This is a genomic window from Caulobacter sp. GW821-FHT10E02 (genome assembly GCF_059415225.1).
The window spans coordinates 109,574-224,916 of sequence record NZ_JBWKMV010000001.1; the positions used below are offsets into that span (position 1 = coordinate 109,574).

At 68.8% G+C, this 115,343-nt stretch carries 90 protein-coding genes and 1 riboswitch (2 of these 91 running past the window's edge); of the genes, 68 read left to right on the forward strand and 22 right to left on the reverse strand.

The features are described 5' to 3' along the window. Both chrA and phaH read left to right on the forward strand, forming a co-directional pair. Window positions 1-1,219, forward strand: the 3' portion of a protein-coding gene (gene chrA / locus AC07NI_RS00570; RefSeq protein ID WP_494614860.1) for a chromate efflux transporter. 59 nt of this gene lie to the left of the window's left edge; 1,219 of the gene's 1,278 nt are visible here — the last part of the coding sequence; its start codon lies beyond the left edge, outside the window; its stop codon occupies window positions 1,217-1,219. 91 nt (window positions 1,220-1,310) lie between these two features. Beyond that, complete coding sequence (phaH, locus tag AC07NI_RS00575) at window positions 1,311-2,000, forward strand: phasin PhaH (RefSeq protein ID WP_494614861.1); 690 nt, start codon at window positions 1,311-1,313, stop codon at window positions 1,998-2,000. Window positions 2,001-2,003: 3 nt separating this feature from the next. On the opposite strand, the gene AC07NI_RS00580 is transcribed toward phaH, so the two are convergent. Next, the gene (locus tag AC07NI_RS00580) at window positions 2,004-2,321 is read right to left on the reverse strand and encodes a heavy metal-binding domain-containing protein (RefSeq protein ID WP_494614862.1); all 318 of its coding nucleotides are present in this window, start codon (window positions 2,319-2,321) and stop codon (window positions 2,004-2,006) included. A 183-nt stretch (window positions 2,322-2,504) separates the two neighbouring features. Between AC07NI_RS00580 and AC07NI_RS00585 the strand changes: the two genes are divergently transcribed. Both AC07NI_RS00585 and AC07NI_RS00590 read left to right on the forward strand, forming a co-directional pair. Continuing rightward, a complete protein-coding gene (locus AC07NI_RS00585) occupies window positions 2,505-2,969 on the forward strand; it encodes a DUF4112 domain-containing protein (RefSeq protein WP_494618191.1) in 465 nt (154 codons plus the stop codon). Window positions 2,970-3,012: 43 nt separating this feature from the next. Then, the gene (locus AC07NI_RS00590) at window positions 3,013-3,474 is read left to right on the forward strand and encodes a DUF4112 domain-containing protein (protein WP_494614863.1); all 462 of its coding nucleotides are present in this window, start codon (window positions 3,013-3,015) and stop codon (window positions 3,472-3,474) included. A 6-nt stretch (window positions 3,475-3,480) separates the two neighbouring features. On the opposite strand, the gene scpA is transcribed toward AC07NI_RS00590, so the two are convergent. Together scpA and AC07NI_RS00600 are read right to left on the reverse strand one after the other, a co-directional pair. Continuing rightward, window positions 3,481-5,634 (reverse strand): methylmalonyl-CoA mutase, encoded by a 2,154-nt coding sequence (scpA, locus tag AC07NI_RS00595; RefSeq protein ID WP_494614864.1) that lies wholly within the window; start codon window positions 5,632-5,634, stop codon window positions 3,481-3,483. Between the two features lie 3 nt (window positions 5,635-5,637). Further along, entirely contained in the window at window positions 5,638-7,023 is a 1,386-nt protein-coding gene (locus tag AC07NI_RS00600; protein ID WP_494618193.1) for a methylmalonyl-CoA mutase subunit beta, read from the reverse strand. A 233-nt stretch (window positions 7,024-7,256) separates the two neighbouring features. On the opposite strand from AC07NI_RS00600, the gene AC07NI_RS00605 reads away from it, so the two are divergent. The 5 genes from AC07NI_RS00605 to AC07NI_RS00625 all read left to right on the forward strand — a co-directional run bounded on the left by AC07NI_RS00605 (window position 7,257) and on the right by AC07NI_RS00625 (window position 13,981). Then, window positions 7,257-8,264, forward strand: coding sequence for an NAD(P)H-dependent flavin oxidoreductase (locus AC07NI_RS00605; protein WP_494614865.1), 1,008 nt, complete (start codon window positions 7,257-7,259; stop codon window positions 8,262-8,264). A 93-nt stretch (window positions 8,265-8,357) separates the two neighbouring features. Next, window positions 8,358-9,077, forward strand: a complete 720-nt coding sequence (locus AC07NI_RS00610) for a DUF2793 domain-containing protein (protein WP_494614866.1) — start codon at window positions 8,358-8,360, stop codon at window positions 9,075-9,077. A gap of 33 nt (window positions 9,078-9,110) precedes the next feature. Next, window positions 9,111-9,221: riboswitch (yybP-ykoY riboswitch) on the forward strand. An 84-nt stretch (window positions 9,222-9,305) separates the two neighbouring features. Continuing rightward, complete coding sequence (locus AC07NI_RS00615; protein WP_494614867.1) at window positions 9,306-9,881, forward strand: TMEM165/GDT1 family protein; 576 nt, start codon at window positions 9,306-9,308, stop codon at window positions 9,879-9,881. Window positions 9,882-9,926: 45 nt separating this feature from the next. After that, the gene (locus AC07NI_RS00620) at window positions 9,927-13,511 is read left to right on the forward strand and encodes a hydantoinase B/oxoprolinase family protein (RefSeq protein WP_494614868.1); all 3,585 of its coding nucleotides are present in this window, start codon (window positions 9,927-9,929) and stop codon (window positions 13,509-13,511) included. Continuing rightward, a complete protein-coding gene (locus AC07NI_RS00625; protein WP_494614869.1) occupies window positions 13,508-13,981 on the forward strand; it encodes a low molecular weight protein-tyrosine-phosphatase in 474 nt (157 codons plus the stop codon). Before AC07NI_RS00620 ends, AC07NI_RS00625 begins: the two co-directional genes overlap by 4 nt. A gap of 2 nt (window positions 13,982-13,983) precedes the next feature. Here AC07NI_RS00625 and AC07NI_RS00630 read toward each other — a convergent pair whose 3' ends face one another. The 4 genes from AC07NI_RS00630 to AC07NI_RS00645 form a co-directional block, all read right to left on the reverse strand. Further along, window positions 13,984-14,469: a hypothetical protein gene (locus AC07NI_RS00630; protein WP_494614870.1), complete on the reverse strand. Its 486-nt coding sequence runs from the start codon at window positions 14,467-14,469 to the stop codon at window positions 13,984-13,986. Window positions 14,470-14,614: 145 nt separating this feature from the next. Beyond that, window positions 14,615-15,244, reverse strand: coding sequence for a DUF1190 domain-containing protein (locus tag AC07NI_RS00635; protein ID WP_494614871.1), 630 nt, complete (start codon window positions 15,242-15,244; stop codon window positions 14,615-14,617). An 11-nt stretch (window positions 15,245-15,255) separates the two neighbouring features. Next, on the reverse strand, window positions 15,256-15,669 hold the full coding sequence (locus AC07NI_RS00640) for a DUF350 domain-containing protein (protein WP_494614872.1): 414 nt from the start codon (window positions 15,667-15,669) through the stop codon (window positions 15,256-15,258). A gap of 15 nt (window positions 15,670-15,684) precedes the next feature. Continuing rightward, on the reverse strand, window positions 15,685-16,332 hold the full coding sequence (locus AC07NI_RS00645) for a DUF2491 family protein (RefSeq protein WP_494614873.1): 648 nt from the start codon (window positions 16,330-16,332) through the stop codon (window positions 15,685-15,687). A gap of 156 nt (window positions 16,333-16,488) precedes the next feature. Between AC07NI_RS00645 and AC07NI_RS00650 the strand changes: the two genes are divergently transcribed. The 4 genes from AC07NI_RS00650 (at window position 16,489) to pelA (ending at window position 20,508) form a co-directional block, all read left to right on the forward strand. Further along, window positions 16,489-17,160, forward strand: coding sequence for a YjfI family protein (locus tag AC07NI_RS00650; RefSeq protein ID WP_494614874.1), 672 nt, complete (start codon window positions 16,489-16,491; stop codon window positions 17,158-17,160). A gap of 24 nt (window positions 17,161-17,184) precedes the next feature. Continuing rightward, entirely contained in the window at window positions 17,185-17,943 is a 759-nt protein-coding gene (locus AC07NI_RS00655) for a PspA/IM30 family protein (protein ID WP_494614875.1), read from the forward strand. Then, window positions 17,943-19,109 carry a glutathionylspermidine synthase family protein gene (locus tag AC07NI_RS00660; RefSeq protein ID WP_494614876.1) on the forward strand — a complete coding sequence of 389 codons (1,167 nt, stop codon included), beginning with the start codon at window positions 17,943-17,945 and terminating at the stop codon, window positions 19,107-19,109. The genes AC07NI_RS00655 and AC07NI_RS00660 overlap by 1 nt, the downstream gene beginning before the upstream one ends. Window positions 19,110-19,200: 91 nt before the next feature. Further along, window positions 19,201-20,508 carry a pectate lyase gene (pelA, locus tag AC07NI_RS00665; RefSeq protein WP_494614877.1) on the forward strand — a complete coding sequence of 436 codons (1,308 nt, stop codon included), beginning with the start codon at window positions 19,201-19,203 and terminating at the stop codon, window positions 20,506-20,508. Between the two features lie 3 nt (window positions 20,509-20,511). On the opposite strand, the gene AC07NI_RS00670 is transcribed toward pelA, so the two are convergent. After that, on the reverse strand, window positions 20,512-21,249 hold the full coding sequence (locus AC07NI_RS00670; protein ID WP_494614878.1) for a copper homeostasis protein CutC: 738 nt from the start codon (window positions 21,247-21,249) through the stop codon (window positions 20,512-20,514). 55 nt (window positions 21,250-21,304) lie between these two features. On the opposite strand from AC07NI_RS00670, the gene AC07NI_RS00675 reads away from it, so the two are divergent. Together AC07NI_RS00675 and AC07NI_RS00680 are read left to right on the forward strand one after the other, a co-directional pair. Next, window positions 21,305-22,333 (forward strand): glycosylasparaginase, encoded by a 1,029-nt coding sequence (locus AC07NI_RS00675; protein ID WP_494614879.1) that lies wholly within the window; start codon window positions 21,305-21,307, stop codon window positions 22,331-22,333. 64 nt (window positions 22,334-22,397) lie between these two features. Then, window positions 22,398-23,261 (forward strand): dienelactone hydrolase family protein, encoded by an 864-nt coding sequence (locus AC07NI_RS00680; protein ID WP_494614880.1) that lies wholly within the window; start codon window positions 22,398-22,400, stop codon window positions 23,259-23,261. Between the two features lie 11 nt (window positions 23,262-23,272). Here AC07NI_RS00680 and AC07NI_RS00685 read toward each other — a convergent pair whose 3' ends face one another. After that, window positions 23,273-24,142 (reverse strand): alpha/beta hydrolase, encoded by an 870-nt coding sequence (locus tag AC07NI_RS00685; RefSeq protein ID WP_494614881.1) that lies wholly within the window; start codon window positions 24,140-24,142, stop codon window positions 23,273-23,275. A 169-nt stretch (window positions 24,143-24,311) separates the two neighbouring features. On the opposite strand from AC07NI_RS00685, the gene AC07NI_RS00690 reads away from it, so the two are divergent. The 7 genes from AC07NI_RS00690 to AC07NI_RS00720 all read left to right on the forward strand — a co-directional run bounded on the left by AC07NI_RS00690 (window position 24,312) and on the right by AC07NI_RS00720 (window position 32,936). After that, on the forward strand, window positions 24,312-24,770 hold the full coding sequence (locus tag AC07NI_RS00690) for a MarR family winged helix-turn-helix transcriptional regulator (RefSeq protein ID WP_494614882.1): 459 nt from the start codon (window positions 24,312-24,314) through the stop codon (window positions 24,768-24,770). A 7-nt stretch (window positions 24,771-24,777) separates the two neighbouring features. Then, a complete protein-coding gene (locus AC07NI_RS00695) occupies window positions 24,778-26,787 on the forward strand; it encodes an FUSC family protein (RefSeq protein ID WP_494614883.1) in 2,010 nt (669 codons plus the stop codon). Then, window positions 26,784-26,993 carry a DUF1656 domain-containing protein gene (locus tag AC07NI_RS00700; protein WP_494614884.1) on the forward strand — a complete coding sequence of 70 codons (210 nt, stop codon included), beginning with the start codon at window positions 26,784-26,786 and terminating at the stop codon, window positions 26,991-26,993. Before AC07NI_RS00695 ends, AC07NI_RS00700 begins: the two co-directional genes overlap by 4 nt. Window positions 26,994-26,998: 5 nt before the next feature. Continuing rightward, window positions 26,999-27,880, forward strand: a complete 882-nt coding sequence (locus tag AC07NI_RS00705; RefSeq protein WP_494614885.1) for an efflux RND transporter periplasmic adaptor subunit — start codon at window positions 26,999-27,001, stop codon at window positions 27,878-27,880. Beyond that, window positions 27,877-29,295 (forward strand): efflux transporter outer membrane subunit, encoded by a 1,419-nt coding sequence (locus AC07NI_RS00710; RefSeq protein WP_494614886.1) that lies wholly within the window; start codon window positions 27,877-27,879, stop codon window positions 29,293-29,295. Before AC07NI_RS00705 ends, AC07NI_RS00710 begins: the two co-directional genes overlap by 4 nt. A gap of 55 nt (window positions 29,296-29,350) precedes the next feature. Further along, entirely contained in the window at window positions 29,351-31,330 is a 1,980-nt protein-coding gene (locus AC07NI_RS00715; RefSeq protein ID WP_494614887.1) for a TonB-dependent receptor, read from the forward strand. 103 nt (window positions 31,331-31,433) lie between these two features. Continuing rightward, window positions 31,434-32,936, forward strand: a complete 1,503-nt coding sequence (locus AC07NI_RS00720; protein ID WP_494618195.1) for a GH39 family glycosyl hydrolase — start codon at window positions 31,434-31,436, stop codon at window positions 32,934-32,936. On the opposite strand, the gene AC07NI_RS00725 is transcribed toward AC07NI_RS00720, so the two are convergent. Next, window positions 32,933-33,679, reverse strand: a complete 747-nt coding sequence (locus tag AC07NI_RS00725) for a Crp/Fnr family transcriptional regulator (RefSeq protein WP_494614888.1) — start codon at window positions 33,677-33,679, stop codon at window positions 32,933-32,935. The two genes, AC07NI_RS00720 and AC07NI_RS00725, sit on opposite strands and share 4 nt — an antisense overlap. A 32-nt stretch (window positions 33,680-33,711) precedes the next feature. Here AC07NI_RS00725 and AC07NI_RS00730 point away from each other — a divergent pair, with 32 nt between their 5' ends. From AC07NI_RS00730 to AC07NI_RS00800, 15 genes are all read left to right on the forward strand, one after another. Beyond that, entirely contained in the window at window positions 33,712-35,724 is a 2,013-nt protein-coding gene (locus AC07NI_RS00730) for a toll/interleukin-1 receptor domain-containing protein (protein ID WP_494614889.1), read from the forward strand. Between the two features lie 18 nt (window positions 35,725-35,742). Next, entirely contained in the window at window positions 35,743-36,147 is a 405-nt protein-coding gene (locus tag AC07NI_RS00735) for a hypothetical protein (protein ID WP_494614890.1), read from the forward strand. Between the two features lie 11 nt (window positions 36,148-36,158). Continuing rightward, the gene (locus tag AC07NI_RS00740) at window positions 36,159-37,895 is read left to right on the forward strand and encodes an adenylate/guanylate cyclase domain-containing protein (RefSeq protein WP_494614891.1); all 1,737 of its coding nucleotides are present in this window, start codon (window positions 36,159-36,161) and stop codon (window positions 37,893-37,895) included. A gap of 254 nt (window positions 37,896-38,149) precedes the next feature. Then, window positions 38,150-38,344 carry a hypothetical protein gene (locus AC07NI_RS00745; RefSeq protein ID WP_494614892.1) on the forward strand — a complete coding sequence of 65 codons (195 nt, stop codon included), beginning with the start codon at window positions 38,150-38,152 and terminating at the stop codon, window positions 38,342-38,344. Between the two features lie 148 nt (window positions 38,345-38,492). Then, complete coding sequence (locus AC07NI_RS00750; protein ID WP_494614893.1) at window positions 38,493-38,843, forward strand: hypothetical protein; 351 nt, start codon at window positions 38,493-38,495, stop codon at window positions 38,841-38,843. 78 nt (window positions 38,844-38,921) lie between these two features. Next, the gene (locus AC07NI_RS00755) at window positions 38,922-40,736 is read left to right on the forward strand and encodes a PAS domain-containing hybrid sensor histidine kinase/response regulator (RefSeq protein ID WP_494614894.1); all 1,815 of its coding nucleotides are present in this window, start codon (window positions 38,922-38,924) and stop codon (window positions 40,734-40,736) included. A 162-nt stretch (window positions 40,737-40,898) separates the two neighbouring features. Continuing rightward, window positions 40,899-41,225 carry an STAS domain-containing protein gene (locus AC07NI_RS00760; RefSeq protein ID WP_494614895.1) on the forward strand — a complete coding sequence of 109 codons (327 nt, stop codon included), beginning with the start codon at window positions 40,899-40,901 and terminating at the stop codon, window positions 41,223-41,225. Then, window positions 41,222-41,587 carry a response regulator gene (locus AC07NI_RS00765; RefSeq protein ID WP_125159379.1) on the forward strand — a complete coding sequence of 122 codons (366 nt, stop codon included), beginning with the start codon at window positions 41,222-41,224 and terminating at the stop codon, window positions 41,585-41,587. Before AC07NI_RS00760 ends, AC07NI_RS00765 begins: the two co-directional genes overlap by 4 nt. Beyond that, on the forward strand, window positions 41,584-43,539 hold the full coding sequence (locus AC07NI_RS00770; protein WP_494614896.1) for a chemotaxis protein CheA: 1,956 nt from the start codon (window positions 41,584-41,586) through the stop codon (window positions 43,537-43,539). Before AC07NI_RS00765 ends, AC07NI_RS00770 begins: the two co-directional genes overlap by 4 nt. Before the next feature lie 11 nt (window positions 43,540-43,550). Further along, window positions 43,551-44,036 (forward strand): chemotaxis protein CheW, encoded by a 486-nt coding sequence (locus AC07NI_RS00775; RefSeq protein WP_494614897.1) that lies wholly within the window; start codon window positions 43,551-43,553, stop codon window positions 44,034-44,036. Window positions 44,037-44,052: 16 nt separating this feature from the next. Next, window positions 44,053-45,741: a methyl-accepting chemotaxis protein gene (locus tag AC07NI_RS00780; protein ID WP_494614898.1), complete on the forward strand. Its 1,689-nt coding sequence runs from the start codon at window positions 44,053-44,055 to the stop codon at window positions 45,739-45,741. A gap of 58 nt (window positions 45,742-45,799) precedes the next feature. Beyond that, window positions 45,800-47,599, forward strand: a complete 1,800-nt coding sequence (locus AC07NI_RS00785) for a methyl-accepting chemotaxis protein (protein WP_494614899.1) — start codon at window positions 45,800-45,802, stop codon at window positions 47,597-47,599. Further along, window positions 47,596-48,066 carry a chemotaxis protein CheW gene (locus tag AC07NI_RS00790; protein ID WP_494614900.1) on the forward strand — a complete coding sequence of 157 codons (471 nt, stop codon included), beginning with the start codon at window positions 47,596-47,598 and terminating at the stop codon, window positions 48,064-48,066. The genes AC07NI_RS00785 and AC07NI_RS00790 overlap by 4 nt, the downstream gene beginning before the upstream one ends. A 13-nt stretch (window positions 48,067-48,079) precedes the next feature. Further along, the gene (locus AC07NI_RS00795) at window positions 48,080-48,937 is read left to right on the forward strand and encodes a CheR family methyltransferase (RefSeq protein WP_494614901.1); all 858 of its coding nucleotides are present in this window, start codon (window positions 48,080-48,082) and stop codon (window positions 48,935-48,937) included. Window positions 48,938-48,942: 5 nt separating this feature from the next. Continuing rightward, entirely contained in the window at window positions 48,943-50,034 is a 1,092-nt protein-coding gene (locus AC07NI_RS00800; protein ID WP_494614902.1) for a protein-glutamate methylesterase/protein-glutamine glutaminase, read from the forward strand. Here AC07NI_RS00800 and AC07NI_RS00805 read toward each other — a convergent pair. Both AC07NI_RS00805 and AC07NI_RS00810 read right to left on the reverse strand, forming a co-directional pair. Continuing rightward, window positions 50,031-51,749 carry a methyl-accepting chemotaxis protein gene (locus AC07NI_RS00805; protein ID WP_494614903.1) on the reverse strand — a complete coding sequence of 573 codons (1,719 nt, stop codon included), beginning with the start codon at window positions 51,747-51,749 and terminating at the stop codon, window positions 50,031-50,033. The genes AC07NI_RS00800 and AC07NI_RS00805 overlap by 4 nt on opposite strands. A 157-nt stretch (window positions 51,750-51,906) precedes the next feature. Beyond that, window positions 51,907-54,939, reverse strand: coding sequence for a TonB-dependent receptor domain-containing protein (locus AC07NI_RS00810; protein ID WP_494614904.1), 3,033 nt, complete (start codon window positions 54,937-54,939; stop codon window positions 51,907-51,909). A gap of 191 nt (window positions 54,940-55,130) precedes the next feature. On the opposite strand from AC07NI_RS00810, the gene AC07NI_RS00815 reads away from it, so the two are divergent. Beyond that, on the forward strand, window positions 55,131-55,808 hold the full coding sequence (locus AC07NI_RS00815) for a TetR/AcrR family transcriptional regulator (protein ID WP_494614905.1): 678 nt from the start codon (window positions 55,131-55,133) through the stop codon (window positions 55,806-55,808). 3 nt (window positions 55,809-55,811) lie between these two features. Here the strand turns inward: AC07NI_RS00815 and AC07NI_RS00820 are convergent, their stop codons facing one another. Continuing rightward, on the reverse strand, window positions 55,812-57,098 hold the full coding sequence (locus tag AC07NI_RS00820; protein ID WP_494614906.1) for a spinster family MFS transporter: 1,287 nt from the start codon (window positions 57,096-57,098) through the stop codon (window positions 55,812-55,814). A gap of 239 nt (window positions 57,099-57,337) precedes the next feature. Between AC07NI_RS00820 and AC07NI_RS00825 the strand changes: the two genes are divergently transcribed. The 7 genes from AC07NI_RS00825 to AC07NI_RS00855 all read left to right on the forward strand — a co-directional run bounded on the left by AC07NI_RS00825 (window position 57,338) and on the right by AC07NI_RS00855 (window position 66,867). Further along, on the forward strand, window positions 57,338-59,599 hold the full coding sequence (locus tag AC07NI_RS00825; RefSeq protein WP_494614907.1) for a TonB-dependent receptor: 2,262 nt from the start codon (window positions 57,338-57,340) through the stop codon (window positions 59,597-59,599). A gap of 10 nt (window positions 59,600-59,609) precedes the next feature. Then, window positions 59,610-61,244 carry a carboxylesterase/lipase family protein gene (locus AC07NI_RS00830; protein WP_494614908.1) on the forward strand — a complete coding sequence of 545 codons (1,635 nt, stop codon included), beginning with the start codon at window positions 59,610-59,612 and terminating at the stop codon, window positions 61,242-61,244. A gap of 26 nt (window positions 61,245-61,270) precedes the next feature. After that, window positions 61,271-62,812, forward strand: a complete 1,542-nt coding sequence (locus tag AC07NI_RS00835; RefSeq protein WP_494618197.1) for an AMP-binding protein — start codon at window positions 61,271-61,273, stop codon at window positions 62,810-62,812. 109 nt (window positions 62,813-62,921) lie between these two features. After that, window positions 62,922-63,551, forward strand: a complete 630-nt coding sequence (locus tag AC07NI_RS00840) for a TetR/AcrR family transcriptional regulator (protein WP_494618199.1) — start codon at window positions 62,922-62,924, stop codon at window positions 63,549-63,551. Window positions 63,552-63,623: 72 nt separating this feature from the next. After that, complete coding sequence (locus AC07NI_RS00845; RefSeq protein WP_494614909.1) at window positions 63,624-64,517, forward strand: SDR family NAD(P)-dependent oxidoreductase; 894 nt, start codon at window positions 63,624-63,626, stop codon at window positions 64,515-64,517. Then, window positions 64,517-65,689 (forward strand): acetyl-CoA C-acyltransferase, encoded by a 1,173-nt coding sequence (locus AC07NI_RS00850; protein ID WP_494614910.1) that lies wholly within the window; start codon window positions 64,517-64,519, stop codon window positions 65,687-65,689. The genes AC07NI_RS00845 and AC07NI_RS00850 overlap by 1 nt, the downstream gene beginning before the upstream one ends. Continuing rightward, window positions 65,689-66,867 carry a DUF3089 domain-containing protein gene (locus AC07NI_RS00855; protein WP_494614911.1) on the forward strand — a complete coding sequence of 393 codons (1,179 nt, stop codon included), beginning with the start codon at window positions 65,689-65,691 and terminating at the stop codon, window positions 66,865-66,867. Before AC07NI_RS00850 ends, AC07NI_RS00855 begins: the two co-directional genes overlap by 1 nt. Here the strand turns inward: AC07NI_RS00855 and AC07NI_RS00860 are convergent. Beyond that, window positions 66,864-67,493 carry a TetR/AcrR family transcriptional regulator gene (locus tag AC07NI_RS00860; RefSeq protein WP_494614912.1) on the reverse strand — a complete coding sequence of 210 codons (630 nt, stop codon included), beginning with the start codon at window positions 67,491-67,493 and terminating at the stop codon, window positions 66,864-66,866. The genes AC07NI_RS00855 and AC07NI_RS00860 overlap by 4 nt on opposite strands. Before the next feature lie 108 nt (window positions 67,494-67,601). Between AC07NI_RS00860 and AC07NI_RS00865 the strand changes: the two genes are divergently transcribed. From AC07NI_RS00865 to AC07NI_RS00875, 3 genes are read left to right on the forward strand one after another with little or no spacing between them, the layout of a single operon-like run. Further along, window positions 67,602-69,035: an efflux transporter outer membrane subunit gene (locus AC07NI_RS00865; RefSeq protein ID WP_494614913.1), complete on the forward strand. Its 1,434-nt coding sequence runs from the start codon at window positions 67,602-67,604 to the stop codon at window positions 69,033-69,035. Between the two features lie 35 nt (window positions 69,036-69,070). Then, window positions 69,071-70,201, forward strand: a complete 1,131-nt coding sequence (locus AC07NI_RS00870; protein WP_494614914.1) for an HlyD family secretion protein — start codon at window positions 69,071-69,073, stop codon at window positions 70,199-70,201. A 23-nt stretch (window positions 70,202-70,224) separates the two neighbouring features. Next, window positions 70,225-71,781 (forward strand): DHA2 family efflux MFS transporter permease subunit, encoded by a 1,557-nt coding sequence (locus tag AC07NI_RS00875; protein ID WP_494614915.1) that lies wholly within the window; start codon window positions 70,225-70,227, stop codon window positions 71,779-71,781. 62 nt (window positions 71,782-71,843) lie between these two features. Here AC07NI_RS00875 and katG read toward each other — a convergent pair whose 3' ends face one another. After that, entirely contained in the window at window positions 71,844-74,009 is a 2,166-nt protein-coding gene (katG, locus tag AC07NI_RS00880) for a catalase/peroxidase HPI (protein WP_494614916.1), read from the reverse strand. A 347-nt stretch (window positions 74,010-74,356) separates the two neighbouring features. Here katG and AC07NI_RS00885 point away from each other — a divergent pair, with 347 nt between their 5' ends. From AC07NI_RS00885 to AC07NI_RS00935, 11 genes are all read left to right on the forward strand, one after another. Then, the gene (locus AC07NI_RS00885) at window positions 74,357-76,963 is read left to right on the forward strand and encodes a TonB-dependent receptor (protein ID WP_494614917.1); all 2,607 of its coding nucleotides are present in this window, start codon (window positions 74,357-74,359) and stop codon (window positions 76,961-76,963) included. Window positions 76,964-77,060: 97 nt separating this feature from the next. After that, window positions 77,061-77,591 carry an RNA polymerase sigma factor gene (locus tag AC07NI_RS00890; RefSeq protein WP_494614918.1) on the forward strand — a complete coding sequence of 177 codons (531 nt, stop codon included), beginning with the start codon at window positions 77,061-77,063 and terminating at the stop codon, window positions 77,589-77,591. Between the two features lie 3 nt (window positions 77,592-77,594). After that, window positions 77,595-78,569: a FecR family protein gene (locus AC07NI_RS00895; protein WP_494614919.1), complete on the forward strand. Its 975-nt coding sequence runs from the start codon at window positions 77,595-77,597 to the stop codon at window positions 78,567-78,569. Between the two features lie 86 nt (window positions 78,570-78,655). Beyond that, on the forward strand, window positions 78,656-80,515 hold the full coding sequence (locus AC07NI_RS00900) for a hypothetical protein (protein ID WP_494614920.1): 1,860 nt from the start codon (window positions 78,656-78,658) through the stop codon (window positions 80,513-80,515). A 45-nt stretch (window positions 80,516-80,560) separates the two neighbouring features. Beyond that, window positions 80,561-83,380, forward strand: a complete 2,820-nt coding sequence (locus tag AC07NI_RS00905; RefSeq protein ID WP_494614921.1) for a TonB-dependent receptor — start codon at window positions 80,561-80,563, stop codon at window positions 83,378-83,380. A gap of 278 nt (window positions 83,381-83,658) precedes the next feature. After that, entirely contained in the window at window positions 83,659-86,079 is a 2,421-nt protein-coding gene (locus AC07NI_RS00910) for a TonB-dependent receptor (RefSeq protein WP_494614922.1), read from the forward strand. Between the two features lie 56 nt (window positions 86,080-86,135). After that, window positions 86,136-87,296 carry an alginate lyase family protein gene (locus AC07NI_RS00915; RefSeq protein ID WP_494614923.1) on the forward strand — a complete coding sequence of 387 codons (1,161 nt, stop codon included), beginning with the start codon at window positions 86,136-86,138 and terminating at the stop codon, window positions 87,294-87,296. Then, window positions 87,289-88,404, forward strand: a complete 1,116-nt coding sequence (locus tag AC07NI_RS00920; protein WP_494614924.1) for an aldose epimerase family protein — start codon at window positions 87,289-87,291, stop codon at window positions 88,402-88,404. The genes AC07NI_RS00915 and AC07NI_RS00920 overlap by 8 nt, the downstream gene beginning before the upstream one ends. A gap of 58 nt (window positions 88,405-88,462) precedes the next feature. Then, window positions 88,463-89,746 (forward strand): acetyl-CoA C-acetyltransferase, encoded by a 1,284-nt coding sequence (locus AC07NI_RS00925; RefSeq protein WP_494614925.1) that lies wholly within the window; start codon window positions 88,463-88,465, stop codon window positions 89,744-89,746. Window positions 89,747-89,759: 13 nt separating this feature from the next. Beyond that, a complete protein-coding gene (locus AC07NI_RS00930) occupies window positions 89,760-91,853 on the forward strand; it encodes a 3-hydroxyacyl-CoA dehydrogenase NAD-binding domain-containing protein (RefSeq protein WP_494614926.1) in 2,094 nt (697 codons plus the stop codon). Beyond that, window positions 91,850-93,655 carry an acetyl-CoA hydrolase/transferase C-terminal domain-containing protein gene (locus AC07NI_RS00935; RefSeq protein ID WP_494614927.1) on the forward strand — a complete coding sequence of 602 codons (1,806 nt, stop codon included), beginning with the start codon at window positions 91,850-91,852 and terminating at the stop codon, window positions 93,653-93,655. The genes AC07NI_RS00930 and AC07NI_RS00935 overlap by 4 nt, the downstream gene beginning before the upstream one ends. Here the strand turns inward: AC07NI_RS00935 and AC07NI_RS00940 are convergent. Next, window positions 93,652-94,734, reverse strand: coding sequence for a sialidase family protein (locus AC07NI_RS00940; RefSeq protein ID WP_494614928.1), 1,083 nt, complete (start codon window positions 94,732-94,734; stop codon window positions 93,652-93,654). The two genes, AC07NI_RS00935 and AC07NI_RS00940, sit on opposite strands and share 4 nt — an antisense overlap. An 8-nt stretch (window positions 94,735-94,742) precedes the next feature. After that, complete coding sequence (locus AC07NI_RS00945; RefSeq protein ID WP_494614929.1) at window positions 94,743-96,209, reverse strand: nucleoside hydrolase-like domain-containing protein; 1,467 nt, start codon at window positions 96,207-96,209, stop codon at window positions 94,743-94,745. 875 nt (window positions 96,210-97,084) lie between these two features. On the opposite strand from AC07NI_RS00945, the gene AC07NI_RS00950 reads away from it, so the two are divergent. Continuing rightward, window positions 97,085-100,033, forward strand: a complete 2,949-nt coding sequence (locus AC07NI_RS00950) for a TonB-dependent receptor (RefSeq protein WP_494614930.1) — start codon at window positions 97,085-97,087, stop codon at window positions 100,031-100,033. A 115-nt stretch (window positions 100,034-100,148) separates the two neighbouring features. Next, window positions 100,149-102,509: a glycoside hydrolase family 31 protein gene (locus AC07NI_RS00955; RefSeq protein ID WP_494614931.1), complete on the forward strand. Its 2,361-nt coding sequence runs from the start codon at window positions 100,149-100,151 to the stop codon at window positions 102,507-102,509. Here AC07NI_RS00955 and AC07NI_RS00960 read toward each other — a convergent pair. From AC07NI_RS00960 to AC07NI_RS00970, 3 genes are read right to left on the reverse strand one after another with little or no spacing between them, the layout of a single operon-like run. Continuing rightward, window positions 102,506-103,954 carry an FGGY family carbohydrate kinase gene (locus tag AC07NI_RS00960; RefSeq protein WP_494614932.1) on the reverse strand — a complete coding sequence of 483 codons (1,449 nt, stop codon included), beginning with the start codon at window positions 103,952-103,954 and terminating at the stop codon, window positions 102,506-102,508. The genes AC07NI_RS00955 and AC07NI_RS00960 overlap by 4 nt on opposite strands. Next, a complete protein-coding gene (locus AC07NI_RS00965) occupies window positions 103,951-104,901 on the reverse strand; it encodes a transketolase family protein (RefSeq protein ID WP_494614933.1) in 951 nt (316 codons plus the stop codon). The genes AC07NI_RS00960 and AC07NI_RS00965 overlap by 4 nt, the downstream gene beginning before the upstream one ends. Beyond that, the gene (locus AC07NI_RS00970) at window positions 104,898-105,734 is read right to left on the reverse strand and encodes a transketolase (protein WP_494614934.1); all 837 of its coding nucleotides are present in this window, start codon (window positions 105,732-105,734) and stop codon (window positions 104,898-104,900) included. The genes AC07NI_RS00965 and AC07NI_RS00970 overlap by 4 nt, the downstream gene beginning before the upstream one ends. Window positions 105,735-106,129: 395 nt before the next feature. Here AC07NI_RS00970 and AC07NI_RS00975 point away from each other — a divergent pair, with 395 nt between their 5' ends. From AC07NI_RS00975 to AC07NI_RS01005, 7 genes are read left to right on the forward strand one after another with little or no spacing between them, the layout of a single operon-like run. After that, window positions 106,130-106,762, forward strand: a complete 633-nt coding sequence (locus AC07NI_RS00975) for a DUF2291 family protein (RefSeq protein ID WP_494614935.1) — start codon at window positions 106,130-106,132, stop codon at window positions 106,760-106,762. 3 nt (window positions 106,763-106,765) lie between these two features. Continuing rightward, window positions 106,766-108,265, forward strand: a complete 1,500-nt coding sequence (locus AC07NI_RS00980) for a sugar ABC transporter ATP-binding protein (RefSeq protein ID WP_494614936.1) — start codon at window positions 106,766-106,768, stop codon at window positions 108,263-108,265. Continuing rightward, entirely contained in the window at window positions 108,265-109,299 is a 1,035-nt protein-coding gene (locus AC07NI_RS00985) for an ABC transporter permease (RefSeq protein ID WP_494614937.1), read from the forward strand. The genes AC07NI_RS00980 and AC07NI_RS00985 overlap by 1 nt, the downstream gene beginning before the upstream one ends. A 35-nt stretch (window positions 109,300-109,334) precedes the next feature. Then, complete coding sequence (locus tag AC07NI_RS00990; RefSeq protein WP_494614938.1) at window positions 109,335-110,177, forward strand: DeoR/GlpR family DNA-binding transcription regulator; 843 nt, start codon at window positions 109,335-109,337, stop codon at window positions 110,175-110,177. 6 nt (window positions 110,178-110,183) lie between these two features. Then, window positions 110,184-111,137 carry a D-ribose ABC transporter substrate-binding protein gene (locus AC07NI_RS00995; protein ID WP_494614939.1) on the forward strand — a complete coding sequence of 318 codons (954 nt, stop codon included), beginning with the start codon at window positions 110,184-110,186 and terminating at the stop codon, window positions 111,135-111,137. 18 nt (window positions 111,138-111,155) lie between these two features. Then, a complete protein-coding gene (locus tag AC07NI_RS01000) occupies window positions 111,156-112,136 on the forward strand; it encodes a sugar phosphate isomerase/epimerase family protein (protein ID WP_494614940.1) in 981 nt (326 codons plus the stop codon). A gap of 2 nt (window positions 112,137-112,138) precedes the next feature. Then, on the forward strand, window positions 112,139-112,990 hold the full coding sequence (locus tag AC07NI_RS01005; RefSeq protein WP_494614941.1) for a GntR family transcriptional regulator: 852 nt from the start codon (window positions 112,139-112,141) through the stop codon (window positions 112,988-112,990). Here the strand turns inward: AC07NI_RS01005 and AC07NI_RS01010 are convergent. Beyond that, on the reverse strand, window positions 112,987-114,285 hold the full coding sequence (locus AC07NI_RS01010; protein ID WP_494614942.1) for an alpha/beta hydrolase family protein: 1,299 nt from the start codon (window positions 114,283-114,285) through the stop codon (window positions 112,987-112,989). The two genes, AC07NI_RS01005 and AC07NI_RS01010, sit on opposite strands and share 4 nt — an antisense overlap. Window positions 114,286-114,384: 99 nt before the next feature. Further along, window positions 114,385-115,343, reverse strand: partial view of a DUF4861 family protein gene (locus AC07NI_RS01015; protein WP_494614943.1) — the 3' portion only. It continues 421 nt past the right edge of the window; only the last 959 of its 1,380 coding nucleotides appear in the window; its start codon lies beyond the right edge, outside the window — the gene reads right to left on this strand; its stop codon occupies window positions 114,385-114,387.

Here is a 115,343-nt window from a genome sequence, read left to right on the forward strand (position 1 = left end):
CTTTGGCGGTCCCGCCGGTCAGATCGCTCTGCTGCACCGGGAAGTGGTCGAGACCCGTGACTGGATCGACGACGACGAGTTCGCCCGGGCCTTGAGCTTCTGCATGCTGCTGCCCGGCCCGGAGGCCCAGCAGCTGGCCACCTGGCTGGGCTGGCGGATGCACGGGATTCGCGGCGGCGTCGCGGCGGGGCTGCTGTTCGTGCTGCCGGGGCTGGCGGTGATGCTGGGCCTCTCGGCGCTTTATGTCGCCCATGGCCGTTCGGACTGGGCCGGGCCGGTGCTGCTGGGCCTGAAGGCGGCGGTGGTCGCGCTGGTCCTGCAGGCCCTGCTGAAGATCGGCCGGCGCACGATCAAGGACCGCACGGCCGCTTTCGTCGCCGGGGCTGCCTTCGCGGTGATGGCCTTCACGACCCTGCCGTTCCCGCTGGTGATCATCTGCGCCGGGGCGTTCGGCTGGCTGACCGCCACGGGCGGCGAGGGCAAGGCGTCACCGCCCGCCCCGCCGCTGAAGGGGCAGGCCAGGACGGCCTTTGTATGCCTGGCGCTGTGGCTGGCCCCGATCGCCATGGCCTGGATGATCGCGCCAAGCTCCGTCCTGGCCTGGATGGGCCTGACTTTCGGCGGTTTGGCCGCGATCAGCTTCGGCGGCGCCTATGCGGCCCTGGCCTATATCGGCCAGACGGCCTCGGCCCTGGGCTGGCTGTCGCCGACCCAGATGCTGGACGGCCTAGGCCTGGCCGAGACCACGCCGGGGCCGCTGATCCTGGTCTTCGTCTTCGTCGGCTTCGTCGGCGCCTTCCAGACCGCGCCGCCCGAGTGGGCCTGGGTCCTGGCCGTGCTGGGCGGGCTGATGGCCGCCTGGACGACCTTCGCGCCGTCGTTCCTATGGATCTTCGCCGGCGGGCCTTTGTTCGAGCGCTGGGGCCGCCGGCCCAAGCCCGCGAGGGCCCTGGCCATGATCTCGGCCGCCGCCGTTGGCGTGATCGGTCAGCTGGCGCTGTGGTTCGCCATCCACCTGCTGTTCCGCAGCGGTCAGACGATGGAGGTTGCGGGCCTGCTCAGCGTCATGCTGCCGGACGTCGGAAGCCTGAACCTGGCGGCCCTGGGCCTGACCGTCCTGGCCCTGGCGCTGACCTTCGCCACGCGCCTGCCGATGCTGGCGATGATCGGCATCCTGGTGCTCGCGGGCGCGCTCCTGAAGGTGTTCGGCGCGAGTTGACCTAAGGTCAGCATTTTTGCGCTTGCGAACGAATTTTCCGTGTTATGCTGCACCGCAATAGATCGCGGTTGTCAGCCCAACGGAGCGCGCCATGGTTTCGATCTTCTCCTTCCTTCCCGACCACACGGCCGAAAAGACCGAGTCTCCAGCCGCGCCCCACCTGGCGATCGGCATGGCCTCGCCGCTGTGGCTGATGTTCGGCGGCGCGGCCGCCGCTGGCGCCACCTACTGGTGGTGGACGAACCGCTGGCGCGAGGCGGTCAATCTGGAAGCGTTGATGGCGCTGGCTCCCGAGCCGGTCGCCCCGCCGGCCCAGGCCGTGGCCGTGCTGGACGCGCAGCCGGAACCGATCCTGCAAGCCGTCACCGAGCCGGTCGTCGAAGCCGTCGCCCTGGTCGCCGAGACCACCGAGACAGTCCTCGACGCCACGCAGGAGATCGCCGAGGCCGCCGCCGAGCCGCTGATCGAGACCGTGGTCGCCGCTAACGAAGACGTCGCCGAAGCGGTGATCGAACCCGTCGTCGCGGCCGAGCCGGTCGTGACCGAGGCCGTCGAAGCCGCGCCCGCCGCCGTTGAAGCCGCGCTCGATGATCTGACCAAGCTGGTCGGTGTCGGTCCCAAGCTGGCGGCCTCGCTGGCCGATCTGGGCGTCACCAAGTTCAGCCAGATCGCCGCCTGGACGCCGGACGAGCTGTCCTCGTTCGACCAACTGCTGAACCTGAAGGGGCGCGCCGAGCGCGAAGCCTGGATCGATCAGGCCAAGCGTTTCTCGGAAGCTTAAGGCCTAGAGGACGACGGCGGTCCCGGACACCGAGACCATCATCATCTGGGCGTTGGGGCCGACCGTGTTGTAGTCGAGGTCGACGGCCAGGATGGCGTTGGCCCCGACCTTCTCGGCTTCCTTCACGAGCGCCTTCAGGGCGTCCTCGCGGGCGCGGGCCAGTACGCGCTCGTACGACTTGGAGTGGCCGCCGATGAAGTCGCGGATGGCCGCCAGCAGATCGAGCACGACATTCGCGCCCAGGATCGACTGGGCATAGATCGCGCCCTTGTACTCCTGGACCGGTCGGCCCTCGATGAACGGCGTGGTCGAGATCAGCATCCGGGAATCCTGGCGCGAGAACGCGGTTAACTTAGGCGCAAACGCGGCCATTCGCGAGGGGCTCCCTCGAAACGCGAGACTTTCCATCACGCCGTTCGCCCAAAGGGGGAATCTGGCGGGTCAGCCCTTCCTGTGCGGCCGTGCTTCGGGCAGATTGCCCGCGTTTACCGCGTCCGGAGCCGCCTGGTGATCTTCGCGAAATCGCATGTCGAACTGCACAACATCCGCAACAACGTGGAGCGGGTGAAGAAGCTGTCCGACAACGTCGTCGGCGTCGGGCCTTTGGGCATCGGCCTGGACGGCCTGCTGACCTGGATCCCGGGGGCGGGCGAGCTCTACAGCCTGGGCGCCGGCAGCCTGATCGTGCTGGACGCCGTCCGCGCGCGCGCCGCGCCGATGATCGTCATCCAGATCTGCGCCATCATCCTGATCGACACGGTGGCCGGCTCGATCCCCGTGGCCGGCAAGGCGCTGGACGTGCTGTTCACCGGCCACAAGTGGTCGGCCGACATGCTGACCCGGCACATGGACGACACGATCTATTTCGAGGGCGCGCGCAAGGACGTGCAAGGCACCCAGGAGTACCGGGACCTGCTGGCCCGCATCCAGGCCGGCAAGGAAAAGCGCCGGGTCGTCTTCCTGGGTTAGAAACCCAACACAACCATTGGCGAGGCGGGGCGTTCAGGGAAGCATGACCGACGACATCTCCGTCACCTCCGGCTATTCCGACGCCCACGCGGACCGCCGCGCCAAGGCCCATCGCGCCTGGCGGTCGGCCGAGACGATCAAGCGTGTCTCCGACCGTCTGATCGGCATCGGGCCCTTTGGCCTCGGCTTGGACGGCGTGCTGGCCTGGGTGCCGGGCGTGGGCTTGGCCTACGGGCTCGGCGCGGGAGCGTTCCTGATGATGCATGCTTTCCACGCGGGTGCGTCGGCGGGGACCTTGGCGCGGATGGCGGCTTATTTGGCGGCGGATAACCTCTCCGACACCGTCCCCGGCCTGGGCTGGGCGATCGACACCCTGTTCCCCGGCCACCTGATGGCCGCCAAGGCGCTGCAAAAAGACATCGAGAGCCGCCACGGCCTCCCCGAGGAGATCGCCTTCGAACGGTCGCAGAAGAAGCGCGGCCTGTTCGGGCGCAAGAAGGCCTAGCGCGCCTTAAGCCGCCGTGCCCTGGCTGTAGCCCAGCTGGATGTTCAGCTTTTCCAGCACCTCGATGGCCGCTTCGGCGATGACCGTGCCGGGGGGGAAGATGCTGGCGGCGCCGGCGTCCAGCAGAGCCTGGAAGTCCTGCGGCGGGATCACGCCGCCGACCACCACTACGATGTCGGAGCGGTCGCGCTTGGCCAGTTCGGCCTTCAGTTCCGGCACCAGGGTCAGGTGGCCGGCCGCCAGCGACGAAGCGCCGACCACGTGGACCCCCGCGGCGATGGCTTCGTCGGCGGCCTCGGCCGGGGTCTGGAACAGCGGGCCGATCTCGACCTGGAAGCCGAGGTCGGCGAAGGCGCTGGAAATGACCTTCTGGCCGCGGTCGTGGCCATCCTGGCCCATCTTGGCGACCATGATGCGCGGCGCGCCGCCGTGGGCTTCGCGGAAGGCGGCGACCATGGCGCGGGCGCGGGCGGCCTTGGGATCGGCGCCGGCCTCCTTGCCGTAGACGCCCTCGATGGCCTGGATCACGGCGCGGTGGCGGCCGAAGACCTTCTCCATCGCCAGGCTGATCTCGCCGACCGTGGCCTTGGCGCGGGCGGCGTCGACGGCCAGGGCTAGGAGGTTGCCCGTCCCGCGCGCGCCGTCTTCCAGCGCCTTCAGGGCGGCTTCGGTCGCGGCCGGATCGCGCTCGGCCTTCAGGCGCGCCAGCTTTTCCAGCTGCTGGGCGCGCACGGAGCCGTTGTCGACCTTGAGCATCGGGATGACGTCCTCGACCTCGGGCTTGTAGCGATTGACGCCGACCACGCTCTGGCGATTGGCGTCGATGCGGGCCTGGGTCTTGGCGGCGGCTTCCTCGATGCGCAGCTTGGGGATGCCCTGCTCGATGGCCTTGGCCATGCCGCCGGCCGCCTCGACCTCCTCGATGTGGGCGAGGGCCTTCTGGGCCAGGTCGTGGGTCAGGCGCTCGACGTAATAGCTGCCGCCCCAGGGGTCGGCGACGCGGGTCGTGCCGCTCTCCATCTGCAGGAACAGCTGGGTGTTGCGGGCGATGCGGGCCGAGAAGTCGGTCGGCAGGGCCAGGGCCTCGTCCAGGGCGTTGGTGTGCAGGCTCTGGGTCTGGCCGTTCACGGCGGCCATGGCCTCGACGCAGGTGCGCGAGACATTGTTGAACACGTCCTGGGCGGCCAGCGACCAGCCGCTGGTCTGGCTGTGGGTGCGCAAGGACAGCGAGCGGTCGTCCTTGGGCTCGAACTCGCGCTTCATCAGGCGGGCCCACAGCAGGCGAGCCGCGCGCATCTTCGCGACCTCCATGAAGTAGTTCATGCCGATCGCCCAGAAGAACGACAGGCGCGGGGCGAAGACGTCGATGCTCATGCCGGCCGCGACGCCGGCGCGGGCGTATTCGATGCCGTCGGCCAGGGTGTAGGCCAGCTCCAGGTCGGCCGTCGCGCCGGCCTCCTGCATGTGGTAGCCGCTGATCGAGATCGAGTTGAACTTGGGCATGTTCGCCGAGGTGAAGGCGAAGATGTCCGAGATGATCCGCATCGAGGGCGCGGGCGGATAGATGTAGGTGTTCCGCACCATGAACTCTTTGAGGATGTCGTTCTGGATCGTCCCCGACAGCTTGTCGGGCGAGACTCCCTGTTCCTCGGCCGCGACGATGTAGAGCGCCAGGATCGGCAGCACGGCGCCGTTCATGGTCATCGACACGCTCATCTTGTCGAGCGGGATGCCGCTGAAGAGCGTGCGCATGTCGAGGATCGAGTCGATGGCCACGCCGGCCATGCCGACATCGCCCTTCACCCGCTCGTGGTCGCTGTCATAGCCGCGGTGGGTGGCCAGGTCGAAGGCCACCGACAGGCCCATCTGACCGGCCGCCAGGTTGCGGCGGTAGAAGGCGTTTGAGTCCTCGGCCGTCGAGAAGCCGGCGTACTGGCGCACCGTCCACGGGTTGGTCACGTACATGGTCGGGTAGGGGCCGCGCACATAGGGCGCGACGCCCGGGAAGCCGCCGGTGAAGTCCAGGTCCGCCACATCGTCGGCGTCGAAAGCCGGCGCGACCGCGACGCCCTCGGGCGTGTTCCAGGCCTCACCTTCCGGAGCGGGCGCGGAGGCGACTTCAGCGAAGTCGATGGTGGTGAAGTCGGGGAACTTGCTCATGGCTTACGCTCCCTCGAAGGCGGCGGCGAAGCGGACCGGCGTCAGGGCCGGGCAATGGCTGTCGGGGCCGGGCAGGCGGACATCGGGGCCGGTGACGGCGACGGCCTCGGGCGTCTCGACCTCCGGCGTCTTGTCGTCGGCGTTGGGGAAGACGGTGACGCCGAGGATCTTGCGGCTCTTGTCGGCGAAGGCGGCTTCCTGGGCGGCGCGGGTGCTCGCCACCGCGTCGGCGACCAGGCCGCTTTCCAGCGCCTTGATGATCCCGCCTGCGGCCTCGATCGCCTGGAAGCCGCCCCAGGCGGCGCGGGCCATCTGGTCGGTCAGGCTGTCCAGGTACCAGGCCCCGCCGGCCGGATCGGCGACGCGGCCCAGATTGCTCTCTTCCATCAGGACCAGCTGGGTGTTGCGGGCCTGGCGACGGGCGAAGGCGGTGGGCAGGCCGATGGCGTCGGTGAAGGCGTCCAGCAGGATGACGTCCGCCCCGCCGACCGCGCCGGCGAATCCAGCCGAGGTCAGGCGCAGCAGGTTGGTCCAGGCGTCGGCCTTGGCCAGCATCCGGCGCGAGGAGCGGACCTCGATCCTCGGCGCGACCTCGACGCCGCAAGCCTGGGTCAGCCGGGCCCACATCGCCTTGGCCGCGCGGACCTTGGCGACGCCGGTGAAATATTCCCCGTCCAGGCTGACACCGAGCACGATCCGACCGAAGGCGTCTTCCATTGAAAGGCCCTGGCGGACCAGGGCCTTGGCGTAGGTCAGGGCGCTGGCGGTCATCATCGCCAGCTCCTCGGTGTTAGACCCGCCGGCCTCGTGGGCGGCGCGGCCGGTGGCCAGGAACAGGCTGGCCTTGACGTAGGTCTGGGCCAGACGCGAGGCGACCGTGGCGGCGTTGAAGACGTGGCTCTCGATCGGGCCAGGACTGACGCCGGCGATCGCGAAGGCGGTGAGGGGATCCAGGTGGAACGCTAGCGGCGCGTTCGGCGCGGCCTTGGCCAGTGCGCCCAGCCAGTCGGCGGCCTTGGGGCCCAGGAAGCCGGCGTCCAGGGCGACGGGGGCGAGGTCGATCAGCACGCCCGACAGCGCCTTGGCCAAGTCGTCGGCCGAGCCGACCGCGACGCCATTCACGCCGGTCGGATCGAGTTGCAGCAGCACCGAGGCCGCGCCGTTCTCAAGATCCGTCAGGACGTCCTTGGCGGTATGCGACACGTCGGGATGAGCGGCGCGGACGCGCAGGTCCCAGGGCCGCTCGGGATCACGGGCGCGCAGGTCGCGGGCCACGGCGACGCCGTCCTGGGCGGTGTAGAGCGGCTGGATCGTCAGGCCGTCGGGCGTCTTCACCGTGAGGGCGTCGTCGAAGCTCTGGCCCTTCAGAGTCTTCTCGACGAGGGCCATCCAGCGGGCGCGCGTCGCGTCGTCGCCTTGGGCGCCAAAATCCTCGGCCAGGGACGTCGTCGGCACGGTCAAAGCGTCTCTCTCCTGCGGTGCAGCATTTTTTGTCTTTTGGACCGTGATGCGCTCCTGCCCTTACGGCCGTCAAGTCTTGCGCCGGAACCAAACGCGCGTTTAATCTGATCGGTGATCACATATGTCGGCGCTCCAGACCGACTCCAAAGGGGAACTCCTCCATGGCTCTGCCGCCGATCCTGCGCGACCGCCTGCGCCTGCCGGTCATCGCCTCGCCGCTGTTCATCATCAGCAATCCGGACCTGGTCATCGCCCAGTGCAAGGCCGGCATTGTCGGGTCCTTCCCATCGCTGAACGCCCGTCCGATCTCGCAGCTGGACGAGTGGCTGCACCGCATCACCGAGGAACTGGCCGCTCACGACAAGGCCCACCCCGAAGCCCCGTCGGCGCCGTTCGCGGTCAACCAGATCGTCCACAAGACCAACAACCGGCTCGAGGAGGACATCGAGCTGTGCGTGAAGCACAAGGTCCCGGTGGTCATTACCTCGCTGGGCGCTCGTGAAGACCTCAATGGCGCGATCCATTCGTATGGCGGCATCACCCTGCATGACGTCATCAACGACCGGCACGCGCACAAAGCCATCGAGAAGGGCGCCGACGGCCTGATCCCGGTCGCGGCCGGCGCCGGCGGTCACGCCGGCGTCCTGTCGCCGTTCGCCCTGATCCAGGAGATCCGCCAGTGGTTCGACGGGCCGGTGGCGCTGTCGGGCTCGATCGCCTCGGGCCGGTCGATCCTGGCCGCCCAGGCCATGGGCGCGGACCTGGCCTATATCGGCTCGGCCTTCATCGCGACCGAAGAAGCCAACGCCATCGAGGGCTACAAGCAGGGCATCGTCGAGGGCCGCGCCGACGGCATCGTCTATTCGAACCTGTTTACCGGCGTGCACGGCAACTATCTGCGCTCGTCGATCGTGGCGGCGGGCCTGGATCCGGAGAACCTGCCGGTCAGCGATCCGTCCAAGATGAGCTTCGGCTCGGGCGGCAACCAGGAGGCCAAGGCCTGGCGTGACATCTGGGGTTCGGGCCAGGGCATCGGCGCGATCGACGAGGTGCTGCCGGCCGCCGAACTCATCGCCAAGTTCGCGGCGGAGTACGAGCAGGCCAAGGCCGAACTGGCAGCCAAGACGGCGCTGACCTCCGGAAATCATTTGGCTTTCGCCGCCGAATAGGCGGGTGGAGCACGGGGACGGAGCACGCTTCGTCCCCGGCCTTCGCGGCGACGTGATGCTGGGCGCGACTTCAACCCGCTCCCGGAGCCGCTCATGTTCGACGACGTCACGCCTCGCCTCGGCCTGCCCTATGTGGTCGCCGCCCAGGCGCAGAAACACATTCCCATCAATGAGAGCCTCGCCCGGCTGGACGGTCTGGTGCAGCTGGCCGTCGAGAGCCGGTCGGTCACGGTTCAGCCCGCCAACCCCGTCAGAGGCGGCGTCTGGATCGCCGCCTGGTCCGGTCCGCCCGCCGGGACCCTGATGCGCTTCGAGGCCGGAGCCTGGGAGGCACTCGCTCCGGCCGAGGGCGTGCTGGCCTGGATCAAGGACGAGAACCAGATGGTCGCGTTCGACGGCGCGGCCTGGGTCCCGCTGTCGGCGACGTTCCGCAGCACCGTGGCGGCTCAGACGCCCAGCCTCGCCAACACCCGCTTGGAGGTCCTGGAGCAGGAGGTCACGCTGTCCGGCGTCTCGACCGCCACCAGCATCGCCATCCCCAACCGCGCCATCGTGTTGGCCGTCTCGACCCGGACCACGGCCGCGATCACTGGCGCTGCCTCGTACAACTGCGGGGTCTCGGGCGAGGTCAACAAGTTCGGCGGCTCGCTGGGCGTCGCCAAGAATTCCAGCAACATCGGGGTGGTCGGGCCGACCGCCTACTATGCCGACACGCCGGTGCTGATCAGCGCCATCGGCGGGGCCTTCGTCACCGGCAAGGTGCAGGTGGCCATCCACGTTCTGAGGTTCGACCCGCCGGCTGCGGTCGCCTGACGCGTTGACGGCGGCGGCTCAGGCGGCTACACGCCCCTCACCTTTGGGGAGTAGCCGCCCGCATCTATCAGCGGGCCCCGCCGTCAACACACTTGCTTCTTCGGGAGCATGGCGCGGGGAAGGGAAGCGACGTTGAGCTTCCTTGGCGAGACCAATGGCGCCGATTTTCATCCGGGCCGGGTGGACGTCGACGCTATTGGCATGCGCCCGGCCCGGAGGACTATCTCAGTGGAAAGCCTGCTCGTCTCGACCCTGGTCGTGGCCATCGCCGAAATTGGCGACAAGACCCAACTGCTGGCCATCATCCTGGCCACGCGGTTCAAGAAACCGATCCCGATCATCATGGGTATCCTGGTCGCCACCCTGGCCAACCACGCCCTGGCCGCCACCGCCGGTTACTGGGTCGCCGACTTCCTGAGCGGCGCCTGGTTCAAGTGGGCCATCGCCATCTCGTTCATCGCCATGGCCGCCTGGGCCCTGATCCCCGATAAGGCCGATGATGAAGAGGGCCAGAGCGCGGGCCGCTACGGCGTCTTCGTGACCACGGCCATCGCCTTCTTCCTGGTCGAGATGGGCGACAAGACCCAGATCGCCACGGTCGCCCTGGGCGCCAAGTTCCACTCGATCTTCTGGGTCGCCGCCGGCACGACGCTGGGCATGATGCTGGCCAATGTCCCGGCCGTGTATCTGGGCGAGGCCGCGACCAAGATCGTGCCGCTGAAGTACGTGCGGATGGGCGCGGCGCTGATCTTCCTCCTGCTGGGTATCTGGCAGGTGGCCGAACTGACGGGGCTGTTGAAGTAGACACCCCAACGGCTATGAGGGGCGGAGCAAGGAGTTCCGTCCCTCATGACTCAAGATCCGCGCGGCTGGGAATTCTGGATCGACCGGGGCGGTACGTTCACCGACATCGTCGCGCGGCGGCCGGATGGGTCGCTGGTCACCCACAAGCTGCTGTCGGAAAATCCCGAGCACTATGCCGACGCCGCCGTGGCGGGCGTCCGGGCGCTGCTGCCGGACGGCGCGACCATCGACGCGGTGAAGATGGGCACCACCGTCGCCACCAACGCCCTGCTCGAGCGTAAGGGCGAGCCGACGGTGCTGGCGATCACGGCGGGTCACGCCGACGCCCTGCGGATCGGCTACCAGGCGCGGCCCAAGCTGTTCGAGCGTCACATCGTCAAGCCGGAAGCCCTCTACGACCGCGTCGTCGAGATCGACGAGCGGATGAGCGTCGAAGGGCAGGTGTTGCGGCCGCTGGATGAGAGCGCCGCGCGAGCCGGATTGCAGGCGGCGTTTGATGAAGGCTTCCGGGCCATCGCCATCGTGCTGCTGCACGGCTTCCGCTTCACCGACCACGAGGCGCGGGTCGCGGCGATCGCGCGCGAGATCGGCTTCACCCAGGTGTCGGTCAGCCACGAGGTCAGTCCGCTGATGAAGCTGGTCGGGCGAGGCGACACGACGGTGGTCGACGCCTACCTGTCGCCGATCCTGCGCCGCTATGTCGACCAGGTCGCCGGCGCGCTGGGCCATGATACCCGGCTGCTCTTCATGCAGTCGAACGGCGGCTTGACCGACGCGCGGGCCTTCCGAGGCAAGGACGCCATCCTGTCCGGCCCGGCCGGCGGGGTGGTCGGCATGGCGCGGACGGCGGGCGAGGCCGGCTTCGAGCGCGTGATCGGCTTCGACATGGGCGGCACCTCGACCGACGTCTGCCACTATGCCGGCCAGTACGAGCGGGCGTTCGAGACGGTGGTGGCTGGCGTGCGGATGCGCGCGCCGATGATGAACATCCACACCGTGGCGGCGGGCGGCGGCTCGATCTGCTCGTTCGACGGGGCGCGGTTGCGGGTCGGTCCGGCTTCGGCCGGCGCCGTGCCGGGACCGGCGGCCTATCGCCGAGGCGGGCCGCTGACGGTCACCGACTGCAACGTCATGCTGGGCAAGCTGCGGCCGGAGTTCTTCCCCAAGGTGTTCGGCCCCAATGCCGACCAGCCGCTAGACGCCGAGGCCGTGGCGCGCGGCTTCGAGGCGGTGTCGGCGCGGATCGAGGCGGCGACCGGCAAGGCCATGACCCCGCAGGAGGTCGCCGAGGGCTTCGTCACCATCGCCGTCGAGAACATGGCCAAGGCCGTGCGGCAGATCTCGATCCAGCGCGGCTACGACGTCACCCGATACGTGCTGGCCTGCTTCGGCGGCGCGGGCGGGCAGCATGCCTGCCTGGTGGCCGATGCGCTGAGCATGACCAAGGTGATGATCCACCCGTTCGCCGGGGTGCTCAGCGCCTACGGCATGGGCCTGGCTGACCTGCGGCTGATCCGCGAAGAGACGGTCGAGCGGCCGCTGGACGCGGCGGGCGACCTGGCCGACCGCGCGAAGGTTCTGGCCGCCGAGGCGAAAGCCGCCCTGCGCGCCCAGGACGTGCCGATGGCCTCGGTCGAAACCGTCGCCAGCCTGCGGGTGAAATACGCCGGCACCGACACGCCGCTGGTCGTGCCGTTCGGCGACCGGGTGCGCGAAGAGTTCGAAGAGCTGCACCAACGCCGCTTCGGCTTCACCTCGCCGACGACGCCGCTGGTGGTCGAGACGCTGTCGGTCGAGGCGATCGGGCATTCGGATGCGGGAGACGCACCGGACTTAAAATCCGTTGGAGCAATTCAACAGGAAGGGCCGCTGGCGACTGTCGAAACCCGCATGGCCGGCGAACTCCACAGCACCCCCGTCTTCGATCGCGAAGCCCTTGCCATCGGCGCCGAGATCCTCGGCCCGGCCATCATCCGCGAGGCCACCGGCACCACTGTCGTCGAACCCGGCTGGCGCGCGGCCGTGGACGCTCACCTGAACCTGATCCTCGACCGCGTCGTCGCCCTGCCGACCCGCAAGGCGATCGGCACCGAAGCCGACCCGGTCATGCTGGAGGTGTTCAACAACCTCTTCATGGCCGTGGCCGAGGAAATGGGGTTCGCGCTGCAGAACACCGCCTACTCCGTGAACATCAAGGAGCGGCTGGACTTCTCCTGCGCCCTGTTCAGCCGCGACGGCGACCTGATCGCCAACGCCCCGCACATGCCCGTGCACCTGGGCTCGATGGGCGACAGCGTGCGGGCCATCCGTGACGCCCGCGAGCACGACGGCCGCGGCATGCAGCCCGGCGACGTCTACATGCTGAACGCCCCCTACAACGGCGGCACGCACCTGCCGGACGTGACGGTGGTCATGCCGGTGTTCGACGCGGCCGGCGCTCTGCTGTTCTACGTCGCCGCGCGCGGACACCAGGGCGATATCGGCGGGATCACGCCGGGCTCCATGCCGCCGACCAGCAAGACGGTCGAGGAGGAGGGCGTCCTCATAGAGAACTTCCTGCTGGTCGAAGGCGGGCGGTTCCTGGAGGCTGAGACGCGGGCGCTGCTGGCCTCGGGCAAGTGGCCGGCGCGCAATCCCGACCAGAACATCGGCGATCTCAAGGCCCAGATCGCCGCCTGCGCGCGCGGGGCCGAGGCCTTGACCGGCATGGTCGCCGAGTTCGGCCAGGACGTCGTCGAGGCCTACATGGCCCACGTCCAGGACAATGCCGAGGAGGCCGTTCGCCGCGTGCTGGCGAAGATGCAGGGCGGGACCTTCGCCTACGAACTGGATGACGGGGCGGTGGTCCGCGTGGCCATTGATGTCGACCAGCAAGCCCGCACCGCGCGCGTGGATTTCACCGGCACCAGCGACCAGGTCCCGACCAACTTCAACGCTCCGGCCTCGATCTGCCGGGCGGCGGCACTGTACGTGTTCCGCACCCTGGTCGACGACGAGATCCCGATGAACGACGGCTGCCTGCGGCCCGTCGAGCTGGTCATCCCCGAAGGCTCGATGCTGCGGCCGCGCTATCCGGCGGCGGTGGTGGCCGGCAATGTCGAGACCAGCCAGGTGGTGGTCGACGCCCTTTACGGCGCGCTAGGTGTCATGGCCGGCGCGCAGGGGACGATGAACAACTTCACGTTCGGCGACGAGCGGCGGCAGTATTACGAGACGATCTGCGGCGGCTCGGGGGCGGGGCCAGACTTCGCCGGGACCGATGCGGTCCAGACCCACATGACCAACAGCCGCCTGACCGATCCCGAGGTGCTGGAGGCCCGCTATCCGGTGCTGGTCGAGGCCTTCTCGATCCGGCGCGGCTCGGGCGGGCAGGGCGAGCATCGTGGCGGCGACGGCGTGGTGCGGAAGATCGGCTTCCGCGAGCCGATGACCGCGACCTTGCTTTCCAACCGCCGCCGCGTGCCGCCGTTCGGCCTGCAAGGCGGTGGTTCGGGCCAGGTCGGCAAGGCGCGGGTCGAACGCGCGGATGGTTCTGTTCAGACGATGTCCGCTACCGATCTCGTTGAGGTCGGCGCGGGCGACAGCATCGTCATCGAGACGCCGGGCGGCGGTGGTTGGGGGAAAGCGTGAAGGCTTCGGTTCTCTTCGTCTGCCTGGGCAACATCTGTCGCTCGCCCCTGGCCGAGGGCGCGTTTCGGGCGGAGGCGCAAGCCTTGGGCCTGGACGTGACGGTGGACAGCGCCGGCATGGGCGGCTGGCACACGGGCGAGGCCCCGGACCCGCGCGCCATCGCCGTGGCTCGCCGCAACGGCGTCGATGTCAGCGGCCTGAAGGCCCGCCAGGTGAAGGCGGATGACTTCCGGACCTTCACCCACATCTACGCCCTGGACCACGACAACCTGCGCGGCCTGCTGCAGGTCGCGCCGGCCGATGCGACCGCGGAGGTTGGGTTGCTGCTGGACCTGGTCGAGGGCCATCGCGGCCGGGCCGTGGCCGACCCGTACTACGGCGATGACGCCGGGTTCGACGTGACCTGGAATGACGTCGTGATGGCGTCGCAGGCCTTGGCGCGCCGGCTGGCGGAAGAGGGCTGGCGCTAGGCCTAATGCAGCGTCGGCCGTTTCGCGTACGACACCACCACCTCCGGCTCGTCGAACCGCATAGGCAACGCCATGCCATCATTCGCCAGCGCCGTGTTCAGGAACCGCGCCATCACCGTGACGGTCTCGGGCGTGATCACCATGCCCTCGATCAGGCGGCCGGCGATCTCGGGGGAGGCGGGGCAGACGCCGCAGGCGGTGATCAGGCGCTGCTCGTCGTCGGCGTAGCCCTTGCAGCAGGGCGCGGAGACGCAGAGTGGGCGGCGGACCTGGCCCTCGATGGCGCTCATCATCAGGATGAAGGCGGTGGCCACGCGGGGCGAGACGAAGGCGCCGGCCTTCCTCGACAGCCGCTGTCCAGGTTCCTCACCGAGGACGCGGGCGGTGACCCACTGGCGCAGCATCCAGAGCAGGATCCGCTCGCCGTCGGCCAGGCCGACCGGGCCGCAACGGTTCAGATGGTTCTCTGAGAAAGGGTCGGACCGCACGCCGGAAATCTCCTCGCCTGGCAGGGGGCCGACACCCGCCCTGGCGAACCGATCTCGGTGAGCGGCCCGACGCGTTCTTGCGAACACATCGCAACTAGACGGGATGTGTAGTTGCGAGTCAATTGCAAAAACGCGCCGACGCTATTTAGCCGCCGAAACCGCCCCGGAAGCTGCTGCCGCTGGCGTAGCTGCGACCGCCGCCGAAGCCGCCGCGCGAGACCACCGAGGTGCGGGTCTGGATCTTCGGCGGGGCGTTGCGGATGGCGTCCGGCGGATCGATGCTGGACTTGCTGATGGTGGTGCGGCCGGTGCCGTAGTCGCGGCCCAGATGCCCGCCCCAGGTCGAGTAGTAGCCGCCGCCATAGCGGTCGTCGCGGCGATAGAGGCCGGTGCCGCGATAGCCGCCGTCCATCATCTGCCCGATCACGAAGCCGGCCAGCAGCGGCGTGAAGAAGTTGCCGCCGTTGTTGTAGCTGCGCGGCACGCAGTTGCCGGCCCCATAGACCTCTTCGCACGAGGCGCGGGCCTCGTACTTCGGCGCGTCCTTGGCGTCGTCCTTCTGGGCGGCGGCGTAGGAGGTGTCGCACTGCTGGTCGGAGACCTCGTTGGCCGCCTTGCACTCTTCCAGGGTCTTGTAGCTGAAGGCCTCGACCTGCTCGCCCTTGTTGGGGTCCCAACTGGCCTGGCCGCCGGGATCGTCGCAGCCGGAGAGGGTCAGGGCCGTGGCCCCGGCCAGCATGGTCGTCAGCTTCAGGGAACTCGAACGCTTGCGCATCGTGTCGCTCCTCACGAGGTCATGCAGGCGGCGTTCAGCAGGCCGACCGTGATCGAAATGCCCGCCAGATAGACGCCGATGGCGATCTCGTTGTTCTCGACGCGGACCTGCACGTCGCGCAGGGCGACCATGCGCACGATGGTGAAGGCGGCGATCTGGACGATGCCGGCGACGGTGGCCCAGGCGGCGAATTCCGGCAGGCTGACCGTGTGGCTCAGCGCCGAGGCCAGGGGCAGGGCGTAGCCGATCAGCGCGCCGGCCAGGGCGATGGCAGCGGTGACGTTGCCGGCCCGGATCAGCGCCTTCTCGTTATAGGGCGTGACCCACTGGTAGATGTACTTGAAGGCGATCGTGAACAGGCCGGCCACGACGAAGGCCAGCAGGAACGCGGTCGCGCCTTCCTGGAAACCGGTGAAGTCGAACATCTGGCTTTGTCCCCTTTAGGCCCTGAACTCGCCCACCGACAGCGGCAGGCCGATCATCGTCTCGTGGCTGATGTCCTTGCTGTCCTCGGGCTCGAGGGCCAGGGCCAACAGAAGCTCGCGCCCGTCGCCGCCGGCGAGGTCGCGACTGAACAGCATGGTAGTCTGGAAGAGGCGTCGGTCGGGCCGCTCGGCGTCACGATCGTAATAGACGTCTTCCCATAGCGTCACCGGGTCCTGCTCGGCGGCTTCGTCGCCGAACCACAGGCGGGTATAGGCCGGCAGGCCCTCGGCCTGGAACGTGCGGGCGCGCAGGCGCTGGGTCCACAGGTCGCGATCGGCGCGGTCGGCCGGATACTCGCTGGCCCAGGGCACGAAGACGGTGAAGTCGTTGGCCTTCTGACCCTCGCGGTCATCCGAGACGACCTGAAACAGGATCTCGTCGTCCGTATAGAAGCGGTGCACGAACGCGCCGTCGTTCAGCTGGATCAGGCCCTGGGCGGTGATCTCCAGCGTGTCGCGGTCGAGGGCGAACTTGGTCTCGCCGCTGAAGCGCCGCCAGGCCAGCGGATCCAGCACCACCGTGCGGCCGATCGTGACATTGCGGATGATGGGCAGGGCGGACCTAGTCTCGCCGCCTTTGTTGCCGAAAAGCTTTCCGAACATCGCGGTCCGCGAGCCCTCAAAAACCTGCTCAGGTCGCTTATTTAGCAAGCGACGCCGAATTGCCCGATAGCGCGCTTGCCCTCGGGTGAACTTAAGTCGCAGGATGACGCCGAACGGCGCCTTGTCAAGCGTACATGTTATGCGTACATGTAACGCATGCCTGCCAAACCGACCCGTAGCGCCCAGGCCGCTGAAAGAACCCGCGCGTGGCGTGAAGCCCGCCGGAACGCCGGCTTCGTGAAGATCGAGGTCTGGGCGCCGGCGGCGTGCAAGCCCGACATCCTTTCGGCCGTGCAGGCGATCGTCGTCGAGTCGGTCCGCGGGCCGACCCTGGCAACCAACCCCCATCCCCCCAAGGGCGTCAGACACATGGACTCCGTTATCGACACCGCCTGGACGATCCACAGCCTGCGCGACGCGCTCGTGGAAAGCGCCCTCGTGCGCGACGAAGAGCTGACCGCCACCGTCGTCGAGGGCGTCGAGCCCGTGCTGCAGGTCGTGATGCACGAGTTCGGCGACCTGCCGATCTATGTCAGCGGCGGCGCGCTGCAGCTGGTCGTCTCGACCCTGCTGTGGCCCTGCGACGAGCAGAACGACCGCGCGGCCTTCAACGAGTTCCTGCTCAAGGCCCAGAAGATCGTGCCGCTGTCGAATTTCGGCATCACCTCGGTCGACGGTCGTGACTATTACGAGCTGATGGGCGAGATCTCGTCCAAGACCACCTTGCAGACGCTGATCATCGAGCTGCGCACCCTGGCCGACAACGCCATCGCCGCCGCCAGCGACCTGCGCGACACCTTCGAGAAAAGCCGCGCGTCGGCCGCCTAAAGAATTGGACCTGGAGACTTACTGATGTCGATCTGGAGCAAGCTCTCGGCCCTGTTCCGTGGGACCGCGCATGACGGCGCGCAGACCATCGTGGACGCCAACGCCCTGAGGATCCTGGACCAGGAAATCCGCGACGCCGACAATGCCCAGGGCAAGGCCCGGGACGAGCTGGCCAAGCTGGTCGCCCGCCGCCGCAGCCTGGAGACCGAGGTCGGCCAGCTGACCGAGCAGGCGCGCAAGTACGAGTCCTCGGCCCGCGCGGCGATGAACAAGGGCGACCAGGCCCTGGCCCTGGAAGTGGCCCAGCGCATCGCCGATCTGGAGAAGGACTCCGGCCAGAAGGCCACGCAGATGAACGAGCTGCGCGCGGCCGAGGAGAAGCTGCGCACGATCATCGCCCAGACCGACACCAAGGTCGAAGCGCTGCGCCGCGAAATCGAGATCGTGAAGGTCAACGAGAGCGTCCAAAAGGCGCAGGCCGCGGTGATCTCGCGCTCGGGTTCGGCCAGCGGCGTCGTCGGCTCGGCCGCCGATAGCCTGAAACGCATCAAGGAGCGCCAGTCGGTCCGCGAGGAGCAGTTCAAGCTGCACAACGAGTCCGAGGATCGCAAGACCGGCGCCGATCTCGACGCCAAGCTCGCGGCCGCCGGCATCCTGCCGGGCGGTGGCGGCGCGGAAGACGTGCTGGCCCGCCTGATGGCCCCGAAGGACGAGGCTCTGCCCGCCCCGATGCTGGCCATCGAGGACAAGCAGAAGGTCAACAAGGACGGCTCGGACGCCTGATGCGCCGTCTCACCTTGACGCCTCGGTCGGACTGGAAGTCCAAGGCCGAGGCGGTCGGCTTTACCTGGCATCACGCCGACGGTCGTCGTTACTGGGACGAGCGGGCCGCCTACGCCTTCACGCTGGAGGAGGTCGAGGGCCATCTGGAGCCCGCGACCGAGGCGCTGCACAAGCTGTGCCTGGAGCTGGTCGAGGACGCGGTGAAGAGCGACGCCTTGATGGCGCGCCTGCAGATCCCCGAGGCCTCGCGCGACCTGGTCGCCGCCTCGTGGAAGGCCCGCGATCCGTCGCTCTACGGCCGCTTCGACTTCGCCTATGACGGGGCCGGGCCGCCCAAGCTCTACGAATATAACGCCGACACCCCGACCAGCATCTATGAGGCCGGCGTGTTCCAGTGGCTGTGGCTGGAGGACCTGATCGCCCAGGGGCTGCTGCCGGAGAGCACCGACCAGTTCAACAGCCTGCACGATCAGCTGGCCGACCGCTTCAAGGCGATCTTCCCGGACGGCGGCTTCGTCCACTTCGCCAGCGATCCGGATTTCGTCGAGGACCGCCAGACCGTGCGGTTCCTGGAGGACATGGCGCGTCTGGCGGGGCTGGAGCCGAAGTTCGTGCCGATGACGGAAGTCGGCCTCGACGCCGACGGCCGCTTCGTCGACCAGGACAACTACATCATCGGCGCGATGTTCAAGCTGTACCCTTGGGAGGACATGCTTCGCGAGCCGTACGCGGCCAATATCGCCGACTCCAAGACCCTGTTCCTGGAGCCGCCGTGGAAGGCGGTGCTGTCGAACAAGGCCCTGCTGCCGCTGCTGTGGGAGCGTCATCCGGGGCATCCGAACCTGCTGGAGACCTATTTCGACGACGACCCCAAGGTCGAGCGGCTGGGTAACAGCTACGCCCGCAAGCCGCTGTTCAGCCGGGAAGGGGCCAACGTCGAGCTCTGGAAGGACGGCCGCAAGGGCCGGGTGCTGGACCTGGGCTACGGCGAGGAAGGCTGGATCCGCCAGGAACTGAAGCCGCCGCCGAAGTTCGGCGTGAACTATCCGGTGGTGGGCTCGTGGGTCATCGGCGACCAGGCCGCGGGGATCGGCGTGCGCGAGGATCGCGGCCGGGTGACGCGCGACCGCTCGCGGTTCGTGCCGCACATCATCGAGGCCCCCTAAGGGGAGTGTTTCATCCCGGTAGGAAACCGGTATCATTCCCGTGAGACAAGGCGTTCAACGACAACGACGCCTGCCGGGGAGAGACGTCCAGATGAACCACCGCGCCGCCATGATCGGCCTGTTCCTCAGCGCCATCCTGTTGGCCACGTCGGCCCTCGCCGGCGTGATCGGAACCAACGTCCCCGCCCAGCCGATCACCGCCGAGCGGATCGCGGCCCTGCCGACCGCCCAGCAGCCGGCGTGGAAGGCTTATCTCGACCGCTCGATCGCCCAGGAGAAGGCCGACCGCGCCGCCCTGGCCGCCGAGCTGAAACCGGGTGAGGTCGCCCCGCCGCAACCGCCGACCGGCCATGGCGACAACGGCATGGCGCTGGACAAGCCCGCCGCCTGGTACGTCTCGCCCGAAGCCCGCCACATCGCCGACGTCATCGTCAGCTTCCAGACCCCGGCCGGCGGCTGGAGCAAGAACCAGGACCGCACCGGGGCCCTGCGCCTGCCGGGCCAGCCCTGGCACTCGGACAACAATTCCAAGCACCTCAGCGAGACCGATTTCGACGCCGCCCGCGATCCGAAATGGGGCTATGTCGGCACGCTGGACAACAACGCCACCATCACCGAGATGCGCTTCCTGGCCAAGGTCGCCGGCCAGGCGCCGGGCAAGGACGGCGAGGCCTATCGGGCGAGCTTCCTGAGGGGGGTCCACTACCTGCTGGCCGCCCAGTTTCCCAACGGTGGCTGGCCGCAGGTCTGGCCGCTGCAAGGCGGCTACCATGACGCCGTCACCTTCAACGACAACGCCGTCTCCGAAGCCGCCGACCTGCTGACCGAGGTGTCGGAAGCCAAGACCGACTTCGCCTTTGTCCCGGCCGATCTGCGCGCCAAGTCGGGCGCCGCCGCCAAGAAGGGCCGCGCGGTCATCGTCGCCTCGCAGATCCGCGTCGGCGGCAAGCTGGCCATCTGGGGGCAGCAGGCCGATCCGTTCACCCTGGCCCCGGTGTCGGGCCGCAACTACGAGCCGCCGGCTCTGTCGACGGGCGAGAGCGCTGACCTGCTGGTCTATCTGATGAGCCTGCCAGACCCGACCCCGGCCGAGATCGCCGCCGTCCACGCGGGCGTGGCTTGGCTGAAGGGCGCGGCGATCATGGACAAGGCCTGGACCGGCGGGAAAGAAAACCCCGAAGGCCGTCGCCTGGTCGACCAGCCGGGCGCGGGGCCGCTGTGGTCGCGTTACTACGACACCGCCGGCAAGCCGGTCTTCGGCGAGCGCGACAAGACCCTGCGCGACAACGCCAACGAACTCTCGCTGGAGCGGCGGAACGGCTATGCGTGGTTCGGAACCGCGCCGGCCAAGGCGATCAAGGCCTATGAGGGCTGGGTGAAGAGCCACCCGGCCGCCTAGGGCTCAGAGGTCGCGGAGGATCCGAACCGCTTCCGCGACCGCCGCCTCGTCCGTGTCCCGCAGCTCCGGCGGCACGAAGCCCATCTCGTTCAGCTTCGAGCCCAGCTCGGCCCCTGGGATCGGGCCGCCGAACGAGCCGTGGACCTCGCGTACGCCGGTGCGCTTCACCAGCTCGGCGACGTTCGAGGGCCGCACGCCAGCGCCAGCCAGGATGCCGATCCGGCCGTCGGCTTGCTGCACCAACTCGGCGATCCGCTCGGCCCCAGCCTGCGCCGTCAAAGCGCCGCCCGAGGTCAGCACGCGTTCGAAGCCCAGCGCGATCGCGGCCTCCAGGGCCACCGACTGATCCGGGACGAGATCGAACGAGCGGTGCAGGCTCATGCCCAGGCCCTTGCTGTGCTCGACCAGCAGTTCCAGCGCCGCGAGATCCAGCTGCCCGTCCGGCAAATTCGCCCCGATCACCACGCCGGCCAGGCCGTATTCCCGCACCGCGTCGATATCCCGCCGGATGTGGTCCAGGTCGCCGGCGTCGTAGCAGAAGTCGCCATTCCGGGGACGGATCATCGGATAGATCGGGATCGGCGCGCCGGCCGCCTGGGCCATCAGGCCGGGGGCGGGGGTCAGGCCTTGCAGCGCCAAAGCCGCGCAAAGTTCGATCCGATCCGCCCCGCCTTTGATCGCCGCCGCCAGTCCGGCGGGCGTGTCGACGCAGACTTCCAGGAGAATGTGGCCAGCGGTCATGCTCTGCTCCAGCGTGTGGTACGGATTCGCAACGCGGCCTTGTTGGAGCATAGGAATGTTGAATCGTAGAGGCCTGATCGGCGCTTCGCTCGTCGGATCGACCCTGCTGGGCGCGAAGGTCTCGGCGGCCGAGCCCGTGACCAAGCTGGACGGCCCCTGCGTGATCTCCACCTGGGACTTCGGCGTCGCCGCCAACCAGGCCGCGTGGGCGGTGCTGTCCAAGGGCGGTCGCGCGCTGGACGCCGTCGAGGCCGGCGCGCGCATCCCCGAGCAGGACCTGAAAAACCACAGCGTCGGCCGCGCCGGCTATCCCGACCGCGACGGCCACGTGTCGCTGGACGCCTGCATCATGGACGAGCTGGGCAACTGCGGCGCGGTGGCGGCCCTGGAACACATCGCCCACCCGATCTCGGTGGCGCGCAAGGTCATGGAGAAGACCCCGCACGTGATGCTGGTCGGGGCCGGCGCCCTGCAGTTCGCGCTGGAGCAGGGCTTCACCCACGAGGAGCTGCTGACCCCGGAATCCAAGACCGCCTGGGAGGCCTGGAAGAAGGAAGCCAAGTACCAGCCCAAGGCCAACAGCGAGAACGCCGACTACGGCAAGACCTCCGGTCAGCTGGGCACGCCCGGCGGGGCCAACAACCACGACACCATCGGCATGTTGGCCATCGACGCCAAGGGCAACATCGCCGGCGCCTGCACCACCAGCGGCATGGCCTGGAAGATGCGCGGCCGGGTCGGCGACAGCCCGATCATCGGCGCCGGCCTCTATGTCGACAACGAGGTCGGCGGCGCCACCTCGACCGGCGTCGGCGAGGAGGTGATCCGCAATGTCGGCAGCTTCCTGGTCGTGGAGCTGATGCGCCAGGGCCGCTCGCCCGAGGCCGCCTGCCGTGAGGCCGTCGAGCGCATCCTGAAGAAGAAGCCCAACGCCAAGGAATTCCAGGTCGGCTTCCTGGCGGTCAACAAGCAGGGCGAGGTCGGGGCCTGGGCGATCCAGAGCGGCTTCAGCTACGCCCTGTGCGACGGCAAGAAGCAGGACCTGCTCCTGCGAGGCAAGGCGACGTACCAGCTCTCAACGTAAAGAGGGTAGGCGATCGCAGAACGCGGTTATAGCGTGCCGCCCTCAAGTTCAGAGGGAGCCCGCCATGTGCGATGACGATATCCACCCAGGCCTCGTCCACGACCCCCGCCTTTCGCGTCGCGCGTTCGGCCTGCTGACGGTCGCGGCCACCGGCGTCGCCTCGGTCGCCCGCGCCGACGACACGGTCGAGGAGAAGGACGTCGAGGTGAAGACGCCCGACGGCGTGGCCGATGCGGCGCTCTTCTATCCGAAGGCCAAGGGCAAGTACCCGGCCGTGCTGCTGTGGCCCGACGTCATGAGTCTGCGTCCGGTGTTCCGCGACATGGGCCGCCGCCTGGCCGCGGCCGGCTATGTGGTGCTGGTCCCCAATCTCTACTACCGGGTCAAGAAGGCCCCGGTGGTCGAGGGGACGTTCAACTTCGCCAACCCGGATGACCGCGCCAAGCTGACGCCGCTGCGGGCCTCGGTGACGACGGAAGGCACGTTCAAGGACGCCGCCGCCTACATCGCCTTCCTCGACGCGCAGGCCAAGACCGACAAGACCAAGAAGGCCGGCGTCCAGGGCTACTGCATGGGCGGCCCGCTGTCGTTCCGCACGGCCGGCGCGGTCCCGGCCCGCATCGGCGCGGTGGCCACCTTCCACGGTGGCGGCCTGTGGACCGACAAGGAAGACAGCCCGCACCTGCTGATCGCCAAGACCCACGCCGACTACCTGATCGAGGTCGCCGACAACGACGACAAGCAGGACCCGACCGTGAAGGACAAGCTGAAGGTCGCCTTCGAGGCCGCCAAGCGTCCGGCCCAGGTCGAGGTCTTCGCCGGCTGCGCCCACGGTTGGACCGTCAAGGGCAGCCAAGTCTACAACGAGGAAGGGGCCGAGCGGGCCTGGAGCAATCTGCTGGCGCTGTACAAGAAGGCGCTGGTCTAGGGTTTAAGGCTTCAGGGTTTCAGGGGTTTATAGGGCGACGGCGGCCGCTCATGCAGCCAGCCGCCGTCGTTCAGCCAGTCGGCCAGCCGGTCGGGCCAATGCTGGATCGACAGGCTCTCCGAATGCGCGGCGATGTTGAAGCCGTGGTCCATGTCGGCGAACAGGTGAAGTTCCGCCGACACCCCGGCCTTGCGCAGCTGGCTGTAGAGCGTCATCGCCGGCTCGGCGCAGCACTGGTCCAGCGTGCCGGCGGTGATGAAGGCCGGCGGGGCGTCGGCCACGGCCTGGGCCGGGATGCCGAGCGGGCCGGGATAGACCAGCACCTGGAAGTCGGGACGGGCGCTGACCGCGTCCAGCGGATCGCCCGAGGGCGCCTGCGCCGGCGTGGGATTGTCGGCGACCTGCGTGACCAGCTCGCCGCCGGCCGAGAAACCCATCACGCCGATGCGGCGCGGGTCCACGCCGTACTGGGCGGCGTTGGCGCGCACCCAGCGGACGGCCCGGCGCAGGTCGGCGGCGGCGTCGCGGTCGATCGCGTAGGTCGATCCCGCCTCGCGCGCCAGGCGGTACTTCAGGACGAAGACGGTGACGCCGTAGCGGTTGAGGGCCTTGGCGGGTCCTGAGCCCTCATTGACGAAGACCAGCATGCGATGGCCGCCGCCGGGCGCGATGATGATCGCCGCGCCGTTGGCGTGTCGTGGGTCGGCGGGGAACACCGTCAGGTTCGGGCTGTGGACGTTGCGCACATAGGTGTTCTCGACGATCTCGGGCTCGCTGGCCCGCCGCTCGGAACCGGGCGCGCCGTGCGGCCACAGCGTGATCGTCGCCGGGCCTTCCACCGGCGCGGCGACCAACAGCGCCATGAGGGCGAGGACGAGCATGGAGGGTCTCCCGGACCGCGCAGGCGGCTGGGTCCAGACTCCACATTCCAGCGGCCATGCCTATCGCGACTAAGGTCGAAGAAATCCCACGGCCGCGCTCTTGCGATCAGATAGGTAGGATGCTATCTAATTTAGATAGGAAGCTACCTATTAGATAGATCGCCGTTCCATGACCTCTGCTCGCACCCTCGACGAACGCACCTTTGCCGGCGCCCTGCTGCGGCTGGCGCGGGTCTATCGCAAGGAGGTCAATCGCGCCCTGGCCGCCCACGGCATCTCGGACGCAAAGGCCATGCCTGTGCTGCACATCGCCCGCGCGGGCGGCGGCATGCGCCAGGGCATGCTGGCCGAGGAGATCGGGGTGGAGGGGCCGTCGCTGGTCCGTATCCTCGACCAACTGGCCCAGGCGGGTCTGGTCGAGCGCCGCGACGATCCCAGCGACAAGCGCGCCAAGACCCTGCACCTGACGGCCGAGGGCCAGGCCCTGGCGGCCGTGGTCGAGGACGCCGTGCAGGTGGTGCGGGCCCAGATGCTGACGGGCGTCAACGATGACGATCTACAGGCCGCGGTGCGGACCTTCGCGACCTTCGAGGCCGCCCTGGACCTGGCGGCCGGGCAGGGGGTCTAGCCCCGCCATGCTCCCGAAATTCGATCGGCATACGCTGCTGTTCTCGGCGAACAGCTTCGCGGCGGCGATGCTGGCCCTCTATGTCGGCTTCGCCCTAGGCCTGCCGCGTCCGTACTGGGCGATGACCACGGCCTATATCGTCAGTCAGCCGTTGGCCGGCGCGGTGCGCTCCAAGGCCGTCTACCGCGTGCTCGGCACACTGCTGGGCGCGGCCGCCGCGGTGGCTCTGGTTCCCAACCTGGTCAATGCGCCGGTCCTGCTGAGCCTGGCGCTAGCGCTGTGGGTCGGCGGCTGCCTGACCATTTCGCTGCTGGACCGCACCCCGCGCAGCTACCTGCTGATGCTGGCCGGCTACACCGCCGCGATCATCGGCTTTCCCGCCGTCAACCAGCCCGGTGCGATCTTCGACCTGGCCGTCTGGCGGGTGATCGAGATCGGCCTCGGCATCGTCTGCGCCACCCTGACCCACAGCCTGATCTTCCCGCGCCCGGTCGGCGCCGTCCTGAAGGACCGTCTGGCGACCTGGCTGGGCGAGGCCGACCGCTGGGCGCTGGACGTGCTGAAGGGCCAGGACATCGCCGACGATCGCCGGCGCCTGGCCGCCGCCGCCAGCGAGATCCAGATGCTGGCTGTCCACCTGCCGTTCGACACCTCGCGCCTGCGCGAGACCACCGGTGTCGTCCGCGCCCTGCACGAGCGCATGCTGCTGCTGATCCCGCTGCTGTCGGGCCTGGCCGACCGCATGGAGGCTCTGCGCGACGTGAAGGACGCACGCGTTCGCGCCGCTCTGAACATCGTGGCGGCCTGGATCGAGGCCGGCTCGCCTCGCGAGCAGGGCCTGGACCTGATCGAGCGCCTGACCGACCTGGCCGCCCATCGACGCGGCGCGGCCTGGTCGAACCTGCTGATCGAGAGCCTGCTGGTCCGCCTGTCCGAGGCCGTCCGCGCCCTGGCCGAGGGCCACGCGCTGATGGCCCGCCTCGACAATCCTGACGCGCCGCTATCGCCGGCCCTGGACGCCCAGGCGCGCGCCAAGGGCATGCGCCCCATGCACGCCGACCTGCCGCTGGCCCTGCTGTCTGGAGGCGCGGCGGTGATCGCCATCCTGCTGTCCAGCGCGACCTGGATCCTGTCCGGCTGGGGCGACGGCGCCTCGGCCCCGGTCATGGCCGCGGTGTTCTGCTGCTTCTTCGCGGCGATGGACGACCCCGTCCCGGCCATCAAGAGCTTCGGCCTGTTCACCCTGGCCTCGCTGCCGCTGTCGGCGCTCTACATGTTCGCCATCCTGCCGGCGATCGACGGCTTCCCGATGCTGCTGATGGTGATGGCCCCGCCGCTGCTGTTCATCGGCCTCTACATCCCCGATCCCAAGCGGATGGGCGCGGCCCTGGCCATGCTGATCGGCTTCTGCAACGCCCTGACCCTGCAGGAGACGTTCAGCGCCGACTTCGCCAGCTTCCTGAATGGCAATCTGGCCCAGTTCGTCGGCCTGCTGTTCGCGATCATCGTCACCGCCGGCCTGCGCTCGATGGGCGTGGACGCCAGCGCGCGACGTCTCTTGGTCCGCACCTGGCGCGGCCTCTCCCGTTTGGCCCGCGCCCGCCAGGCGCCCGACAGGGCCGCCTTCGCCGCCATCCTGGTCGATCGCCTGGGCATGCTGACGCCCAAGCTGGCCGAGGCCGGCGAGCGCCACGACTTCGTCGGCGTCGACGCCCTGCGCGACCTGCGGGTCGGCATGAACCTGGTCGCCGTCCAGACCGCTCGCCCGGACCTGCCGGCCGAGGGCAAGCGCCAGCTGGACGCCGCTCTCGACGGCGTCGGCGACCACTTCGCCGCCCTGGCCGCCGGCGAAGCCCACAAGCCCGGCGAAGACCTGCTCACCCGTATCGACGCGGCCCTGCGCGGCCTGTCGATCGCCCCCGCCGCCTCGGCGGTGCAGGGCGTCTCGGGCCTGGTCGGCCTGCGCCGCAACCTGTTCCCGGAGGCTCCCGCCTTCGTTCCGGAGATCGCCCGATGAACGGCGAATTCGCCCTCGACGGGGTCTTCCTGTCGTCCGTCCTCGTCTCGGCGGTGATCGCCCTGGCCGCCGCGTTCGTGCTGCGCCGCGTGCTGTCCTGGGCTGGAGCCTACCGCTTCGTCTGGCATCCGGCGCTGTTCGACACCGCCCTGTTCGTCATCCTCTGGGCCGCGGTCGTCGCGGTCCCTTCGCCCCTGAAGTTCTGATCGCCATGCCCCCGCTGAAGACCGTTCTGCTGACTACCGCCCGCGTCGCCGTCACCGGCGTCGTCGTCATCGCCGCCCTGGTCGGCGGCAAGGCGCTGTGGACCCACTACCAGGTCGATCCCTGGACCCGCGACGGCCGCGTCCGCGCCGACGTCGTGCAGGTGGCTCCCGATGTCTCGGGCCTGGTCACCCGCGTCGACGCCGCCAACGACCAGACGGTCAAGGCCGGCCAGCCCTTGTTCTATGTCGATCGCGAGCGCTACGCCCTGGCCCTGCGCCAGGCCGACGCCGCCGTCGAGGCCCAGCGCGTGATGCTGGCCCAGGCCCGCCGCGAACTGGCCCGCAACCGCACGCTCGGCGAACTGGTCGCCGGCGAGGTCACCGAGCAGAGCCTGTCCAAGGTCGAGCAGGGCCAAGCGGCCCTGTCCCAGGCCCTGGCGGCCCGCGACGTGGCGGCGCTGAACCTGAAGCGCACCGTCGTGCTGGCCCCGACCGACGGCTTCATGTCCGACCTCACCCTGCGCACCGGCGACTACGTCACCGCCGGCAAGCCGGTGCTGGCCCTGATCGACAGCCGTTCGTTCCGGGTCGAGGGCTATTTCGAGGAAACCAAGCTGTCGGGCCTGCGCATCGGCCAGCCGGTGACCGTCAAGGTGATGGGCGAGGACCGGCCGCTGAAGGGCCACATCCAGTCGATCGCGGCCGGCATCGAGGACCGCGACCGCGCCGCCAGCGGCAACCTGCTGCCCAACGTCAACCCGACCTTCAGCTGGGTGCGCCTGGCCCAGCGGGTGCCGGTGCGCGTGGCCCTGGACCAGACGCCGCGCGACCTGCGCCTGATCGCCGGCCGCACCGCCACGGTCGCGGTGGTGGGAGCGGGTCGATGAGCCCTTTACGCACTCTGGCCGTCGCCGGCTCGCTGCTGGCCCTGACCGCCTGCACGACCGTCGGCCCGAACTACAAGCTGCCGGCCGAAGCCAAGATCAACGCGCCGGCCGCGCAGGGCGCCTTCCTCGGGGCGAGCTCGAAAGCCGTCAGCCAGGACCCGGTTCCGGTCGGCTGGTGGAAGCTCTATGACGACCCCGTCCTGAACGGTCTGGTCGAGGAGGCGCTGAAGGCCAATACCGACCTGCGCGTCGCCGCCGCCAACCTGGCCCGCGCTCGCGCCATCGCCGGCGAGGCCGACGACGCCGGCGGCTTCAAGGTCGGGGCCTCGGCCGCCGCCATGCATTCCCGCGAGTCCGGCGAGCAGTTCCTGCTGGCCGAGCCGCTGCCGGTCGAGAACCTGGCCGATGTGGGCCTGAAGGTCTCCTACCAGGTCGATCTGGTCGGCCGCCTCAAGCGCGCCGCCGAAGCCGCCCATGCTGACGCCGAGGCCTCGCAGGCCGCCCTCGACCTGGCCCGCGTCAGCGTCGCCGCCGACGTCGCCCGCGCCTATGTCGAGGCCTGCGCCAACGGCCATGAGCTGGCCGTGGCGCAGAAGACCTTGGACCTTCAGAGCCGTAGCCTGACGGTCACCCAGAAGCTGGTGAAGGCCGGTCGCGGCACGGCGGTCGACGTCACCCGCGCCCAGGCCCAACTGGACCTGTCGCGCGCCAGCCTCCCGACCTTCCAGAGCCGCCGCCGTGCCGCGCTCTACAAGCTGGCCACCCTGACCGGCAAGCCGCCGGCCGAGTTCCCCAAGGCGGTCGAGGCCTGCGTAGTCCCTCCGACCTTGGCCAAGCCGATCCCGGTCGGCGACGGCGCGGCTCTGCTCAAGCGCCGCCCCGACGTGCGCCAGGCCGAGCGGACCCTGGCCGGCGCCACGGCCCGGATCGGCGTCGCCACCGCCGCGCTCTATCCCAGCATCACCCTGGGCGCAGGCGCGGGCTCGACGGGCCTGCTGGCCGATATCGGCCAGGCGCCGGCCAACCGCTGGGGCCTGACCTCGCTGATCACCTGGGCCCTGCCGGGCGAGGGCGAGCGGGCCCGTATCCGCCAGGCCGAGGCCGGCGCCGATGGCGCGCTGGCCAGGTTCGACGGCGTGGTGCTGACCGCCCTGCGCGAGACCGAGACCAGCCTCGACGCCTACGCTCACGACCTGCAGCGGCAAGCCGCGCTGAAGGCCGCGCGCGACCAGGCCGCCTTGGCTGAGACCCAGGCCCAGACGCTCTACCGCGCCGGCAAGAGCCCCTACCTGACCGGCCTGGATGCTCAGCGCACCCTGGCGCTCGCCGAAGCCTCGCTAGCGCAATCCGACAGCCAGGTGGCGGCCGACCAGGTCAATCTGTTCCTGGCGCTCGGCGGTGGCTGGGAACGATAGCGTGGTCATGCCACTTTGGGCTAAGCATCGCCTTTCCCCAAAGTAGAGTTCGCCCGTGCCGCTTGACGCCCCGCCGCCCCCGGTCTCCACCGTCGTCGTCGAGGCGCCCCGGCTGTTGCCGCTTGCCGGGCAGGAGGCCTTCTCCACCGCCTACTATGACGCCGCCGAACTGGGCGCCCAGGCGCGGCTGGACGACGTCTTGAAGACCACGCCTGGCGTCTCGCTGTTCCGCCGCACCGGCAGCGACGCGGCCAACCCGACCATCCAGGGGCTTTCGCTCCGCGGCGTCGCTCCCTCCGGCGCCGGCCGTGCGCTTGTGACCCTGGACGGCGCACCACAGAACGACCCGTTCGGCGGCTGGGTGATCTGGACCTCTCTGCCCGGCGAAGGCCTTTCGGGCGCGACCGTCGTGCGCGGCGCGGGGGCGGGCCCCTACGGCGCCGGCGCCCTGACCGGCGTGGTGGCCTTGCGCGAGCGCGACGCCGGCGGTGGCCTGACCAGTTTCACCGCCGAGGCCCGCGAACGCGACGGCTGGCGCGCGGCCGGGACGTTCGGGACCGACCACCTGCTCCTGACCGCCAGCAGCTCGCGCACCGACGGCTACTATCCCGTCCGCAACGGCGCGGCGGGCGCGGCCGATACGCCGACCACCCTGGAGGACGGCTCTATCGCCGCCCGCGTCCAGGGCGAACTCGACGGCGTGCGCTGGGCGATCCGCGCCGGGGCCTTCCAGGAGAAGCGCGACGCCGGCTTGGTCGGGGCGCGATCGAACGCCACCGGCGGCTCGCTGGCCGTGACCGTGGCGACCGACACTTGGCGCGTGCAGGCCTGGGCGCGATCCAGTGACCTGGAGAACACCTCGGCCGCCGTCGCCGCCGGCCGCGTCGCGACCACCCCGGCCAACGACCAGTACTCGACCCCGGCCAGCGGCTACGGCCTCAACGCCGCCTGGCAGGGCGCGCTGGCCGATTGGACCTGGGAACTGGGCGGCGACGCCCGCATGTCCGAGGGGCGGACCCACGAGCTCTTCCGCTACATGACCGGCGCCTTCACCCGCCAGCGCACGGCCGGCGGCCGGACCCTGGTGGGCGGGGTCTATGCCGAGGCCGCCTGGAACCGGCCGGACTTCTCCCTGGTCGCCGGGGCGCGGCTGGACGGGTGGCGCTCCTATGACGGTGTCCGCCGCGAACGCGATACGGCCACCGGCGCCCTGACCCTGGACGCCCCGCCGACCAACGCCTCGGGCACGACGCCGACGGGCCGCATCGGCGTGCGCCAGCGGCTGACGGGCGAGACCTGGGTGCGAGCGGCGGCCTATGCCGGCTTCCGGCCGCCGACGCTCAACGAGCTGCATCGTCCGTTCCGGGTGGGCAACGACGTTACCGAATCCAACGCCGCCCTCAAGCCCGAGACCCTGTACGGCGTCGAGACCGGCCTGTCGGGCGGGGGTGTGGCGCGGTGGAACCTCGGGGTCTTCTACAACCAGGTCCAGGACCCGATCACCAACGTCACCATCGGCATCGGCCCGGGGACCTTCCCGATCGCCGGTTTCATCCCGGCCGGCGGCGTGCTGCGCCAGCGCCAGAACGCCGGCCAGATCAGCGCCTATGGTCTGGAGGGTGACGTCTCCGCCGACCTTTCCACCGCCTGGACCGTGCGCGCGGCCTTCTCGGCCACCCACGCCCGCGTCGAGGGGAGTGGCGCGGTCGCCCAGCTGGACGGCAAGCGCCCGGCCCAGGCGCCGGCTTTGACCGTCACCGCTGGCGCGCGCTGGAAGCCGATCGACCGTCTCAGCTTCGACGCCGACCTGCGCTACGAGAGCAAGCGGTTCGAGGACGACCTGAACCAGCGCGTGCTGAAGGCCGGGACCAGCCTGGACCTGCGCGCTGGCTGGAAGCTGTCGCCGAGCACCGAGGTCTACTTGGCTGCCGACAACACCCTCGACGCCGATCTCGCGGTCGGTCAGACGGCGGATGGCGTCACCAGCTATTCGGCTCCGCGCACGGTCTATATCGGCTTCGCCCTGCGCCGCTGACGACGGTATCATCGCCGCGCTACGAACAGGGAGACCGTCCATGCCGCTGTCACGCCGGGCCATGCTGGCCGCGCTGTCGAGCCTGCCCGCCGTCGCGCCCGTCATCGCCTGCGCCGCGCCGGGCAAGCCGCGCGTGGTGGCCGTCGATCTGGCCCGCGCCAAGGGACCCGTAGACCGGTTCTTCGACCTCTCCGTCGGCTCGGACTATCCCGGCACCCTGATGCGCGCCGACAGCCAGGCGCAGCTGAAGACCGCCGTCGACGAGCTGGGCTTCCGCTACATCCGCTTCCACGGGATCTTCCACGACGTGCTGGGCACGGTGAAGATCAAGGACGGCAAGATCGTCTACGACTGGACCAAGATCGATCAGCTGTACGACACCCTGCTGGCCAAGGGGCTCAAGCCGTTCGTCGAGCTGGGCTTCACGCCCGTGGCGCTGAAGACCTCGGGCAATGCGATCTTCTACTGGCAGGGCAACACCTCGCACCCGAAGCTGGAGCCCTGGCGCGACCTGATCGACGCCTTCGTCCGCCACATCCGCCAGCGCTATGGCGAAGGCGAGGTGCGCACCTGGTTCTTCGAGGTCTGGAACGAGCCCAACCTGAAGGGCTTCTGGGAGGGCGCCGACAAGGCGGCCTATTTCGAGCTCTATGACGTCACCGCCAAGGCCATCAAGGCGATCGACCCGACCTTGCGCGTCGGCGGCCCCTCGACGGCCGGCGGAGCCTGGGTCCCGGAGTTCCTGGCCCACGTGAAGGCCAGCGGCGCGCCGGTCGATTTCGTCACCACCCACACCTACGGCGTCGACGGTGGCTTCGTCGACGAGGCCGGCAAGGAGGACACCAAGCTGTCGGCCTCGCCCGACGCCGTCCTCGGCGACATCCGCCGGGTGCGCCGGGAGATCTCGGCCTCGCCCTTCCCGGACCTGCCGCTCTATTTCACCGAATGGAGCACCAGCTACTCGCCGCGCGATCCCGTCCACGACAGCTATGTCAGCGCGCCCTACATCCTGGAGAAACTGCGGCGCGCCCAGGGCCTGCTGCAAGGCATGAGCTACTGGACCTATAGCGACCTGTTCGAGGAGGGCGGCCCGCCGACCGCGCCGTTCCAGGGCGGCTTCGGCCTGATGAATCCGCAGGGGATCCGCAAGCCGGCGTGGTTCGCCTACAAGTACTTGGCCGCCGTGAAGGGCCAGGCGATCGCCTGTGAGGACGACCGAGTGTTCGCGGCTCGCGACGGCGACCGGGTGGCGGTGCTGGCCTATGACTGGCGGACACCGCAACAGACGGTCAGCAATCGCCCGTTCTACGGCAAGCTTCATCCGTCCACGGATATCGAGCCGCTGAAGCTGCGCCTGGCGGGCCTGAAGCCGGGGTCGTACCGCCTGCGTGTCCGCCGCACCGGCTACCGCAAGAACGACGCCTACAGCGCCTATATCGACATGGGCTCGCCCACCAGCCTGACCGCCGACCAGCTGCGCCAGCTTCAGGGGCTGACCGTAGACGCGCCCGAGATCGATATGCTGGTGAAGACGACCGGCGAGACGATCGTCGACCTGCCGATGCGGTCCAACGACATCGTCCTGGTCGAGCTGACCCCGGCCTAGACTTCGCCGCCGATGCGCTCGATCTCGGCGGCCAGGGCCGGCAGGTCCAGGACGTGCAGGGTGCGGCCGGTCTGGCGGACGATCTCCAGGCTGGCCAGGCGATTGAGCTCGCGGGTCACCGGCTCGCGCTGGCTGCCCAGCAGGGCGGCCAGTTCGGCGTGGGTGGGGCAGGGGGAGATGACGCCGGTCTGGCCGTCCGCGCTGGAGGCCGCGGCCAGGCGCAGGATCTCGATATCGACCCGGCAGGCGACCGAGACGGCGGTCAGTTCGAACAACCGGTCTGTCAGCGAGCGCGTCAGCCCGGCCATGTCTTCGAGCAACGCCCGCATGAAGCGCGGCGAGTCCTCGAACAGCCGGCGGACCAGGCTCTGGGGCAGGCGGGCCAGCCGCGCGTCCTCCAGGGCGACGATGTTGGCTGAGCGCGGCAGGCCGTCGATGGCCGAGATCTCGCCGAAATAGCCGCCCGGCGAAATCCGCCGATAGCCGACCTCGCGCCCTGATTTCGCGTATTGGTTGGCCAAAAGCGCACCCTCCAACAGGAGGTAGATGCCGCCGTCCTGATCGCGCCGTTGCAGGATCATCTCGCCCTTGCCGTAGGCGCGCAGCTCGACGAACGGCGCCAGGGCCTCGATCTCCGCCGGCGTCATGTGCCGGAAGATCTTGTTGGCGCGATAGTCTTTGGACGTTTGCTCGAACATCGTATGGCTGACAGCACGCGGGGGCGATGATGGAATCACGGTCATCGGGTACGCTCCTGCCGTCGACGGGGCGACGCATGAATAGCCGACAGCGGTACAAAGCCTTTATCAGCTATAGTCATCGCGACCGCAAAGTCGCTGAATGGCTCCATCGCGCCTTGGAGACCTACCGCGCGCCGCGCGCCCTGGCGAGCGCCGGGGCCAGCTTGCGTCCCATATTCAGGGATCGTGACGAACTCTCGGCCTCCGCCGACCTCAACCAGGTCATTCGCGATGCGCTGGACCTGTCCGACGCCCTGATCGTGCTGTGCTCGCCGGCCTCGGTCGCCTCGCGCTGGGTGGACCAGGAGGTCGAGTATTTCCTGAAGGGCAGTGGGCTGGCCCGGATCCTCTGCGTGATCACGCCCGAGACGCCGGCGGCGACGCCGCTGTCCGAGGTGCTGCCGCCGTCGCTGGGCGCGGCCCTGCCGGAGGGCGTCGAGCCCTTGGCCGTCGACCTGCGTCCCGACGCCGACGGCAAGCGCCTAGCGCGGCTGAAGATCGCCGCGCGGCTGCTGGGCGTCAGCCTGGATCGCCTGGTCCAGCGCGACGCCCGCCGCCGGCTGCAGGTGATGACCGCCTTCACCTCGGTGGCCGTGGCCATCGCCCTGGGCATGGGGGCCATGACCGTGGTGACCCTGAAGTCGCGGCAGATCGCCCGCGAGCAGCGCGACGAGACCGAGGCCCTGGTCGCGTACATGCTAGGCGACCTGCGCCAGCAGTTGGAGCCCGTCGGCCGCCTCGATCTGCTGGACGGGGTCAGCGCCAAGGTGCTGGCCTACTACGGCAAGGCGCGCACCGACCGGCTGGACGACAAGGCCCTGGCCCAGCGCGCCAAGGCCCAGACCCTGCTGGGCACGATCCGCGAGCAGCGCGGCGACTTGGCCGGGGCCCAGGACGCCTTCGGCCAGGCGGCGGCGACCACCCATGCCCTGGCGGCGCGCGATCCCAGCAATGGCGACCGCATCTTCGACGAGGCCCAGAACGTCTTCTGGCTGGCCTACATGCAGTGGAAGCGCGGCGACTTCGTGCGGGCCGAGCAGGGGATGCGGCGCTATGAGGAACTGGCCCAGCGGCTGGTCGCCTTGAATCCCGACCGCGCGGATTGGCGCATCGAGGTTGGCTACGCCCGCACCAACCTGGGCACCCTGCAGTTCGAGCGGAAGAAGTTCGAGGAGGCCCTCGTCGCCTTCCGGAGCGCCCAGCCCGTGTTCGACGCCGAACTGGCCCGCACGCCCAAGGACAAGGCTCGCATCGTCGACGCCTCCAACAACCTGTCCTGGATAGCCGACTCGTTGATCGGCCTTGGCCGGCCGCGTGAAGCCTTTGTCGAGCGCGAGAAAGCGGCCAAGCTGGTGGCGGATGCGGCGGCGGCCGACCCGGCCGACAAGCGCCTGGCCGCCAAGGACGTGATCACCCAGCTGGCCCTGGCGCGACTGGAACTCGATCTGGGCCGCCTGGCCCAGGCCCAAGCGCGCTCGGACGCCAACATGCGTCGCCTGCACACGCTGGCGGCCTTGGATCCGACGAATGCGCGCTGGCGCGAATATGTGGTGATCGGCCAGATGGACGCGGTCGATATCGAGTGCTGGTCGGGCCGCCTGGCTCAGGCAAGGTCAGGTCACGCCGATGCGGCGGCGGGCCTGGCCAGGCTGCGCGCCGGCGACAAGGAGAGGACCTGGAGGACGGACATGGATGGTCGTCTGGCCAAGCAAGCCGTCATCCTGGCGCAGCAGAGCGGCGATCAGGCCGGGGCGCGCACCTTGGCGGCGGCGCTCCTGGCGGCGCTGAAGGCCGGCAAGGCGGAGGAGACCGCCGAACTGGAAGGCTTCGCGCGGCTGACGCTCGGGCAGGCTTCGGAGGCGGTGTCGGTGCTGGCGCCGAAGCTGACGTCGCTGCCGCTCACCAGTCGCGATGTCCTGGCCCGAGCTCATTTGGCGAGCGGCAATCGCAACCAGGCCGAGAATATCGTGCGTCCGCTCAAAAAAGAGGGTTACGCGCACCCCGCCTTCCTTGCTTTTTGGCGAGATTCCCCTGTAGGTGGAATTTGAAGTCGGGAGGAAGTTGAAATGAGCTACACCGAACCTGAAAACATTGTCACCGTGGTCATCGGTCTCGACCAAAACTACAATTTTATGAATTTCGTCGATCCGGCCGAGCCCACTCGGCTGCGGATGGACTTGAAAGAACGTTCGCTGCTGGTGTTTACGCTGAGCGATCAGCTGATCAATGCCGGCTGGGCCTTCCAGAGCCGCCCGATCGAGATCGATCGTGACTACGGCGCGAACTTCTCCAGCTTCGTCTGGCTCGCCAACAGCGTCGGCGGCGCCGAGGCCGTGCACTCAAGCTTCAAGATCATCTACGAGTGCGCGCGGATGGGCGAATACACCTACAGCCTGCTGATGGTGGACGCGCACGGCCAGCACATCACGCTGGATCCGGTCATCGATAACGGCATCGGTCACATCGACTGACCGCCGGGGCGATGTTCGACCGGGAACAGGTCGCCGCGCTGATCCGGCGCGGCGAGATCCTGGCCGCCTACGACATCGCCCACGCCGCCCTCGAGGCGGGGGAAGGCTCGCGTGAAGTCGCCTACACGGCCGTGCTCTGTCTGGCGCGCGCCGGGGCCGTCGATTTCGCGCGCTCGGAATATGTGCGCCTCGGCCTGGCCGAGGCGCATGACCTCGCGGACGCCGTCGCCTTGGGCGGACGCCTCCTGAAGGACGTCGCCCTGGCGGCGCGCGGACCGCGCCGCATCGCCTTCGCCAAGGCCTCGCTGCGCCGCTACGAGGCCCTGTCCGATCGCTTCGGCGGGCTGTACGGCGCGATCAACGCCGCAACCATGACCCTGGTGGCCGGCGACCGCGCCGGGGCCGCCGCCCGCGCCGCCGCCGTGTTGGCGACGCCGCCGACGCCGGGCCTCTCGGGCGAAGCCGCCTATTACGAGACCGCCAGCCGCGCCGAGGCCTGGTTCCTGGCCGGCGATCCGGACGCCGCGCGCGAAACCCTGGCGGCCGCCGTGGCCTTCGCGCCCCGCGCCTTCGCCGCCCACGCCTCGACCCTGCGCCAGCTGGAGATGCTGTGCCGCGAAACGGGCGCCGACGCCGGTTGGCTGGCGCCGTTCCGGCCGCCCGTCTGCGCCCACTTCACCGGCCACATCACCGACCTGCCGGAAGACGACCTGCGCCAGCGGATCGACTCGGTCCTGCGCGAGCAGCGCGTCGGCTCGGGCTATGGCGGCCTGGCGGCGGGGGCGGACATCCTGTTCGCCGAGGCGCTGCTGGACGCCGGGGCCGAACTGCACGTCGTCCTGCCGGTCAGCCGCGCCTCGTTCGTCGAGGTCTCGGTCGCGCCGTACGGCGAGGACTGGGTCCCCCGTTTCGACCGTTGCCTGGCCCACGCCACCTCGGTCCGCTACGCCGCGCAGGACCCCTATCGCGGCGACGAGCAGGTGTTTGCCTATTCCAGCCAATTCGCCATGGGCTGCGCGGTGCTGAGGGCCGAGACCCTATCGACCGAGGCGATCCAACTTGCCGTCTGGGACGGCTGCGATGCGCCGGGTCCGGCCGGGGCCTCGGCCGACATGGCCTATTGGGCGAGAAGCGGTCGGCGGCTCGCGGTCATCGACATTCAGCGCCCACCGCAGCCTGCGCGGCCAACCTCGGCGCTGGCGGGGCCGGAGCGACGGGCCATGAAGGCCATGCTGTTCGCCGACGTCCAGGGCTTCGGCGCCCTGCGCGACGACCAGATCCCGGCCTTCATCGAAGGCGTGATGGGGCGCATGGCCGAGACGGTCGAAGGGCTGGCCGCGCCGCCTCGCCATGTCGAGACCTGGGGCGACGGCCTGTTCCTGGTCTTCGAGCAGCCGATCGACGCGGCCCTGGCCGCCCTGGCGCTGCTGGAGGGGCATCGGGGGCTGGACCTCGCGGCCCTGGGTCTGCCGCGCGGTCTTGGCCTGCGCATCAGCGGCCACTACGGGCCCGTGCATCTGCGGACCAATCCGCTGACCAAGGCGCCGGCGGTGATCGGGGCCCACGTGGTCGTCGCCGCCCGCATCGAGCCGGATGTCGCCCCCGGCTCGGCCTATGTCAGCGAAGCCCTGGCGGGGGCGCTGGCGACCTTCCACGGCGACCGCGTCCGCTGTGGCTATGTCGGCCGCACCCAGAGCCGCAAGGGCTTCGCGGCCACCCCCATCTTCAGCCTGTCGCGCGCGCTCTAGGCGTATCGCCAGAGATCGTAAACTTCTCCGGGAAAAACCGTAATTTTTCCCGATGTGCATATCCGCACATCCAGACCACCCCCTCACCGAACATGGTTCAGCTGTCGACCGCGACGGGCAGCAACCCATTCCCTGGATTAAGCCCGCCGCCGGCCGCGTGAACCGACTGGGGACCCGGCCACCCGCCGGCCGGGTCCTCTTTTTCGAAGCCTTAGCCAGGTCGGGTGGTCCGACCTCAGAACAGGAGCCGCGCCGTGCATTTCGACGACATCTTCTCGGACGCCTCGACCGCCCCGGAAACCGGCAAGACCTTCCTGCGCCACGCCCTGCGCGTCTGGGCCCGCGAGAACGGCGTGACCGACGACCAGCTGCCCAGCGTGGTCCACAACATCCTGGATTTCGCCGTCGGTTCGCTCCGCGGCGGTCACCAGCAAGGCCTCAGCGCCTGATCCCCTTGTCGTCCCGATGGGGGCATCGGGGACGACGAATGGGCGGAGCCCAGTGTGTGCGGAACGCGCGGGCCACCGTCGCGAAGGACCCGGGCAGAGGGGCTGCCCCGGGTCCTTCGCAGCATCTGAGTAACAGAGGAGACGAGACATGCTGGCCTTGCTGAGCCTCTTCGACAGCCCGGTCGTCCGCTTGCTGGCGGAGATCCTGGCGGTGGCCCTGCTGCCGACCGTGGTGTTCCTGGTCCTGCGGCTGCTGGGCGCCGAGACGCGTCTGGCTCAATCGCGGGAGCTGGCCGGTGACCTGTCCGTCGATCGCGACCGCATCCTGGCCGAGCTGGCCCTGACCCGCGAGCGCCTGACCGAGACCCGCCAGGCCGCCGGCCGGGCCCAAGCCGAGGCCGCTGACCGCGAGGTCCGGCTCAAGGCCCTGGCCAATGTCCATCGCGACCTCGGCGAGCGCCGCTCGCTCATCGACAGCTTCCGCGACTCGCAACTCTGATCCGCCGCCAACCCCGCGTTAACGGCCCCGGGCGCTATCTATCGGCGAGCGCGGGTTGGATCGCGCGGGGGCGGCGCGTTGAATTGTCTCTGGAGCCTGGATCGGGACGGCTGCATTCAGCACATGAATGACGCTGCGGAAACGTGCGGCGGCGCCACCCTGGCGCAGGCGCGCGGCACGCTGTGGCGGGACCGCTGGCCCGAGCAGAACCGCTTCTCCGTCGATCGCGCCGTGGCCTCGGCCGCCGAGGGCCGGGTGGCCCATTTCCGCACCTTCGACGCCCGCATCGGCGGAACCCGCAAGTATCACGACACCACGGTCGCGCCGGTCTGCGACGCCGACGGCGCGGTGATCTCGCTGGTCGCCGTCTCGCACGACGTCACCGCCGAGGTCGAGGCCGAGGCCCTGATGCGCTCGGTCGTCCAGTCGCTGCCGTCGCCCCTGACCGTGAAGTCGGCCCAGAGCCGCCGCTACGTGCTGTGGAACCGCGCGGCCGAGACCCTGTTCCGCGTCGATGCCGAAGACGCCCTGGGCCGCACGCCCGAAGAGGTGCTCGACCCGGACCTGGCCAGGCAGGTCGCCGTCGCCGATCCCGAGACCCTGCGGACGGGCGAGACCCGCGTCGCCGAGGGCGTGGTGCTGCCGCCGTCGCTGGGCGGCGGGGTGTTCGACATCAAGTCGCTGGCCACCTTCGACGACCAGGGGCCGCGCCACGTCATCTGTCTGGGCGAGGACATCACCGAACGGCGCGAACAGGCGCGGGCGCTGCGCGTCGCTCTCGACACGGCCGAACGCGCCAGCCAGGCCAAGAGCGCCTTCCTGGCCAATATGAGCCACGAGGTCCGCACACCGATGCACGGCATCGTCGCCGGGGCCGACATGCTGGCCGCCGCGGCGCTGGACCCGAAGGCGCGCGAGCTGGTCGACATCATCCGCGGTGCGGGACGGACACTGGAGCGGCTGCTCGACGACCTGCTGGACGTGGTCCAGATCGAGGACGACCGCATCCGCATCGAGGCCGCGCCCTTCAACCTGGGTGAGCTGTTGCGCTCGATCGAGGCCACGGCCCGACTGGTCCTGGAGGAGGGCGCGGTCGAGTTCTCGGCCAACCTCGCGCCCGACCTGAACGCCGACGTGGTTGGCGACGGCGTGCGCCTGGGCCAGGTGATCGGCAATCTGGTGCGCAACGCCGTCAAGTTCACCGAGCAGGGCGAGGTCACGCTGGCGGTGACGCGCGGGGCAGGGGACCGGGTCCGTTTCGAGGTCGCCGACACCGGCATCGGTTTCGACGCGGCCGAGAAGGCGCGGATCTTCGAGCGCTTCCAGCAGGCCGACGCCTCGATCACCCGCCGTTTCGGCGGCATGGGGCTGGGTCTGTCGATCTCGCGCGACCTGGTGGCCCTGATGGGGGGGACCCTCGACTGCGAGAGCGCGCCGGGCGAGGGGGCCAGGTTCTGGTTCGAGCTGCCGCTGCCGCCCGCGCCGGCCAATGACGTGTACGGATCGACGCCGGTCGCCCCGGAGCGGGCGCTACGGGTCCTGGTCGCCGACGACCACCCGGCCAATCGTCGCATCGTCGAGCTGATGCTGGCCGAATCGGCCGAGGTCACCTGCGTCGAGAACGGCCTCGAAGCCGTGCGCGCCTATCTCGACGACCGGCCCGACGTGGTGCTGATGGACATGCAGATGCCGGTCATGGACGGCCTCTCGGCGGTCAGCGAGATCCGCCGCCTGGAAGCCGCCGGCGGCCAGGAACGGCGGCCGATCGTCATGCTGACGGCCAATGCCGGCGACGAGCACATCCGCGCCAGCCTGGAGGCCGGCGCCGACCGCCATTTGCAGAAGCCGATCACCGCCGCCAGCCTGTTCGGGGCCTTGCAAGCCGTCCTCTGACGGCTGTCCCTCTCGCGCGCGTGAGAAACTGCGCGTTGTGGACAGAATGTCGCAGCCCTTGAGGTTGCCGAGTTTACCTTAATTTAAGCCGGAGACCCTCACCTTAGGTGGTAGGTATAGTACCGTTCTGCCATCGGACTATATTTGCGCGTGGGGGCGAATGTGTCAGGCGAACTTGAGAGTTCAGTTGTCCGCTTTTCGGATAACGTGACAATTTCAAATATTTCGGACGCGCACGATATTCTGCGCACCGCCCTTGAGCGTAACAGTTCTATTACAATCGAAATTGACGGCCTCGAAGAGGCGGACCTTACCTTTGTTCAACTGATCGAGTCCGCGCGGCGTTCCGCTGCGGAAGGCGGACGCTCGATCCAGTTGCGGCAAGCTGCTCAAGGCGCGGTGCTGCAGGTCCTGCAACGAGGCGGCTTCCTGGATCCCGAAGACCGGGACCGGAAGGACTTCTGGCTTCAAGGGGCGACTGAACAATGACCGCGATCCTCACCGTCGATGACTCGGCCTCCATCCGCGCCGCCATCAAGATCGCCCTGACCGGCGAAGGCTACAGCGTCACCGAGGCCGCCCACGGCGCCGAAGGCCTGGACAAGGCCTCGGCCGGCGGCTTCGACCTGATCGTCACGGACCTGAACATGCCGATCATGGACGGCCTGACCATGATCCGCGAACTGCGCCAGCGCCCCGCCGGCGCGGGCGTGCCGATCCTGTTCCTGACCACCGAGAGCGACGCCGACGTGAAGGCGCAGGCCAAGGCGGCCGGCGCCACCGGCTGGCTGACCAAGCCCTTCGATCCCGAGCAACTGGTCCGCGTCGTCAAGAAAGTCCTCGCCAAATGAGCGGCCTCGATCCCATCGAGACGTTCCGCCAGGAGGCCCAGGAGCTGCTGGAGCAGGTCGAACAGGGCCTGCTCGACCTGGCGCGCCGTCCTGGGGATCGGGCGCTCATCGACACCATCTTCCGGGGTCTGCACACCCTGAAGGGCTCGGGGGCCATGTTCGGCTTCGACGCCCTGGCCGCCTTCACTCACCACTGCGAAACCGCCTTCGATCGCGTCCGCAAGGGCGAGGTGCCGGCCTCGCCGAGCCTGGTCTCGGCCGTGCTGGCCGCCCAGGACCACATGCGCGCCCTGGCCGAGGGCACGCCCGTGGACGCCGGCGCCGGTGAGGCGCTGCTGGCCGACCTGCAGGCCGCCATCGACGGCGGCGACGCCGCGCCGACCGCCGCCGCGCCGGTCGCGCCGGGCCTCAACACCTTCAAGATCCGCTTCAGCCTGCCGGCCGACGCCCTGATCAACGGCGCGCGCCCGCTGCCGCTGCTGGACGAGCTGCGCGACTTGGGCGAGGCCCGCGTGCGGGTCATCGCCGACGACGTCCCGCCGCTCAACGAGCTGGTCCCCGCCGAGTGCCGACTGGCCTGGGAAGTTCTGCTGACCACCAAGCACGACCGCGACGCCATCGACGACGTCTTCATCTTCGTGATCGACGAGATGACGCTGGAGGTCGAGGACCTGACCGCCGCCGCCGTCGAAGAACCCGAGGTCGAGACCGTCGTCGTTCTGGAAGACGCTCCGGTCGCCGCCAACGCCCCCGCCGAAGCCGGCCGCGCCGCCAAGTCCGGCGACACCGTCCGCGTCCCGGCCGAGCGCCTCGACGAGATGATGGACCGCGTCGGCGAGCTGGTCATCGCCCAGTCGCGCCTGAAGCAGCTGGCCGCGTCCAGCACCGACGTCGCCCTGCGCGCCGTGGCCGAGGAGATCGAACGCCTGGCCTCGGAAATGCGCGACACCATGATGGTCGTGCGCATGGTGCCGATCGCCCAGCTGTTCGGCCGCTTCCGCCGCCTGATCCACGACCTGGAGCGCGACACCGGCAAGCAGATCGAGCTGTCGACCGAAGGCGAGACCACCGAGCTGGACAAGACGGTGATCGAGCGCCTGGCCGACCCGCTGATCCACCTGATCCGCAACTCGGCCGACCACGGCCTGGAAGGCGCCGAGCAGCGCGCCGCCGCCGGCAAGCCGGCCATCGGCAAGATCATGCTGGCCGCTCGCCAGTCGGGCGCCGAGGTGGTGATCACCATCACCGACGACGGCCGTGGCGTCGACCGCGCCCGCGTCCGCGCCAAGGCGGAAGAGAACGGCCTGATCCAGCCGGGTCAGGTGCTGAGCGACAATGAGCTGCTGCAACTGATCTTCGCGCCCGGCTTCTCGACCGCGGCGGCGATCACCAACCTGTCGGGCCGCGGCGTCGGCATGGACGTGGTCAAGAAGACCATCGAGGGCCTGCGCGGTTCGATCGAGATCACCTCGATGCCGGGCGAAGGCTCGGTGGTGTCGCTGCGCATCCCGCTGACCCTGGCCATCATCGATGGCCTGCTGGTCCGCGTCGGCACGGGCCGCTACGTGATCCCGCTGGCCACGGTCGAGGAATGCGTCGAGCTGACCCCGGCCCAGGACCTGCGCTCCACCGGCCGCAACCTGATCACCCTGCGTGACGAGCTGGTGCCGTTCCTGCGCCTGCGCGAGCAGTTCGCGACGGGCACGGCGCCGGACCTGCACCAGAAGATCGTCGTCGTCGCCACCGGCCAGGACCGGGTGGGCCTGGTCGTCGACCAGATCCTTGGCGACCACCAGACGGTCATCAAGCCGCTGTCCAGCTTCCACGCCGATGTCGGCGCCTTCTCGGGCGCGACGATCATGGGCGACGGCGGCGTGGCCCTGATCCTGGACATTCCCGCCCTGGTCAGCCTGGGCCAACGCCACGATGCGCAACTGCGCGCGGCCGGGTGAGGGGAGACGTCATGACCCAAGACACCATCGAGGCCCTGACCTTCGACCTGCAGGGCGAGACCTTCGCCCTCGAGGCCGGCTATGTGCGCGAGGTCCTGGACCTGCTGCCCGAGACCCCGGTCCCGGGCGCGCCGGCCTTCGTCGGCGCCGTGATCAACTTCCGTGGCCGCGTGATCCCGCTGGTGGACCTGCGCATGGCCTTCGATATGACCGTGGGCGAGACCACGATCGACAACCGCATCGTCGTCATCGAGCACCCGCTGGACGGCGAGCCCACCCTGATCGGCCTGCGCGCCGACAAGGTGCACGAGGTGACCTCGATCACCGCCGACACCACCGAGGAAGCCCCTCGCGTCGGCATGCGCTGGCGGGCGGACTTCATCCGCCGCCTGGTCCGCCGCAACGGCGACGTGATCGTGCTGCCCGACCTCGACCAGATTTTCGCCGCGCGGGGCCAATCGGGCCCCGTGACCGCCCTCCACACTGCTCAACGCTGATCGCCCGGAGTTTCCCATGCGACTGACCATCAAGCTTCAGCTCGGCCTGGCCTTCGGGTTCGTGATCGCCCTGCTGCTCATCGGCAACGTCTTCGGCATCACCAGCCTGGCCAAGACGAACAAGGCCCTCAACGACATGGTGGACGGCCCGGCGACGCGCCTGGAAGCCGCCCAGCAGCTGAACATCCACCTGCTGAACATCGTGCGCGCCGAAAAGAACATGATCCTCGTCGGCTCGCCCGAGGAAGTGAACAAGCTGGAAGCCTCGATCGACAAGGAACGCCAGGACTTCGAAGGCTTGCTGGCCAAGGCCGAAGGCATGGCCACGGCCGAGGGCAAGCCCAAGTGGCAGTCGCTGGGTTCGGCCTTCGACCAGATGATGGAAGTGCACGGCCGCGTGCTGGCCATGGCCACCTCGGACCGCGACGCCGAAGCCACCGCTCTCTCGATGGGCGACGGCCGCAAGGCCGTGGTCGAGGCCGGCGCTCGCGTCCAGGAACTGGTCGAGCTGTCGAAGGCCCAACTGGACGGCGCGACCGACAAGGCCGACGCTGACTTCGCCAACACCCGGAACCTGCTGATCGGTCTGTCGATCATCTCGCTGCTCGGCGCGGCCGTCGCGGCGCTCTACATCTCGATGGCGGTCAGCAAGGGCCTGAACCGCGCTTCGGACGCCGTGAAGATGGTGGCCGACGGCGACCTGACCAAGTCGATCGAGATCACCACGCGCGACGAGATCGGTGACCTGCTGGGCCACGTGAACATCATGATCGAGCGCCTGCGCGGCGTGGTCGCCGACGCCATCTCGGCCTCGGAGAACGTCTCGGCCGGCAGCCAGGAACTGTCCGCGACCTCGGAGCAGATGAGCCAGGGCGCCACCGAGCAGGCCTCGGCCGCCGAACAGGCCTCTGCCTCGATGGAAGAGATGGCCGCCAACATCAAGCAGAACGCCGACAATGCCTCGCAGACCGAGAAGATCGCCCGCCAGTCGGCGATCGACGCCGAGACCTCGGGCGCGGCCGTCAGCAAGGCCGTCGACGCCATGCAGACGATCGCCGAGAAGATCACCATCGTTCAGGAGATCGCTCGCCAGACCGACCTGCTGGCCCTGAACGCGGCGGTGGAAGCCGCTCGCGCCGGCGAACATGGCCGTGGCTTCGCGGTCGTCGCTTCGGAAGTGCGCAAGCTGGCCGAACGCAGCCAGACTGCCGCCGCCGAGATCAGCGCCGTGTCGTCGGACACCGTCAAGGCCGCCCAGTCGGCCGGCGAGATGCTGACCAGCCTGGTGCCGAACATCCGCAAGACCGCCGAGCTGGTCGCCGAGATCAGCGCCGCCTGCCGCGAGCAGGACATCGGCTCGTCGCAGATCAACGAAGCGATCCAGCAGCTGGACAAGGTCACCCAGCAGAACGCCAGCGCCTCGGAAGAGATGTCGGCGACCTCGGAAGAGCTGGCTGCTCAAGCCGAGGAGCTGCAGGCCTCGATCGCCTACTTCCGCACGGACTCGCACGGTGGCCAGCGCGCTCCGGTGCGTAAGGCCGCGCCGGTGAAGCGCGCCGCGCCGCCCGCCTCGGCCCGCAAGGCTCCGGCCAAGCCGGCCGGTCGTCCGGTGGCGGCGCAGCAGGCCCGCGCGGCCGGCTTCGCCCTGGACCTGACCAACGGCGGCCCTGACGCCGATGATGCAGATTTTAAACAATACGCCTGATCGTGACGACACCGGGGCCCTCCGTCGGGCCCCGGTGCAGTACTGAGGGGGATTTCAGATGCGCCTGACCATCAAGCTCAAACTCGCCGCCGCCTTCGGCTTCCTGATCCTTCTGCTGGTCGGGACGTCGTTGTTTGGTCTCTCGGGCCTTTCGGGCGCGAACCGCGAGATGGACGCCTTGGTGGCCGGGCCCGCCGCGCGCCTCAAGGCCGCGCAGCAGCTGAACATCCACATGCTGAACGTGGTGCGCTCCGAGAAGAACCTCGTCAGCGTCGACTCCGCCGCCCAGGCCAAACAACTGGCCGACAAGATCGACGAAGAGCGCCAAACGTTCGACGATCTGCTGACCAAGACCAAGCAGAAGGCCTCTCCCGAAGGTCTGCCCAAGTGGGAGGCGCTGGGCCATTCGTGGAAGCGTTTCGGCCAGGTCGATGATCGCCTGCGCGAGCTGGTCGACCAGGGCCGCAAGGCCGACGCCATGGCCCTGTCGATCGGCGAGTCCCGCCAACTGGTCGGTGAGATCGGCGATCAGGTCCAGGGCCTGGTCGAGCTGTCCGACAGCCAGCTGGAAGCCTCGATCAACAAGGCCGACGCCGACTTCGCCCGCCTGCGCGTCATCCTGATCAGCCTGATCGTCGTGGCCGTGCTGGCCGCCGTCGGCGCCGCGACCTGGATCGCCATGAACATCAGCAAGGGCCTGAAGAGCATCGCCGGTCTGGCCGACGCCGTGGCCCTGGGCGACCTCGACCAGCAGGTCCAGGCGACCGGCAACGACGAGATCAAGGACCTGATCGAGACGGTCAACCGCATGGCCGCCAACCTGCGCGCCACCGCCGACCTGGCCGACAAGATCGCCGACGGCGACCTGACGGTGCAGGTCAAGCCGCTGTCGGACAAGGACGCCCTGGGCCAGGCCCTGGAGCGCATGGTCGAGCGTCTGCGCGGCGTGGTGGTCGATGCGATCGCCGCCTCGGAGAATGTCTCGGCCGGCAGCCAGCAGCTTTCGGCGACCTCGGAGCAGATGAGCCAGGGCGCGACGGAGCAGGCTACCGCCACCGAACAGGCCTCGGCCTCGATGGAAGAGATGTCGGCCAACATCAAGCAGAACGCCGACAACGCCAGCCAGACCGAGAAGATCGCCCGCCAGTCGGCGATCGACGCCGAGACCTCGGGCACCGCGGTCAGCAAGGCCGTCGATGCGATGCAGACCATCGCCGAGAAGATCACCATCGTTCAGGAGATCGCTCGCCAGACCGACCTGCTGGCCCTGAACGCGGCGGTGGAAGCCGCTCGCGCCGGCGAACATGGCCGTGGCTTCGCGGTCGTCGCTTCGGAAGTGCGCAAGCTGGCCGAACGCAGCCAGACTGCCGCCGCCGAGATCAGCGCCGTGTCGTCGGACACCGTCAAGGCCGCCCAGTCGGCCGGCGAGATGCTGAGCGGTCTCGTCCCCAACATCCGCAAGACCGCCGAGCTGGTCGCCGAGATCAGCGCCGCCTGCCGCGAGCAGGACATCGGCTCGTCGCAGATCAACGAAGCGATCCAGCAGCTGGACAAGGTCACCCAGCAGAACGCCAGCGCCTCGGAAGAGATGTCGGCGACCTCGGAAGAGCTGGCTGCTCAAGCCGAGGAGCTGCAGGTCTCGATCGCCTATTTCCGCACCGAAGCCGGCGGCCGTCCGGCCCCGCGCAAGGCCGCCCCGCGCGCCGTCGCGGCCAAGCGTTCGCCAGCGCCGACCGTGCGCAAGCCCGGCCGCAACGCCGTGGCCAGCCAGCAGGCCCGCGTGGCCGGCTTCGCCCTCGACCTGACGAGCGGCGGCCCCGACGACGCCGACGCCGATTTCAAGGAATACGCCTCGTGAGCGGATCGACCGAACAGTTCGTCACCCTGGGCCTCGGCGCCGAGGTCTTCGCGGTGCCCGTGGCCCTGGTCCGCGAGATCCTCGACTACGCCAAGCCGTTCGGCATCCCCGACGGTCCGGCCTATCTGCTGGGCCTGACTGACGTGCGCGGTCGCGGCGCCCCGACCCTGGACCTGCGCGTGAAGCTGGGTTTGCCCGCCGTGCCGCCGGACGGCGCGACGCGCATCCTGGTGGTCGACGTGCCGGTCGAGGATCGCACCCTGTCGCTGGGCCTGGTCGCCGATCGGGTGATCGAGGTGGTGTCTTTCGACGCCAGCCAGATCGAGGCCTCGCCGGACATCGGCGTGCCGTGGCGGTCGGAATACATCCGCGGCGTCGTGCGCCGTGAGACGGGCTTCGTCGTGATCTTCGACCTGGCCCGTCTGCTGACCAGCCAGGACGCCGCCTACCTCGCTCAAGCCGCCTGAGATCGGATCGTCATTGTCGCAAGCCGCTCTCGCCCTGCAGCCGGTCACGGCCGGGGAACCGCTCAGCACCCGCAACTTCACGCGGTTGGCCGAGTTCATCCACGGCTATAGCGGCATCAAGATGCCGGCCAACAAGCGGACCATGCTGGAGGGCCGCCTGCGTCGCCGGATGCGGGCCAACCGCATGGACAGCGTCAACGAGTACTGCCGTTACCTGTTCGAGGAGGACGGTCTCGAGGCCGAGACGATCCACCTGATCGACGCGGTGACGACCAACAAGACCGAGTTCTTCCGCGAGCCGGTGCACTTCACCTTCATGGAAAAGACGGTGCTGCCGCACCTGGCCAAGAGCCGTCGGCACATCAATGTCTGGAGCGCGGCGGCCTCGACCGGGGCCGAGCCCTACACCCTGGCCATGGTGCTGGACGAGTTCTGCCAGGAGCGTCGCGGCCTGGACTATTCGATCCTGGGCACGGACATCTGCACAGAGGTGCTGGAGCAGGCGATCGCCGGCCGTTTCGTGGAGTCGATGATCCAGCCGGTCTCGATGCCGCGTCGCCAGCGCTACGTGATGAAGGCCAAGGATCCCTCGCGCGGCGAGGTGCGGATCGTGCCAGAACTGCGCAGCAAGGTCGCCTACGGCCGTCTCAATCTGATGGACGAGAGCTATCCCGTCGAACAACAGATGGACATCATCTTCTGCCGTAACATCCTGATCTACTTCGACAAGCCGACCCAGGCCAAGGTGCTGGAGCGCCTGTGCCGCCATCTGGCGCCCGACGGCTACCTGTTCCTGGGCCACTCGGAATCCATCGTGGGCATCGACCTGCCGCTGCGGCAGATCGCCAACACCGTCTTCCAGAAGGGCTAGTCCCCTTGCCCGGCAAGATCCGTGTCCTGATCATCGACGACTCCGCCACCGTCCGGCAGACCCTGGCGAGCATCCTGGAGTCCGATCCGCAGATCGAGGTGATCGGCGTCGCCTCCGACCCGTTCGTGGCCGCCAAGCGCATCCGCGACGAGATCCCCGACGTCATCACCCTGGACGTCGAGATGCCGCGCATGGACGGCATCACCTTCCTGCGCAAGCTGATGGCCCAGCACCCGATCCCGGTGGTGATGTGCTCGTCGTTGATCGAAGCGGGGTCCGAGACCCTGCTGCAGGCCCTGGAAGCCGGCGCGGTCGATATCGTGCTGAAGCCGAAGATCGGCGTCGCCGACGCCCTGATGGAGTCGCGCATCCGCATCTGCGACGCCGTGAAGGCCGCCGCCAGCGCACGCGTGGCCGGCGCGCGTCGCCCGCCGGTGGCCATCCAGCGTCCGATCCACGAGCCCGAGAAGAAGCTGACCGCCGACGCCATGCTGCCGCCGCCCAGCGGCAAGGCCATGGCCAAGACGACCGAAGCCATCGTCTGCATCGGCGCCTCGACGGGCGGTACGGAGGCCCTGCGCGCGGTGCTGGAAGACCTACCGCCGGACTCGCCGGGCATCGTCATCGTCCAGCACATGCCCGAGAAGTTCACCGCCTCGTTCGCCAAGCGCCTGGACAGCCTGTGCGCGGTCTCTGTCAAGGAGGCCGAGGACGGCGACACCGTGCTGCGCGGCCGGGTGCTGATCGCACCGGGCAACAAGCACACGATCCTGGAGCGCAGCGGCGCCCGCTACTACGTCTCGGTCAAGGACGGCCCGCTGGTGACGCGTCACCGGCCGTCGGTGGACGTGCTGTTCCGCTCGGCGGCCCGCTCGGCCGGCTCCAACGCGGTCGGTGTGATCATGACCGGCATGGGCGACGACGGCGCGCGCGGCATGAACGAGATGAAGCAGGCCGGCGCCTACACGATCGCCCAGGACGAGGCGACCTCGGTGGTGTTCGGCATGCCCAAAGAAGCGATCGCGCTGGGCTGCGTCGATCGGGTCGCGCCGTTGCAGGCGCTGGCCAAGGAAATCCTGAAGGCGTCGAGCCGCTAGAACAGCAGGTCGTCGTCCTCGACGGCGGCCGGCGCTTCCACTTCAACCACGGCCATGTCCAGACCCGCCGTCAGCGCGGCGTGGACTTCGCGTTCCTGGGCCATGGTGTAGCAGCGGGCCAAGTCGGTCAGCAGCGGCGACAGGGCGCTCATCACGTCATCGACGGCCACATCGCCCGACAGGCTCTCGAGCTCGGCGGCGGCCTGGTCGAGGTGGTCGCCGACCTGGCGCTGGAAGTCGAAGCGGCCGGCGGCGCGCTTGAGCATCTCGACGACGTCGGCGCCTTGGCGGGCGGCGTCCACGAGGTCGCCCTCGACGGCGTCGCCGGTCTTGCGGATGCGGCCGATGGCGTCGCGCAGGGCGTGGGCGGCGTTGGCCGAGCTGTCTTGGCCGTCGGCCTCGGGCTGGGCGTCGGCCGAGGCCGACAGAGACTGCAGCGCCGTCAGGGTGCGTGCGGCCGAGGTTTCCAGGTGACCGGCATGGGCGCGCAGCTCGACGGCGATGACGCCCAGCGGCTTGCCGGTCTCGCCGATGCGCGAGCATTTCAGCGTGGTGTTCAGCGCCATCATCTGCACGTCGGCGCGCATGTTCTGGATGGCTTCGATCTGGGCGACCAGGTCGCGGGCCGAGCTGGCGGCCGAGCGGCTGACGTCCTCGGCCTGGCGGGCGCCGGCGTCGATGTCGTCCACGAGAGCGAAGGCCTCGCCGACGCTGGTTTCGAGGCCGCGCAGGAAGCTGGCGTCCTTGTCGGACCCACCTTGTGCGTGGTCGCGCAGGCGCAGGATCTCGCTGGCGTCGCCGGCGATGGCGCCGATGCTCTGGCCGATGCGCGAGACGTCGCGGTGGAAGTCGTCGATCGTGGCGTTCAGCTGGGCGGCCAGCAGGCGGTGCACGAAGGCCTTCATCCGCTCGCGAGGTTCGGCGGGCAGGGCGCGCGCCTGGGCCGAGTCCAGCAGCGTCAGGCCGTGCTGGACGTGCTCGATGCGCTGGCGGGTGATGTCGCCGATCTGCAGAGCGGCCAGGGCCGAGCCGATCTTTTTGCGGACGTCGCGAACCAGCTCGCCGACGCGGGTGGTGATCTGGGCGATCTTGGCCTGGTGCTCGGCGATGGCGGCGGTCTGGCCGACCAGGGCGTCGGGCACGGCCGGCAGCAGGCCGTCGCAACGGCGGCGCAGCTCATCCTCGTGGTTCAGGGCCGCGCGCAGGGCGCCGTCCATGCCGGAGAGGTCGTTGCGGAAGGTGTCCAGCTGGGTGCGGCCCAGCTCGATGCAGTCGCAGATCTCCTGGGCGAAGATCGCGAACTCCGGTCCGGCGGCCAGGATGCCGCCCGAGGTGATCTTGATGTTGACGCCGAAGACCCGGAGGTAGGCCAGGTGCTGGCGCATGTCCTCGATGCAGGCGGTCAGGGCGTCGCCGGCGCGGACCAGGCCGCCGAGGCGGTCGCGGCGGTCGTGCAGGGTTCGGGGCAGTTCGCGTAGCTGGTCGGAAGCCTGGCCCAGCTGGCGGGTGGCCGCGGCGACCTCCTGGCCGTCGAGGCCTTCGCGCATGCGGTCCAGGGCGGTGATCAGGGCGTTGGCGCCGTCGACGACCTGCGAGAGGACGTTGCCGACCTCCAGGAAGCGGCCCTCGATCGCGCCACGCGCGGCTTCGAGACGCGTGTGGGCGCCGCTGTCGCCAGTCGGGGAGGTCGATAGTGCCAGAGACGAAAGGGCCATGAACTCGCCGTTCGAACAGTGACCCTGACAATCAACCACAATGTGCGAATTTGGCGTAAAGGCCCGCAAAGGTGGCGATCGGCCTTTCCCCGAAAGAAAGACGGCGGACGACCCGAAGGCCGCCCGCCGCGCAGAGGTAGGAACGGGAGTACTAAATCTAGAAGGACTTCTTGACGCCCAGCTCGAACGTGCGGCCCAGCGGGTTGCCGGTCCACGGGTCGTAGCCGAACTCTTCCTGGGCCGGCGGCGGGTCGCGGTCGAAGATGTTGGCGACCGTCGCCGTCAGGGCCATGCTGTCGCCCAGCTGCAGGCGGTAGGTGAAGTCGGTCGTCACCCACGCCTTGCCGTTCTCGCCGTACTGGACGCCGGCCCGCTCATCGACGACCGCCGAGACGTAGTTGACGCCCAGGCGGAAGTTCTGGCGACCCAGGCCATAGTTGAGGCCGAGATTGGCCCGCAGCTTGGGCGCGGCTTGGGCGAAGGTGGCGAAGTTCAGCGTGCCCAGACGGTCGTCGCCGGTCGAGATGGTCACGCCGTCCAGGGTGGTCGCGCCGGTCTTCAGTTCGGTGACGCGGGTGGCGGTGAAGCTGACGTCCAGATCACCGGGACCGACCGGCAGGCCGTAGTTGGCCTGGACGTCGAAGCCCTTGGTCGTCTGGCCGGGGCCGTTGCCGTAGCGGGTCGAGACGGCCGAGAAGGTGCCGACGCCGCTCATGCCCACCGCGCAGCCGCTGTTGAAGGTGATGCGGGCCAGCAGGGGCTGCTTGGCCACATCGCAGGTGGTGATCGTGCCGCCCGCGCCGTTGAACACCAGGCTGGCGATCTGGTTCGGGTCGGCGACCTGGCCGATCTGGTCCTTGGTGCGGATGTCGAAGTGGTCGACGATCAGGCGGAACTTGTGGTCGGCGGCCAGGCCCCGGCTCTGCCAGATGGCGCCGAGATTGGCGGTCTTGGCGGTCTCGGGCTTGAGGTTCGTATCGGTGATGAACTGCGCCGCCAGCCAGTTGCTGGCCGCCACGGTGTAGGTGCGCGCGGCCACGGTGATGGCGCCCGGCTGCACGCCCAGCGGCGGGGTCTGGTAGTTGGTGCCGTACGAGCCGCGCAGGGTCAGCGGGCCCCAGACGTTCCACTTGCCCGACACCTTGTAGACGGTGGCGCCGAGGTCGTTGGAGAACTTCTCCTTGCGGGCCGCCAGCTGGATGTCGACGGTCGAGAACAGCGGCACCTGCAGCTCGCCGAACAGCGAGTACTGGCTCTGGTCGGCCTGGACCGGGATGGTCGGGGCGAACAGCACGAACGGGCCCGGCGCGTCGGGCGTGCAGCCCCGGAAGTTCGGATCGTTGGTCGGCAGCGGATTGGCCGGCAGGTTCGGCGAGCCCGGGCCGTTGGCGCTGGTCGTGCCGGCCGGCCATTCGCACTGCACCGTGCCGTTGTTGAACGGGCTGGAGACGATCTGGCGGCTCTCGAACGAGCGATACTGCGCGCCCAGGGCCCAGCCGACTTCACCGCCCGGCAGCTTCAGGCCCGAGCGGCCGTTGAACACCAGGTCGGCCGTGAAGTTGTTGCTCTTGGTCTCGACGCCGCGCGGGTCGAACATCCAGAGGGCGAGATCCTCGGGATTTTCGTGGCCGGCGAGGTAGTTGGGGTTGGCGAGGCCTCGGACCGGCTGGCCCTTGAACGAGCTGGAGAAGGGGTTCCAGTACTGGCAGCCGTTCTTGCCGGCGGCGGCCGCGTTCTGGGTGCCGAAGCGGGTCGGGTCCAAGTCGGCGGCCTTACAGTTCGGACCGCCGAAGCCGTTGAGGGCTTCCTGCAAGCGGTAGCCGATGGTGTCGGCGTGGGTGTTGTAGTTGTAGGCGTCGTTATAGGTCAGGGCGAAGTCGTAGCCGACCGCCTTGGCGAAGGGCGCGATGTCCCCGAGGTCGCCGGTGAGCCCGGCCGAGACGCGCCAGACCTTGTTGGTGATCTTGTCGGCCACGCCGAAGCCGTCGCCGCCCGAGTAGTACGGGTTACCGCCGTGGCCGAAGAGCCGGTAGGTGATCGGCGTGAAGCCCGAGGCGCCGACGATGCCGTTCTTGGCGGCGAACTCGGCCGCGAACGGGTTGCTGATCGGCACGTAGAACTGGTTGACCGCGCCCGTCGTTAGGGCCGGACCACGCGACACCGGTTGGGCCGGCGAGCCCATCACCTGCGGCAGGTCCACCTTGCCGTACGAGGCGTCGGCGTGGAACTTCATGTTGTCGGTGATGTCGGCTTTCAGCTGGGCGTAGAGCCGATAGGTGTCCTGGTTCTCCACCAGCCGGTAGTACGGGATGTAGTTGTAGGCGCAGGTGTAGACGTTATCCATGCGGCCGCTGACGGCGGCGCAACTGGCGGCGGTGAAGTCCGAGACGATGCCGCCCAGGTTCGCGCCCCATTCGCCGGTGTCCGTGGCGGTGGGCACGGCGGGTAGGGGGCCGCGCGGCTGCCAGCCCGTCAGGTTGGTCAGGGTCGACCAGGGGGCGGGGTTGTAGCCCGCGCCCGGCGTCAGCGAGGCCTTCGTGAAGTCGCGCTCCAGGGTGTTCAGGCGCGAGCGATGCTCGTACTCGGCCGAGACCAGCAGGTTGACCCGGTCCTCGCCGATACCGCCCATGAAGCCGACCGAGTAGTCGCCCTTCGAGCCCTTGATCTGCTTGTACTGGCCTTGCGCCTCCAGCCCGACGAACTTGTCGCGGGTGATGAAGTTGACCACGCCGCCGGTGGCGTCGGCGCCGTAGATCACCGCCGCGCCGTCCTTGAGGATCTCGGTCCGCGACAGGGCGATCGAGGGCACGTTGGCGGTGTTCTGATTCATCCGCCGGCCGTTCAGCAGCACCAGCGTCTTGTCGGCTCCCAGGCCGCGCAGATTGTAGTTCACCGAGCCGACCAGGGTCGGGCCGCCGAAATAGTAGCTCTCGCCCGTGGTCGGGCCGGAGATGGTCAGGCTCTTGGCGAATTCCAGCGCCGTGGGCGAGCCCTGCTTCTCCAGGTTTTCCTGGGAATAGACCTCCACGGGGAGGGCCGCATCCAGCGCCGAGCCCCGGATGTTGGAGCCGGTGACGACGATCTCCTCGACCTGCGTCGATGATTGTTCCTGACCCCATGCCGCCGAGCCAAAGCCCGCGATCCCGATCAGCAGCGCGACGCCCGACGCGCTCGTAAGCCCAAGTCTCATGTGGCGATCCCTCCCTGTTGAATGAGTCTCTAACGCTCATTCTCACAAGAGTGAGTATTGTGGCGCCGCTCCGGCGGCGTCAATGATCATTGTTCGACGACCGCCCGGTCGGAACGATTGCCGTTATGGGAACGATTGACAGGGGCGCGCCACGCCGACTACGCGGCGAGGGGTAGGACCAGGAGGACGGTTTGGCAGGAGCCACCGCGGAGGAGGCCAAGGAGCGCCCGCGCACCAAGGCCGAGCAGCGCGCCCAGAGCCTGGAGCAGATCCTGGACGCGGCCGAGTACCTGTTCTCGCAGAACGGTCTCTATGGCGTGACCCTGCGCGACGTCGCCGTGCGCGTGGGCATCCACACCACGCTGCTGAACTACTATTTCAAGGACAAGACCAACCTGTTCGAGGCCGTGTTCGCGCGGCGAGCCGGGGTCACGTCCGGTCGGCGGATGATCGCCCTGGAACAGTACGAGCAGGCGGCCGGTGGTGCGCCCACCGTCGAGGGTGCGCTGCACGCCTTCCTCGATACCGACCTCGACCTCTATTACGAAGGCGGCGAGCATTGGATGAACTACGGGGCGTTCTGCGCCCGGGTCAGCAACACGCCCGAGGGCGCGGCGCTGATGGACGAGCACTTCGATCCGGTGGTCCTGAAGCTGGTCGGCATCCTCAAGCGCGCCCTGCCGGACTATGCCGACGAGGAGATCTTCTGGGGCTACCACTTCGTGTCGGGGGCGCTGATGAACACCCTGGCGCGGACGGGGCGGATCGACCGGCTGTCGAGCGGCCTGTGCCACTCCGACGACTTCCCGGCGATCAAGAAGCGGATTGCCCGCTTCATGGCCGCCGGGTTCATTGCCCTGAAGGAATAGGCCTCAGGCCTGCTCGGCCTTGCGGAAGATCCGGGCCAGCCACAGGAACAGGCCGATCGCGATCACGTAGAACGGCACCAGCGTATAGAGCGCCATCTGCAGCGAGTTGTGCGGATGCGTGGCTTTGAAGAAGTCGCTGGCCGCGCCGACATAGGTCGGACCAAGGCCCAGGCCGATGAAGTTCATGACCAGCAGCAGCAGGGCGCCGGACATCACCCGCTGATCGGGCCGGACCTCTTCCTGGACCAGGGCCACCGACGAGGACAGGTAGAAGTAGTTCAGCACCGTCGGGCCGGTCAGGAAGGCCAGGGCCATCGGCCAGGTCGGGGCCCAGACGAAGCCTATATAGAACGGGATCGCCAGGGTCAGGGAGATGACCGGGGCCATGGCGTAGACGACCTTGGACTTCTTGCGGAAGCGGTCGATGACGCGGCCCGAGGCGTAGATGCCGGCGCTCATGCCGATGCCGACGACCAGGGCGTACCAGACGGCGACCTCGCCCAGGGCCATGCCCTTCTCGCGCATCAGGAACAGAGTGGTGAAGTTGCCCAGGCCATAGGTGACAAACTGGGTCGCGCCGCTGCCCAGCGAGGCCAGCACCAGGGTCGGGCGCGAGAAGAACATCTTCAGCGTCGACCAGAAGCCGGCCTTCTCGACCTTGGCCTGCGTCCCGTCCAGCCCGCCGCGCGGCGGTTCCTTGACCATCAGCGGAAGGACCACGGCGGCGAACAGGCCAACGATGCCCAGGATCACGAAGGCGTAGCGCCAGTTGAACGCCGCCGCGATCGCCGCGCCAAACGCGATGCCCAGCGCCGCGCCGACCGGCGGACCCAGATTGTAGATGCCCAGCGCCGTGCCCCGACGGGCGGGCGGGAAGTAGTCGGAGATGATGGCGTAGGAGGGCGGCACGCCGCCGGCCTCGCCGAAGCCGACCGTCATCCGAGCGAAGGCGAACTCGCCATAGCCGCGCGACAGGCCGCAGGCGACGGTCGCCGCGCTCCAGATACCGCAGGCGAGGGACAGCACCGCCACGCGGTTGGTGCGGTCGGCCAGCCAGCCGACCGGAATGGCGATGAAGCAGTAGAACATCGCGAAATAGAGGCCGCCGATCAAACCGAGCTGGCTGTCGCTGACGTGCAGCGCGTCCTGGATCGGCTTGGCCAGGATCGACATCAGCTGCCGGTCCAGGAAGTTCAGCACATAGACGAACCACAGCATGCCCAGCACCAGCCAAGCGCGGCCGCCGACCGGGGCGTGAGTCTCTGTTTCGGAAAGGGAGGGGGCGTTCATCGAGCGAGCGTCCAGGCAAGCGGACGGAGTCGCGGCGTCATCGCGCACTGGGTGTTCAAGGCTTCCTCCCGATGGCCGTTCTTTTTGAACTTGGCCTGTTTGGAGGATGACCCCAATTCCGATCGCTCGTCAATGTTCACACGCAAGTGAGTGAGTATTGACACGGGCCGGGATCGCCGCCACCGTCAGCGCACAAACGTCGACGTCCAACGATCGACACGCGTTCGGGGAGGAACGTCATGAAGGCTGGTCTGCTGGCGTCGGCTTGCGCCGTCGCGCTCGTATCATTCGCCACACAGGTCGCGGCCCAGGCGGCCGCCGAGGATCAAGGGAGGGGCGACGCCGCATTGGTCGGAGAAGTCATCGTCACCTCGACCCGTCGCCCGGAAAAGGTCCAGGACGTGCCGCTCAGCGTCACCGCCTTCGACCAGAAGGAGCTGACCGCCAAGGGCATCGTCGGCTTCGAAGGACTGGCGCGCCAGACGCCGGGCGTGGTGCTGAACCGCGCCACCGCCAACTTCAACAACTTCACCGCCCGGGGCATCGCCACCAACGGCTATGGCGCCAACCTGCAGAGCACGGTGGCGGTCTATGTCGACGAGCTGCCAATCTCGACCATCGGCAACACCACGGTGCTGGACCCCAACCTGTTCGACGTCGAGCGGGTGGAGTTCCTGCGTGGTCCGCAGGGCACGCTGTTCGGCTCGGGCTCGCTGTCGGGCGCGCTGCGCATCCTGACCAAGGCCCCGAACCTGTCGAGCCGCGAGGGCGCGGCCCTGGTCGACTTCGGCCTGACGGGCTCGGACTCGCTGCGCCAGCGCTACAACGGCATGCTCAACATGCCGATCATCCAGGACAAGCTGGCCCTGCGCGTGGTCGGCTTCTACCGGCACGAGGAAGGCTATCTCGATAACCTCGGCACCAAGGTCCACAACTCCAACACCCTGGTCGACTGGGGCGGCCGCGCGACGCTGCTGTGGAAGCCTAATGACCGCCTGTCGGTGAAGGCGCTGTTCTCCTACGAGGACAGCAACCCCAAGGACTCGTCGATGGTCGATCCGTCCCTGGGACGGAACAAGCGGATCTCGGATCGGCCGGACCAGTTCGTCGGCGAAATGCGCAGCCACAACGTCACGGTCGACTACCAGTTCGATGGCGCGCGCTTCACCAGCTCGTCGACCTATTCGAAGTTCGACCAGAAGTTCTATGTCGACCTGGCCGGCACCTTCAATCAGGCCATCGCCTTCGCGCTGGACGCCGGCGGCTTCCAGAAGACCTTCGTCGAGGAAGCGCGCCTGGCGTCCGATCCGGGCGGAAAGCTCGACTGGGTGGTCGGCGGCTTCTATCTCGATCGCCGCCTGGACGTGGACTACTTCTACCGCTCCAACCCGGCCTTCCTGACCTCGCATGGCATCACCGGCCTGCCGGACGAGTACTACCAGCGCCAGTACACGCACATAAACTCGTCCGAGAAGGCCGCCTTCGGCCAGCTGACCTACCACTTCAGCGACAAGGTCTGGGCCACCGGCGGCATGCGCTACGGCCGGGTCGAGGCCCAGGGCTTCACCGAGGCCGGGGGCTACAGCAGCGCCTATCTGACCAACGCCCTGTTCGGCATCCGCGGCCCGCTGGTCCTGACGCCGTTCGCGGCCGCTTCGGGTGTCAAGGCGACCGGCAGCAAGCCGTCGTTCAAGGTCAGCCTGTCGTACAAGCCGTCGCCGACGCTGACGACCTACGCCACGGTCTCGACCGGCTTCCGCACGCCGGTGGTCAACGCCTTCGCCGGGCGGCCCAGTCTGGTCAATTCCAACGACCTGATCATCCCGAACGGCGCGACCTCGGACGACCTGACCAACTACGAGGTCGGAGCCAAGGGCCGGTTCCTGAACGGCCTGGTCTCGGCCAATGTCGCCGTCTACCTGATCGACTGGAGCAACATCCAGGTCCAGGCCAACCGCGTCTCCGACAGCGTCCAGTTCGCCACCAATATCGGCGCGGCGCGCAGCAAGGGCATCGAGCTTGAGCTGCTGGCCTTCCCCGCCAAGGGCCTGACCATCGGCCTGAACGGCTCGCTGAACGACGCCAAGGTCACCGAGCTGACCCCGGCCGAGGCGGCGATCTCGGGCGCGGTGGTCGGCGCGCGCCTGGCCTCGCCCAAGGTGCAGGGCTCGCTGTTCGTCAACTACGGCTGGGACCTGACGCCGAAGGCCAAGGCCAACCTGTCGGTCGTGCTGCAGCACGTCGGCTCGTATCCGGGCTCGTTCCAGCATGTGCCGGGCCAGCCGACCGTGACCAGCGCCACCTACGGCTTCACGGACTCGTACCAGAACGTCAACGCCACCTTCGCCGTGGCCATGGGCGACACCACGATCGGGGCTTATGTCGAGAACCTGTTCGACGACCACTCGATCACCTACGTCCACCCCGAAGCGTTCATCGCTAGCCGGTTCGCGACCATGCGGCCGCGCACGGCCGGCGTGCGCCTTGGCTATGCGTTCTAGGGGGGCGGGGATGAGCAAGCGTCTCCTCGTCTCGGCCCTGGCGCTCCTGGCGATGGCTCCGGCCGTCGCCAACGCCGAGGCCCCTGTCGTCAAGGCTCCGGCCGGCGCTGTTCGCGGCGTCGCCCAGGATGGCCTCGATGTCTTCAAGGGCATTCCATATGCGGCCCCGCCGGTCGGCGCTCTGCGCTGGAAGCCGCCTGTCGCGCCGGCGACCTGGAGCGGCGTTCGTGACGCCCTCGACTTCGGCGCCTCGTGCCTGCAGCCCAAGCCGCGTCCGGGCAGCATCTATGCTTCGCCGCTGAAGGCCTTCAGCGAGGACTGCCTGTCGCTGAACGTCTGGACGCCGGCGAAAGCCAAGAAGGCCCCCGTCCTTGTCTGGATTCACGGCGGCTCGCTGACCGGCGGCTCCAGCGCCGAGGGCATGTACGACGGCGCGGCCCTGGCCAAGCGGGGCATCGTCGTGGTGTCGATCAACTACCGCCTCGGCGTTCTGGGCTACATGGCCCACCCCGAGCTCAGCGCGGAGTCGCCCGACCACGTCTCGGGCAATTACGGCCTGCTGGATCAGATCGCCGCCCTGAAGTGGGTGCAGAAGAACATCGCCGCCTTCGGGGGCGATCCGGCCAAGGTCACCATCGCCGGCGAGTCCGCGGGCGGTCTCAGCGTCATGTACCTGATGGCCTCGCCGCCGGCCCGGGGGCTGTTCAGCAAGGCCATCGCCCAGAGCGCCTACATGGTCTCGACGCCCGACCTGCGCGACGGCAAGTACGGCCACATCCCGGCCGAGACCATGGGTGCGATGACCGCCGAGAAGCTCGGCGCCAAGTCGCTGGCCGACCTGCGGGCCATGGACGCCGAAAAGCTGACGACCGCCGCCCTGATGGCCGGCTTCCAGACCTTCGGCGCGGTCGACGGCAAGGTGCTGCCCAAGCAGTTGGTCGACACGTTCGACGCCGGCGAGCAGGCCCACGTGCCGATCCTGGCCGGCTTCAACAGCGGCGAGATCCGTTCGCTGCGCATCCTAGCCCCGCCGCCGCCCGCCGACGCGGCGACCTATGAGAAGGAAATCCGGGCGCGCTACGGCGATCTCGCGGACGACTTCCTCAAGCTCTATCCGTCCAGCGACGTGCCCGAGAGCGTGCTGCTGACCACCCGCGACGCTCTCTATGGCTGGACCGCCGAGCGCCTCGTGGCCAAGCAGACCGCCGCCGGCCAAGCGGGCTATTTTTACCTGTGGGACCACGGCTATCCGACCGCCGAGGCCGCGAACCTGCACGGCTTCCACGCCAGCGAGCTGCCTTACGTCTTCGACTCCGCCAAGGGCACGCCCCCGGCCTGGCCGAAGAACCCGGACACGCCGGAAGAGGCCAAGCTGACCAAAGCGATGGGCGATTACTGGACCTCATTCGCCAAGGACGGCGCGCCCAAGGCTGCTGGCCAGCCGAGCTGGAAACCCTACGGCGCCGCGCGCGCCTACATGGCCTTCGCCGCCGCGCCCCAGCCGGGCGTCCACCTGCGTCCGGGCATGTACGAACTGAACGAGGCGGTGATGTGCCGCCGACGCGCCCAGGGCGACACGTCCTGGAACTGGAACGTCGGTGTGGTCGCGCCGCCGATCCCCCCTGGAGTTGCTAAGTGCCAGTAAGTGTTGGGCCGATCGTTGATGGCGAGATGCAGGCGTTCGCCCTGACGCTCGACAAGTTCCTGGACCACGCCGCCAAGTGGCGTCCCGATGGTCAGGTGGTGACCGCGCGTGAGGGCGGACGGATCGACCGGGTCGGCTATGCGGACCTCCGCGACCGAGCCTTGAGAGTATCGTCGGTGCTGGCGGGGCTGGGCGTGCGCAAGGGCGACCGCGTCGCCACCCTGGCCTGGAACACCCAGGACCATGTCGAGGTCTGGTTCGCGATCATGGGCATGGGCGCGGTGTGCCACACCCTGAACCCGCGCCTGACCGCCGAGCAACTGGCGGCGATGATCGTCCAGTCCGAGGCCCGCGTGCTGATCGCTTCTGCCGACCTTGCGCCGGCGGCCCGCAAGATCATGGACGCCGCGCCGGGTGTCGAACGCCTGCTGGTCATCGACGGTGAGGCGGCCGAAGGCGAGATGCTGGAACCACTGATCGCCGCCGCCAAGCCGGACTACGTCTGGGGCCAGTTCGAGGAAACCGCGCCCAGCGGCCTGTGTTTCACCTCCGGCACCACGGGCGCGCCGAAGGGCGTGACCTACACCCACCGTTCCAGCTACCTGCACACCCTGCGGGCGCTGCAGGTGGACGTCATGGCGATCTCGGGCGGCGACGCCGTGTTGGCGGTGGTGCCGATGTTCCATGCCAACGCCTGGGGCTTGCCGTTCGCGGCCCCGGCGGTCGGCGCCAAGCTGGTCCTGCCCGGCCGCAACGCCGATGGCGCCAGTCTCGCCCGCCTGATCGCCGCCGAGGGCGTCACGATCGGCGTCGGCGTGCCGACCGTCTGGCTGGGCCTGGTCGAGCATCTGGAAGCCACCGGCGAGCGCCTGCCATCGCTGAAGCGCATCATGGTCGGCGGCGCGCCGATGCCGCCGGCGCTGATGGAGCGGATCGAGCAGGGCCTGGGCGTCATCGTCCAGACCAGCTGGGGCATGACCGAGCTGTCACCCTCCGGCACCGTGGCTCCGCTCAGCGCCCCGTCGCAGGCGGCGCTGTCGGGCCGTCCAGCCGTGGGCGTGGACCTGCTGCTGACCGACGCCGACGGCGTGGCCTTGCCGCAGCAGCGCGACGCCGAGGGCCATTTGCGCGTGCGCGGCGCGGCGGTGGTCGAGCGCTATTTCGGCCACGAGACCTCGGCCACCGACGCCGACGGCTGGTTCCCGACCGGCGACCTGGCGCGCATCGACGCCTTGGGCAACCTGATCATCACCGGCCGCGCCAAGGACCTGATCAAGTCCGGCGGCGAGTGGATCAATCCCGCAGAGATCGAGGCGGTGGTCGCCTCCTTGCCCGAGGTGTCGCTGGCCGCCGTCATCGGCCGGTCCGACCCCAAGTGGGGCGAGCGCCCGATCCTGCTGGTCGAGACGCAGGGCGAGGTCACCGACGAGGCGCTGCTGGGCTCGCTGAAGGGCCGCGTGGCCAGCTGGTGGATCCCCGATGCGGTGTACCGCCTGCCGCGCATGCCTCTGGCGTCCACCGGCAAGATCGACAAGATAAGGCTGAGAACGGAGTACGGCGGCGGCTGATAGTTCGTCCGTCCACCGCTCTCGTCTCAACGCCAGGAAGTCCCGCTCAGTGTCCGAAGCCGCTACGCCCCGTCGACGCACCACCAAGGCCGAACAGCGCGCCGAGAAGATGGAGCAGATCCTCGACGCGGCCGAGGAGCTGTTCTCCAAGCACGGGCTCTATGGCGTCACGCTCAAGGACGTGGCCAAGCAGGTCGGCGTACACCACACGCTGATGAACTACTATTTCGACGACAAGAAGACCTTGTTCGACGCGGTCTTCGCGCGCCGGGCGAACGTGACCATCGAGCGGCGGATGACGGCCATGGACGCCTATGAGGCGTCCGCTGGCGGCAAACCGACGGTGGAGGGCGCCCTTCGCGCCTTCCTCGACACCGACCTCGATCTCTACATGGAGGGCGGGGAGGGCTGGAAGAACTACGCCGCCCTTGGCGCCCAGGTCGCCAACACGCCGGAGTGGGGCGCGTCGCTGATGGACGCGCATTTCGATCCCGTCGTGCTGCGGCTGATCGACCTCCTTAAGAAGGCCCTGCCGGACTGTCCGGAGGCCGACATCTTCTGGGGCTACCACTTCGTCACCGGGGCGCTGATGCTGACCCTGGCCCGCACGGGCCGGATCGACAAGCTGTCGGGCGGGGTCTGCAAGTCCGACGACTTCCACGCCGTGAAGGAGCGGATGGCCGCGTTCATGGCCGCCGGCTTCATCGCGGCCTGCGAGCGGCGCAAGGCGCAGACTTAAGGGATCGCCTTCGTCCGGGATCAATCCGTCAAAGACATTCACTAACAGTCTAGTGAGCAAGGGGAGTTTTTCATGATGCTGCAAGGACGCGTCGCGATCGTCACGGGCGCCGGCGGGGGCCTCGGCCGCGCCCACGCGCTGTACCTGGCCGGGCAGGGCGCCAAGGTGGTCGTCAACGACCTGGGCCAAGAGGCCGCCGACCGCGTGGCCGCCGAGATCGTCGCCCAGGGCGGCGAGGCGTTCGGCGTAGCGGCTTCGGTCACCGATGAGGCGGCCGTCAACGCCATGGTCGAACAGGTCGTGGCCCGCTGGGGTCGGGTCGACATCCTGATCAGCAACGCCGGCATCCTGCGCGACAAGACCTTCGCCAAGATGAGCCTCGACGACTTCCGCCTGGTGGTCGACGTCCACCTGATGGGCGCGGCGGTCTGCGCCAAGGCCGTGTGGGCGCTGATGCGCGAGCAGGGCTATGGCCGCATCGTCATGACCACCTCGTCCTCGGGCCTCTATGGCAACTTCGGCCAGGCCAACTACGGCGCGGCCAAGATGGCGCTGGTCGGGCTGATGCAGACCCTGGCCATCGAGGGCGAGAAGTACAATGTTCGGGTCAACTGCCTGGCCCCGACGGCGGCCACGGGCATGACCGAGGGCGTGTTGTCGGCCGAGAGCCTGGCGCTGCTGAACCCCGCCTTCGTCAGCCCGGGTCTGCTGGCCCTGGTCCAGGACGAGGCTCCGACCCGCACCATCCTCTGCGCCGGCGCGGGCCACTTCGCCACCGCCAACGTCACCCTGACCGACGGCCGCTACATCGGCGGTGGCTCGGACGCGGGCGAGCAGCTGATCCGCCAGTGGGACGGCGTCAGCGACCGGGCGGGCGAGATCGTCCCGGCCTACGGCTTCACCCAGGCCGAACGCGAGACGGCCAGCGCGGGCCTGATGGCCAAGACCGTGGGAGGGCGCGCGTGATGCGTCAGGCTGTCATCGTCTCCACGGCGCGCACGCCGATCGGCCGCGCCTATCGCGGGGCCTTCAACGACACCCCGTCGCCGACCCTGGCCGCCCACGCCCTGACCCACGCGGTCCAGCGCGCGGGCGTCGATCCGGGCGAGATCGAGGACTGCATCCTCGGCTGCTCGCTGCCGCAGGGCTCTCAGGCCACGATCGGTCGGATGGCGGCTCTGCGGGCCGGCTTCCCCGTCGAGGTCCCGGGCATGACCATGGACCGTCAGTGCTCGTCGGGCCTGATGACCATCGCCACGGCCGCCAAGCAGGTCATCGTCGACCGCATGGACGTCATCGTCACCGGCGGCGTCGAGTCGATCTCGCTGGTCCAGACGCCGCAGATGCGGGTCGACCAGGACCCCGAGCTCCTGGCCATGCACCCCGACGCCTACATGCCGATGCTGGACACCGCCGAGACGGTCGCGGCGCGCTACGGGATCACGCGCGAGGTCTGCGACCTCTATGCCCTGTCGTCGCAGCAGCGCGCGGCGGCGGCTCAGGAAGCCGGCCGGTTCAATGCCGAACTTGTGCCGATGACCGCGAACATGAAGGTCACCGACAAGGAGACCGGCGCGGTCTCGCACCGCGAGATCACCCTGGGCCACGACGAGGGCGTGCGTCCGGACACCACGCTCGAAGGCCTTGCGGGCCTGAAGGTCGTGCGCCCCGGCGGCACGGTCACGGCCGGCAACGCCAGCCAGTTGTCGGACGGCGCCTCGGCCTGCGTGGTCATGGAAGCCGGCCTGGCCGAGAAGCGCGGCCTGCAGCCGCTGGGCCGCTATGTCGGCATGGCCGTGGCAGGCACCAAGCCGGACGAGATGGGCATCGGCCCAGTCTTCGCCATCCCGCGCTTGCTTGAGCGCTTCGACCTCAAGATCGACGACATCGGCCTGTGGGAGCTGAACGAGGCCTTCGCCTGCCAGGTCGTCTATTGCCGCGACCGCCTGGGGATTCCGGACGAGCTCCTGAACGTCAACGGCGGCGCCATCGCCATGGGTCACCCCTACGGCATGTCGGGCGCACGCCTGACCGGCCACGCCCTGATCGAGGGCAAGCGCCGCGGCGCCAAGCACGTCGTCGTCACCATGTGCGTCGGCGGCGGCATGGGCGCGGCCGGCCTTTTCGAGGTGCTGTGATGCGGTGGGCGCTTGGGTTGGCGGCCCTGCTGTTCGCGCACGGACCCGCTATGGCCCAGGCGCCCGATCCGACCGTTCCGCATGCCGACTACGCCGACCCGGCATTGTGGCTGTGCCGGCCGGATCTGAAGGACGACCGCTGCAAGGTCGATCTCGACGCCACCGTGATCGCGCCCTCGGGCCGGATGACGCGGGAGCGCTACGTCCCGGCCAAGGACCCGAAGATCGACTGCTTCTTCGTCTATCCGACCGTCTCGAACGATCCGGGCTGGATCTCGGACTTCTCGCCCAACGCCGACGAGTGGGACGACATCAAGCTCCAGTTCGCGCGCTTCGGCTCGGTCTGCCGGCAGTTCGCGCCGCTGTATCGGCAAGGGACGCTGCGCCGCCTGCGCTATCCCGCCGGCGGACCTCGGCCCGAGGGTGATCAACCGCCGCCCGGCTTCGGCGGCTATTCGGACGTGCTCGACGCCTGGACCTGGTATCTCGCGCACGAGAACCACGGGCGCGGCGTTGTCCTGATCGGCCACAGCCAGGGGACGGGCATGCTGACCAGGCTGCTCGCCGAAGAGATCGAGGGTCATGAGGTCCACAAGCAGCTGGTCTCGGCCGTGCTGCTGGGCGGCCTGATCATGGTCCCGCCGGACAAGGACGTCGGTGGCACGTTCAAGTCGACGCCGCTGTGCCACGACGACAAGCGGCCGGGCTGCGTGATCGCCTACGCCACCTTCCGCGACCGCCTGCCGCCGCCGGCCAGCTCGCGGTTCGGCAAGGCTCGCGACGGCCTGCGGGCCGCCTGCGTCAATCCGGCCAACCTCTCCGGCGGCAAGGGCCAGCCGGAGTCGTACTTCGTGACCAAGGGCTTCCTGAACGGCTCCGGCGGCGACATCCCGCCCGAGTGGGTGCGGCCCATGCGGCCGATCCCGACCTTCTTCGTGAAGACGCCGGGCCTGGTGACGACCGAGTGCGTCCGGAGCGGCGACTACGACTACCTGGCCCTACACGTGAACGCCGTGCCGTCCGACCCGCGCACCGACGAGCTGGGCGGCCAGATCATCCGGCATACCGGCGTCGACCTGTCGTGGGGCCTGCACCTGATGGATGTCGACCACTCGATCGGCACGCTGACGCGCATCGTCAGTCGCCAGGGTCAGGCCTATCTGGCCCGCAAGCCCTAGGCGGTCTTGGTCCCGAAGGCGGCCAGGAAGGTGGCGACCGCGGCTTGGACCTCGGCGTCCACCTCGGCGGCCGAGGGCTCGCCGACATAGTTGACCAGGCGGGCCTTCAGCAGGCGGTTCTGGCAGAGGCCGATGAACTGGTGCGCGGCGGCCAGCGGGTCCTGAGCAATGATCCTGCCGTCGGCCTTGGCGCGCGCCAGGTAGTCGCCGAGGATCTGCGCGCCGCGCATCGGACCGGCCTCGTAGAAGGCGCGGCCCAGGTCCGGCGTGCGCTCGGCCGCGGCCGTGATCAGCCGGAAGTGGCGCATGTTGCGGTCCGACAGCACGTTGGTCAGGTAGCGGCGGCCGACGTGGGTGAGGGCGGTCTTCAGGTCGCCGCCGTCGTCCAGCAGGCTGAACATCGCCTCGCGCTGCCAGCCGCAATAGCGCTCGATATGCGCCTGGAAGATCTCTTCCTTGCTCTTGAAGTAGTTGTAGAGCGTGCTCTTGGAGCCGCCGACCTTGGCCGCGATGGTGGACATGGAGGCGGCGTCGTAGCCCTCCGCCAGGAACACCTCGGCGGCGATGTCGAGGATCGCTTCGCGGCGGGCGTCACGGTCCAGGCGGGGTTTGATCTCGGGCAGCATGAACTTTTTCCGACCGTACCGTACGGTCGCCTTGACTATGGCGCAAGTGGAGCCTACTTGCACCCCAGCATATGACTATACCGTACGGTCACATCAAGGCGCCTGTCCATGACGACCCTCTCTCTCCGCCGTAACGCTCCTTTCTTCGCCGCCGCTAGCGCCCTGGTGCTGGCTGCCTGTGCGAGCCTGCCGCCGGCGCAGCCCGCCCGGGTCGCCAAGGCCCCGCAGGCCTACGAAACCACTCAGACCCTGGCCGCCGCCCCGACCGCCGAATGGCCGGCTGACGCCTGGTGGACCGCCTACGGCGACACCCAGCTGAACGCCCTGGAAGACGAGGCCCTGAAGGGTTCGCCGACCCTGGCCGCCGCCGAGGCCCGCCTGCGCCGCGCCCAGTCGCTGGTCAGCCAGGCCAAGGCCGCTGATCTGCCCCGCGTCGGCCTCGGCGCCGACATCGGCGAGAGCAAGCAGAGCTACAACGCCGGCATCCCGCCCGCCTTCGTGCCGCACGGCTATAACGACGTCGGCCGCCTGGCCCTCGACTTCAGCTGGGAGCTGGACTTCTGGGGCAGGAACCGCGCGGCCGTCGCCGCCGCGACCTCGGAAGCCAAGGCCGCGCAAGCCGACGCCGCCCAGGCCCGCCTGACCCTCTCCACCGCGATCGCCTCGACCTATGCCGAGCTGTCGCGCCTCTACGCCCAGCGCGATGTCGCCGCTCAAGCCGTGCGCCTGCGGGAAGAGACCAGCAACCTCGTCGCCAAGCGCGTCGCCAACGGTCTCGACACCAAGGCCGAGAGCGAGCAGGCGGCGGCCGGTCCCCCGGCCTCGAAGGCTGAGCTGTCGGCCATCGACGAGCAGATCGCCCTGACCCGCAACGCTCTCGCAGCCCTGGTCGGCGCCGGTCCCGATCGCGGCCTGGCCATCGCCCGTCCGGCCAATGTGTCGATCAAGCCGTTCGGCCTGCCCGAGAACCTGCCGGCCAACCTGATCGGCCGCCGCCCCGACGTGGTCGCCGCCAAGTGGCGGGCCGAGGCCGCGACCTCGCGGACCAAGCAGGCCAAGGCGATGTTCTATCCGGACGTCAACCTGACCGGCTTCGTCGGCGTCCAATCGCTGTATCTGGACAAGCTGTTCTCCAGCGGTTCGGACATCGGCCAGATCGGTCCGGCCCTGCGCCTGCCGATCTTCGAGGGCGGCCGCCTGCGCGCCGGCCTGCGCGGCGCCGAGGCCGACCGCGATGCGGCCGTGGCCAGCTATGACGGCGCCTTGACGCAGGCCCTGCGCGAGGTGGCCGACGTCACCGCCAGCGAGAAGGCCCTGATCAGCCGCCTGGCCGATGCTCGCCAGGCCCTGACCGCCAACGAGAACGCCTACCGCATCGCCCGCCTGCGCTACGAGGGCCAGCTGTCGACCTACCAGTCGGTGCTGCTGTCCGAGCAGTCGGTGCTGACGCAGCGCCGGGTCGTCGCCGATCTGGAAAGCCGCGCCTTCGCCCTCGACATCGCCCTGATCCGCGCCCTCGGCGGCGGCTTCACCGGCGCCTGAACCTTCACGACATCCGCACTCTAGGACTTGCACCTATGTCCGATCCCGCCCAACCCGCTCCCGCCACCCAAGTCGCCGCCAACAACAAGCGCCGTCGCCAACTGACCCTGCTTGGCGGCGTCGTCGCCGTCGGCCTCGTGGGCTATGGCGCGTACTGGCTGGCCTTCGACAGCCACTATGTCGAGACCGACGACGCCTATGTCGGGGCCGAGACCGCCCAGGTCACCGCCCTGTCGCCCGGCCCTGTCGCCAAGATCTTCGTGGTCGAGACCCAGGCCGTGAAGGCCGGCGACCCGCTGGTGATCATCGACGACGCAGACGCCCGCATCGCCGTGGCCCAGGCCGAAGCCGCCCTCGGTCAGGCCGAGCGCAAGGTGAAGGGCTACTTCGCCAGCGACACCGCCCTGGCCGGCCAGTTCGAGGCTCGCCAAGCCGACGTCGCCCGCGCCGACGCCCAGATCCTGGCCGCCAAATCCGACGTCGAGCGCGCCCGCGTCGACCTCTCGCGTCGCCAGGCGCTGGTGGGCGAGGGCGCCGTGTCGGGCGACGAACTGACCACCGCCCAGAACCGCCTGAGCAACGCCCAGGCCGGGCTGACCGCCGCCCAGGCCGTCCGCGCCCAGGCCCTGGCCAGCCGCGACGCCGCCATCGGCACGCGCGAAGTCAACACCGTGCTGATCTCCGGCGTCTCGGTCACCGAGAACCCGGAAGTGAAGGCCGCCCAGGCCAAGCTCGACTCCGCCCGCCTGGCCCTGGCCCGCACCGTGGTCCGCGCCCCGACCGACGGCGTCGTCGCCCGTAAATCGGTGCAGGTCGGCCAGCAGGTCGCCATCGGCTCGCCGATGATGGCCGTGGTCCCGACCGCCCAGGCCTATGTCGACGCCAACTTCAAGGAAGTGCAGCTGGACAAGGTGGTCCCCGGCCAGCCTGTCGTGCTGGTCTCCGACCTCTACGGCGGCCACGTGAAGTTCCACGGCAAGGTCCGCGGCCTGGCTGGCGGCACCGGTTCGGCCTTCTCGCTGATCCCGGCCCAGAACGCCTCGGGAAACTGGATCAAGGTGGTCCAGCGCGTGCCGGTCCGCATCACCCTGGACCCGGCCGAACTGGCCAAGCACCCGCTGCGCGTGGGGCTGTCCATGAAGGCCAAGATCGACGTCGCCAAGTAGTCGTTTTCCGTAAGGAGCGCCCCATGGCGTCCGAACAATCCCAGGCGGCCGGTCCGCCGCCGATGACCGGCATCCTGCTGGCCGTCACCTCCATCGCCCTGGCGCTGGGCACCTTCATGCAGGTGCTGGACAGCACCATCGCCAACGTCTCGATCCCCACGATCGCCGGCAACCTCGGCGTCAGCTCCAGCCAGGGCACGTGGGTGATCACCGCCTTCGCCGTGGCCAACGGCGTCTCGGTGCCGCTGACCGGCTGGCTGATGGGCCGCTACGGCGTCGTGAAGACCTTCGTGGCCTCGGTGATCCTGTTCACCGTCGCCTCGCTGCTGTGCGGAATCTCCTGGAGCCTGGAGTCTCTGATCCTGTTCCGGATCCTGCAGGGCGCGGTCTCCGGGCCGATGATCCCCGGCTCGCAAGCCCTGCTGATCATGATTTTCCCGCCCAACAAGCGCGGGACGGCCCTGGCCATCTGGTCGATGACCACCCTGGTGGCCCCGATCTGCGGGCCGATCCTGGGCGGCTACATCTCCGACAACTTCTCGTGGCCGTGGATCTTCCTGATCAACGTGCCGGTCGGCATCCTGTGCGCCGTCATCTGCTGGCGCAACATGGCCAGCCGCGAGACGCCGACCCGCAAGCTGCCGATCGACCGCACCGGCTTCATGCTGCTGCTGGTCTGGGTCGGTGCGCTGCAAGTCATGCTCGACACCGGCAAGGAAGCCGACTGGTTCTCCTCGCCCGCCATCGTCGTCGAGATGTGGATCGCCATCATCGGCTTCATCGCCTGGGTGATCTGGGAGCTGAACGAGAAGCACCCGATCGTCGACCTGTCGCTGTTCAAGTCCAGCAACTTCGCCATCGGCACCGTCGCCTTCTGCCTGGGCTACGCGGTGTTCTTCGGCAACAACCTGCTGCTGCCGCTGTGGCTGCAGACCCGGATGGGCTACATCGCCACCTGGGCCGGCCTGGTGGCCGCGCCGAGCGGCGTGGTGGCTGTCATGCTGACGCCGTTCATGGCCAGGCTGATGACCAAGGTCGACGCCCGCTGGACGGCGACCCTGTCGCTGGGCGCCTTCGGCCTGTCGTTCTGGATGCGCTCGGGCTACACGCCCGACGCCAACTTCTGGGCGCTGGTCATGCCGATGCTGGTGCAGGGCGTGGCGATGAGCACCTTCTTCCTGTCGATGGTGACCATCTCGCTGAACGGCATCCCGCCGCAGTTGACGCCGCAGGCCTCGGGTCTGTCGAACTTCTCGCGGATCACCGCGGGCAGCTTCGCCGCCTCGCTGGCCACGACGATCTGGGACCGCGGCGAGTCCGTGCACCAGACCCGCCTGGCCGAGACCATGAGCTCGGGCAGCCCGGCCTGGATCGATGCGGTGAACAAACTGCAGGCCACCGGCATGAGCCACCTGCAGGCGGTCGGGGCGGTCACCAACCAGGTGATCAACCAGGCCTACCTGCTGGCGGCCCTGGACTTCTTCCGCGTCTCGGCCTGGCTGTGCGTGATCCTGATCCCGCTGATCTGGCTGACCAAGAAGGCCCAGGCCAACGGCGCGGCCCACGCGGCGGCGGACTAAAAAGTAGGGGCGCTAGCTGGTCCGCTAGCGCCCCTTTTTGTTTCAGGCCTGAACCTAAGTCGTCAGTTCAGGTCGAGGCGGTCGGCGTTCATGACCTTGGTCCACGCCGCCACGAAGTCCTTCACGAACTTCTCCTTCGCGTCCGAGGCGGCATAGACCTCGGCGAAAGCCCGCAGCTCGGCGTGCGAGCCGAAGATCAGGTCGACGCGGCTGGCGGTCCAGCGGGCCTCGCTGCTCTTGCGGTCGTGGCCGGCGAAGGCGTTGACCGCCGTCGGCGCCCAGGTCGTGCCCATGTCCAGCAGGTTGACGAAGAAGTCGTTGGTCAGCGCGCCCACGCGGTTGGTGAACACCCCGTCCTTGCCGCCATTGTAGTTGGCGCCCAGCACGCGCAGGCCGCCGACCAGCACGGTCAGCTCTGGCGCGGTCAGGCCCAGCAGGTGGGCCCGATCGACCAGGGCCTCTTCCGGGGCCATGAACTGGGTGCCGGCGGCACGGTAGTTGCGGAAGCCGTCCGAGATCGGCTCCAGCGGCTCGAACGACTCCGCGTCGGTCTGCTCGGCCGAGGCGTCCGCGCGGCCCGGCGAGAACGGGACCTCGATCGGCGTGCCGGCGTCGCTGGCGGCCTTCTCGACGGCGGCGTTGCCCGCCAGCACGATCAGATCGGCCAGGGAGACCTTCTTGCCGAAGCCCTGCTGGATGCCTTCCAGGGTGGAGAGCACCTTGGCCAGGACGGGCGGGTTGTTGACCTCCCAGTCCTTCTGCGGGGCCAGGCGCACGCGAGCGCCGTTGGCGCCGCCGCGCTTGTCCGACTTGCGGTAGGTCGAGGCCGAGGCCCAGGCCGCGCCGACCAGCTCCGAGACCGACAGGCCCGAGGCCAGGATCTTGTCCTTCAGCGCCTTGGCGTCATTGGCGTCGATCAGCGGGTGGTCGACGGCCGGGATCGGGTCCTGCCAGATCAGCGTCTCCTTCGGCACGAGCGGGCCGAGGTAGCGGCTGATCGGACCCATGTCGCGGTGGGTCAGCTTGAACCAGGCGCGGGCGAAGGCGTCGGCGAACTGGTCCGGGTTCTCGTAGAACCGGCGCGAAACCTTCTCGTATTCGGGGTCGAAGCGCAGGGCCAGGTCCGAGGTCAGCATCCGCGGACGCTGGGTCTTGGAGCCGTCGAAGGCGTTCGGGATGTCGGCCGGCGCGTCCTTGGCTTCCCACTGATGGGCGCCGCCGGGGCTCTTGGTCAGCTCCCACTCGAACTTGAAGAGGTTGTCGAAGAAGTGGTTGCTCCACTTGGTCGGCGTCTGGGTCCAGGTGACTTCCAAGCCGGAGGTGATGGCGTCGGCGCCCAGGCCCGTGCCGTGCTTGCTGCGCCAGCCCAGGCCGGCGTCCTCGATCTGGCCGCCTTCCGGCTCGGGACCGACGAACGAGGGATCGCCCGCGCCGTGGGTCTTGCCGAAGGTGTGGCCGCCGGCGATCAGGGCGACGGTCTCTTCGTCGTTCATGGCCATGCGGGCGAAGGTGGCGCGGATGTCGCGGGCCGAGGCGAGGGGATCGGGCGTGCCGTTCGGGCCTTCCGGATTGACGTAGATCAGGCCCATCTGCACCGCGCCCAGGGCTGGGTGCAGCTGACGTTCGCCGCTGTAGCGCTCATCGCCCAGCCAGGAGCCTTCCGGACCCCAGTACAGCTCTTCCGGCTCCCACTGGTCGGCGCGACCGCCGGCGAAGCCGAACGTCTTGAAGCCCATCGACTCCAGGGCGACGTTACCGACCAGCACGTAGAGGTCGGCCCACGAGATCTTGCGACCGTATTTCTGCTTGATCGGCCACAGCAGGCGACGCGCCTTGTCGAGGTTGGCGTTGTCCGGCCAGCTGTTCAGCGGGGCGAAGCGCTGTTGCCCGCCGCCCGCGCCGCCGCGACCGTCCGAGGTGCGATAGGTGCCGGCGCTGTGCCAGGCCAGGCGGATGAACAAGCCGCCATAGTGACCGAAGTCGGCCGGCCACCAGTCCTGCGAGTCCGTCATCAGGGCATGCAGGTCCTGGATGACGGCATTGAGGTCGAGGCTCTTGAATTCCTCGGCGTAGTCGAACGCCTCGCCCATCGGATTGGAGCGCGGCGAATGTTGGTTGAGACTTTCGAGGCGGAGATTTTCCGGCCACCAGTCGCGGTTGCCTCTGCCTCCGCGCCCTTTGCCCATCGGGCATTGACCTTGCACGCTGTCGTCGACCTTAGCGTCCATTGTGGTTTCCTCCGCGCTGCTCGCGCCTGGCTGTCGTTTTCCCCGACCGCACGCTAAGGAGCCTACGTCATGAGCCATCGGTAAAATTGATTGTTCCTATCGTCGCGATAGGCGAAATCTTTGCCGTGACGTGTGCTGACGAAATAGAGACGGGATCGACCGCTTTTCCTTGAGGACGATTTCAGGGCGCGCGTCGTAAGGGAAAGGGCTGTCTTCATGGACGGCCCGCACAGCGGCCGAAGAGCCGCGAAGGGGAGGTCGGTATGTTTCGGCGCGTCGTCCGCGCTCGTCGCTTAAGCTGCGTGGGGGCTCTTCTCGGGCTGACCCTGCTGGCTCCCGCGACGGCGATGGCTGGTAGCGCTCCCTCCAGCTTCAACCAGGACGCCTCCAGCCTCAGCCTCGCCTTGCAGCGGTTCGGCCAGGTCACGGGTGAGCAGCTGCTCTTCGCGCCGGAGCTGACCGCCGACCAGCGCGCCCCGGCCCTGCGCGGCCGCATGACCCCCGACCGGGCGCTGAGCGTGCTGCTGGCGGACACGGACCTGGCGTTCCGCAAGACCCCCTCGGGCGTCATCGTCATCTATCGCGTCAAGCTGGCTGCCCGCCCCGAGCGGATCGCGCCCGCCGCTGTCGTCCGCCATGTGCAGGAGATCGAGCCCGTCATCGGGCTGGAGGCGGTGGTCGTCACCTCGGGCAAGCGGGTCGAGACCCTGGGCCTGTCCGACGCCTCGGTGCAGGCGCTGTCCAGCCAGATGATGGACCGGGCCGGCGTGCGCGACTTCGACGACCTGGTCCGGCTGGCTCCGACCCTGACCATCTCCAAGACCACCCAGCCCGGCAACAACAGCATCAATGTCCGGGGCGTGGGCACCTATTCCTATTCGATCGGCACCGAGCCCAGCGTGGTGGTGGTGATCGACGACGTGCCCCAGGCCTTCCAGGCCATGGCCTTCACCGCCCTGGCCGACGTGCGGCAGGTCGAGATCCTGCGCGGGCCGCAGAGCACCCTGTTCGGCAAGTCCGCCTCGGCCGGCGTGATCTACATCACCACCAACCCGGCCAGCGACGTCTTCGCCGCCCGGGCCGAGACCGTGCTGACCGACGACCACGAGCGGCGGCTGCAGGCCAGCGTCACGGGGCCGGTGAACGAGGATCTGAACTTCCGGGTCTCGGCCGCCTACAGCCGCTATCGCGGCAATGTCTTCAACCTGGCGACCCGCCAGTGGCTGAACGCCCAGTCGGACGTCAACCTGCGGGGCAAGCTGGTCTGGACGCCGGGCGACAACTGGACGGTCGCGGTCAGCCCCTACTACACCCGCTCGCTGTCTTCCTGCTGCGTCGGGGCCGACACCTACATCTCGCCGCAGGCCACGCTGAGCCGGGTGGAGCTGTCGCGCGAGGCGGTGCTGCGCGGCATCGTGCCCGGGCCCGACAACCATTTCGCCCGCTACGACATCAACGCCCGCGGCAACGCCAGCGACAAGGGCGTCAATCTGCGGGTGGCCGGGGCCGTCGGCTCCTGGCGGCTGACCGCGATCTCGTCGGTAGACCGCTACTATCTCTACGACCGGCAGGACACCGACGCGACCGACCTCGACTACAGCCTGTTCGCGCCCCAGGCCCCGCGCGGCGGTTCGTCCAACGGCGGGTTCTTCCGCATCCGCTCGGCCAGCCAGGAGGTGCGCCTGAACAGCCCCACCGGCGGGCGCTGGGACTATGTCGCCGGCGTCTATGTCGGGCGCGTGCGCTCGCAGCGCTACTTCGTGCGCGGCTCCAACAGTCTGGGCGACTACAACGGCCTGCCGTCGCTGCCGACCACCAACAGCACGGCCTATTCGCGCTACATGGCGCGGACCTTCAGCCGGACGATCGCGGCGTTCGGGCAAGGGGCCTATGCGGTGAACAGCCGGGTCTCGATCCTGTCGGGCCTGCGCCTCAGTCACGAGAAGATCGGCTACCGGTTCGACGACCTCGGCAACGGCGTCACCTATGGGATGCCGGCCTGCTCGCGCGCCAGCCCGACCCTGCCGATCGACACCTGCCACAGCGACACCGCCCTCAGCGGCCGGATCGGCTTGCAGGACAAGGTGACCCCGAACGTCACGGTCTATGCCAGCTATTCGACCGGCTACAAGGGGCGGGCCTACGACCTGACCAGCAGTCTGACGACGCGCACGCTCCTGACCTCCGGGCCCTATGCCGGCCGGCCCATCGCCGACGCCATCGCCGCCCAGCAGCCGGTCGATTCCGAGACGGTCGGCAGCTATGAGGCCGGCCTGCGGGCCGTGTCGCCGGACCGCAATCTCAGCCTGAACCTGACCGCCTATCAGGAGCGGTTCTCGGGCTTCCAAGCCCAGAGCCGCGACGACGCCACCGGCCTCAATGTCCTCAACAGCATCGGCAGCATGCGCGCCGAGGGCGTCGAGAGCGAGTTCAGCGCTAGGCTCAGCGATCGCCTGACCCTGGGCGGCGCGGCCACCTACAGCCGCGCGGTCATGACCGACTTCGACAGCGCCTCCTGCTACTTCGGCCAGACCGCCGCGCAGGGCTGCGTGGGCGGCAAGCAGGACCTCAGCGGCAAGACCCTGTTCAACGCCCCGCGCTGGTCGCTGACCCTCAACAGCCTCTATCGCAAGCCGCTGGCCGGCGACCGGTTGCTGGAGCTGAACGCCGGCTACCGCTGGCGCTCGCGCGTGGTCTACAGCCTGCTGCAGGACCCGGCCTCGGTCGAGCCGGCCTACGGCGTGCTGGACGTCTCGGCGAGCCTCAGCGGCGAGGGCTGGCGGATGACCGGCTTCGTCAGCAACCTGCTGGACACGCGGTACGCGGTGACGCGCGGCCGGGACGTGCAGTGGAACCTCGTCGGCGCCGACGGCCAGCCGGCCATGGCCACGCACTGGAAGCCCGCGCGCGACAGCGGCCGCCATGTTGGCCTGCGTCTCGCCGTGGACTACTGAGAATGAGCACGCGCGCCTTGAGGATTTGCGAAGGTGGCGCGTCGGAACCCCATGAGCGCGGCGAAGACCGGCGCTTCAGGGAGGACTTGTCGTAGGAATGGCCGCGCAGCCCAAACTCGATCCGCGCGAAGAGGCCTTCCTTCGGCGCCTGTCGGAGGCCTATCGCGGGCCGCTGACCGCCTATTTCGAGCGGCGCGTGCGCTCGCGCGACGAGGCCGAGGACCTGGTGCAGGAGGTGTTCCTGCGCCTGGTGCGACGCCCGGACGGCGCGGACATCGACAATCCCGAGGCGTTCGTCTTCCGCACGGCGGTCAACCTGCTGCGCGACCGGTCGCGACGTCAGAAGACGTTCCGCAGCCACCTCGACGAGACCGAACTTCGCCAGGACCGTTTTGAGGGTATTTCGCCCGAGCGCGTCTTAGGAGACAGGCAGGCCTTGCAGGCGGCGATGCTGCGATTGTCCGAACTGGACGAGCGCACGCGGGACGCCTTCATCCTGCACCGGCTGGAAGGCTGGAAACATGCCGAGATCGCCAAGGCGTTCGGCGTTTCCGTCAGTTCGGTCGAGAAGTACATCATCAAGGCCCTGGCGCACCTGATGCGCGGGGCCGATCCGTTCCAGAGTTAGCCCGTGTCCAACCCGCTGCGACAGACCCTGATCGACGAGACCGCCGCGGCCTGGGCCGCGCGCCGGCTGGGCGGGGCTGCGTCCGACGAGGCCGGCTTCGCGCGTTGGCTGGCGGAGGATCCGGTCCACGAGGAAGCCTATGCCCGCGCCGAGGGCGTCTGGCGGCTGATGGGCGAAGGGGCGGGGACCGACGGCTTGCTCGCCCTGCGCCGCGAGGCCCTGCAACGCGCCCGCGCCAAGCGCTCCGGCTTGGACCGCCGGGCGATCGCCGCCGGGATCGTCGCCGCCATCGCCGCGCCGGTCGGCGGGCTCTGGTGGATGCGCCATCGTGCTCAGCAGGGGGCTCTGTTCCAGACCGCGTTGGGCGAGCAGCGCACTCTGACCCTGTCCGACGGCAGCCGGGTGACGATGGACGCCCTGACGGTCATGCGGGTCCGCTACACCGCCTCGGTGCGGTCGATCGACCTGGTCGCCGGCCGCGCCTATTTCGAGGTCGCCCACGACACCAACCGGCCGCTGCGGGTGCATGCCGGCCCGCGCACGGTGACGGCCGTCGGCACGGCCTTCTCGGTCCGCCGCGAGCCGCGCGAGACCACCGTTGTCCTCGCCGAGGGCAAGGTCGCCGTCAGCGATCACGAGAGCCCGGTGACCCTGGCCGTGATGTCTCCCGGCCAATCCATGCTGATGGTCGACGGCATGGGCGCGGGCCGTCCGTCGAGCGCCGACCTCGGCCGCGCCATGGCCTGGCGCAACGGGCAGATGATCTTCGACAACGTCGCCCTGGCCGACGCGGCGGCGGAGATGAACCGCTATTCGACCCTGCAGGTCGTGGTCGCCGACCCCAGCCTGCGCAAGCTGCGGATCAGCGGCACCTTCAACGCCGGTCAGAGCCGCGCCTTCGTCGAGGCGATCCAGTCCTACTTCCCCGTGCGAGCCAAGAGCACCGCCACGACGGTCGAGCTGCACGCGGCTCCGTAAAAACTTTCGATTTCTTTTGAGGAGGTCGCCGGCCAGCGCGTCGGAACGGTCAAGAGCAAGGTCGGAATGACCACTCGGGGAGGACCGTGGACTTGTACCTGACACCGGTTACCAGCGTTTCGATCGCAGCTCTGATCCTGCTGGGCTCGGGCCTTGCGGCCCAGGCGGCTGAGGCTCCCAAGGCCATTCCGGCGTACGACGTCACGGTCCGCGACCGCATCCAGCCCCAGACCGAGCAGCTGCTGATCAAGCTGGTCAAGGACGGCCGCAAGCTGGAGCTGGACGGCACGCCGGTGTTCAATGGCAGCGACAAGTTCCTGCCCGGCAAGATCGCCATCGGCCTCGTCGATTTTCTGGTCACCCTGCCCGACAACGATCCGCGCCTGCCGACCTACCTCGCCGACTTCCGCAAGATCGCCAAGCTGACGGCCGACGACGCCAACGACAGCTGGGGCGCCTACTACTACCTGTCGGCGCTGAACAAGCTGCGCGAGGCGGGCCGTCTGAAGGACGCCGTCGACCCGCTGACCCTGGCCAAGCTGCGCGTGCGGCTGGACTGGCGGATGTTCGTCGACGTCGACACCTACGCGCTGATCGACCACCCCAACAACTACTACTGCGTGGCCTTCGCCATCGCCCGCCTGCGCACCCGCATGGGCTGGGACGACGGCGCGCCGGCCGAGAAGCTCTACGCCAAGATCGCCGAGCACTACGAGCTCTACTCGGGCCAGTACGGCTTCGCCGACGAGACCGACGGGGAAGGGCGCTTCGACCGCTATTCCGTCCTCCTGGCCGGCGAGATCGCCCAGCGCTTCATCGAGACCGGGGGCAAGCCGCCGCAGCAAGTGCTGACCTGGCTGCGCAAGTCCGCCGACGTGATGCTGATGCGCCTGGACGCCGAGGGCCAGGGCTTCGAATACGGCCGCAGCATCGGTCCGTACGGCGAGACGGCGATCATCGAGACCCTGACCGCCGCGGCGGTGCTGGACCTGCTGACCCCGCAGGAGAAGGACCTCGCCTACGCCTATTCCGCCCGCGCGGCCCAGCGCTACGCCGAGTTCTGGCAGGACCCCAAGACCGGCTCGGTGAACCTGTGGGACGGCGGCCGCCGCACCGACGACTATCGCGGCAAGTTCCGCATCCTGGGCGAGAACCTCTCGCTGGCTCACCAGTACGCCTACACCAGCGCCCACTGGGCCCGCATGGGTTACGGCGGCAAGGCCCCGGCGGGCGACTGGGCCAAGGGTCTGGCGACCCTGCCGCGCCGGCAGGTGACCTGGTTCCAGCGCGGCGACTACGACCGCTTCCTGGTCTCGGTGCGTGACGGCAGCCGGCTGATCAGCCTGCCGGTGATCAACGGCGGCGAAAGCCAGCACATGCACAATCCGTATTTCCCGATCCCGTTCTCGCCGGGGATGCTGGCGGGTTCGCCGGACGGCGTCGCGCCGTTCCTCACCCCCCGGCTGACTCTGGACGACGGCTCGGCCCTGATGCCGCTGGCCTATTTCAAGGACGCCAAGGTCGAGGCCAAGGGCGCGAAGACCACGGTCTCCTGGCGCCAGGACGAGCTGGACAAGATGGGCCAGAACGCCCCGGTCGCCGACAAGCGCGTCTCGGTGAAGACGACCTACGTCCTCGAGCCCGGCCACATCACCCGCACCGACGTCTTCACCTCGGCCGCCGGCGTGAAGGTCAAGGATGTCGAGCTGCAGTTCGGGTCGTTCTCGGGCGGGGCCAAGCAAGCCGGGACCACCACCACCTTCACAGATGGAGCGGCCCGCCGCTTCGCCGTCGAAGGCCTGAAATCCTGCGAGTCCGGCCCGGTGGGCCAGGACAAGGAATACCGATCCGCGACGGGCGCCATGACGACCAAGGTCGTCTGTCATGGCGCGCCGGCGGACGGGGCGACGCCTTTCAAGATCACCTGGCGTCTGGACTACCGCTGAGGGGAAGGACCTCGGCACGACAAACAAAAAAGGAAGGGGAAACCTATGAAATCAACGTTCTACCGTAGCCTGCTGCTCAGCGCGGCGATCATCCTGCCGGCCCAGGCCCTGGCTCAGACCGCGCCGGCCCCGCAGGCCGACAACGCGGCCGTCGACGAGATCGTCGTTACCTCGTCGCGCGCCACCCAGCGCAGCTCGATCGAGACCAAGCGCACCGCCAGCGTCATCGTCGACGGCATCGTCAATGACGAGATCGGCGCCCTGCCGGACAACTCGGTGGGCGACACGCTGGAGCGCATCACCGGCGTCACCGCCGACCGCTTCAAGGGCAACGCCAACGAGCTTAGCGTGCGCGGCCTCGGCCCGGCCCTCAGCTTCTCGACCTTCAACGGCCGCGAGGTCTCGACCGCCGGTCCCGACCGCTCGGTGGCCTTCCAGCAGTTCCCGTCGGAGCTGGTCAACGGCGTGTTGGTCTACAAGTCGCAACAGGCCGATTTCCTGGACGGCGGCATCGCCGGCGTGATCGAGCTGAAGTCCATCCGTCCGATCGACTACGGCAAGCGTCGCATCCAGATGGAAGTGCGCGGCGCCTACCTGCCCAAGGACGACGACATCCGCGGCCACAACGGTCTCGGCTATCGCGGCAACATTTCCTACACCGACAGCTTCGACACCAAGTTCGGCGAGATGGGCGTCAGCCTGGGCTACCAGCGCCTGGATCAAGCCACGCCCGAGGACTACTACATCACCAACTCGGCCTTCGTGCCGTGCACCACCTATGCCGCGGTCCCCGGGACCTCGACGGCCAACTGCTCGAACGCCACGACCGCCCCGACGGGCTCGACGCTCGGCCCGCGCTACTTCGCCACCAGCTCGCGCACCTTCCAGTCCAAGGTCACGGACGAGAAGCGCGAAGCGCTAATGGGCACCTTCCAGTGGAAGCCGACCCCCAACCTCGACATCAGCATCGACGGCCAATACTCGACGCGGAAGAGCGGTGAGTACCGCAACCAGCTGGCCATCACCGAAGGCCTGCGCGGCATCCAGCCGCTGCTGGTCGGCGGCGTGTCCAGCGACTACAGCGACGGCGCGCTGATGAAGTACAGCGGCAACTCGAACCTGGAGATCCAGGTCGAGGACCGTCAGCGCAACGAGAAGTACATCGGCGGCGGCGGCGCGGTGACCTGGACGCCCACGGATCGCCTGACGATCAGCGGCGACCTGTCGTACTCGCAATCGCACCGCACCGAGCTGCAGAAGGCCACCAACATGCGCTCCAAGGCGCGGGTGGCCTATACGCTGGACGCCACGACCGACGAGGTCCCGTCCGTCACCTTCACCGGCTTCGACGTCACCGATCCGAGCAACTTCCTGTTCGGCACGCCGACCAGCAACAGCAACTACGCGCGCTATCGCCTGGTCACCGACCGCTTCGACAAGATCGGCGCGGTGCGGGCCGACGTGACCTACGACCTGGGCGACGGCTTCTTCCAGAGCATCAAGGTCGGCGGCCGCCTGTCGGACCACCGCCGCACCCAGGACGCCAACAACAACAGCGACCTGGCCATCCCGGTCACCTATGACGGCCGCACCCCGACCCAGCTGGTCGCCGACGCCAACGCCAACTGCCGCGTGCCGTTCTCGACGTCCAACTTCATGGACGGCAAGACCAACGTCCAGAAGTGGGCGCTGTTCGACAACGACTGCCTGTTCCGCACCTATACCGGCAAGGACAGCTTCGCCCTGCCGTCCAACGCGCCGGGGCCGGAAGACTCCAACATCCGTGAGCGGATCAGCACCGCCTATGTGATGACCAACTTCCGCACCCAGCTGGGCGACACGCCCGTGTCGGGCAACGCTGGCGTCCGCTACGTCCGCACCCGCGTGCTGTCGAAGGGCTTCCGTGGCGAGCTGACCGTGACGCCGTCGGTCGGCGGCGCGGCCGCGACCGTGGTCCGCACGCCGGGCACGCCGCTGCAGGAGATCGAGGGCACGGGCGGCTACGAGTACTTCCTGCCCAGCGCCAACGTCGCCTTCGACCTGACCGACGTCGTGAAGCTGCGCCTGGCCGGCTACAAGGCCCTGTCGCGCTCGGGCATCGAGGACTTCAACGTCGGCATCAACCCGATCGCCGACACCACCGCCACCACGGTGCAGGGCGTGCTGGCCAACAGCACCACGGGCAACCCGAACCTCAAGCCGATCCGCGGCTGGAATCTGGACGCCTCGCTGGAGTTCTACGTCAATCGCGACACGTCCTTCGCGGTCGCCACCTACTACAAGTGGCTGAAGGGCGCGGCGTTCGACGCCCAGGAGCCGCGCGAGACCAGCATCATGGCCAACGGTCAGCTGGTGACGTTCAACGCCATCGCGCCCGCCAACGACCCGGCGACCCGCGAGCTGTACGGCATCGAGTTCTCGGGCAACCACGCCTTCACCTACCTGCCGGGCATCCTCAGCGGGTTCGGCGTGCAGGGCAGCTTCTCGATCACCGAGGCCAATTTTGAGATCCCGGACCCGTCGACCGTCAGCCCCTATCTGGGCTCGGCCAACCTGAACGGCCTATCGAAATACACGGGCAACGGCTCGGTCTACTGGGAGAACGACAAGCTCTCGCTGCGCGCCTCGTACCGTTACCGTTCGGACTATTTCAAGCCCAACAGCAGCACCAACCGCAGCGCCAAGGGCTCGGGCTATCTGAACCTGTCGGCGTCGTATGACCTGACCAAGCAGGTGCAGCTGAAGCTCCAGGCCCTCAACGTCACCAACACCCGGGACGTCATGTACAAGGCCGGCGAGGACTCGATCACCGAGGTCTCGGACAACGGGCCGCAAATCTACGCCGGCGTCCGCCTGCGCTTCTGATCCTACTCGGTCCGGCGGGTCCTTCATTCATCCCCGCCGGATCGACACCTGTCCCGCCGCCCATCGCGGTCTGTCGGTTTCCAGGACTCCCCATCGCCTCCCAAGCGCGGATTTCCTGACCGACGGATGATCCCCCGGCTAAGCCGCCGCGGGGACGCGGGACCCCTTTATCCGTCGCGTACCCGCTGGTTCGCACCACGGGAGACGCGGCAGGGCAGCGACCGCGCAACCCTTCCAGCGCGGTCGCCGATCATAAAAACGGAAGGGGGGAGAAAACCATGTCCTGCAAGTCGATCTTGCTGGCGACGGCCGCCTTGAGCTGCCTCGCCGGCGCCGCCCATGCCCAAGACGCCACCCCGACCTCGACGGTCGAGGAGATCATCGTCACCGGCACCAAACAGGCCCAGAATATCCAGAACGTCCCGTCCTCGGTGCTGGTGGTCACGGCCGCCAATCTTGAGCGCGGCAATGTCCGCGACTTCGACGACCTGCCGCGCGCCGCGCCGTCGCTGACCATCTCCAAGACCACCCAGCCGGCCAACAACTCGATCAACATCCGCGGCATCGGCACCTACGCCTTCTCGATCGCCACCCAGCCCAGCGTGGCGGTGGTCATCGACGACGTGCCCCAGGCCTTCCAGGCCGCCGCCTTCGCCGCTCTGGTCGACGTCCAGCAGGTGGAAGTGCTGCGCGGTCCGCAGAGCACCCTGTTCGGCAAGGCCGCCTCGGCCGGCGTCGTCAACATCACCACCGAAGCGCCCAGCAAGACCTTCACCGCCAAGGCCGACGCCCTGGTCACCGACGATCAGGAGCGCCGCCTGCAAGCCAGCGTCTCGGGCCCCGTTAGCGACACCGTCGCCGTGCGCGTGGCCGCCAACTACAGCCACTATCGCGGCAACATCCTGAACCTGACGACCGGGAACTGGCAGAACGGCACCACCGACTACACGGTGCGGTCCAAGATCGCCTGGAGCCCGACCGATCGCTTCACCGCGACCCTGTCGCCCTACTACACCAAGACCGAAGGCACCTGCTGCGCGCCCGCCCAGTACTTCCTGAGCCCTGGCGTCACCTTCAGCCGCGCCAACCTGCCGGCCTCGACCATCCTGGCGGGGATCACGCCGGGCAAGAACAACCGCCTGACGCGCCTGGACCTCGACACCCAGGGCTTCGCCGAGGACTACGGCACGGGCCTGCGCCTCGTTTACGATCTGCCCAACGGCGGCTCGCTGATGTCGATCTCGTCCTACGACAAGTACCGGCTGGAGGACTTCAAGGACTCCGACTCCAGCGACTTCGACTTCAGCACCCTGACGGTCGGCGGGGTGAACTTCGCGGCCGCGCCGAAGGGCGGGGTGGGCGACGGCGGCTCGTTCGACGTCAAGACGATCACCCAGGAACTGCGGCTGACCTCGCCGAGCAGCGGCGCGTTCCGCTATGTGGCTGGCCTGTTTTACAGCAAGACCGACAGCACGCGGGACTATGTCCGGGGCTCCAACACCCACGGCAGCTTCAACGGCGTGATCTTCAACGGCCAGCAGCAGCTGCCGACGACCAATTCGCTGGTCTATTCCAGCTACCTGACCAACTCGACGTCCAAGACCTACGCCGCCTTCGCGCAAGGGTCCTACGACATCACGCCCAAGCTCACCGTGATCGGCGGTCTGCGCTATCACCATGAGAAGCTCAGCTACGACTTCCTGGATCGCGACACCGGCGTGACCTACGGCAAGCCCGGCTGTTCGACCAACACGCCGACCCCGTCGCTGAAGATCTCGACCTGCGACAGCGACAGCGTCGTCACCGGCAAGGCCGCCGTGCAGTACCGGTTCACGCCGGGCTTCATGGTCTTCGCCAACGCCGCCAAGGGCTACAAGGGCCTCGCCTACGACCTGACCAGCATCCTAACCACGCGCACGCCGACCACGGCGGCGGGCTCGTGCCTGGGCCTGCCGGTCGCCGATTGCGTGGCCTCGCGCCAGCCGGTGCCGCCCGAGACCAGCAAGTCGTACGAAGGGGGCTTCAAGAGCTCGTTCTTCGATCGCCGCCTGACCTGGAACATGACGGCCTTCTTCGAGGACTACCGCCACTTCCAGGCCCAGAGCCGCGACCTCGACCTGGGCCAGAACATCCTCCAAAGCCTGGGCAAAGTGACGTCCAAGGGCGTCGAGACCGAGGTGGCGATCTACGCCGGCGGCCTGACGCTGAACGCCAACGGGGCCTACAACATCGCCCGCATGGACACGTTCCTGAACGCGCCCTGCTACGCGGCCCAGACCGCCGGCGAAGGCTGCGTGGGCGGCCGCCAGAACCTGTCGGGCAAGACCCTGCCCAATGCGCCGAAGTGGACCGGCACGGTGACGGGTCAGTACGACTGGCGTCTGAGCGGCGAGTACGGCGCCTTCGTCCAGGCGTCCTACCGCTGGCAGTCGGACGTGACCTTCAGCCTCGTCCAGGACCCGGACGCGGTGCAGGAGGCCTACGGCATCTTCAACCTCGGCGCCGGCGTCCAGAAGGACAACTGGAAGCTCAGCGTCTTCGCCAACAACCTGTTCGACAAGAACTACGCCCTGACCAAGGGTCGCGACAACGCCTGGAATTTCAGCCGCACGGCGACCCCGGCCACCCTGGCGGTGAACTGGAAGCCGGGCCGCGACAGCGAGCGCTACTTCGGCGTCCGCGCCCAGGTGAAGTACTAGTCCAATCCGCGAGGGCGGCGTTCGCGTCGCCCTCGCTTTCCGTTCGGAGCGTACTCATGAACCGACGTGACTTCTTCCTCGGCACGGCCCTGGCGCTGACGGCGTTCGGGACCGCGACGGCGGCCCCGCTCGACATCGCGGCCATCGACCGCGCGCGCATCCTCAAGGCCGCCGACCGCTATCTGGCCGAAGCGCCGGTGACGATCACCGCCTTCACCGCGCCGCGCAGCCCCGGCAGCCGCCAGGACTACTATTCCGAGGCCGACTACTGGTGGCCCGATCCGGCCAATCCCAAGGGGCCATACATCCGCAAGGACGGCTATTCCAACCCCGACAAGTTCACCGCACACCGCGACGCGGTGATCCGGCTGGGCGTCCAGCTGCCGGCCCTGGCGGCGGCCTACAAGGTGACCAAGGATGCCCGCTACGCCGAGCATGCCGAGAAGCATCTGCAAGCCTGGTTCGTCGCGCCCGACACCCGGATGAACCCCAACCTGGAGCACGCCCAGGCGATCATCGGCGTCAACACGGGCAGGGGGATCGGCGTCATCGACACCCTGCACCTCGTCGAGATCGCCCGCGCCGTCGGCGTGCTCAAGGCCGCGCGGCCCAAGGTCGGCGTCTACGCCCCGACCGTAGCCTGGTTCGACGCCTACCTGACCTGGATGAGCACCTCGGCCAATGGCGTCGACGAGCGCGACCAGAAGAACAACCACGGCACCTGCTGGGCGCTGCAAGCCGCCGCCTTCGCCAAGCTGACCGGTCGCAAGGCCGAGCTGGACGTGGCGCGTGGCCGGATCAAGACCCTGGTCCCCGGCCAGATCGCCGCCGATGGCTCCCAGCCGCTGGAGCTGGTCCGCACCAAGCCCTACGGCTACTGCCTGTTCAATCTCGACGTCCTGGCCGCCTGCGCTCACGTGATGTCGACGCCGGGCGACAATCTCTGGACCTTCAAGGGCGAGACCGGCGGCTCGATCGCCGATGCGCTGGCCTACATGGCCCCGTTCATCGCCGACAAGAAGACCTGGCCGAAGCCCCCCGACGTCGAGGCCTGGGACGGCTGGCCCGTCCGTCAGCCCAGCCTGCTGTTCGGCGGTCTCGCCTTGAAACGGCCGGACTATCTGGATCTCTGGCGCAAGCTTGACCCGGACCCGACCCAGGCCGAGATCATCCGCAATTACCCCCTCCGCCAACCGGTGCTCTGGATCGATGCGTAGACTGTTCCTGGCGGGCTTGGCCGCCTTGCTCGCCACTTCGGCCCAGGCCGCCGACGTCAAGCGCGAGCCGTTCGGCGCGACCAAGGCCGGCGTGCCGGTCGAGAAGACGTTCCTGCGCAACGATCTGGGCATGGCCGTCGCGGCCATCGACTATGGCGCGACCCTGACCGTGATCAGCGCCCCCGACCGGGCCGGCAAGTTCGAGAACGTGATCCTCAGCCTGCCCAGCGTGGCGGCTTACGAGGCGACCTCGCGCCGCTGGGCCTCGGTGATCGGCCGCTACGCCGGGCGGATCACGGACGCCAGGATCACCGTCGACGGCAAGCCCTACGCCCTGCCGGCGGGCAACAACAACATGACCCTGCACGGCGGTCCGAACGGCTACGACAAGCGGGTTTGGACCAGCCATGCGGTCAGCGACGCCCGGTCGGTGGGCGTGGCGTTCGAGCTGCACAGCCCGGACGGCGACCAGGGCTTCCCCGGCGCGCTGGACATCACCGTGACCTATCGGCTGATGCGCAAGGCCAACGAACTACGGATCGAGTACGCCGCCAAGGCCTCGGCCCCGACAGTGCTGAACCTGACCAACCACGGCTTCCTGAATTTGGCCGGCGCCGAGAGCGGTGACGTCCGGAACCAGACGATCCGGCTCGACGCCGACCGCTACGCCGAGGTCGACGCCCGCAAGGCCCCGTCAGGCAAGCTGCTGCCGGTCGACGGCTCGGTGCTGGACTTCCGCAAGCCCCGTCGCGAGGGCGAGGCGATGAAGCTGGACGATCCGCTGCTCTCGCCCTCTCAAGGCTTCGACCACAGCCTGGTGTTCCGCGCGACCAGGCCCGGCGTGCGCGCGGTAGCCTGGATGGAGGACCCCGTCAGCGGCCGCCGCGTCACCCTGCTGACCGATCAGCCCTCGGTGCAGATCAATAGCGGCAACGGCTTCGACGGGACCGAGAAGGGGCCAGGCGGCGCGACCTATCCAAAATATGCCGGCTTCGCGTTTGAGATGCAGCACTTGCCCGACAGTCCCAACCAGGCGGCCTTCCCATCGACCGTGCTGCGACCCGGGACCCCGTTCCACGCCACGACCATCCTGCGCTTTTCGCGCTAAGGCGGAGCGACCTTGGCCGTTCGGCGTTTCACCCCCGTGACCGAGTGCGGGGTGCGTGATGAGCCGGCTTGTCTATATCGTTGATGGCGCGCGGACGCCGTTCCTGAAGGCTAGAGGCGCGCCGGGGCCGTTCACGCCCGTCGACCTCGCCGTCCAGTGCGGCCGGCCGCTGCTGCTGCGCCAGCCGTTCGCGCCCGACGCCTTCGACCAAGTGATCCTGGGCTGCGTCAACGTCATCGCCGACGAGCAGAACCCCGCCCGTGTGGCCGCCTTGCGCCTGGGCTGCGGGCCGGAGATGACCGCCTTCACCGTGGCCATCAACTGCGGCTCGGGCATGCAGTCGATCGATACGGCCTATCGCTACATTCGTGAAGGTTCGTCCGACCTGATCCTGGCCGGCGGGGCCGAAGCCCTGAGCCATGCGCCGTTGGTGCTCAAACAGACCGCCGTCGAGTGGCTGTCGAGCCTGCAATCGGCCAAGGCCCCGGTCGACAAGGTTCGCGCGGTCGCGGCCTTCCGGCCCGACATGCTGCAGCCGGTCATCGGCCTGGAGCGCGGCCTGACCGACCCGATCACCGACCTCGGCATGGGCCAGACTGCCGAGGTCCTGGCCCACTATTTCGACATCAGCCGCGAGGCCGCCGACGCCTATGCCGTCGAGAGCCACAAGCGCCTGGCCAAGGCCCAGAGCAGCGGTTGGTTGTCCGGTGAGGTCGAGCCGGCCTTCGCCCGCGACGGGACCGTCTATGACCACGACGACGGCGTCCGGCCCGACAGTTCGGTCGAGAAGCTGGCGACCCTGAAGCCGGCTTTCGAGCGGCCGTTCGGCAAGGTCACGCCCGGCAACAGCTCGCAGATTACCGACGGCGCGTCCTGGGTGATCCTGGCCTCGGAGGAGGCGGTGAAGAAGCACGGTCTCAAGCCACGCGCCGTGATCCTCGACAGTGAATGGGCCGCGCTCGACCCGTCGATCATGGGCCTGGGGCCGGTGCTGGCCTCGACGCCGCTGCTGAAGCGCGCGGGCCTTTCGCTCCAGGATATCGAACTCTGGGAGCTGAACGAGGCCTTCGCCGCCCAGGTGCTGGCCTGCCTGGCGGCCTGGGACGACGACGGCTTCTGCCGCGAGGTGCTGGGCCTGCCCGGCGCGGCGGGGGCGATCGACCGCAACCGTCTGAACGTCGATGGCGGCGCGGTCGCCCTCGGCCATCCCGTCGGGGCCAGCGGCAACCGCATCGTGCTGCACCTGATCAACGCCCTGGAGCGCCTCGACCTGAAGCGCGGGATCGCCACCGAGTGCATCGGCGGCGGCCAGGGCGGCGCCATGCTGATCGAGCGGATCTGAGGAGGAGATGGCCATGCAAGACCGCGCCCTGACCCTTCTCGCGCCCCGCGACCTCGACCTCGGGCCCGCGCCGATGAACGACTACGGCCTGACCCACTGGCGGCTGTCACGAGGCCCCGACGGCGTCGCCTGGGCGGTGCTCGACAAGGCCGAGGCCAGCGCCAACACCCTGGACGACGCGGTGCTGGTCGAGCTGGACCAGATCCTCGACCTGCTGGAAGCCGATCGTCCCGTCGCCCTCGTGATCCGTTCGGCCAAGCCGTCGGGCTTCATTGCCGGCGCCGACATCAGCCAGTTCCGCGGCGCCAGCGACGTCGGCGAGGTCGAGCAGCGCATGGCCCGCGCCCACGCCATCACCGACCGGCTGGAGAGCCAGCCCTACCAGACCATCGCCGTGGTTCACGGCTACGCCCTGGGCGGCGGGCTGGAGGTGGCGCTGGCCTGCAAGGTCCGCATCGCCATCGACGGCGCCAAGTTCGGCTTCCCGGAGGTGCAGCTGGGCCTGCATCCCGGCCTGGGCGGCACGGCGCGGTTCACGCGGCTGATCGATCCCTTGCAGGCGATGAGCTTCATGCTGACCGGCAAGACCATCGCCGCGAAGAAGGCCAAGGCCCTGGGCCTGGTCGACGCCGTCGTGCCCGAGCGTCACGTCCAGGCCGCCGTGCGCGCCGCCATTCGCGGCGAGTTGCACGCCGACGGCCACAGCCTGATCGACAAGCTCAAGGACAGCGCCCCGGCCCGCCGCATCGCCGCCGGCCGCATGCGCGAGGAAGCCAAGAAACAGGCCCCGCCGGAGCACTATCCGGCCCCCGCCGCGCTGATAGATCTGTGGGAACGCCACGGCGGCGACTTCGAGGCGATGAAGGCCGCCGAGATCGGCTCGTTCGCCCGGCTGATGGTGTCGGAGACCGCCCAGAACCTGATCCGCGTGTTCTTTCTTCGGGAGAAGCTCAAGAGCCTGGCCGGGGAGGACGGCGGCATCCGGCGCGTCCATGTGATCGGCGCCGGGGCCATGGGCGGCGACATCGCCGCCTGGTGCGCCTGGAGCGGCCTGACCGTCACCCTGACCGACGTCGACGCCAAGCCCATCGGCGGGGCGATCAAGCGGGCCGCCGAGCTCTACGGCAAGATCAGCCACGACGACCCGCTGAAGGTCCGCGACGCCCTGGACCGCCTCGTCCCTGACCTGAAGGGCGAGGGCGCGCGCTCGGCCGACCTGGTCATCGAGGCCGCGCCGGAGAAGGTCGAGCTGAAGCAGGGCCTCTACGCCAAGATCGAGCCGCTGATGAAGCCGGGCGGGATCCTGGCCACCAACACCTCGTCGATCCCGCTGGAGACCCTGCGCGAAGGCCTGCAACGGCCCGAGCGGCTGGTCGGCCTGCACTTCTTCAACCCGGTCTCGCGGATGCAGCTGGTCGAGGTGGTGCGCCACGACGGCCTGGACGCTAAGGTCGAGACGGTGGCCCGCGCCTTCGTCGGCGCCATCGACCGCCTGCCGGCTCCTGCGAAGAGCGCGCCGGGCTTCATCGTCAACCGCGCCCTGACGCCGTATCTGGTCGAGGCCATGGCCATGCTGGACGAGGGCGTGGCCAAAGAAACGATCGACAAGGCCGCCGAGCGGTTCGGCATGCCGATGGGGCCGATCGAACTGGCCGACCAGGTGGGCCTCGACATCTGCCTGGCCGTGGCCGACATGCTCAAGCGCGAGCTCAAGTGGGACATGCCCGACGCCCCGCAATGGCTGCGCGACAAGGTCCAGCACAAGCAGCTGGGCAAGAAGACCGGGGAGGGCCTCTATGTCTGGAAAGGCGGCCATCCCAACAAGGCCCCCAACGCCGCCGAGCCCGATCCGGACATGGCCGACCGCCTGATCCTGCCGTTGGTCAACACCTGCGCGGCCCTGCTGGGCGACGGCGTCTCGGAGGACCCTGACGTCATCGACGCGGCGATGATCTTCGGAGCCGGCTTCGCGCCCTTCCGGGGCGGGCCGCTGCACTACGCCCGCCGGCGTGGCGTAGCCGAGGTGAAGGCCCGGCTGGAAGAGCTGTCCCGTAAGTACGGCGAACGCTTCTCGCCGGCGGAAGGCTGGTCCAAGCTGGAGGCATGACGGAGCGCTTCACCGATCCCGAACGCCTGGTCGACGCGATCATCGCCAAGGTCGGCCGCCGCATCGTGCTGGGCCTGCCGCTGGGCCTGGGCAAGGCCAACCATGTCGCCAACGCCCTGTTCGCGCGGGCCATGGCCGACCCGTCGGTCCACCTGCACATCTTCACCGCCCTGACCCTGGAGCCGCCGCGCCCAAAGTCGGCGCTGGAGGCGGCCTTCCTGGGCCCGGTGATCGAGCGCACCCTGGGCGGCTATCCGGCTCTGGCCTACGCCGAGGTCCAGCGCCGCGACGCCCTGCCGGACAACATCCAGGTCGACGAGTTCTTCTTCCAGGCCGGCACCCGGTTGAACGTGCAGAGCGCCCAGCGCAGCTACATCTCGGCCAACTATACCCACGCGGCTCGCTATCTGCTGGATCGCGAGGTCAATGTCGTGGCCCAGTTGGTGGCCCAGGACGGCGATCGCTATAGCCTGTCTTGCAACACCGACATCACGCTCGATCTGCTGGCCGCGAAGACGGCGGGCAAGGCCGACTTCCTGCTGGTCGGCCAGGTCAATAACGGCCTGCCGTTCATGCCGGGCGACGGCGACCTACCGGCCTCGGCGTTCAGCCATGTGCTCGACGGCCATGACTTCCCGCTGTTCGCCCCGCCCAAGGAGCCGATCACCGACGCCCACTACGCCATCGGCTTCCACGCGGCGGGGCTGATCCCCGACGGCGGCACGATCCAGATGGGCATCGGCTCGATCAGCGACGCGGTGGTCCAGAGCCTGATCGTCCGCCATCGCGACCCGGCCGCCTTCCGCGACACCGTCCAGCGCCTTGGCGCCGCGCCCCAGCACGCCGAGCCGTTCGAGAAGGGGCTCTACGCCGCGACCGAGATGTTCGTCGATTGCCTGCTCGACCTCTGGAAGGCCGGCGTCCTCAAGCGCGAGGTCGAGGGCGCTGTGTTGCACGGCGGCTTCTTCCTGGGGCCGCGCGCCTTCTACGAAGGGCTGCGGGCGCTTTCGCCCGAGGACCGCGCCAAGTTCCAGATGCGGGCCATCTCGGGCATCAACGAGCTCTATGGCGACGAGGCCGCCAAGCGCGTCGCCCGCGTCGACGCCCGCTTCATCAACACCGCCATGATGGTCACCCTGCTGGGCGCGGCGGTTTCCGACGGGCTGGAGGACGGCCGCGTCGTCAGCGGCGTGGGCGGGCAGTACAACTTCGTGGCCCAGGCCTTCGCGCTGGAGGGCGCACGGTCGGTGATCACCCTGGACGCCGTGCGCGGGGCCGGGAAGAAGGCCAGCTCCAACATCCTGTGGTCCTACGGCCACGGCACCATCCCGCGCCACCTGCGCGACATCGTCATCACCGAGTACGGCGTCGCCGACCTGCGCGGCCGGACCGATCGTGACGTCATCGTCGCCCTGCTGAAGGTCGCCGACAGCCGCTTCCAGCCGGCGCTGATCGAGCAGGCCAAGGTCTCGGGCAAGCTAGAGCGCGACTACGTCCTGCCGGCCGAGTTCACGGCGAACACCCCCGAGCGCCTCGCCGAGGCCCTGGCGCCCGCCAAGGCGGCGGGCCACGCGCCGTTGCTACCGTTCGGCTCGGACTTCGATGCGCTCGAGGAGGGCCTGCTGCCGACGCTCGGCAAGCTGAAGGCGGCGGGACCGTTGGACTTGGCGCGCTTCGCCCTGCGCGGCCTCAAGCGGGAGCCGGACGCCGAGCCGGCTTTGAAGCGCCTGGGCCTGGACCGTCCGCGTGGGCCGACCGAGCTGCTGACGGCGCTGGCCGTACGCGGCGCCCTACGCGGCTAGGGCAGCTTGGCCGGATCGATCACCACGTGACGAATGCCTCGGCGGTTGACGGTGTAGGTGATGTGCACCTTGCCGTCGCGGGCCTGGATCACGGCCGGATAGGCGTAGCCGTCGGGCACGGGCTCGCTCTCCAAGTTCAGCGCCTCGCGCCAGGCGATCCCGTCCTTGGAGACCGCCACGTTCAGCGGCCAGCGGGGGCCTTTCCCCGGGATGTCGGGCCGCTGGCCCGCGTGGTTGTAGACGATCAGCTGGCGACCGTCGGCCAGGGTCACCGCGTCCGTGCCCGAGTTCGGATTGGGCAGGTCGATGGTCGAGATAGGGCTCCAGGTCTTGCCGTTGTCCTTCGACCAGGTCTGGGCCAGCGCGCCCTGGCGGGTGCGGGCCACGGCCTCCAGCACGCCGTTCGGGTGGAACAGGATGCTGGGCTGGATGGCGTCGATCTTCAGCGGCGAGGCGACCGGTGCGGTCTTGGTCCAGGTCCGGCCGCCGTCCTCGCTGCGCTCGAAATAGAGGCTCCAGCCGCCGCCGTCGGCCTGGGTGACGCCTTCGGACTTCTCGGTGCTGGTCGGCGACAGCCAGGTCCCGTCGGCCAGCACGACCGGCTTGTTCTTGATCGGACCCAGGATGCCGTCGGGCAGGCGCGTAGGCTGGCTCCAGGTCCGGCCGTCGTCGGTCGAGGTCATGACCATGCCCCACCAGTCCTGCGGGCTGGGGCCGACCTTGTAGAACAGGAAGAGGTCACCTTTCGGGGCCTGGAACAGCACGGGGTTCCAGGTCGGCAGGCGCGGCTTGCCGTCGGGCTGGACGCCGTTGGCCAGCTCGCGGGCCGGCTGCCACTTCCCGTTGATCCGGCGCGCGAACCAGATGCCGACGTCGGGATGGCGCTCGTGCGTGCCGCCAAACCAGGCCGCCGCGATCGTGCCCGCGGTGGTCTCGACGATCGTCGAGGCGTGCGACTGCGGGTAGGGGGCGTTCGTGTAGACCGGCTCGACCGTGAGGATCGCGCCAGGCGAGGCGGCGATGGCCGGCGCGCACGAGAGGGCCAGCAACGCGAGCGCCAGGCGCAAACCTCGGGTCATGTCCGGTCTCAGGGCTTCACGTCGATGATCACCCGCTTGTAGCGGGTCAGGCGCGGGAAGCCATGGTCGGTGACGGCCAGGATGATGTGCATGGTCCCCGTGCCCGGCGGCACGACGCGGGTGGTCTTCACGGTCAGCCAGGCCTTGGGCTGGTCGGCGTTGTTGATGTCCAGCTTCACGCCCGAGGCCGAGCTGGTCATGCCGCGCGTGCCGGCCTCCTCATAGCAGAACCATTCGTAGGACAGGGCGTCGCCGTCCGGATCGGACGAGCCGACGGCGCTGAGATCGACCCGCTCGCCGGGCTTGGCGACGATGTATTCGGGCGTCTCCAGCTTGGGGACCGGCGGGTGGTTGGCTTCCTTGTAGGGCTTGATCGTCCAGTCCATGCGGGCGGCGAAGTCGTTCTGGAACGCCTCGCGCCAGCGCCAGATCGTGGCGTGGTTGGTGGTGTGCCACTCGCCGTCGCGGCCCTGGACCTCGTCCATGACGTTGGTCCAGATCGGCCGGGTTTCCGGCTCCAGGAACCAGCGCTCCATGCGCGGCGTGTAGAGCTCGTAGCGGCCGCCCCAGCCGCCCCATTCGGGATGGTTCGGGTCGGACAGGCCGTTGTCGATCAGGTTCAGGAACGAGGGCGTATCGCCCTCCATCTGGAACTTCCAGCTGGGATAGGCCGCGCCCAGCGGGCCCTTGCTGCGGATGTTCTGGTTCAGCCACTCGTTGCTGACCAGGTGCTCGTCCGCGCCGCCGAAGCGGCCGTGGAAGTTGTCGCCGCCGATGCCGATCCAGGTCGACATGTGGAAGCTGACGCCGGGGCTGACGATGTAGAACAGGTCCGGGAACTCGCGGCGGATCCAGGGGCCGCTGTCGTCCTGGTCCGAGATCGCATAGACGCGCAGCTTCGAGACGAACTTGGCCAGGGCCGCCTTGGAGCGCGTCTGACGCACCTTCCACAGGGCCTGGCCCAGCACGGTGGGACCGCCCCAGACCGTGACCCAGACCGGACGCGGATCGTCGCGATCGACGGCCTTGATCAGCAGGTCCGAGCCGGGCGAGTCCTTGCCCGCGCCGATGGCGGTCTTGCCGTCGGGGACCAGGGCCTGGGAGATCGTCGCCTTCAGCGCGTCGGCGGTCGGGAAGCCCTTCTCGTGCTGTTCCAGGTTGTCGCGGACCGTGCCGTAGGTGTCGACGATGTGGGTGATCAGCTGCGGATTGACCTCGCCCTTCACCGTGGTGGCGACCAGGCCCTCGATGTCCACCTGGTTGGCGTAGGTCATCAAGCGGACCATCGACTCCTGGTCGTCGGGGTCGCCGCCGATGTCGGTCAGTACGAACAGGCGCGGCTTCTCGTGAGCGCTCTGGGCCGGGGCCGTCGGGGCGGGGGCCTGAGCCAGCGTGGCGACAGGCGCGGCGGTCAGCGACGCGACCAGGGCCAGGGCGACGCCCATTCGGAGTTTGGCGGACAGAGAACGAGCCACGCGGGTGTCCTTTCGCTCGATCCGGCGCCGGCGCATCGCGCCTGGACTGCCAGGTCGTGGGTTTCCTCCCGGACGCTGGAGCGCCTCGGTTTCGGGAAACAGGTACCGACGGTCAAGGTGAGGGTCAACGCAATTCGAAACCTGTCGATCGAAAAGAAAGGAAAACGAAAGTCGGTTTTCGAGGGGCATGAAGAGCGTGCGGCGAGGGTGGCTTGAGAGCGCTAAGGAGAGGTCGATCTCGCGCTGGGGCATGCGTTATCGACCTGAGCTCTGGCGAAGCTTCATGAAAGTCAACGCGTTGTAATTAAAGAAGTTTCCACACCATCCCAGCTTATGGGACGTAAGCGTTCGATCTTTTCTTCGACGATGTCGCGCGGGGGTCTCGCCGGCCGTATCCTCAAGCCCTGCAAGGCTTGGCGCGGAGTGGGCCGCAACGCTCCGGCGTGCTCGATGGGTCCGTTGGTCACACCACATACGATTTTCGATTGATTTCGATTATTGTCTTTTGGTAACGGTTTGTCTCAGCGAACATTGAACGGCGAAACGCCGCGACGTCGCTGGGGAGGACCGCGCCATGCTTCCGTGCGCGATCAAGCAGCGAGATCTGACGCCGGCGGGGCCGATCCCCGCCGCCGCGCGGCTCGTCCCCGGCTCCGAGCGTGGCGTTGCGCCGCTCCGATATGCGGCCCGGGTTCCGTTCTCCTCTGTTGACCCGGATCGCCACTCTGGCGGCGTCGGCTCCCTTTCCGGCCGACGCCGTCGTTTTCCACCACGTCGGCCTCCGGGCCCGATCGACCGATCACGCGTCCGCTAGAGGCGCGCGAGGAAACGCAAGCGACCGCGACGAAAACGATCGCGGCGAAGGGGAATTAGGGATGATGGACAGGTTTCAACGACAACTGGCCGGCGGGGCTTCGGGCCTCGCTTTGGTCCTGGCGCTGGGCGGCGTGGCTCACGCCGACGAGGTGATCGCCACGGCGAACGGCGGGGCCGCGCCCGTGGCCGCCGCCGGCGTCGCGGCGCTGCAGGAGGCCGCTCCAGCCGCCGCCGACAACACCGCCGACAACACCGCCGTGACCGAGGTGGTGGTGACCGGTTTCCGCAACAGCCTGGCCAAGGCCCTGGAGCTGAAGCGCACCAACACCGGCGTGGTCGACTCGATCCTGGCCGAGGACATCGCCAAGTTCCCCGACAACAACCTGGCCGAATCCATCCAGCGGATCCCCGGCGTCGCCATCAGCCGCGACCAGGGCGAAGGCCGGGCGCTGTCGGTGCGCGGCCTGGGTCCCGACTTCACCCGCGTGCGCATCAACGGCATGGAGGCGCAGGCCTCGACCGACGGCTACAGCGGCGCCAACCGCGGCCGCGGCTTCGACTTCAACGTCTTCGCCTCGGAACTCTTCAGCCGCATCGACGTGCGCAAGACGCCGTCGGCCGATGTCGAGGAAGGCTCGCTGGGCGCCACGGTCGACCTGACCACCGGCCACCCCTTCGACTACAAGGGCTTCAAGCTCGCCGCCTCGGCCCAGGCCGGTTACAACGACCAGACCGGTAAGACCCGCCCGCGCATGGCGCTGCTGGTCTCCAACACCTTCGCCGACGACAAGCTGGGCGCGCTGTTCTCGGTGGCCTATTCGAAGACCGCCGTCGACTTCCAGCAGTCCAGCTCGGGCCTGTGGAACCAGGGCAATGGCGACGGCGGCTGGTGCAAGCCGACGACCGGGACCGGCGGCATCTGCGACGTTCCCGCCGCCGACTTCGCCAAGGCGACCTCGACCTACAACCTGGCCAGCGCGCCGACGACCTACTATCCGCGCTTCATGCGCTACGTGCAGGGCCTGGGTAAGACCGAGCGCCTGGGCCTGACCGGCTCGCTGCAATGGGCGCCCGACGACGACACCAAGATCACGCTGGACGGCCTGTTCTCGCGCTACAAGGTCAGCCGGGATGACTGGCCGCTGGAAGCCATCGGCTTTTCCCGCGGCGCCTCGCAGGGGGGCAAGCCCGAGATGCTTGTGCGGGACATGATCCTGAACAGCCAGAACACCATGCTCTACGGCCTGTTCGACAATGTCGACATGCGCTCGGAGCATAACCGCGACGAGTTCTCGACCGACTTCGGCCAGTGGACCCTGACCGGCGAGCACAAGTTCAGCGACAAGTTCAGCCTGGATGGCGTGGTCGGCTACTCGTACTCGGACTTCGACAACTTCAACGACATCTCGACCCAGATCGACCGGTTCAATGTCGACGGCTACTCGATCGACATCCGTCCCAAGGGCCAGTACCTGCCGGCCATCAACTACGGCTTCGACGTCACCGACCCGAGCCAGTGGTACTTCGGCCCGACCGTGACCCAGCCCGGCGGCACCGGCCCCACGGGCCCCGAAATCCGCCTGCGTCCGAACTACACCGACAACAAGTACAAGACCGTCCAGCTGAACGGTAAGTACGCGTTCAACGACGGCCTGACCGTCCGCGCCGGCGCCAACTGGAAGCAGTACGACTTCAGCGCCCAGTCCTATCGTTACTCCCTGGGCGAGGCCAACTTCCCGGCCATCCCGACCGGCTCGTCGATCCAGAGCCTGACCGAGCAGTTCTGCGGCCTCAAGAAGCTGAACGTGCCGACCCCGACGCCGGTCTGCTGGACGACGCCGAACATCGACGCCTTCCAGGCCGCCTACAACATCTACAGCAACAGCGGCCGCACGGCCCTGTCGCAGACGGTGGCCAGCGTGCGCGGCGAGAACCGCTCGGTGCAGGAAGAGGACAAGACCGGCTACGTCATGGCCAATTTCGACCAGGCGCTCGGCAGCTGGCGCGTGCGCGGCGACGTCGGCGTCCGCTATGTCGAGACCAACCAGACCTCGAATTTCTATACCAACGTCCCGACCACGGTGAACGCCGCCGGCTTCGTGATGACCACGGTCAAGCGCAAGTACACCGACACCCTGCCGTCGCTGAACCTGGTGCTGGAGCCGACCGACAAGCTGCAGGTCCGCTTCTCGGCGGCCAAGGTGATGGCGCGTCCGGCCCTGGGCAATCTGGCGGCGGCGACCAGCGTTTCGGTGGCCGGCGGCTCGCGCTCGGTCTCGACCGGCAACGCCAACCTCGACCCGTACCGCGCCAAGTCGGCCGACTTCTCGATCGAGTGGTATCCCAAGTCGGGCACGATCGTGTCGGCGGGCTTCTTCTACAAGAAGATCAGCACCTACGTGCAGACCATCACCACCGTCGCGCCGTATGCCTCGACGGGCCTGCCGGTCTCGCTGCTGGACGGCACGGGCGTCAACGCCAATGACGACTTCAGCATCACCAACGTGATCAACACCCCCGGCGGTCCGCTGAAGGGCTTCGAGCTGAACTACCAGCAGCCGCTGGACTTCCTGCCCGACGCGTTCCGCGGCTTCGGCGTGCTGATGAACTACACCTATGTCGACAGCAGCATCGACTACTTCGCCACCACGGCGGCCGGGGCGGCCAAGATCAACGCCCCGCTGCTGAACCTGTCGAAGAACGCGGCCAACGCCACGCTCTACTACGAGCGCGGCAAGGTGCAGGCGCGGATCTCGGTCAACTACCGCGACAAGTACCTGACCGCCGTCCCAGGCCGCTACAACCAGGATGTCCAGGGCAATCTGGCCACCACGTTCCTGGATGGTTCGGCCTCGTACAAGGTCACCGACCAGCTGTCGGTCAGTATCGACGCCCTGAACCTGACCAACGAGAAGGACATCTCGTACATCGACTCCACGACCCAGCGCTTCGAGAACTATCGGGTCGGCGGCCGCCAGTTCTATGTCGGCGCCCGCTACACCTTCTAGGCGCTGTCGCTTGAGTTTCCCCTGTCGGTGATTGCGCCCTCCCGTGCATGATCCGTCACCCGCGGCGCCGGTTTCCTCCAACCGGCGCCGCATCTGTTTTTGTGCGGAGATGTCCGTGATCCACCGTCTGGCGCTGATGCTTCTGGCCTTGGCCGCTCCTGTCGTTGCGCATGCGAGCGTCGAGGTGAGCCAGGAGCGTGACGTGGTCGTCGTCCGCAACGGCGTCGACGTGATGCGGCTGACGGTCTGCGCCGACGGGGTGGTGCGGGTGACCGCCAGTCCGGACGGCGCGGCCAGCGGTTCATCGCCGAACCAGCCTTGGTTCTCCAAGCCCTGCGCGCCGCAGCCGGTGACCCTGACCGACGCCACCGCGACCGGCACCGGCGTCAACACCGCTGCCGGCGTCGGCACGGCCAAGGCCGTGGCCAAGGTGCTGAAGACCGGCGAGCTGCGGGTTTCGATCTCGCTGTCGGACGGGACCCTGACCTTCCTCGGGCCGAACGACCGCATCCTGCTGCAGGAGATGGGCGAGCGGCCGCGCCTCTATGAACCCACGAGCCTGTCGGACGGCTCGAAGGCCTGGAAGGTCACCGAGCGCTTTCATCCGGCCCTGCGCCAGGGGCTCTATGGGTTGGGCCAGCACCAGTCCGGCCAGTTCAACTACCAGGGCGGCGTCGTGCGCCTGGCCCAGGCCAATACCGACATCGCCCATCCGCTGATGATGTCGACCGAGGGCTTCGGCCTGCTGTGGAACACCGCCGCCGCCTCGACCCTGGACAACCGCTTCCCGACCGAGCTGACCCTGACGGCGGATGTCGGCCAGGCGATCGACTACGTCTTCCTCTACGGGCCCGAGTTCGACCAGGTGGTCGCCAAGTACCGCGGCATGACCGGCGCGGCGCCGCTGTTCCCGCGCTGGACCTACGGCCTCTTCCAGTCGATGGACCGCTATGCCAGCGGCCAGGACCTGCTGGACGTCACCCAGCGCTACCGCGACGGTGACGCGCCGATCGACGTGATCGTGCAGGACTGGCGCTGGTGGAGCCGGATGGGTGATCCAGAGTTCCGGCCCGACGGTTATCCCGATGTCCCCGGCCTCTTGAAGACCCTGCGTGAGCGCCACGTCCACACGATGCTGAGCATGTGGCCGCTGCTGTCCAAGTCGTCGGCGCTCTACAAGCTGATGGCCGAGCGCGGCTGGCTGATCCCCGGCACGGCGCTGTACGACCCGACCAATCCCGAGGCCGCCGATCTCTACTGGTCGCACCTGGGGTCGAAGCTCCTCGACCAAGGCTGGGACTCGTTCTGGCTGGACGGCTCCGAGCCCGAGCTGCACCTGCCGACCATGGCCGAGACCGACCGCACGCTGAACGGCCGCAAGCTGGCGATCGGGCCAGGCGAGCTCTACGGCAACGCCTTCCCGCTGGCCCATGTGGCGGCCGTGTCGGATCGTTGGCGCCAGCAGCGCGACGACAAGCGGGTGTTCATCCTGTCGCGCTCGTCGTTCGCCGGCGTGCAGCGCTACGGCGCAGCCTCGTGGTCGGGCGACATCCTCAACGGCTTCCCGGTGTTCCAGCGCCAGATCCAGGGCGGGCTGAACTTCGCGCTGTCGGGGATGCCGTATTGGACCACCGACATCGGCGGCTACTACGGCGGCGTGCTGGACAACCCGCCGACCGGGTCGGCGACGACCGATCCGGCGTTCCAGGAGCTCTATGTCCGCTGGTACCAGTTCGGCGTCTTCAACCCGCTGTTCCGCACCCACGGCAAGCGCGCCAACGACCGCAACGACCTGTTCGCCTATGGCGACAAGACGCCGATCCTGCTGGACTACGACCGGCTGCGCTATCGGCTCATGCCCTACATCTACGGCCTGGCTTGGCGGGTGACCGACAAGGCCGACACCATCATGCGGCCGCTGGTCATGGACTGGCGGACGGATGAGCGGACCTGGAACATCGGCGACCAGTTCCTGTTTGGGCCGTCGCTGATGGTGGCGCCGGTGACCAATGCGGGGCAGCGCTCGCGGTCGGTGTTCCTGCCGGGGACGGCGGCTTGGTACGACTTCTGGACGGGCAGGAAACTGGCGGGTGGCCAGTGGATCGACGCGGCGGCGCCGCTGGAGAAGATCCCGTTGTTCGCGAAGGCCGGGGCGATCCTGCCGCTGGGCGGGGCGGTGAACTATGCCGACCAGGATCCGCAGGGACCGCTGGAGCTGCGCGTCTACGCCGGCGCGGATGGGGCGTTCGAGCTCTATGACGACGCCGGCGACAGCTACGCCTATGAGCGTGGTGAGCGGGCGGTGACGCCGCTGGCTTGGAGCGATGGGGTGCGGAAGCTGACCATCGGCGCGCGGGTGGGGAGTTTCCCGGGCCTCGTGAACGACCGGACTTTCAAGGTGGTGCTGATTGACGGTGGCCGCGAGCGGGTGAAGACGGTGCGGTACAGTGGAGCTCCGCTCGAGGTGGCGTTCTAGAGCATCGCCCGCCGCAGGGCGTCCTGCCAGCGCGCGACGGTCGCTTCGCGGGCGTCGGTGCTCATCGCCGGCTCGAAGGTCCGTTCCGCCGGTCGCACCGGCGGGGCCTTAATCCCCATCCCCTCGGCCGCCAATCGCGCCGCGCCAAGAGCGCTCAGCTCAGCCGCATCCGCGCGGATCACCGGCCGGTCGATCAAATCCGCGAGCAACTGCATCAGCACGTCGTTGCGCGAGGCGCCGCCGTCGACGTTCAGGGCCGGGAGGTCGCCGTGCAGGTCGGCCTGCATGGCCATGAAGACGTCGTGGATCTGCAGCGCCACGGCCTCCAGCGCCGCGCGGGCCAAGTGGGCCGGCGTCGTGCCGAGGTTCATGCCGCTGACCAAGCCACGGGCCTCGTCGCGCCAGTGCGGGGCGCCCAGGCCGGCCAGGGCCGGCACAAGGGCGACGCCGCCGCTGTCGGGGACGGTGAGGGCGAGATCGGTGAGGGCCAGTTCGTCCCTCAAGCCCAACAGCTTGGTCGCGAACGCCACCGTGTGACCCGAGACCGAGATGTTGCCTTCGAGCGCGTGCAGCGCGCCGCCGGAGCGGCTCCAGGCGATGGTGCTGGACAGGCCGTGGGCCGACCAGATGCGCTCCTTGGTCACCGTCATCAGCGACGAGCCTGTGCCGCAGGTGGCCTTGATGCGGCCGGGGCCGTCCAGGCCGTGGCCGTAGAGCGCGGCGTGGGAGTCGCCCATGGCCGCGTGGATCGGGATGCCAGCGGGCAGGGCGGTCGCGCCGCTTGCGGTCTCGCCGAACAGGCTGTCGGACGGCCGGATCTCCGGCAGCACCGCCAGCGGGATGTCGAACAGCCGCGCCATCTCCGAGTCCCAGGCCAGGGTGGCGAGGTTCATCAGCTGGGTGCGCGAGGCGTTGCTGTGGTCGGTGGCGTGACGCGTGCCGGCGGTCAGGTTCCAGAGCAGCCAGGCGTCGACCGTGCCGGCCTTCAGTTCACCGCGCGCCGCGCGGGCGCGGCCATCCGGCGCCGCATCGAGCAGCCAGGCCAGCTTGCCGGCCGAGAACATCGGATTGAGCGTCAGGCCTGTACGGGCGATGGCGTCGGGCTCGTAGCCCTCGGCCTTCAACGCCTCGCCGCGCGGGGCCGAGCGGCCGCACTGCCAGATCACGCAGGGGCCGACCGGACGGCCGGTGGCGGCGTCCCACAGCACCACGGATTCGCGCTGGTTGGAGAGGCCGATCGCATCGACCGGCAGCCCCATGGCGACGATCTCATCGATCACCCCAGCGACGCTGGCCCAGATATCGTCGGCCGAGGACTCAGCCCAGCCGGGCTGCGGGTAGGTCACCTTGGTCGGGCGGGAGGCCTGGGCCAGGATCTCGCCCTCGGGGCCGACCAGCACCGCCTTGGTGTTGGTGGTGCCCTGGTCGATCGCCAGGATGTTCATTTGGCCAGGAGATCGCGCGCGGCGTCGGCGATGCCGGCGGCGGTCAGACCGTAGTGCTCCATCAGCCACTCGGCCGAGCCGGTCGGCAGGAAGCCGGGGAAGCCCAGGATCCGCATAGGGCAGGGGGCGTTGGTGGCCAGCACCTCGGCCACCGCGCCGCCCAGGCCGCCGCGCACCGAGTGCTCCTCGACCGTGATCACCGCGCCGGTCCTGGCGGCGTCCAGGATGGCGGTTTCGTCGAGCGGGGTCAGGCTGGCCATGTTGATCACCTTGGCCTGCACGCCCTCGGCCGCCAAGAGCTGGGCGGCGGCGAGCGCGCGATGGACCATGGTGCCGTTGGCGATGATGGCGACGTCGCCGCCCTCGCGCAGGGTCTCGGCCTTGCCGATCTGGAAAGCGTCGGCGGTGTGCTTCAGCGCCGGCACCGGCATGCGACTGATGCGGATGAAGACCGGACCGTCCAGGGCGGCGGCGGCCTTGATCGCCTCGCCGGTCTCCCAGGGATCGGACGGCACGATGACGGTCAGGTGCGGGGCCATCGGCCGCAGCCAGGCCAGGTCCTCGATCGAGTGGTGCGTGGGGCCCAGCTCGCCATAGGCGACACCGCTGGAGATGCCGCACAGCTTCACATTGGCCTGCGAGTAGGCGATGTCGGCCTTGATCTGCTCCAGGGCTCGGCCCGTGAGGAAGCACGCCGCGCCGCTGACGAACGGGATCTTGCCGCCATTGGCCAGGCCCGCGCCGACGCCGATCATGTTCTGCTCGGCGATGCCGACATTGATCAGGCGCTCGGGGAACTTCTTGCGGAAGCCGCCCAGCTTGCTGGAGCCGACGCTGTCATTGACCACGGCGACGATGCGCGAGTCGGCCTCGGCCAGGGCCTCAAGCGTGGCGACATAGGCTTCGCGGCAGTCAAACAGGCCTTCGCCCTTTTCGGGATCGTTCACTGAGCCAGCTCCCGCAAGGCTTGAGCATACTGTTCGGGGTTCGGGCAGCCGTGGTGCCAGCCGGCCTGGTTCTCCATGTACGACACGCCCTTGCCCTTCACGGTCGCGGCGATCACGCACAGCGGCTTGTCGCCCTGGGTCTCCAGCGCCGTGATCAAGGCGGCCGGGTCGTGACCGTCGATCTCCAGCACGTCGAAGCCGAAGGCGCGCCACTTGTCGGCCAGGGGCTCTAGGCTGACCGTATCCTCGGTCGGCGCGCCCTGTTGCAGGCGGTTGCGGTCGACGATGACGGTGAGGTTGGAGAGTTTGCGGTGGCCGGCGGTCATCGCCGCTTCCCAGCAGCTGCCTTCCTGCAGTTCGCCGTCGCCGGTCAGGACGAAGACGCGGAAGTCGGCCTTGTCGATCTGGCCGGCGATGGCCGCGCCGACCGCGACGGGCAGGCCGTGGCCCAGCGGGCCGGTGTTGGTCTCCACGCCCGGCAGATAGGTGCGGCTGGGGTGGCCGTTCAGACGCGACAGCGGTTGGAGGTAGGTCGAGAGTTCTTCCTCGGGAAAGAAGCCCGCGCCGGCCAGCACCGAATAGAAGGCCCCGGTGCAGTGGCCCTTGCTCATGATGAAGCGGTCGCGGCCCGGCGCGTTCGGCGTCGCCGCGTCGTAGCGCATGACGTCGAAATAGAGCGCGGCCAGGATATCGGCCGCCGACAGGTCGCCGCCGGGGTGGCCCTGCTTGGCCTCGAAGATCATCTTGAGCGCGCTGCGACGGATCCAGTTGGCGCGCTCGGCCACATGGACGGCGCGTTGCTGGAGGTCACCCTGGCGGTGAGCTGCGTTCATCGTCGGCGTACTCGCTGGTCTTTCTGACGAGGGCGCGAGCACCGCGGAAGAGGCGCGCCGGCTTCGCCGATCGTGCTCGATTCCGCCTGGTTCCAGGCCTCCCTCGACGCGCAAACTAGGCGGCGTGGCTACGGCGTGCAATGCCGAAAGGTGCGATTTTCTTTCGATTTTCTTCGTTTTGAATTTTTCCGGAAGCTGTGAGTGAGGAGCTCCTCACGATTTATCGGGCGACAAGAGGCTGATTTCTCGAGGGAAATATTGTTGCCGGCGTGCGGTGCGTCGCCTTGCTGTCTGGGCGCATTGACACCGAAAATCCCGCATGACAGGTTTCGCTTGAATTCGAAATCATTCGAAAGTGGTGCCGAAAACGGCGCACGGCAGGGGAGGCTTCGGCTTTGCGGCAGGCGAGCGGGATCAGGCGGGCGGTCTTTGCCCTGGCGGTGCTGCTGCCGGCCCTGAGCGCCTGCAAGGTCGTGCCGATCGCCGCCGACCGCGCCGCCCGTGAACGCCAGGCCGGGGCCTTCGACGCTGCCCGCTATGTCGACACCATCTGGGACGTCCAGGCCGCGCCCTATTGGGACAAGCAGGCCAAGCCGCTGGACCAGCTCACCGCCGAGATCGCCAAGGACCTCGACGCCGCCGGCGGCCGCAAGGCCGGGGACGGCTCGCCTTGGACCTTCGTGGCGCAGGGCGAGGGCAAGGTGGTGGATGTGAAGACGCAGGCCCGCGCTGGCGTCGTGACCGTCCAGGCCGGTGCGCAACAAGTCGACGTGCTGGTCGGCCCGGTCGTCTCGGGCTCGGCCCTGCGCGACAGCCTGCCGTTCGTGACATTCAACGACTTCGCCAACCAGATCGCCTATGCCGAGGTCGGCGGCGCGCTGACCAAGCGGGCCCTGCGCCAGGCGCGTCCCGTGGCCGAGGGCTTGAAGCCTGGCGACAGCGTCCGCTTCCAGGGCGTGTTCCAGGTCGCCAAGGCCGATGACCGCGTGGCCCTGACCCCCATCCGCCTCGAGCGCGTGGGAGGCTAGGGCGTGCTGCGCGCGGAGAAGATCGGCAAGACCTATGGCGGCGTGGTCGCCCTGGACGGCGTCGACTTCGACGTCCGGGCCGGCGCGGTCAATGTGCTGATCGGCGAGAACGGCGCGGGCAAGTCGACCCTGATGAAGATCCTGGCCGGGGTCGAGCAACCGACCTCCGGACGCCTGCTGCTGGATGGCGCGCCGGTGCGCTTCGCCTCGATCCGCGAGGCCGCCGCGGCCGGCGTCGGCATCGTCTTCCAGGAGCTGAACCTCTGCCCGAACCTGACGGTGACGCAGAACATCTTCCTGGGTCGCGACCTGACCGGCGTGCTGGGCGTCGCCGACCACGCGGCTGAGAAGGCGAAGGCTAGTCAGGTGCTCTCGCGCCTAGCCCACGCCATCGATCCCGACGCCCTGGTCAGCGACCTGCGGGTCGGCGAGCAGCAGATCGTCGAGATCGCCAAGGCCCTGGTCGAGGACGCCCGGGTGCTGATCCTGGACGAGCCGACCTCGGCCCTCAGCGCCGCCGAGGTCGAGGTCTTGTTCGAGGTCATCGCCGAGCTGAAGCGGGCCGGGGTGGCGGTGATCTACATCTCCCACCGGCTGGAAGAGCTGATGCGGATCGGCGACTTCGTCACGGTGCTGCGCGACGGCCGCCTGGTGGCGAGCAAGCAGGCGTCCGAGGTCTCGGTCGCCTGGATCATCGACCAGATGCTGGGCGACAAGGCCCGCCAACGGCCACGCGGCGGCACGGGCAAGGCCGGGGCCGTGGTGCTGTCGGCCCGTGACATCGCCCTGCCGCGTCGCGGAGGCGGCTTCCTGGTCGATCACGTCAGCGCCGACTTCCGGGCCGGTGAGGTCACCGCGATCTACGGCCTGCTAGGCTCGGGGCGCACCGAGCTGCTGGAAAGCCTGTGCGGCGCGCGCAACGCGTCCGGGACGGTGATCCTGAACGGCGAGGACGTCTCGGCGCTGAGCCTGGCCGACCGCTGCCGCCGGCGCCTGCGCTTCGTGCCCGAGGACCGCCAGCGCGACGGCCTGTTCCACAATCTCTCGGTCGGGGGAAACCTCGGCCTGTCCAGCCTGCTGGCCTTCGTGACCGGCGGGGTGATCGGCGACCAGCGCGAGCGCTCGGCCGTCGCCGACATGATGGCCCGCCTGGGCGTCAAGGCGTCCGGCGCCGAGGCGGCGATCGGCTCTCTGTCGGGCGGCAACCAGCAGAAGGTGGTGATCGGGCGCGGCCTGATGACCGATCCGCTGGTCATGCTGCTGGACGAGCCCAGCCGGGGCGTCGACATCGGCGCGCGCGGCGAGGTGTTCGACACCATGCGCGCCCTGGCCGACCAGGGCCTGGCCGTCGTCTTCGCCACCTCCGACCTGCTGGAAGCCCAGGCCGTCGCCGACCGCGTGCTGGTGCTGGCCGCCGGCCGCCTGACCGCCGACCTCACGCTCGAACAGGCCACCGAAGCCGCCCTGGTGGCCGCCTCGAACGCCATGGAGACCGCCGCGTAATGGCGACCGCACCTTCCGTTCCGTCCACGGGCGTCAGCCTCGTTGCCCTGCTGCTGAAGCTGCGCGCCCTGATCGCTCTGGCCGTGGTCGTGGCTTTCTTCTCGGTCATGGCCCCCAACTTCCTGTCGGCCTCGAACTTCCTGATCATGTTCAAGCACGTGGCGATCACGGCGATCCTGGCGATCGGCATGACCTATGTGATCCTGACCGGCGGCATCGACCTGTCGGTCGGCTCGATCGCCGGCCTGGGCGGCATGGTCGCTGGGGCCCTGATCCTGAACGGCGTGACGCTGCAGCCGCTGGGCGTGGTGGTCTATCCCAGCGTGCCGCTGGTGATCGCCATCGTGCTGGTGCTGGGCGGGATCGCGGGCCTGTTCAATGGCGTGCTGGTGGCGCGCTTCCGGGTGGCCCCGTTTATCGCCACCCTGGGCATGCTCTACGTCGCGCGAGGCGCGGCCATGCTGCTGTCGAACGGCGCGACCTTCCCGAACCTGGTCGGCCGCTCGGACCTCGCCAACGAAGGCTTCCCGCTGCTGGGCTCGGCCGCGATCCTGGGCCTGCCGGTGACGGTGATCCTGCTGGCGGTCATCGCCGTGGTCGCCGCCTTCGTCGCCAAGGACACCCCGTTCGGCCGCCGGGTCTACGCCGTCGGCGGCAACGAGCGCGCGGCCCTGCTATCGGGTGTCCGCGTCGATCGGGTGAAGATCGCCGTCTATGTGATCTCCGGCGTCTGTGCGGCGCTCGTGGGCCTGATCGTCTCCTCCGAGCTGGTGGCGGCGCACCCCGCCAGCGGCGAGACCTTCGAGCTGTCGGCCATCGCGGCCGTCGTCCTGGGCGGCGCCTCGCTGTCGGGCGGACGCGGCACGGTCGGCGGCGCGCTGATCGGCGCCTGCGTGATCGGCGTGCTGGGCGATGGCCTGGTGATGATGGGCGTCAGCGAGTTCTGGCAGATGGTCATCAAAGGACTTGTGATCATCGCCGCGGTCGTGCTCGACCAGCTGCAAGGACGTCTCACGGCATCGGGCAGGGCCTGACCGTGGACGCCGTCTCGCAGAGGAGCAAGAAAGCCATGGCCAAGTCGGGTCAAAAGAGCGCGCCCGTCCCGGGGTCGGCCCGCCAGCGCGCCATCGCCGCCGCCGGCTCGGGCCTGCTGGCAGAGCCGCGCCGCATGAAGATCCTGGAGTGGCTGCAGGAAGAGGGCAGCGCCCGCGTGCGCGAGCTGTCCGAGGCCTTCGGCGTCTCCGAGCCGACCATCCGCCAGGACCTGGAGAAGCTGGAAGCCGAGGGCCACATCACCCGCGAGCACGGCGGCGCCTTCCTGCGCTCGGTGCCCCAGCAGGTGCGCGACATGGCCCTGCAGCACCGGGTCAACATGGAGGCCAAGCGCCGGATCGGCCGCCTGGCCGCCTCGCTGGTCACCGACGGCCAGACGATCATCCTCGATAGCGGCTCGACCACCACCGAGGTGGCCCTGAACCTCTTGGAGCGGCAGAACCTCAACGTCGTCACCAACGCGCTGAACATCGCCCTGACCCTGGGGGCGCTGCCGTCGTGCACGGTCCACATGCCGGGCGGCCAGTTCAAGGCCCCGACCCTGTCGCTGAGCGGCGAGCGTTCGGCTGCCTATTTCGAGGGCCTCTATGCCGAGACCTGCTTCCTGGCCACGGGGGCGGTCTCGCTGGAAGCCGGCCTGACCTATCCGTCGCTGGCCGACCTGCCGATCAAGAAGGCGATGATCGCGGCGGCCTCGCACGTCTGCCTGGTGGCGGACTCCACCAAGATCGGCCGGACCTCGTTCTCGTCGCTCGGGGGCGGGGTCGAGATCGTCCACACCCTGATCACCGACGACGGCCTGCGCGACGAGGACCGCAAGGCCTTCGAGGCGCGCGGTATCCGCGTGCTGGTCGCCTAGGAGCCCATGATGAAGCGCAGCCACCTGATCCTCGCCCTCGCCGCCGTCGTCGCGGTCGTGCTGGCGGTCGCGTGGCTGGCGCCCAAGGGCCGTTCGAACCTGATCGTCATCATCACCCCGTCGATGGACAATCCGTTCTTCGGCCAGGAAGCGGCGGGGGCGGAAGCGCGCGCCAAGGCCCTGGGCTACGAGACCCTGAAGTTCTCGCACGATGACGACGCCTACAAGCAGAGCCAGCTGATCGACACGGCCATCGCCCGCAACGCCGCGGCGATCATCCTCGACAACGCCGGCTCCGACGCCAGCGCCGCGGCGATCGGCAAGGCCAAGGCGGCGGGCGTGCCGGTGTTCCTGATCGATCGCGAGATCAATGTGCGCGGGATCGCCACCGCCCAGATCGTCTCCAACAACTTCCAGGGCGCGGCCTTGGGCGCCGAGGCCTTCGTCCAGGCGATGGGCGAGAAGGGCGGTTACGTCGAGCTGGTCGGCAAGGAGAGCGACACCAACGCCGCCATCCGCTCGCGCGGCTTCCACGAGGTCATCGACCAATATCCGGACCTGAAGCTGATCGGCCGCCAGTCGGCCAACTGGAGCCAGTCCGAGGCCTTCGCCAAGACCCAGTCGATCCTGCAGGCCCATCCCGAGGTGAAGGGGATCATCGCCGGCAACGACACCATGGCCATGGGCGCGGTGGCGGCCCTGGAGAGCGCCGGGCGCGGCGATGTGGTGGTGGTCGGCTTCGACGGCTCCAACGACGCCCGCGACGCGATCCTGGCCGGGAAACTGAAGGCCACCGTGCTGCAGCCGGCCTTCCGCCAGGCGCAGTACGCCGTCGAGCTGGCCGACCGCTTCCTGAAGACCGGCAAGACCGGCCAGCCGGAGAAGCAGCTGATGGACTGCTTCCTGGTCACCGCCGCGAACGCCGGCGACCTGAACAACTTCAATCTCAACCGTCGTTAGTTTCTGGAGTACGCGCTCATGAGCAAGCTGAAGTTCGGAGCCGGCATCTGGCACTTCGCCACCTATGTCGACCGCTACGCCACCGACGGTTACGGCCCGCCGGTCAGCCTGATCGAGGCGATCGACAAGGCCGGCCAGGTGGGCGACCTGTCGGTCGTCGACCTGAACTACCCGTTCGTCGATCCGAACCTGTCGCTGGACGCGGTCGAGGTGGCGCTGAAGCGCAACAACCTCGGGGTCATCGGCATCACGCCCGAGATCTATACCCGCCAGTTCTCCAAGGGCGCCTTCACCAATCCCGATCCGGGCGTGCGCCGCCTGGCCAATGAGATGTGCAACGACGCGGCCAAGGTCGTCCGCCGCTTCGGCGCCGACTACGTCAAGCTGTGGCCGGGCCAGGACGGCTGGGACTATCCGTTTCAGGTCGACCACGGGAAGCTGTGGCGAATGTCGATGGACGGCGTCGGCGAGCTGGCCAGCCAGAACCCCGACCTGAAGTTCGTCATCGAGTACAAGCCGCGCGAGCCGCGCAACCACATGAGCTTCGACTCGGTGGCTCGCACCCTGCTGGGCATCGAGAAGATCGGCCTGCCCAACATCGGCATCCTGCTCGACTTCGGCCACTCCCTCTACGGCGGCGAGTCGCCGGCCGACGCGGCCCAGCTGGCCATCGACCACGGCCGCCTGTTCGGCATGGACGTCAACGACAACCTGCGCAGCTGGGACGACGACATGGTCGCCGGCTCGGTCCACCCGATGGAGCTATTCGAGTTCTTCTACGTCCTGCGCAAGAACAAGTGGGAAGGCGTCTGGCAGCTGGACCAGTTCCCGTTCCGCGAGGACAGCGTCACGGCCGCCAAGCTGGCCATCGACTTCCTGAAGGTCATCGACCGGGCGCTGGACAAGCTGGACTTCGACGCCATGCAGGCCGCCCAGGATCGCCAGGACGCCCTGGAAGCCCAGCGCCTGGCCCGCGCGGCGCTGTTCTCGTCGTACTGACCATGGGGCGGCGGTCGCTCAAGCTGCGGATCCCGGGCGGCGCCGAACGGCGTCCGGCCCGGCCGCGCGGCGGTGAGCGACCGGCCTTCCACCGCGCCCGAGGGCTGGTCGAAATCCATTATCTGGACTTCGAACCGGCCTTGCTCCAGTTTCCGGGCATGGCGCTTCGCAAGACCGACGAAGGGCTGGTCGAAGCGCCGATCGTCAAGCGCAAGCTCTCCGACCACGTCCTCGACCGCCTCAAGGCGATGATCACCTCGGGCGAGTGCGCGCCGGGGCAGGCGCTGCCGTCCGAGCGCGAGCTGATGGTCCGCTACGGCGTCGGCCGTCCGGCCATCCGCGAGGCCATGCAGACCCTGGCCACCCAAGGCCTGATCACCATCAAGCACGGCGAGCGCGCCCGCGTGCGGCCGCTGACCGCCAAGTCGGCCGTCGGCCAGTTGGACCTCGTCGCCCAGCTGATGCTGTCGGCCTCGCCGAACATGGTCGAGAACCTGAAGGAAGCCCGCCGCTTCTTCGAACGCGGCATGGTGCGCGAGGCGGCCGTGAAGGCCGAGGCGGCGGACCTTGAACAGCTGGAGCTCCTGGTCGAGCAGCAACGCGCCGCCATCGACGACGCCGAGGCCTTCGCCGCCCTGGACCGCGCCTTCCACGGCAAGCTCGCCGCCATCTCGCGCAACGCCATTTTCGACGCCGTTGCCGAGGCCATGCTGGGCTGGCTGCCGGTTAATGCCGATGAGGCGGCTGAGCATCGCGGCAAACTGGTCGCGGAATATGCGCTGGTCGTCGAGCGCCTGCAGGCCCGCGACCCCGACGGCGCCGAGGCCGCTCTGCTGCGGTCGCTGGACCTTTAGTCCGGCATAACCACGAAGTTTCCGGCGCCTGGAAGCTTCCCGTCCTTGATCCATGCAGCGGTGATGTCGAACAGCTTCGCGGCGTAGACACTCGTCGTCCCTTTGCGCTCGATCAGCCCGTGGTCGGCCTTCGGGAACACCACGACGCCGAGGTCCGGTCGCTTGAGTTGGACCTCCCTCAGAATGGCCTGAGTGCCCGCGTTCGGCGCCTGATGGTCGCTGCCGCCCAGCAGCCAGAGCTGGCGCGGCTTGATCGTCTCGATCACCGGGCGTGGCTCGTACGTGAAGCTCAAGCCCTGCGACGCGGCCGGCCCGCCGGCCATGGCGTCGGCGCTGGACATTGTCAGCAGGATGCCCGTGTACGAGCGCGGCTGGATGGCCTTCAGCCAGGGCTCGCTGGCGTGCTGCGCCCGGAAGGCGTCAAGGTCCGGAAAGCCGTCGCGGAAGTTCGAGCGCACGACCCGTTCGGTCAGTGCGGTCAGCGCCCTGGCCTTGGCGAGATCATCATCTTTGAAGCCCGCCTGGCGCAGCTGGTCCTCGACAACCTGGCGGTCCTGGGCGATCGGACCCTCGGCCATGGCGAAGGCGGGGATGACGAAGTCCAGCGGCGTCAGCGTCGCCGTCAGGGGCGCGACCCAGCCGCCCTGGCTGCCGCCGATCACCCCGACCTTGCGCACGCTCGTGGCAAGGCGTCGGGCCTCCTTGACCGCTGCGGCCGTGTCCTGCGCCCGCACGTGGAAGTCGGCCGACAGGGCGCCTGCGGACGCGCCGGTCCCGCGCTTGTCGTAGACGAAGACCGCCACGCCCCGCCGCGCCAGTTCGTACTGCCAGACGGCGTCGTCCGTGGAGGGGTCGTTGTTCGAGCCGTCGATCCAGACCGCCAGGGTCTTGGCGCCCGGCGGCATGACCAGCTTGCCGTGGAGGGCGATGCCGTCGCTGGCGAAGGTCGTTTCGGTCTCGGCCAAGGGTAGGCGATCGCCTTGCTCCGCCACCTCGCCCCGCGTCAGCTTCAGGCGGCCGGCGGCGCAGGGCTCGAAGGCGATCGTGAGCGGGCCAGCGGCATAGGCGCCATCCGCGTCTTCCCGAAGCCGGCCGAACTCGCCGGTCGAGAGCGTGTAGCGCAGATTTCGCGGATGACCGTCCTGGCCGGTGATGGACACGAACCGTCCGGCCGGCAGGGCATAGGCGCCCAGCCGACAGCGCAGGGCCGGGGCCAGTCGGGTCTGCGGAACGGCGTCGAGCTGAGGAGAAGCGGCAAGCGCGGCAGCGAGGGCTGCGGCGAGGAACATGAACATGGACGGTCTCGGCGTTGTCGGGCCGCCTGGATCGCCGGCCAGCCGCCGCTCCGCCAGCGTCACTTCGCGAACGGCGCCGCGCTTGCGCGAACCGTGGGCCTAGCGCTTTTCCGCCACCACGCTGCTGACCCGCACCGGCGAATTGTACTCGCGCGCGGACTTGATCACGTAGGCCTTGAAGGCGTCGGCGGTCTTTAAGGTCGGGCCTTCGCTCCAGGCGGCGGCGATCATGTATTCGAACTGGTTGTCCTTGGTCGGAGCCACCTTGAAGAGGTGGTTGCCTTGGCGATCGCCGCCAAACACGTATTTCGGCTTGTAGGCGTCGCGCACGACCAGGGCCGAGCCGGCATAGTCGATGCGCAGGCCGTTTTGCACGGCCTCCTTGTCGTCGGGATTGCGCACCAGCTCGCTGCCGCCGGTGATGACCACGCCGCCCTGCTGGTAGGCGATCTGCTCGGGGGCGTGCTTGCGGATCCCCGCCGCCCAGGCCGCGCCCTTGGCCTTCGGGGCGAACGTCTTGAAGGTCACGCGGGCGGTCGAATAGTTCTGGCCGGCATAGGCGGTGTAGAGCTGCTCGACGTCGTAGCGGCCCCGGCCGCTGTCCCAGTTCATCGTCTTGACGCGGATCATGCTGCGCAGGGGGCCGTTGGTCACGACCTCGAAGGCGTAGCGGGTGTCGGTCAGGCCGTTGCCATTGAAGCGGTGCTCCTGGTCGGCCTGGGGCGTGAAGCGCGGGCGCGAGACGACGTCGGGCTTGGCCGGATCGTCGAAGACACCGATGCCGCCGCCGCCGAAGCTGTCGTCCACCGACATGATGTCCGAGCCCATCTTCGGGTCGATCCGCGATACCGCGTAGCCGTCCAGGTTCTCGCCATAGAGGCGCGGCGACATCAGCATCGGCGCGCGCTTGCCGTAGACGTCGGCGTCAGTCGGGAACCACAGCTTCCAGCCGACCGCCTCGGACTCCCAGAAGGGCACGGTGTGGCGCATGTAGCTGCCGATGCCGGCGTGGGTGCGGTGCGGGTTCCAGCCGCGCTGCTGGAAGCCGCGATAGATGT

What these genes read in the sequence shown, in the direction of transcription:
- pelA (WP_494614877.1), top strand. Translation starts at nt 19,201, where the DNA reads ATGAACCACCGCGCCGCCATGATCGGCCTGTTCCTCAGCGCCATCCTG.
- AC07NI_RS01005 (WP_494614941.1), top strand. Translation starts at nt 112,139, where the DNA reads ATGGGGCGGCGGTCGCTCAAGCTGCGGATCCCGGGCGGCGCCGAACGG.
- AC07NI_RS00670 (WP_494614878.1), bottom strand. Translation starts at nt 21,249, where the DNA reads ATGACCGCTGGCCACATTCTCCTGGAAGTCTGCGTCGACACGCCCGCC.
- phaH (WP_494614861.1), top strand. Translation starts at nt 1,311, where the DNA reads ATGGTTTCGATCTTCTCCTTCCTTCCCGACCACACGGCCGAAAAGACC.
- AC07NI_RS00995 (WP_494614939.1), top strand. Translation starts at nt 110,184, where the DNA reads ATGATGAAGCGCAGCCACCTGATCCTCGCCCTCGCCGCCGTCGTCGCG.
- AC07NI_RS00910 (WP_494614922.1), top strand. Translation starts at nt 83,659, where the DNA reads ATGTCCTGCAAGTCGATCTTGCTGGCGACGGCCGCCTTGAGCTGCCTC.
- AC07NI_RS00885 (WP_494614917.1), top strand. Translation starts at nt 74,357, where the DNA reads ATGGCTGGTAGCGCTCCCTCCAGCTTCAACCAGGACGCCTCCAGCCTC.
- AC07NI_RS00840 (WP_494618199.1), top strand. Translation starts at nt 62,922, where the DNA reads ATGGAGCAGATCCTCGACGCGGCCGAGGAGCTGTTCTCCAAGCACGGG.
- AC07NI_RS00985 (WP_494614937.1), top strand. Translation starts at nt 108,265, where the DNA reads ATGGCGACCGCACCTTCCGTTCCGTCCACGGGCGTCAGCCTCGTTGCC.
- AC07NI_RS00605 (WP_494614865.1), top strand. Translation starts at nt 7,257, where the DNA reads ATGGCTCTGCCGCCGATCCTGCGCGACCGCCTGCGCCTGCCGGTCATC.
- AC07NI_RS00730 (WP_494614889.1), top strand. Translation starts at nt 33,712, where the DNA reads ATGAATAGCCGACAGCGGTACAAAGCCTTTATCAGCTATAGTCATCGC.
- AC07NI_RS00640 (WP_494614872.1), bottom strand. Translation starts at nt 15,669, where the DNA reads ATGTTCGACTTCACCGGTTTCCAGGAAGGCGCGACCGCGTTCCTGCTG.
- AC07NI_RS00600 (WP_494618193.1), bottom strand. Translation starts at nt 7,023, where the DNA reads ATGGCCCTCGTCGAGAAGACTCTGAAGGGCCAGAGCTTCGACGACGCC.
- AC07NI_RS00675 (WP_494614879.1), top strand. Translation starts at nt 21,305, where the DNA reads ATGTTGAATCGTAGAGGCCTGATCGGCGCTTCGCTCGTCGGATCGACC.
- AC07NI_RS00805 (WP_494614903.1), bottom strand. Translation starts at nt 51,749, where the DNA reads ATGGCCCTTTCGTCTCTGGCACTATCGACCTCCCCGACTGGCGACAGC.
- AC07NI_RS01010 (WP_494614942.1), bottom strand. Translation starts at nt 114,285, where the DNA reads ATGTTCATGTTCCTCGCCGCAGCCCTCGCTGCCGCGCTTGCCGCTTCT.
- AC07NI_RS00620 (WP_494614868.1), top strand. Translation starts at nt 9,927, where the DNA reads ATGACTCAAGATCCGCGCGGCTGGGAATTCTGGATCGACCGGGGCGGT.
- AC07NI_RS00710 (WP_494614886.1), top strand. Translation starts at nt 27,877, where the DNA reads ATGAGCCCTTTACGCACTCTGGCCGTCGCCGGCTCGCTGCTGGCCCTG.
- AC07NI_RS00845 (WP_494614909.1), top strand. Translation starts at nt 63,624, where the DNA reads ATGATGCTGCAAGGACGCGTCGCGATCGTCACGGGCGCCGGCGGGGGC.
- AC07NI_RS00925 (WP_494614925.1), top strand. Translation starts at nt 88,463, where the DNA reads ATGAGCCGGCTTGTCTATATCGTTGATGGCGCGCGGACGCCGTTCCTG.
- AC07NI_RS00660 (WP_494614876.1), top strand. Translation starts at nt 17,943, where the DNA reads ATGCGCCGTCTCACCTTGACGCCTCGGTCGGACTGGAAGTCCAAGGCC.
- AC07NI_RS00705 (WP_494614885.1), top strand. Translation starts at nt 26,999, where the DNA reads ATGCCCCCGCTGAAGACCGTTCTGCTGACTACCGCCCGCGTCGCCGTC.
- AC07NI_RS00635 (WP_494614871.1), bottom strand. Translation starts at nt 15,244, where the DNA reads ATGCGCAAGCGTTCGAGTTCCCTGAAGCTGACGACCATGCTGGCCGGG.
- AC07NI_RS00960 (WP_494614932.1), bottom strand. Translation starts at nt 103,954, where the DNA reads ATGAACATCCTGGCGATCGACCAGGGCACCACCAACACCAAGGCGGTG.
- AC07NI_RS00915 (WP_494614923.1), top strand. Translation starts at nt 86,136, where the DNA reads ATGAACCGACGTGACTTCTTCCTCGGCACGGCCCTGGCGCTGACGGCG.
- AC07NI_RS00685 (WP_494614881.1), bottom strand. Translation starts at nt 24,142, where the DNA reads ATGCTCGTCCTCGCCCTCATGGCGCTGTTGGTCGCCGCGCCGGTGGAA.
- AC07NI_RS00940 (WP_494614928.1), bottom strand. Translation starts at nt 94,734, where the DNA reads ATGACCCGAGGTTTGCGCCTGGCGCTCGCGTTGCTGGCCCTCTCGTGC.
- AC07NI_RS00810 (WP_494614904.1), bottom strand. Translation starts at nt 54,939, where the DNA reads ATGAGACTTGGGCTTACGAGCGCGTCGGGCGTCGCGCTGCTGATCGGG.
- AC07NI_RS00580 (WP_494614862.1), bottom strand. Translation starts at nt 2,321, where the DNA reads ATGCTGATCTCGACCACGCCGTTCATCGAGGGCCGACCGGTCCAGGAG.
- AC07NI_RS00990 (WP_494614938.1), top strand. Translation starts at nt 109,335, where the DNA reads ATGGCCAAGTCGGGTCAAAAGAGCGCGCCCGTCCCGGGGTCGGCCCGC.
- AC07NI_RS00890 (WP_494614918.1), top strand. Translation starts at nt 77,061, where the DNA reads ATGGCCGCGCAGCCCAAACTCGATCCGCGCGAAGAGGCCTTCCTTCGG.
- AC07NI_RS00860 (WP_494614912.1), bottom strand. Translation starts at nt 67,493, where the DNA reads ATGCTGCCCGAGATCAAACCCCGCCTGGACCGTGACGCCCGCCGCGAA.
- AC07NI_RS00875 (WP_494614915.1), top strand. Translation starts at nt 70,225, where the DNA reads ATGGCGTCCGAACAATCCCAGGCGGCCGGTCCGCCGCCGATGACCGGC.
- AC07NI_RS00930 (WP_494614926.1), top strand. Translation starts at nt 89,760, where the DNA reads ATGCAAGACCGCGCCCTGACCCTTCTCGCGCCCCGCGACCTCGACCTC.
- AC07NI_RS00775 (WP_494614897.1), top strand. Translation starts at nt 43,551, where the DNA reads ATGACCCAAGACACCATCGAGGCCCTGACCTTCGACCTGCAGGGCGAG.
- AC07NI_RS00905 (WP_494614921.1), top strand. Translation starts at nt 80,561, where the DNA reads ATGAAATCAACGTTCTACCGTAGCCTGCTGCTCAGCGCGGCGATCATC.
- AC07NI_RS00785 (WP_494614899.1), top strand. Translation starts at nt 45,800, where the DNA reads ATGCGCCTGACCATCAAGCTCAAACTCGCCGCCGCCTTCGGCTTCCTG.
- AC07NI_RS00650 (WP_494614874.1), top strand. Translation starts at nt 16,489, where the DNA reads ATGCCTGCCAAACCGACCCGTAGCGCCCAGGCCGCTGAAAGAACCCGC.
- AC07NI_RS00830 (WP_494614908.1), top strand. Translation starts at nt 59,610, where the DNA reads ATGAGCAAGCGTCTCCTCGTCTCGGCCCTGGCGCTCCTGGCGATGGCT.
- AC07NI_RS00970 (WP_494614934.1), bottom strand. Translation starts at nt 105,734, where the DNA reads ATGAACGCAGCTCACCGCCAGGGTGACCTCCAGCAACGCGCCGTCCAT.
- AC07NI_RS00935 (WP_494614927.1), top strand. Translation starts at nt 91,850, where the DNA reads ATGACGGAGCGCTTCACCGATCCCGAACGCCTGGTCGACGCGATCATC.
- AC07NI_RS00750 (WP_494614893.1), top strand. Translation starts at nt 38,493, where the DNA reads ATGCTGGCCTTGCTGAGCCTCTTCGACAGCCCGGTCGTCCGCTTGCTG.
- AC07NI_RS00855 (WP_494614911.1), top strand. Translation starts at nt 65,689, where the DNA reads ATGCGGTGGGCGCTTGGGTTGGCGGCCCTGCTGTTCGCGCACGGACCC.
- AC07NI_RS00680 (WP_494614880.1), top strand. Translation starts at nt 22,398, where the DNA reads ATGTGCGATGACGATATCCACCCAGGCCTCGTCCACGACCCCCGCCTT.
- AC07NI_RS00950 (WP_494614930.1), top strand. Translation starts at nt 97,085, where the DNA reads ATGATGGACAGGTTTCAACGACAACTGGCCGGCGGGGCTTCGGGCCTC.
- AC07NI_RS00835 (WP_494618197.1), top strand. Translation starts at nt 61,271, where the DNA reads ATGCAGGCGTTCGCCCTGACGCTCGACAAGTTCCTGGACCACGCCGCC.
- AC07NI_RS00740 (WP_494614891.1), top strand. Translation starts at nt 36,159, where the DNA reads ATGTTCGACCGGGAACAGGTCGCCGCGCTGATCCGGCGCGGCGAGATC.
- AC07NI_RS00780 (WP_494614898.1), top strand. Translation starts at nt 44,053, where the DNA reads ATGCGACTGACCATCAAGCTTCAGCTCGGCCTGGCCTTCGGGTTCGTG.
- AC07NI_RS00700 (WP_494614884.1), top strand. Translation starts at nt 26,784, where the DNA reads ATGAACGGCGAATTCGCCCTCGACGGGGTCTTCCTGTCGTCCGTCCTC.
- AC07NI_RS00865 (WP_494614913.1), top strand. Translation starts at nt 67,602, where the DNA reads ATGACGACCCTCTCTCTCCGCCGTAACGCTCCTTTCTTCGCCGCCGCT.
- AC07NI_RS00870 (WP_494614914.1), top strand. Translation starts at nt 69,071, where the DNA reads ATGTCCGATCCCGCCCAACCCGCTCCCGCCACCCAAGTCGCCGCCAAC.
- AC07NI_RS01000 (WP_494614940.1), top strand. Translation starts at nt 111,156, where the DNA reads ATGAGCAAGCTGAAGTTCGGAGCCGGCATCTGGCACTTCGCCACCTAT.
- AC07NI_RS00695 (WP_494614883.1), top strand. Translation starts at nt 24,778, where the DNA reads ATGCTCCCGAAATTCGATCGGCATACGCTGCTGTTCTCGGCGAACAGC.
- AC07NI_RS00655 (WP_494614875.1), top strand. Translation starts at nt 17,185, where the DNA reads ATGTCGATCTGGAGCAAGCTCTCGGCCCTGTTCCGTGGGACCGCGCAT.
- AC07NI_RS00690 (WP_494614882.1), top strand. Translation starts at nt 24,312, where the DNA reads ATGACCTCTGCTCGCACCCTCGACGAACGCACCTTTGCCGGCGCCCTG.
- AC07NI_RS00610 (WP_494614866.1), top strand. Translation starts at nt 8,358, where the DNA reads ATGTTCGACGACGTCACGCCTCGCCTCGGCCTGCCCTATGTGGTCGCC.
- AC07NI_RS00825 (WP_494614907.1), top strand. Translation starts at nt 57,338, where the DNA reads ATGAAGGCTGGTCTGCTGGCGTCGGCTTGCGCCGTCGCGCTCGTATCA.
- AC07NI_RS00590 (WP_494614863.1), top strand. Translation starts at nt 3,013, where the DNA reads ATGACCGACGACATCTCCGTCACCTCCGGCTATTCCGACGCCCACGCG.
- AC07NI_RS00770 (WP_494614896.1), top strand. Translation starts at nt 41,584, where the DNA reads ATGAGCGGCCTCGATCCCATCGAGACGTTCCGCCAGGAGGCCCAGGAG.
- katG (WP_494614916.1), bottom strand. Translation starts at nt 74,009, where the DNA reads ATGGACGCTAAGGTCGACGACAGCGTGCAAGGTCAATGCCCGATGGGC.
- AC07NI_RS00645 (WP_494614873.1), bottom strand. Translation starts at nt 16,332, where the DNA reads ATGTTCGGAAAGCTTTTCGGCAACAAAGGCGGCGAGACTAGGTCCGCC.
- AC07NI_RS00765 (WP_125159379.1), top strand. Translation starts at nt 41,222, where the DNA reads ATGACCGCGATCCTCACCGTCGATGACTCGGCCTCCATCCGCGCCGCC.
- AC07NI_RS00820 (WP_494614906.1), bottom strand. Translation starts at nt 57,098, where the DNA reads ATGAACGCCCCCTCCCTTTCCGAAACAGAGACTCACGCCCCGGTCGGC.
- scpA (WP_494614864.1), bottom strand. Translation starts at nt 5,634, where the DNA reads ATGAGCAAGTTCCCCGACTTCACCACCATCGACTTCGCTGAAGTCGCC.
- AC07NI_RS00850 (WP_494614910.1), top strand. Translation starts at nt 64,517, where the DNA reads ATGCGTCAGGCTGTCATCGTCTCCACGGCGCGCACGCCGATCGGCCGC.
- AC07NI_RS00735 (WP_494614890.1), top strand. Translation starts at nt 35,743, where the DNA reads ATGAGCTACACCGAACCTGAAAACATTGTCACCGTGGTCATCGGTCTC.
- AC07NI_RS00920 (WP_494614924.1), top strand. Translation starts at nt 87,289, where the DNA reads ATGCGTAGACTGTTCCTGGCGGGCTTGGCCGCCTTGCTCGCCACTTCG.
- AC07NI_RS00725 (WP_494614888.1), bottom strand. Translation starts at nt 33,679, where the DNA reads ATGACCGTGATTCCATCATCGCCCCCGCGTGCTGTCAGCCATACGATG.